Source organism: Planktotalea sp., from assembly GCF_965659345.1.
Classification (GTDB): Bacteria; Pseudomonadota; Alphaproteobacteria; order Rhodobacterales; family Rhodobacteraceae; genus Planktotalea.
Genome location: NZ_CBFHVK010000006.1, coordinates 55,155 through 166,644, shown reverse-complemented (window position 1 = coordinate 166,644; position 111,490 = coordinate 55,155). Strand labels below are relative to the sequence as shown.

Genomic DNA, 111,490 nt, shown 5'->3' with positions numbered 1-111,490 from the left:
CATCAAAGCCCCCTTCCAGATCCGTAAACGCGGTGTGGAAACAAAGCTGATCTTTGCAGATGCGCCAGGCCAGCGTGACGAGACATTGATCAAAAATATCGCAAAGGCTCATCACTGGTTCGAACAGATCAAGGCAGGCAAGACGTTCTCTCAAATCGCAGCAAGTCATCAAACTTCGAAACGACGCGTCCAGCAGATGATCGAACTCGCGTTCCTCGCACCGGACATCATCCGCGATGTTATGGATGGCACGCAGCCGTTTGGGCTCACATCTGATTGGTGTCTGCGACACGCCATCCCAATAAACTGGGCTGAGCAACGCGCATTGATCGTGACTCTTTGAGCCCCCACCTCAACCTCGTATCGCCGAAATGCCGACCTCAGACTGATGGCATATCTGCGCCTAGTTCAGGTCCACGTTCCAGTCTGCATTACAAACCCAACGGCGTAACCCACGGATAAGTCATCACTATTTCGCGCCACACTCGCATCGGCAATATCATAGGAAGGTACTGGCTGGGCGGATCGGATTCGAAAACACGGTACACTCTTGTTTCTAACCCATTGAAAACACGCCACAAATTGAGCGTGGAAATTGGGCCAGACCGTTGATTTTGCACAATAATTCAGCTTCCACATTTGCCCTAATATTCGAAATCAGAGCGTGATTTGCAGCCGTGTTAATTGCGAGAAGTCAAGTCCATCAGGAGTGGCTCACCATCGCTTTTACTCAACCTCGTATCGCCGAAATGCCAGTCTCAGACTGATGGCATATCTGCGCCCAATTCAGAGCCATGTTCCAGTCTGCATTACAAACCCAACGGTGTAACCCACGGATAACACGACACTATCTGACATCAGTCTCGCATCGGATATGTCAGAGAAAGGTGCTGGCTGGGATGGTAGGATTCGAACCTACGGTACACTGTACCAAAAACAGTTGCCTTACCACTTGGCTACATCCCAACGTGCGTCGCTATCTAAGCCGCGCGCGCGCGACGATCAAGTGCCTATTTACAAAAAATGCACTTATTCTTCAGGCGCTTCACGACGCAGCAGATCGCTGTCTTCTGTCTCTTCGCGCTCTGCTTGCACAATCTGCTCAAGCGCTGCGTCTGTGACGGCATCAACATCCATAGACACTTGGCTTTCCTCACGAATATCCGCGTCCCGCGCGAGCTCTTTGTACATTCCATCGGTCACACTTTCTTCGGCAGAGGCCAGCTTGGCCAAAGACGGTGAAAGAACGCGGTAGGTCGGTTCGGGCATTTGCACATCCGCTTTTTCCAACGCGAGCTTAACAAGGCGAATCGATTCACCGCGCGCAGCAACCAAGGAGGACTTGTGTTGCTCAATCCAACCAGTGCAGGTGATCGAAATTGTGCTGTCACCAATCTCATCGATCCAAACCGCAGGCGCAGGTGTTCCCAAAACGAATGGCAGCTCTTGCAGCTTTTCCAAAGCGATCCGCTGCGCATCGACGAAATCCGTTTCAGGCGCGAGGCCAAGCGAGAATTTGAAACGGCGCTCATCATTACGCGAAAAGTTAACGATACGGCTTTTGAAGACGGTCGCATTCGGAATGCGAATGTGGTTGCCATCAAAGCTCAGTAAGATCGTCGCGCGCGAGGTCAGGCGAATGACTTTGCCTGTGTCCCCACCAATTTCTATTGTGTCATTGGGACGAAACGGTTGACGGATGGAGAGCATGATAGACGCGATGAAATTCTCAACTGTATCTTTCACCGCAAAACCGATGGCGAGACCGATGATACCGGCAGCACCCAAAATAGTCGAAAGCAGCGCCGTCGCGCCCATGATATCCAACGCGACGACCAAGCCACCGACCATAAATCCAAGTCGCAGGATTTGACGATAGATGTCCGCAATAAAAGCATTCGGGGCGAGCCTATTCCAAGGTTGGCGCATACGAGCGATGAAAAACCCAACAAAGACGATAATAATGAATGCCAAAAGTGCAACCGAGGCCAAAGGCACGAACGCGATCACTTGTGCCATGCGCGCGCGGAAACGTTCTACTGCGGGGTTGAGGCGCTTAACGACATCGGTCGTCTCGGTCACGCTATTTTCAATCGCAACCACGCCTTGGACACGGCCCGCTAACTCATTCAATCGCGCAATTTTTTCACTGTCGAGCGTCGTGCCCCGCATCGTGACAATGCCAGAGGTGACCGTGACCGTTACATCTTCATACCCATCAAGTTCAGACAAGATATCCCGAATTCGTACAGCGATCGCCGCGTCTTGAGACGCGCTATCTTCGACAGCGATGGCCCCATCAGGTTGATTTTCGCTTTGAGCAGAAAGTGAAAACGGCAGTGTAAGAAAAAGCAGGAAAAGCAAAATGCGCATAAGAGATCTCAATAAAAATTATTATAATGCGTAATCGTAGCCTGCATCGCCGTATAAGGAAAACCCCCTATCGCGGGGGGGCGGGGCGCGCTATGAGGGGCTCAAATCGAAACCTGCTCAGGAAACTGCCCAATGTCCTTTGATCGCTCCGTAAAAATTGCACCTTCCATCCTTTCTGCTGACTTTGCCAATTTCGGTGCGGAAATCGAGGCAGTGGAAGCACAAGGCGCGGACTGGATCCACGTTGACGTGATGGATGGACACTTTGTTCCAAACCTCAGCTTTGGTGCGACGACATGCGCAGCGATCCGACCACACATCAAAACGGTCATGGACGTGCATCTGATGATTTCACCTGTCGATGCCTACATCGATGGGTTTGCGCAGGCCGGTGCAGATTTTATCACGGCCCATGTGGAGGCAGGCCCGCATATTCACCGCACCTTGCAAGCTATTCGTGGCGCTGGTGCTAAAGCAGGCGTTGCATTGAACCCCGGGACACCCGCAAGTGCGGTTGAGCATCTCTTGGACATCTGCGACTTGGTCTGCGTAATGACCGTGAACCCGGGCTTTGGTGGCCAAAAGTTCATTCCGCTTGCCCCAAAAATCGCTGAGCTGCGTGCGATGATCGGGGACCGCCCCGTTCATATCGAAATTGACGGTGGTGTGACACCAGACACAGCGAAGCTTTGCGTGGACGCGGGTGCTGATGTGCTTGTGGCAGGCTCAGCTGTGTTCAAAGGCGGCTCAGTGAGCAACCCTGCACCATACGGCGACAATATTCGCGCGATCCGAGCGAGCGTTGCATGATACGTCTGATTGCCGCCTTTGCGCTCTTGCTTGGAACAGCCTGTGCTGGCGATGAAAGCCTTGCTAAATATGGGGCATCCGACAAAGTTTGGGTTTTGACAGAAATAGACGGAAAAGCGTTTGCTGCCCGCGCAACCATGGAATTTGACAACGCAAGCTGGATCAAAGGACAAGCTCCTTGCAACCGTTATTCAGTGAAGCAGAAAGCGCCCTACCCTTGGTTTGAAGTTGGCCCGACAATGGTTACGAAAATGGCCTGTCCCAATTTGGCAGACGAGAACGCGTTCTTCAAAGCGCTGACCGCGATGACCTTGTCTGAAGTCGGCAATGAGACTTTGATCCTGTCAAACGACGACGGCGCGACGATGGTGTTTAAGTCGAAGTAACCTGACGCGAGAACAGATCAACGTAACGCCCTCGCGCCTCTGGCAGGGGGCGATTTCCGAGGGTTGGAGCAAGTTTTTCGCTCAGGAAAAAACCCGTTGTTCTGAGCGCTTGCTCAATTTCTGCATCGCTTCCTGTCCCCTCGTCTTTCAGGATTGGTGGCAACGCAAGCAGCTTGTTCACCCAAGGCCCTGCCACCTGCTCACTCACGGCACGCCCGGTACGGGGGGAAATGTAAATGAGGTTTTCATTGGTTCCCGTAACCGCACACGCCCTAAGATCAAGACCCATGCCAGTCGCCTCTAGCAAAGCAATTTCAAACCGCAAATACGCCAGTGGCCAGACTTCATGTTGTCCAAGCAAATCGAGCAATTGTTCACTTTGTTTGTAGAGCTTTGGATTAGCTTCGCGCTCAGGCAATGCAAACGCAAGTAATGCGGTCACAGCGTTCAAACCTGCAAGTGACAACCGATCCCCAAGCGCCGCCGCTGCACGAGAGCGCAAAGGCTCCACCGTGTAGCTGCCAAGGTGGTCTTCAAGCCGCGCGCGCCAGCTGACATCAAGTTGCGCACCGGGTTGCAAAATCGGGGCAATCTTGCGTGACGTGCCACCTCGCACAATTCCTGAATGCCGGCCATGTTCCACCGTAAACACATCAATAATAGCGCTGGTTTCACCGTGACGGCGCACAGAGAGAAGAATTCCCTGATCGCGCCATTCCATCTATTGTAACCCCTGCTCACCAAGCAATGTACGGCCTTGACGATCCTCGACCTCGATCACCCAAACATCGCTATCAAACTGGCGTTGCTTGGCGATAGAGGCGTCTACATCCCGCTCATCCCCCTCACTCAAGACCGCCCAAACACGGGTGTCTTCCAGAAGGTCATAGCTACGCTGGAAAAGCTGTGCTTTGCCGTCCAACGTGGCCGACTTCACAAGAACTGCGCCAGCAGTATCATCGCCATGCGCCACGACAAAAGCCGCGATATCATTCACCCGCAGGCGGGTCAGATAGGCATCCACCCAAAACCGCGTGGTGAGGCGGGTCATGAGTTCCCGTCTTTGAAGTTCAGGCCCATTTCGTCGTAGCGTTCGCTTTCTTCCAGCCAGTTAGGACGCACTTTGACCTGCAAAAACAAATGCACTTTGCGGCCCAAAAATTCGACCAGCTCTTCGCGCGCCGCTTTGCCGACAGCTTTGATTGTCTCGCCTTTGTTGCCAAGGACGATCCCTTTGTGGCCATCGCGCATGACGTAAATCAGTTGATCAATCTTGCACGATCCATCTTTGCGTTCTTCCCAAGCTTCAGTCTCAACCGTCAGCTGATAAGGAAGCTCTTGGTGCAGCCGCAACGTCAACTTTTCACGGGTCATTTCGGCCGCGATCATCCGTAGCGGCAGATCAGCAATTTGATCCTCTGGGTATAGCCACGCCCCCTCAGGCACTTCGCCTGCAAGCCATTCTTTCAGCGCGTCAACGCCGTGACCACGCTCAGCTGAGATCATAAAGGTCGCCACGAAGGGATAGGCTTCGTTCATCTTTTCAGACAATTCGAGCAACGCTTCGGACTTGATCCGGTCAATCTTGTTAATCGCCAATGCAATCTTGCGGCTTTCGCCAAAGTCTTGCAGCCCTTCCAGAATGCGTTCGACGCCTTCGGTTATGCCGCGATTGGCTTCGATCATCAGGACAACAACATCCGCATCGGCGGCTCCGCCCCAAGCGGCCGCGACCATGGCACGGTCTAGGCGACGTGTAGGTTTGAACAAACCGGGCGTGTCCACGAAGACGAGTTGCGATGCCCCTTCAAGTGCGACGCCACGAATGCGCGCGCGCGTGGTTTGAACCTTATGGGTCACAATAGACACTTTCGCGCCAACCATGCGGTTCGTGAGCGTAGATTTGCCTGCGTTCGGTTCCCCGATCAGCGCAACAAAGCCCGCACGAGTTTGCCTATCAGTCATCTGCCATCATCCTTGCCAGCAGGGACTTTGCCGCTGCTTGTTCCGCGAGCCGTTTTGATCCGGCTTCAGCGCTTGCGATCTCGCCATTTTCAAGCCGCGCTTCGATTGTAAAATGTGGGGCGTGATCCGGTCCAGACCGTGCCGTTTCTACGTAGGCTGGCGGCGCGAACCCACGCGACTGTGCCCATTCTTGCAGACTGGTTTTCGGGTCGCGCGCGTCCGCTTCAACGCTTGTGATCCGCTTGCCCCAAAGCCGCAGGATCAAAGCTTGAGCCGCATCAAACCCGCCATCAACATAGACCGCTGCGATCAGCGCCTCCATGCCATCACCAAGCAACGCCAATTTACGACGTCCACCGCTTTTCATTTCTGAACGGCCCAGACGAAGCACATCGCCAAGCCCAATCTCACGCGCAACATCTGCGCAAGTTTCCTTGCGCACAAGTGCGTTGTAGCGCGGCGCAAGCTGACCTTCAGAGGCTTTCACATCTGCGCCAAGGAGCGCTTCAGCCATAACCAAACCAAGGACACGGTCCCCAAGGAATTCAAGACGCTGATTGTCCCCGCGCGAAGGCGAGGACATGGAGGAATGGGTCACAGCTTCGGTCAGCAGCTCGCCCTGCTCAAAGCGGTACTCGATCCGCTTTTGCAACGCCTGAAGATCTGCCGACAGCTTCATTAGATCAATCGACTGCTTTGAAGAAACGATCAGACCGCCATGTCCAGAAGAACAGCATGGAGCGACCAGCGGATGAGAACATCACACGATCCGCACGACCAATCAGGTTCTCGTAGGGCACAAATCCAACACCACCGGCAGCGTTCGGCACGCGGCTATCAGAAGAGTTGTCACGGTTATCACCCATGAAGAAGTAATTGCCCTCAGGAACCGTATAAACCGGCGTATCATCAGAACGTTGAGTGCCAATGTTCAAGATTGAATGCTGCACACCATTGGGCAGCGTTTCAGTAAACTGTTCTTTGTTGCATGTGCCGCCCTCGCCCACAGGGCCATTGGCGCAGCGCGGGCGCAAACGATGCGGCCCCTGCGCAGCAGCAACTTCTTCGAAGATACCTGCAGGTTCTTGCGGTGCCGCTTCACCGTTGATGAACACAACGCCACCTTTGACCTGCACTTTGTCGCCCGGCATACCGATCAAGCGCTTCACGAAATCACGGCCGGAGACTGGGTGACGAAACACAACAACATCACCGCGCTCAGGCTCACCACCGAAGAGACGTGTGTTGTCACCATCTGCGAAACCGCAAAAGCTCTTTGCATCCAGATTGATACCAAACCGCGGGATAATCACCGATGGGCAAGACGCGTAGGAGTAGCCATAGGCCATCTTGTTCACGAACAGGAAATCACCGATCAAAAGCGTGTTTTTCATCGACCCCGATGGAATCCAGAAGGGCTGAAAAAATATCGTGCGGAACACGCCTGCGATGAGCAGCGCATACACAATAGTTTTGATCGTCTCGATGACTGGATTGCCTTTTTTTTCGGCTTCGGCCATGTGCTTCTCTCCAATTCGCAGGTGCACGCTACATGAGGGGCGCATGGCTTTATGTCAACCGCACGGATGGGCGCTGTACAACGCTATTTTGCCGCGATGGGCCGCGCCTCGATCACAACAAAGGCCTGCGCCCACGGGTGATCATCTGTCAACGTGACGTGAAGCACAGCTTCGTATCCGTCCGGTGTCATCTCTTGCACGCGTTTCGCTGCCCAGCCCGTCACATGCATCACCGGCTGACCACTGCGTAAATTGGTGACTGACATGTCCTTCCAAGCGATCCCCATTGCCAATCCAGTTCCAAGCGCCTTGGAGCATGCTTCCTTCGCAGCCCAGCGTTTGGCATAGGTGCCTGCCACATCTTTACGACGCTCTGCTTTGGCTTGCTCAACATCAGTGAACACACGGTTCTTGAAGCGATCGCCGAAACGCTCAAGCGTGCCAGCGATACGCTCAATATTTGCAAGATCAGTGCCGATACCTAGGATCATAGATCAGATCGCCTTGGTCGTAAGAATTTTTAAGCTCGCCGCGCCAAACAGCATACCAAATCCAATCTCGAAACCGCGCCGCGCGCGTCGATACCGCTCAACGAGCCAAGAATTGGAAAACAAAATACCATAGCCGATGAAAACCACCGTTGAAACGCAGATCAGCTGTGAGAACAAAACCAACAAATCAGAGGTCGCAGCGTCTTTGGGAAGTGCAATTGCATAGATTGCCCCCCATCCAAGTATTGCTTTGGGGTTGGTAAGGTGGATCGCAAGGCTTTTGGCAAACACGCGTTTTAAGCCACCTTTCAACGCGGCCTGTTCTTTTGCGGCGCTGCCCTGCCATGCGGAGCGAAAGGACTTCAACGCCAAGTAGCCTAAATACAGCGCGCCAATGTACTTTAGCGCGAGAAATAGCCAAGCGTTGGTCAGCATCACTGCACCCATCCCAAGTGCGGACGCGATCCCCCAAAATGCCGACCCGCACACAATACCAAAGCCAGAAACAACACCCGCTATACGACCGCGAGACATCGCTGTACCGCTAATCGTCAAAGTCGCAGGGCCTGGTGACCCGCCCCCGAGCCCCCAAGCCAGCAACAGCGCTGCGAGCTCCCAGCCCGTCATGGACGCGCTAAATCAAGCACACGACGCATTTCCTCTATCGCTGGACCAAGCCCGCGAAACACTGCTTCGCCGATGATGAAATGTCCGATGTTTACTTCTTGCACTTGTGGCAATTGCGCGACGGGCGTGACGTCTTCATAGGTCAGACCGTGCCCTGCATGTACTTCAAGACCAAGCTCGTGGGCATAGGCGGCCATTTCCGTCATTGCCGCGAGCTCGCGATCGCGGGTCTCAAAATCGCCCTCAGCAAACGCATCGCAATAGGCACCGGTGTGCAATTCGATCACCTCAGCACCAATGCGATGGGCACTGTCGATCTGCTTCTTATCGGCTGCGATAAAAATCGAAACGCGTGATCCTGCTTCGCGCAAGGGTGCGATAAAGTGGGCAAGATTGTTTTCGTCTTGGGCAACGTTCAAGCCACCCTCGGTCGTGCGTTCTTCGCGCTTTTCAGGCACCAGACACACGGCATGCGGTTTATGGCGCAACGCGATTGCCTGCATCTCATCCGTTGCGGCCATTTCAAAATTAAGCGGGATGCTCAACGCTTCCATCAGAGCATCGATATCCGCATCGCGAATATGACGGCGATCTTCACGAAGGTGCGCCGTAATGCCGTCTGCACCCGCCTCTTGTGCCACTAAGGCTGCACGGACAGGGTCGGGCAAAGCACCGCCGCGTGCATTCCTAAGAGTTGCAACGTGATCGATATTAACGCCTAAGCGCAAAGGGAGTTTTTGAGCCATGTGAAGCCCTCCGAATTAAACTTGAGTAGCAGAGTAAAGCGATGGGCCGCTAAGGCCAGTGCGATCTAGCTTTTTTCCGCGGCTTTCTTGGCGCTCTTTTCTGCGGCCTTTTCTTTCAAACGTGCAAGACGCGCTTTGAGCACGCCTTTGTTGCGGCGTTTTTGATAGGCTCGGATGACCGGCACCGACAAGTAGTAACACACCAAACCCGACAGCACGCCCGGTATCAAAGAGCCGATCATATAGGGGTAAAACACATCGTTATAAAACTCGATCAACCCCGCCCATTCCGGTGTCTTATTGTTAAACAGTGCTTTGAAATTGAACCATAAATCGTGGCTAGCGCTGTAGAACATTTCACCAAGGCCGTGACGCACACGATCTGCATCTACGTTCATACCGGTCAACCAATAGCCCGTTTTAAGAGAAGAATAGGCAATCGGCACAAAGGTTAAAGGGTTGCCAAAAAACGTGGCGAGGATCGAGGCAAACAAATTGCCGTTTATGATGCGCGCAAGCAGAACCGAGACGACAAAGTGCAATCCAAAAAACGGCGTGAAAGATGTAAAAACACCGGCGAAAATGCCACGCGCAATGCGTTCTGGCGAATCTGGCAGTCGGCGCACGCGGTGCTTCACGTAGTGGAACGCGCGCGTCCATCCACCCTTGGGGTAGATGACTTCCCAGATCGCTCTGAGCCAGTTGCGTCTATCCCGGCGTTTGAAAACCAAGGTGCGATCCTATCTCGGTGACGCTTTTGTCTGCGTCATTTGGATTTTGATGACGCGCCACTTCTGCCACATCATCTTCGGCTGAAAGGACTGAAATGATAGAATGCAAATGCTCCGCATCACGTAAGTCCACGCTCAAGAGCAAACGGTAGAAGTCCGGCTTGCGATCCGTAAACGCAAGATCTGAGATATTGGCTCCTTGCTCGCCAATCAATGTGCAAATCCGTCCCATTACCCCTGCGTCATTGCCTATCGTTACGTCAAGTCGCGCCGCGTGAATTGGGGGATGCGTGCCTGCCTGCCAATGTAGATCGATCCAACGCTGGTTCTGATCCTCAAACTGGCTCAGCGCTTGGCAGTCGATTGCATGCACAACAACGCCGCGCCCGCGCTGGGTAATACCAACGATCCGCTCACCAGGAAGCGGCTGACAACAAAGCGCGCGCTCATGAGCCTGGCGATGCTCAAGGCCGATAACAGCCCGAGCACTGTCGATATTCGCGTCAGTTTTTTCCACAAGCTCTGGATAGACCGCACGCACGACTTCATTTGCGGTAATCATGCTCGCCCCAAGTTCAGCAAGCACGTCTTTGGAAGCCCCAAGCCGGAGCGTTTTTGCAGCTGTCCTCAGCGCTTTATCTGTCGCTTTGCGTCCTACGTTTTCAAACGCCGCGCGCGCGAGTTCGCCCCCGAGCTTGATAAAACGATCACGATCTTGTTCGCGCAAAGAGCGACGGATCGCGGTTTTGGCCTTTCCCGTCGCAGCAATGTCCAGCCAGTTAAACTGCGGCAGCTGTCCTTCCGCAGTCACAATCTCTACGGATTGACCGTTCTTCAAACGCGTCCAAAGTGGCACGCGCAATCCATCAACCTTTGCGCCAACGCAGGCACTGCCGATGCGCGTGTGAATTGCGTAAGCAAAATCAAGCGGCGTCGCTCCGCGTGGCAGCTTCACGACCTCGCCCTTGGGGGTGAAACAAAAGACCTGATCGGAATACATCTCAAGCTTAACGGCCTCGAGGAAATCCTCGTGATCATCCTCTGCGCCAAACTGTTCGTTCAGGCTTGCCACCCATTTTACGGGGTCTACCGCAAAGGGGTTTTGAGAGCGGATTCCATCGCGGTAAGACCAATGCGCCGCAACACCCGCTTCGGCCACATCGTTCATTTGCTGTGTGCGGATTTGCACCTCAACGCGTTTCCCATCACGCCCTGAAACAGTCGTGTGAATAGAGCGATAGCCATTCGTCTTAGGCTGACTGATATAATCTTTGAAGCGACCAGGCACAGCGAACCAGCGCTGGTGGATAATACCTAATGCGCGATAACAGTCCTCTTCGCTTTGCGTGATGATGCGAAAGCCATAGATGTCAGAGAGGCGGGAAAACCCTTGCTCTTTTTCCTGCATCTTACGCCAGATCGAATAAGGCTTTTTGGCACGCCCATAGATCTGCGCTTCGATCTGATGTTCACCTAATTCTTTGCGCATATCGCCAGTGATCTTGTGGATCACATCGCCAGTTTCTTTCTGCAAGCGGATAAAGCGGCGAATGATCGATGCGCGCCCTTCGGGATTTAGAACTTTGAACGCGAGGTCCTCAAGCTCTTCGCGCATCCAGTGCATACCCATGCGCCCCGCGAGGGGGGCGTAAATGTCCATAGTTTCACGCGCTTTTACGACTTGCTTTTCAGGCTTCATTGCTTTGATCGTACGCATATTATGCAACCGATCCGACAGCTTTACCAAGATAACCCTTAGGTCTTTGGCCATCGCAACAAACAATTTACGAAAATTCTCGGCTTGCTTGGTTTCACTGGAGCTGAGCTGCAAATTTGTGAGCTTTGTCACGCCATCCACAAGCTTGGCGATGTCATCGCCGAACATGTCAGCGACCTCACCATAGGTGGACTTCGTGTCTTCAATCGTGTCGTGCAACAGCGCTGTGATCAGCGTGGCATCGTCAAGTTTTTGATCCGCTAGAATACTAGCCACAGCGATAGGATGTGTGAAATAGGGTTCGCCCGAATGACGGTACTGACCTTCGTGCATGCGCTCGCCATAGGCAAACGCATCCCTAATCAACTTTTCATTTGTCTTCGGGTTGTAGGTGCGGACTGTGGCAAGCAGCGCATCGGGGGACATCAGATCAGTGGTGTGGTCATCCATCTAGTGCCTTACGCGCGTAAGTGACTTAGCCTTGCCCTTGTGCTTCCATCAAAGCGCGAAGCAACTTCTCTTCGGACATATCGTCTTCTACAGGCTTGTCCGCTTCTGCACCCATGAGAAGCGCCATTGCGTCTTCTTCAGGCTCATCGACTTCGATCTGGGTCTGATTGCTTTCAATCAAACGCTCGCGCAAATCATCTGCCAACTGCGTCTCGTCTGCGATTTCACGCAATGAAACGACGGGGTTTTTGTCATTGTCACGCTCTACCGTGATTGCACCACCCGCTGAAATTTCGCGTGCACGGTGTGCCGCAAGCATAACGAGATCAAACCGGTTAGGTACCTTGTCGACGCAATCTTCTACTGTAACTCGGGCCATGATGCTCTCCGATTTGATGTGGTGCTAGAAACCACGCCTTCTAGACCTCAAAACTAGGCTTGACAAGCAGATATTCAAGGGCGTGCTGACACTACAGTGGCACAACCTCAGCAAGATCTTGCTGAGGTAAGCGCGACAAAAGTTGCTCAAGCGTTTCACCTAAAACAGGATGCGGCCAATGGCGCGCGATATCAACCAACGGGACAAGTACAAACGCGCGGTCTTGCAGCCTTGGATGCGGTAATATCAATCTATCGGGTGCCGCTTGGGCTTGCAAAGCAGGGTCTAGCGCCCGCCACCTATGATATTCAGCTTCATCTGGTAGCACGTCGTCCCCTACCCCAATCAGATCAAGATCAAGCGTGCGCTGCCCCCAACGTTGGACCCGCTCACGGCCAAACTGTGCTTCAATCTCATGCAGCCGCTCGAGCGATTGCGACGGGAAAAGTGCCGTGCGCACAACCAAAGCAGCGTTCACATAGTCGGGTCCCGCTCCAGCTGGAAAACAGGGAGTACTAAAGAATCGACTCACAGCGCGAAGGTCGAAGCCACTGTCGGATATTGCTTTAATCGCATGGCTAAGATTTTGTGTAAGTGGCTCGCCGTTCGCAGATACATTTGCCCCCAAAGCGACAAGCTGCAAACGACCGTCTTTCCGTAGTGTGCCCATATTTTTCGCGCTCTTCACTCTTGCCTCAAACTCAAGATGGACCTAACTTACAGTCCGGATCCGCCGCAAATTTATTTTTATACCACTCACACACTCACGGCATGGCGGATCTGACCTGAAAGGACAATTATGTTTTATAAAGACGAACGGCTCGCGCTGTTCATCGATGGGTCGAACTTATACGCAGCAGCCAAAGCGCTTGGGTTCGACATCGATTATAAACTTTTGCGGCAAGAATTTATGCGCCGCGGAAAAATGTTACGCGCGTTCTATTACACAGCATTATTGGAAAACGATGAGTACTCCCCGATCCGACCTTTGGTCGATTGGCTGAACTACAACGGCTTCACAATGGTGACCAAGCAGGCCAAGGAATATACGGACAGCCAAGGGCGTCGCAAAGTAAAAGGCAACATGGACATCGAACTCACAGTCGATGCTATGGAGCTTGCACCACGCGTCGATCACATCGTTCTTTTCTCAGGTGATGGCGATTTCCGACCACTCATCGAGAGCCTGCAACGTCAAGGCGTGCGCGTTTCTGTGGTCTCAACGATCCGTAGTCAGCCACCAATGATTTCTGACGAGTTGCGCCGCCAAGCAGACAACTTCATTGAGCTTGATGAGCTAAAGGACGTGTTGGGACGTCCCCCGCGCGAGCCGATGATCGAAAGAGAACCGGTCGCAGCAGCAGCCAACTAATCACATCAAAAGCCGGAGCACATCGCTTCGGCTTTTGCATTTGTAGCGATTTGTTCCACTGGACCACAGCGCCGTCCCACGCTACCTCTTGAGAAACCAAAACGCTTTGCTTTTCTCGATGGAGTTTTAGATGACCGCTAAGCCGCTAACCCTGTATCTTGCTGCGCCGCGTGGGTTCTGCGCAGGCGTAGATCGCGCCATTAAAATTGTTGAAATGGCGCTGGAGAAATGGGGCGCACCGGTGTTTGTGCGCCACGAAATAGTACACAATAAATTCGTTGTTGATGCCCTGCGCGATAAGGGGGCTGTTTTTGTCGAAGAATTGGACGAATGCCCTGATGACCGTCCGGTCATTTTTTCGGCGCACGGTGTGCCAAAATCCGTCCCAGCCCATGCCGCAAAACGCGAAATGCTGTTTGTCGATGCCACCTGCCCTCTGGTAAGCAAAGTGCACATCGAAGCAGAACGCCATAGCGCGAACGGGCTTCAGCTTGTCATGATCGGCCATGAAGGTCACCCAGAGACCGTCGGCACAATGGGGCAACTCCCCGAGGGTGAAGTTCTGTTGGTTGAAGAAGCCAGCGATGTCGCGACACTTGAAGTACGCGACCCTGAAAAGCTTGCATTTGTTACGCAAACCACGCTCTCTGTAGATGACACTGCTGATGTCGTAGCCGCGCTACAAGAGCGTTTTCCAGCGATCCAAGGACCGCATAAGGAAGACATCTGCTACGCCACGACGAACCGCCAAGAGTCAGTCAAAGCAATGGCTGCGAAAACAAATGCAATGCTTGTCGTAGGCGCGCCAAATTCATCAAACTCAAAGCGTCTGGTTGAAGTCGGTGCGAAAGCGGGATGTAGCTATTCCCAACTTGTCCAGCGCGCGACAGATATTGATTGGCGCGCACTAGAAGGGATCGATAGCATCGGCATTACCGCCGGAGCCTCTGCGCCAGATGTTTTGATCACTGAAGTGATTGATGCCTTCAAAGCGAAATACGATGTCACTGTTGAAGTCGTTGAAACAGCGAAAGAAAACGTAGAATTCAAAGTCCCACGCGTTTTGCGTGAAGCATCATGATACCCCGCGCACCGCTTGTTTTAGGGTTGGCGGGCACGATCCCATTCATCTGGGGTGCAATCACAACCGCCCTGCCCGATTTCGCACTCGTGAGCGCGCAATTGATTGGTCCGCGTTTTGTCGGGCCATATGTGCAGCTCTTTTATGGCGCAGTCATCTTAGCATTCATGTCTGGCGTGCTTTGGGGGTTCGCGACAAAAGCGGACGGCAACCAAGCGGCCACTGGCTACGCGCTTTCTGTACTGCCTGCTCTTTGGGCGTTCTTCATGACAGGTGGCGGCCCAACAAGCGCGGGGATTTACCTGATCGCTGGCTTTGTAGGTCTACTCGCGCTCGATTGGATGTTCAGCAAATGGGGCCTCACGCCTGAATGGTGGATGCCATTACGTATACTGCTCAGCGGGATCGTCATCATATCTTTGCTTATCGGAGTACTTTTGGGATGAGTGATCAAGAAACTCTTGAAGTCTACAACGCCAAAGCGGGTGAATACGCAGAGCTGACGAGCAATGACGCATATGGCGCAGATTTCACAGCTTTTTTAAAAAACGTTGATGCAGGTGGTCGGATCCTCGATCTTGGTTGCGGCCCCGGGCACTTCGCCAAACTCATGGCACAAGCTGGATTTGAGGTTGATGCAACAGACGCCTCTGTCGAAATGGTCAAACTGGCAAGCGCGCATGATGGCGTGACCGCGCGGTGTAAGACGTTTGATCAACTGAACGCAACGGACCACTACGATGGCGTTTTCGCTAATTTCAGCCTTCTTCACGCCCGACGTGATGCGGTTGAAGGGCACATAGAACAAATCGTACGAGCACTTAAATCAGATGGCGTCTTTCATATCGCTATGAAAGCAGGAATTGGCGAAAAGCGGGATCGTATCGGGCGCAAATACTCCTATTTCAGCGCAGATGAGTTAGAAGACATGCTCACCCAAACGGGGCTAACGATAATCTATCGCAATCAAGGGACCGACAAAGGTATGGATGGGTCAATGGCCGATTGGGTGTCTTTGCAAGGTAGGAAACAATAACATGCCGAATTTGATAGCCTATACAGACGGCGCATGTAGCGGTAATCCCGGCCCTGGCGGTTGGGGCGTTCTGATGCGAGCGATGCAGGGGGACGAAATTCTCAAACAGCGCGAGCTTAGCGGCGGCGCTGAGCTTACGACAAACAATCAAATGGAATTGATGGCCGCTATTTCCGCGCTTGAAGTGCTGGAGCGCGCTTCTGAACTGACCATCGTGACCGATAGCACATACGTCAAAAACGGTGTGACGGGTTGGATCCTTGGTTGGAAGAAAAACGGCTGGAAAACCGCCGCAAAGAAACCAGTGAAGAACGTAGAACTCTGGCAGCGTTTAGATAAAGCACAAGCGCGCCACACTGTGAACTGGGAATGGGTCAAAGGACACGCAGGTCATCCTGAAAATGAACGCGCGGATGAATTGGCACGCGCTGGCATGGCCCCATTTAAGAAAAGCGGATGAGCCTACTTGCCTTGCTCGATTACAGCTCTGTTTTCATCTTTGCGCTGACGGGCGCATTGGTGGCGTCACGCGCGCAGCTCGATCTTGTTGGCTTTGCATTTCTTGCTGCCTTAACAGGGATCGGTGGCGGCACGGTGCGTGATGTTCTTTTGGATAGAAACCCGATTTTCTGGATTGAGCAGCCCGCTTACCTTGCGATCACAACGCTCGCCGCGCTCTTTGTTTTCTTCACCGCGCATCTGGTTGAAAGCCGCTATCAACTGTTGATTTGGCTCGATGCACTTGCCCTTGGGATCGCTGTGGCCGCTGGGGTCGGCGTTGCGTTAGCGCTTGATCAACCTGCGATTATTACGGTTCTGATGGGGATCGTTACCGGCTGCCTTGGCGGTCTGATGCGCGATGTGGTGTGTAACGAGGTCCCCTTGGTTCTGAAACAAGGGGAGCTTTACGTCAGCGCTGCCTTTATTGGGGCGTCCTCAGCGGTCTTGGTCAGCTCGATGGGTTTGCAAACGTTCGGTGTTTTATGCGCTGCGATCGCTGTCACTGTGATCTTGCGCGCTGGCTCATTAGCGTTTGGGTGGCGTCTGCCGATTTACAAACACGAACCGCCCAAGCGCTAAGCCGCTACTTTCGCCAATGCGTCGGCACAATGATGAGTGCGCCGATCGAAGCAAGAATGGCATCAACGCCCGGCGAGCCGAAACCAACCCGAAACATGATCGAAACGAAGTAAAATAGAAATGCGCCACCGATACAGATGATGATCGAGGGCAGATAGCCATTGTGAGTGAAGCCACTCTTTTCAGAGATATATCCAACAATCCCCGCGATCACGACCGTTCCGAAAAGTGCCAAAAACATCTGTTTATCCTTCCCCGAACTGGGTGCCTTTGGGCACAGGGGTGCCGCGCAAAAACTCTTGCGCATCTTGCGCGCCTTTACCAGCCTTTTGGGCGCGTGTGATCTGAACCGCACCCGTTGCGCAAGCGATTGTGAAAGTGTCATCAATCGCCTGACCGGCAGTCCCAGCCGCATCAACCTGTCTGCTCGCCAGAAGCTTAACTCGTGCGCTATCCAGCATGGTCCAAGCCCCCGGAGAGGGGGAAAGCCCCCGAATTAAACGATCAATTTCTTCGGCACCTTTAGCCCAATCCACCTGCGCTTCGGCCTTGTCGATCTTGCTTGCGTAAGTCACGCCATCCTCGGGCTGTGCATCCGGAACGAGTTGATCAAGCTGGCCCAAGGCATCACAGACAAGCCGCGCACCCAATGCGCTCAAGCGGTCATGCAACGCCCCTGTTGTTTCTTCGACGTCAATCTCAAGCGCGTCACGCAGCAGGACTGGCCCTGTGTCCAAACCCGCCTCCATTTGCATAATACAAACACCCGTTTGCGCATCACCCGCCATAATCGCGCGGTGGATCGGCGCCGCTCCGCGCCAGCGCGGCAGGAGTGATGCATGGATGTTCAAACAGCCGCGTTCTGGTGCGTCCAAGATCACCTGCGGTAGGATCAATCCATAGGCGACAACCACCGCAACATCTGCGTTCAAAGTTTCAAACGCTGCCTGCTCATCTGCATTTTTCAGAGAAACCGGATGTCGCACATCCAAACCCAACTCCAACGCGCGCGCGTGAACAGGCGTTGGCCGCTCTTTTTTCCCACGTCCTGCGGGGCGCGGAGGTTGGCAATAGACGGCTGCAATTTCGTGACCCGCCTCAATCAACGCGTTCAAGACCGGTACGGAAAAGTCCGGCGTGCCCATAAAGACAATTCTCATAGCTTGCGCGCCTTCTTTAACAGCATGTCACGCTTCATTCGGCTGAGGTGGTCGAAATACATTTTACCGTTCAAGTGATCAATCTGGTGCTGCACAGATGTTGCCCAAAGACCTACAAAGTCGCGACGATCCAAAATGCCCTTATCGTTAAGGAATTTCACCGTCACTGCGCGGGGCCGTTTGATAAGGGCTGACACACCCGGCAAGTTCGGACTAGCCTCATCATGTTCGCGCAACTCCAAAGACGCATGCAGGATTACAGGGTTCGCCATGCGAATAACTTTGCCACGCTCCTGCGAGGCATCCACAATCGCGAGACGCTGCATCACACCAATCTGCGGCGCGCCCATGCCAACACCGGGCATCGCTTCCATCGTATCAATCAAATCATCCCAAACCGCGCGCACTTCATCGGTGATTTCACTCACCTCACGCGCCGGGGTCCGCAAACGTTTATCAGGCCAAGGAATGCATTTGCGCACGCTCATGTTAATAGACTTTCATATTCGCGTTCCAAAGCGACGCGCGCATCCGTTTCTAGATGATCAAAGATCACACGACCCTCTAGATGATCCATCTCATGTTGGGCACAGATCGCTGCGAACCCCTCTAAACGCGCCGTCACCATAGCCCCGTTCAAATCAGTATAGCGCAGCTCGATTTCATTCGGTCGCGTCACATCTGCCGCAACTCCTTTGATAGACAAACACGCTTCTTCATTCGTGCTAGGCACATCACCCAACGGCAAAATACTGGGATTAATGCACACCAGAGGGCTCATCTCGCCCTCTTTCCAAGTGGCGTCCATGACAAACAACCGCTGCATCACACCAACTTGCGGCGCGGCCAATCCCCGCCCGGGCGCGTCATACATCGTCTCAAACATATCGCCGATCAGATTTTCTAATGCAGCATCCAGCGCCGCAACTGGTGTACAGACCTCGCGCAGGCGTGCATCCGGCCACATGACAATCGGCAGAACGCTCATCCGCGGGCCAATTCGCGTTTCAGCTTTTGCATCTTTCGGGTGATCATCTGGCGTTTCAGTGGTTTGAGGTAGTCGATAAACAACTTACCGTCCAAATGATCAATCTCGTGCTGCACACAAGTCGCCCAGAGCCCATCCATATCACGCTCTTGCAGATTGCCATCCAGATCGAGCCACTCCACACGCACCTCTTTCGGGCGTGTCACATCGGCATATTGATCCGGAATGGACAGACACCCTTCGTCATAGACGTTCGTCTCATCAGATGCAGCAATCACGCGTGGGTTCACCATGACCAAAGGTTCCGGCGCGGCCCCTTCTTCTTTGACGCAATCAAGCACGATCATGCGATCCAACACACCCACTTGCGGCGCAGCAAGGCCAATGCCGGGGGCCGTGTACATCGTTTCAAGCATATCATCCGCAAAGCTACGCAATTCGTCCGAAATATCGGGCACGGCAGCACAAACCTTTTTGAGGCGCGGGTCGGGGTGGATCAAAATCTTAAGCTTCATAAAGCAGCATTTAATCTAGCAGCGCACGCACGGCAACAGGCCTTGCAGATTTGGCTCAGTTCGGTAGCGTCCTAGTTAACCAATTAGGAGCAACCCCATGAGTTTCGACGAAATCATCGACCGTTTTGGCACACATTCTGTAAAATGGGATGCGATGGAGGCAATTTACGGCGTCCCTGCAAGCGATGGTATTTCGATGTGGGTGGCTGACATGGATTTTCGCCCGCCTAAATGCGTCTCCGATGCAGTCGCAAGAATGCACGAACATGGTGTTTATGGCTACTACGGCAATGATGCACCCTACCGTGACGCCATTTGTTGGTGGATGAAAACGCGCCATGGCTGGGACGTAGATCCTGCTGGTATCTTCACCACACATGGGCTCGTTAATGGTACAGCCATGTGCGTTGATGCTTTTACCAATCCGGGCGAAGGCGTTGTTTTGTTCACCCCCGTTTATCACGCGTTTGCAAAGATTATTCATGCAGCGGGCCGCGATGTTGTCGAATGCGAGATGAGCAATGTGAATGGCCGCTACGAGCTGGATTTCGACGCTTATGATGCTCAGATGACGGGCGAGGAAACGATGCTTGTTTTCTGCTCCCCGCATAACCCTTCGGGCCGCGTTTGGAGTAAAGGAGAGCTTCAAGCTGTCGCCGCATTTGCCAAACGCCACGAATTGATCCTCGTATCAGACGAGATCCATCATGATCTTGTGTTTGAAGGCAATACGCACATCCCGATGGCGAATATCGCAGGTATTGAAGATCGTCTTGTGATGATGACCGCCAGCACGAAGACCTTCAATATTGCTGGATCGCACTCTGGCAATGTCATCATCGCCGACCCTGATTTGCGCGCGCGCTTTGCTGCGCGGATGATGGCGATGGGGCTTAGCCCGAACTCCTTTGGCTTGTTTATGGCCGAAGCCGCATACAGCGCGGAGGGCGCGGCATGGGTTGATGATCTGGTTCAGTACCTTGATGGCAATCGCAAAGTCTTTGATGCAGGGGTGAATGCTATTCCGGGTTTGAAATCTATGGAGATGCAATCCACTTATCTCGCTTGGGTCGACTTCGAAGACACAGGTATGAGCCGCGAAGAATTCACCCAAAGGGTAGAGCAGAACGCGCGGATTGCGGCTAATCACGGACCAACCTTCGGCAAAGGCGGAGAGAGTTTTTTGCGCTTTAATTTCGCCACGCCACGCGCACGTGTCGTAGAGGCGGTAGAGCGCTTGCAAAAGGCATTTGGAGATTTGCAGTAGCACAGAATTGCGCTTATTGGCCACTTTAACCAGCCTCAAATTCGGATCGAAAACCTATGAGCACTCCTAAGAGCATCATCATCTCCAGTGATCACGCGGATATTAAATTGCGCCAAACCATTGCAGCACATGTGGAAGCACAAGGGCATACTGTGCTCGATATTGGTCCGACAACATCTGAGAGCACGCATTACCCCAAACATGGCCAAGCGGCCGCTGCACGTGTTGCATCGGGAGAATTTGAGCTTGGCATACTTTTGTGCGGAACAGGCCAAGGCATTATGATGGCAGCGAACAAAGTCGAAGGTATCCGTTGTGGTGTATGCTCGGACACATTTTCCGCCCGCATGATACGTCAACACAACGACGCAAACATGCTCTCAATGGGCGCGCGTGTGATTGGTGAGGGGATCGCCCTTGATATCGTTGACGCATTCTTAAGCGCCGACTTCGAGGGCGGTCGCCACGCAACACGCGTGGCTATGATCGAAGGCGAGAGCGCCGTTTAATCAATTGGTTCGTCCAACACGGCCCCTTCAACAGGTCGCAAAACATGCGGCATGCTTGGGTCATAAAGCGCTGAATCTTTGAAATCGCGGATGTTCCCAAGCACAGGTCCCACAAGCGTCAACGCCGTGCGCGTAATCTTCTCGGCGCGCACTTTTTTGTGGATATCTTTCAAAGTGCCACGAATGAACATCTCATCTGGCCAGCCGACACGGTAGGCCACGACGACAGGGCAGTCCTCGCCATAGTGCGGGCCCAAAACGCGTACGATTTCACGCAGGTTTCGCACACCCAGATGGATCGCAAGTGTTGCGCCCGTCGCTGCGAAGTTCTCTAGCGTTTCTTTCGGCGGCATCGATGTGCTTTTCATCGACACACGTGTAAGCACGATGGATTGCGCCACTTCCGGCACTGTCAATTCTTGCCCCAACGCCGCTGCGGCCGCAGCATACGCGGGAACGCCGGGAATAATCTGATAATCAATTCCGTCAGCACGCAAACGTCGAATTTGCTCTGCAATCGCACCGTACAAAGACGGATCACCCGAATGCACGCGCGCCACATCCTCGCCGCGCCCATGCGCCGCAACAATTTCACCATGCGTGTCATCAAGCGTCATAGCCGCCGTATCCATCACAATTGCACCATCCGGTGCACCGGCAACCACCTCTTCAGGGACCAAAGATCCCGCAAATAAACACACAGGACATTCCGCAATCAAACGCTGCGCTTTCAACGTTAGTAGCTCTGGATCACCCGGACCTGCACCAATAAAATAAACGGTCATTGCTTCATCTTTCCAAATAAACTCAGATTACGACGCTTGCTGACTAAGATCGCCGTCAATCTTGCGCGCATAGCCTCGTGGCGTGTACATTCGCGGACCGGTTCCAAGCTGGGCAAGCTTGGAATTGCTCGAGCCGATCAGGACCACTGTCAACATATCAACCTCATCCACTTCCAACTCGTCCAGTCGACGATACCGCACATTTTCTTCTGGCCGCCCCAAGGACGATGCCAACATGACGGGAGTGTCACTTGGGCGATGCTTCAGCAGAATTTCGCGCGCTTCCGCCAGCAAGGTTCTGCGCGTCTTCGAAACGGGATTGTAAAAGGCGATCACGAAATCGCCCTCTGCCGCAGCTTTCAAACGGCGCAAAATGTCGTCACGCGGCGTCAACAAATCTGAGAGCGAAATCGCACAGAAGTCATGCCCCAAAGGAGCCCCAGCGCGCGCAGCCGCACCCTGCAACGCAGAAACACCGGGCGAGCAAACAACCTCAACACGGCGCGCTGCATTGCTGACCCCCATCTCATCTGGTGCGCGATCCATCAATTCAAATACCAGCGCGCCCATCGCGTAAATTCCCGCATCTCCCGAGCACACCAATGCGACATTCTTGCCCTGCCCTGCTTGTTCTAACGCATAGCGACAGCGCGCTTCCTCGCCACCAAGTGGGAAGTCAGACCGCTCCTTGCCAATCGCCAATGGTCCAAGCAGATCGATGTAAAGTCCATACCCGACAAGTTCTTCAGCCTCTGCAACAAGACGCGAAACTTCGGGCGTACGCCAGCTCGCTTGGCCAGGACCAATCCCAACAATGGACAATGTTCCGCGCGCGCGGCCTTTCAGGTCTACCAGAGGCGCAACAGCCTCACCTAAAGCTACGGTCACATTCGCCGCCTTGCGTTTCGAGACGCGCAAAGAACCTTGTGTCCCGACCATCGCCAAAGCCGCCGCCTCGCTTACGCCGTGACACCCGACTTCTGCAAAAACCACCTCAGAAGGGTTCTCCAATCGCGGGGTCTCTTCCTCCAACTGTGCTGCCGTGAAAAGCCGTAAAGGCTTGCTAAGCCGCTTTGCAGTCTCGATCATCGCTGGCTCATCGCCTTTCAGATCAATGGAGGCCACAGCTGCAATCGCACCTGCCGCCACACCCGCCTCTGCCAAGACTTTCTCAACCTGTTCCCACATTTCATCGGGATCTGCATTTCGCGCACAGCCAAGGCCAAGCACGAAGTTTTGTGGATGATAGACAAGTTCCGCTTCAGATCCCTGCACAGGCGCATCTGTCACGTTCAAAACCACGCCAGCGTCACCATCTTGAAGATCAAATATATTCTGACCCTCAATGCGAAGGCCCGAACCACCGAGCATTGCGGCCATTGCGGATTTTGCGTCTTCTGGATTTGCCAAAGCATATCCCAAGGGTGGCTCATCCAATGCCACACCCATTGCAACATCACCAGCAGTCGTGACAGCAGCGACACCGCCCAGCGCTTCAGAAATTTCGCGCGCCAAGCGATTTGCGCCACGATGCCCACCAAGCAAGGGAACGACAACAGACCCATCATCGTTAACCGAAACAACCGGCGGTTCTGCGCGTTTGTCCGAAAGCAAAGGCGCGACACCGCGAATCAAGATCCCACTTGCACACACGCCCACAATAGGGACGCCTGCCGCGAAAAGATCTCTTGCATGATCAAGCGCGTTGGCAAAGAATGCGTCCGCCTGCGCAACGCGACCTTCGCGCCCGTGCACCTGAGCATCAATCGATTTGGCCACGCGGTGCGCAGTTTCTTCACCAGAGCGCGAGAGCGCCAAAACAACGGGTCTTATAGCCACGGATCGGCTCCTTTGGTCAGCAAAATCATCGAAAAATAGGGCGCTTTCACAGGTGCGTCAGCAAGGGGCAACACCACTTCTTCCGGCAGGCTCGCGCGTTCAACATATACCGCATGAGACGTAAGGCCGAGGTCTTCAATCACACCTCTGATTTTCGCGAGATGTCGTCCGACTTTCATAATAGCAACGCTTTCAGCACCTTCGATACGTGCACGCAATTCAGCTTCGGGCAACGGTCCGGGTAAAACGGTTAAGCGCTCGTTGCGCGCCGCCAAAGGCATCCCCGCGCGCGCGGCGCAGGTCGTAATCGAGGTGACACCTGGCACAACCTCAACCTCAAAACGCTCGGACAAGCGCGCAAATAGATACATGAAAGAGCCATAGAAAAATGGATCTCCCTCGCACAGACAAATTACATCATCACCAGATTCAAGCGCCAGCGCAATCGCTGCAGCACCTTTGTCATAAGCCGCTTGCGCAGGTGCGCGCTCCACGCTCATAGGCACGTCCATCACAATTTCACGCGCAGCACTTGGGATTACATCCGCCGCGATGGAGCGCGCGAAACTCGCCGCACCCGCAAGCGCTGGATAGGCCACAACACGCGCGCCTGAAATCAAGCGGTGCGCGCGAAGGGTCATCAATTCGGGATCGCCCGGCCCAAGGCCAACGCCATAAAGTTTACCGCTCATCGTTTGATCAAGCTCCATTGCGTTACGGGCATCAAAGGACGCCATCCCGTCAGCGCACCCACAGGTTCTGCGCGGTTCACCTGTAGCTTCACCAACTGTCCGCCATGTTTCTTGTGCAAGCCAATCAGCACAGCTTCGCTTTCTAACGTGACCGCATTTGCAACCAAACGCCCCAAAGGACGCAGTGCTGTCCAAGCGGCCTCAAACGTTTCAGCCGACAAACCGCCGCCAATAAAGACGGCATCCGGCGCGTCCAAACCGCTTAATGCTTCTGGCACTTTACCATCAATCAATTCCAGCTTCGGTGCACCCAACGCCAATGCGTTCGCCGCGGCCATCGCCCGTCTGTCTGCACGCGGCTCAATTCCGATTGCGCGCGCGTATCGTGCAGCGCGCATCCATTCCACCGCTACCGATCCGCAACCGGTGCCAATATCCCATAACAAAGCGCCGCGCATCGGCATGAGCTTGGCCAAAGTCGCTGCACGCACTTCCTGCTTCGTCATTGTGCCATCACTTTGAAAAAGATCATCCGACAGCCCCGGCACGCGCGGCAAGAGGGCGGCGTCAGGAGCCGCGATACACTCGACGGCCATCGTATTGAACGCCGGAACCTCATGCGCCCAATCGCACGCGATACCCTCAAAGCGTTGCTCATCCTTGCCACCCATCGCCGCAAGAACTGTCAGTTTACTTTGTCCAAACCCGCGATCACTTAGAAAACGCGCTATCTGCGCAGGTGTTTCTGCACCAGTCGTCAAGATAAGCAAGCGAATATCAGGCTGGATATAGGCGATCATTTGCTCCACAGGGCGACCATGCACTGTCAACGTTTCGACATCCGGCATTGACCAACCCATACGCGCTGCGGCCAACTGGAATGCGCTCAACTGTGGATGATAAATGATCTCGCTTGGATCAATCGCCCGCCCAATGCGTGCACCCACAGAAAACCACAAAGGATCACCCGTAGCCAAAACAACAACGCGCTTGCCGCGATAGCTTTCAAGCACATCGATCAAAGCATCAAAAGGGGATGGCCAAGCCACGCGCTTGGCTTGAACACTTTCGCTCAACCGGTGATGGCGGTCGCCACCAATGATGATCTGCGCCGCTTCCACAACAGCACGCGTTGCAGGGACAAGACCGTCCATGCCATCTTCACCAATTCCCACGATATGAAGCCAGGGTTCAGACATTGTCTTCCTCTCTCCAAAAATATCCCCGCCGGAGGCATTCAATTTTTATGGAAAAATTGCTCATCGCTCTTCAGGCAGTCCAGCCGCCAACGCATTCACTGCTGAAGACGCAATCGCAGACCCTCCACGACGACCGCGCAACGCGATAAATTCGCATCCTCTTGGGCGCGCGGCAAGTTCTGCTTTGCTTTCCGCAGCTCCTACAAAACCAACAGGGAATCCAAGAATAACCGCTGGTTTGGGTGCCCCTGCATCAATCATCTCCAGCAAATGAAATAGCGCCGTCGGTGCATTGCCAACAGCCACCACAGCTCCGTCTAAATGCGGCTCCCACAATTCAACTGCCGCGGCAGAGCGCGTATTGCCGATCGCTTTCGCGTGCTCTGGTGTGCGGGCGTCATTAAGGGTGACAATAACATCATTATTGTTTGGCAAATAACGGCGAATGATCCCCGCTCCAACCATTTCGCAATCACACAGCACGGGCGCGCCCGCTTTCAATGCACGGTGTCCCGCCAAATAGGCCCCTTGAGAATAGGCAATCCTGTCAGCAATCTCGACCATCCCGCAGGCATGGATCAAACGCACCGCAAGGCTTTGCATACCGCTGTCAAAGCGATCGAGGTTCGCCTCGTCTCTCACAGTTGCAAAGCTTTGGCGATAAATCGCAGCAGGATCTTTTTCGTAAGGTCTCACGAACCTTTCCGCGCGCTTTCTGGACCGTGCGGGTGCTTGGCATGCGGGTATTCAGCATGGTGGTGATGGTCATGGCCATGGTCATCCCCATCTTCGCCGTGATGGCGATGGTGATGCGCATGCTCTTCTTGCATTTTCAGTCGGCACATCCCAGTGCAGAATGTGTCGCACAATTTACAATCAGCAACGTTGGATCCCGGTGCCGAAGCGCCCTGCCCTTCGACATGGTGATGATGGCTTTCTTGAACTGCACCCACCTCGGCCTCAAATCCCAAGACCTGTGTACGGTATTTGCACATCACACAGGTAGGTGGTGGGACAGAGGCAAACGCCGGATGCTCACGATCCTCTGGTTTGATGTGGCGGTGCTCGCCATTGTCAAAAGCAAGAACCTGTTCACGAAACGCACAAATCCCGCAATTGGGGGGTGGTACAGCCCCCAACTGCTCGCTCACACGCTCGGCGAAAGTTTCCAAAACCTTTGGGTGATCCCCAAGATAACCAGCTTTGACAAACGTAATATCAGGATGCTGAGCAGCCACCTGATCCGTGAAACCATAGATACGATCGATCAAAATTCCGCTAAACAAAAAATACGGAAAGACGATGATCCGCTTATATCCAAGCTTGGTCGCGTGCTGTAGGCAAGGCTCAACTAAGGGGAACGTCACACCAGAATAGCCAACCTCAAGCCAGCCAAATCCCATGCCTTCTTGCAGCATACGCGCAATCTTGGCGACATTGCCATTGGCGTCAGGGTCGGATGCGCCGCGTCCAATCACAACCAAACATGTGTCCTGCAGCGCAACTTCCCCATGCTCAGCGTTAGCCGCGTCAACGGCGTCGCGGATGCGACCACCCGCGGCAGCGACCATTTTGGGGTCAACCCCAAGTTCGCGTCCGTAAGACACTTCAATACCGTGCTTTGCCGCATAGGTGTTCAGAACCGTTGGAATATCATTCTTGGAGTGCATCGCCGCAAACAGCATGCCCGGTACGGCCAAAATCTTGTCACACCCCGCTTCGCGCAGCTTGTCTAATCCGTCACGGATCACAGGGTTCGCAAACTCAAGATAGCCATATTCCATTTGCCAATCACTGGGCAAAAACGGCGGCAATTTCTCTGCCAGCGTAGAAAATTCATCCACTGCGGATTGGCTACGCGAACCATGGCCACAAATCATCACACCGATCTTGCTCATGCCCTCAAGCCTCCTGCAATTCTTCTTCGTGTTCAGCGTCATCATCAACGCTGTCACCGTCCTTTTTGCCCTTTGCCGCGGCCCATGCGCCCAGCGCTATCGCAGCGCCAATCGCAGCGGCACCAAGCCAATGCCCATGCCCGGCAACTTCCGCCAAATGACCCACATGTGCGAGCGCACCATCGGCCCAAAGCAAAGCGGTCAAAGTTGTTAGAGCGAGTTTCATCAGGCATCTCCATATCTCAGTAGCGCCGAAATGGGAGAGCTTGCGAGACAGTCACTCGCATTTACCACTGACGGGTCCGTTCCCTATTTGGGTCAACGTATGCGTCACACCTATCCGGCCCATTGGGCGTCGTTCATCGCGCTTATAGAACTGCACGCGCAGCCTTTCAAACGGATTCGCGCCTCAATAGGGCTTAGCTGCGACGTCGCTCAAACCAGCGCTCTGGCGTCGCAACACCATCGATCACCTCGTTGGTGTCATGCGTATGCTGAAATGGCGTGCGCGCAAGCAATGCGAGCGCCGCTTTGTTCTGCGCATGTGTTATCGCGATGATACGACGGATCTTTGTTTGCGAGAAAAGCCAGGCGCAAACCATCTCAACGGCTTCAAAGCCGATGCTCTTACCTTGCACATCGCGCGACAGTGTAATTCCCAGCTCTGCCTCATTCTCATCACCTGAGATATGAACGCCAATATCACCTACGAGCGTATCAGCCTCACGCAGGGCAATTCCTAACTGCGTCCATTGACCACCACTTAGCAAAGCCACGCTTTCCATGTGGTCCAAAAAATCTAAGGCTTCTGCTTCATTCATCGCATCCCAGCCTTGGAACTTTGCGACGTCAGCATCACTCCGATAGGCTACAAAAGGCACCACATCCTGTTTGGAAAGGCGTCGCAGTGTCAGGCGTTCTGTTTGTGCAAGCGCCATGAGACCCTCCTTTGTTCAATAGGTATCTGTGCAACATTGCACGACCTCTGCGCGCGCTTCGAGCTTTGTGCGAAAAGCTAAGTGAACTACATGCGGTACAACACAACGCAAAAGGACGACGCAAATGGGTTTGCTCATTGACGGAGAATGGCACGATCAGTGGTATGATACAAAGGCATCAGGTGGTGCATTTGTACGTTCCACCGCGAAATTTCGCAATTGGATCACCAAAGACGGCAGCGCGGGCCCTTCGGGTGACGGCGGTTTTCCTGCGGAATTTGGTCGCTATCATCTCTATGTCAGCCATGCGTGCCCCTGGGCGCACCGCACACTGATCTTTCGCGCACTCAAAGGGCTGAAAGAGCATATTTCTGTCTCTGTTGTGCATCCTGATATGCTCTCCGATGGATGGACCTTTGAAACAGATGCGCACGGTGCAACAGGCGATACGCTATACGGATTGCCGTTTGCGCGGGATATTTACACCAAGGCTGATCCGAAGATTTCAGGTCGCGTCACTGTGCCAATCCTTTGGGATAAACAGCGCGAAACCGTTGTTTCAAACGAATCTTCCGAAATCATACGCATGTTCAACTCTGCTTTTGATGAGCTGACAGGCAACACGGATGATTACTGGCCCGAAGAGATGCGAGACAACATCGAAGAGATCAACGCGCGCATTTACGACACGATCAACAACGGTGTTTACAAATCCGGTTTCGCGACCACGCAAGACGCCTATGACGATGCGGTTGGACCTTTGTTTGATAGTCTCGAGTGGGTGGAGCACATCTTGAGCGAAAATCGCTACCTCATGGGCGCGCGCTTGACGGAAGCGGATTGGCGATTGTTCACCACCCTCGTGCGCTTTGATCCAGTGTATCATTTACACTTCAAGTGTAATCGCAAACGGATCATCGATTACCCTAATTTATGGGCTCATACGCGCGAACTGTATCAGATCAAAGGCGTCGCAGAGACGGTGAATATGCAGCACATCGTACGCCACTATCATTATTCACATGACACGATTAACCCTAACCGGATTATCCCGACAAACCCTGAGCTTGATTTCCTAGAGCCACATGGGCGCGGTTAATCGCCACTCGCGTAATGCTGAACCATCGTCGCCAGATCTTCTGGCGGCGTTGCACTTTGTACAAATGCACAGGCGTTTGAACTAAGCTGAAAAATCGAACCGTCCGAAAAGAACGACGTGTTGGTCACAAAGATGATACGCGCATCTGGTCTGCGGTAACTGGCATAGTCTGCAATCGCCAATGCCTGTCCATCTGCCAAAATCAAATCCAGAATAATCATGTCAAAGTCTTGCGCGCTTAGGGCCCCGAAAGCTTGCGTTTGGTTGCCAGCAAGGATGACCTGCATCCCGCGTCGCTCCAAGCACGCTTTCCAGAGTCCCCCAAGATCGGGCTGACTTTCAACTATTAACACGTCCATTCTGATGCACCGTTTCGTAAAGGTTCGGTTAACTCAGGTGTCGCTCTCAAGACTTAACATTGCGTTAACAGCTGTGCGCGCTCAACAAATTATTCATAAATTCGTTTAGAAAACCTTGCAGAATGGGCGTGTTTCCGCTTGAACCAGCGCGCAAGGCCCTCAGACCATAAAGGCGTATCTGTGATGACCACTTGGATTACCGTTTGCGACACCTGCAAACACGATGATTGGAATGCGGAAACGCAGCCTCAGACCGACGGCGAGTTGCTCGCAGAAGCAGTTGAGAAAGCTGCAAATGGAGCTGATGGTGTCAAAACGCGCCGTGTGTCCTGCTTGATGGGATGCTCACATAGCTGCAATATCGCAATCCAAGCACCCGGCAAACTCGCCTATACGCTCGGTAAATTCGACAGCTCTGAAGACGCGGCAATGGGTATCGTCGAGTATGCCAGCAAACACGCCGCATCAGACACAGGCCAAGTTCCATTTCGCGAATGGCCAAAGGCAATCAAGGGGCACTTTATCACACGCCACCCCCCTCTTCCTGATAGCGAATGAACGACACACCGCGCGATCACGGTGGTGGGCTCGATGCCGCTGCGATGCACTATGGCGGCGCACGCAGCGATTGGATCGACCTCTCGACAGGGATAAACCCTGTGCCCTACGCGGTGGGCGAGTTTACGCAAAACGATTGGAGCGCACTTCCCGATGCGGCGGCGTTTGACGCTTTAATAATCGCCGCGCGAAGCTTTTGGAATGTTGCCGAGGGCGCCGCGATTTTGCCTGCACCGGGTGCATCTGCGTTGATCGCGCGCGTCCCAGCACTTAGCCCTTGCGCACGCGTCGGTATTCCCAAGCCTACTTACAACGAGCATGCAGCCGCGTTTGTCGCTCAAGGTTGGCAGATTTCTGACGATGCACCAAGCGCACGCGTGCTCGTGCATCCGAACAATCCCGACGGACGTTTGTGGCGCGCAACTGACGCTGATTCACCACTAACCATCATCGACGAAAGCTTTTGTGATATTGCGCCGGAAGCCAGCCTGATTCACCTTGCAGAGCGTGAGGGCACCATAATTCTAAAGAGTTTCGGAAAATTTTGGGGCCTCGCGGGGTTACGTCTGGGTTTTGCAATCGGCGATCCCAAGCTCATCGCGCGCCTTGGTGATTTCATTGGCCCTTGGGCTGTGAGCGGACCTGCTTTGCGCACTGGGGCGCGGGCCTTGAACGATACAACCTGGGCAGAGCACACCCGTGCGCGCCTTGGTGCAGACGCGACACGACTTGACGCTTTGATGCGCGCGCATGGTGCAAATGTCGTCGGCGGGACCTCCTTGTTCCGCCTTTATGACGTGGGCGACGCTGCCGCCTGGCAAGACAAACTCGCAAAGTCTCATATTTGGTCGCGCGTTTTTCCTTACTCTGACAATTGGCTCCGTCTCGGACTGCCCGCGCCTGATCAATGGTTGCGATTAAGCACGGCACTTTCTGCACCATGAGCACCGCTGGCGTTCTCTTGCTTGCGCTTATCCTAGATGCAGCACTGGGCGAGCCACGCTGGCTTTGGTCTCGCTTACCGCATCCGGCGGTACTGATGGGCAACTTGATCGGTTGGTGCGACAAGACATTCAACACTGGCGACTTGCTACGCATTAAAGGAACACTTGTGATGCTCTCGCTGGGTGTCTTGTCATTGTTGCTTGGCGCGATCTTATCGGCCTTTGGTTGGGCAGTTGAAATGATCATCGCTGCAATGCTCCTCGCACAGAAATCACTTGTTGAGCATGTAGGCGCAGTCGCGAAAGCCTTGCGACACTCCACTGACGCGGGGCGTGCATCAGTGGCAATGATTGTCGGACGTGATACCGCTGAGATGGACGAACCAGCCATCGCGCGCAGCGCCATTGAAAGCGCCGCAGAGAACCTCTCTGACGGGGTCATCGCTCCAGCATTTTGGTTCTTGATTGGCGGGCTTCCCCTTCTTCTTCTGTATAAAATAACAAATACCGCCGACAGTATGATCGGCTATCGCACCCCACGGCATGAAGCCTTTGGCTGGGCGGCTGCGCGCTTTGACGATCTGTTAAACTTGATCCCCGCCCGATTAAGCGCAATTTTGATTGCACTGCCTTTTGGGCTTTTGGGCAAGCTGGCGGACATCCGTAAAGAAGCGCGCAAGCATCGCTCGCCCAATGCAGGCTGGCCTGAAGCGGCTATGGCACGCGCGCTGGGTGTCGCAGTTTCTGGCCCACGCAGCTACGAAGGTGCGCTTCGTGATTTTCCGTTCGTCAATGAAAGCGGCCGCAAAAGCCTAAGCGCCAATGACATTGAAGCCGCGTGCCGTGCGCTCTGGGTCACATGGGGTGTTTTTGCAGCTTTGGTGTTTGCGCTCTGGCTTGTCGGTTTCTAAGCTACGGTCAATATATCCAAAGGACATTTTCAACATGTTTTCACGCTTTTCATCTGTCGCGCTCGTAGCACTTCTGGCAGCTTCACCGGCCCTTGCTCAATCATGCGGCGGATCATTCAGCAATTTCGTCAGCGCGCTCAAGACTGAAGCTGTTCAACGCGGGCATGAGCGCGCCACTGTTGATCGCTTTTTCGCATCCGCACGCCAAGATCCAGCCGTTCTAAAAGCCGATCGCGCGCAAGGCGTCTTTCAACTGCCCTTCGTGGATTTCTCGCGCCGCTTGATCAGTCAGAACCGGATCAACAAAGGCCGCTCGATGGGGCAGACATACAATTCAATCTTTGACCGGATTGAACGTGAATACGGTGTTTCGCGTGGTGTTCTGCTGGCCTTCTGGGCGTTTGAGACTGACTACGGCAGCTTTCAGGGCGACTTTAACACCGCCAATGCTTTGATAACACTCGCGCATGATTGCCGACGCCCAGAATTGTTTCGTCCGCAAATATTTTCTGCGCTTGAGCTGTTTGAGAAGGGCGATTTCGATCCTTCACGCACCACAGGGGCTTGGGCGGGTGAAATCGGCATGGTCCAAATGCTTCCCGCTGATATCATTGAGAACGGCATGGACGGTGATGGAGACGGACGTGTGTCGCTCAAAACCTCCGCGCCAGATGCTCTGGTGTCGGGCGGCAAAATGCTCAGCACATTGGGCTGGCGCAAAGGCGAGCCTTGGTTGCAGGAAGTCACACTCCCTTCTGATTTTGATTGGTCCAAGACAGGTTTGAACCATTCCGCAGATGCGGCCACTTGGCAAACGATGGGCGTGCGTCCACGTAGTGGTAAACTTACTGCGGGCTTGAACAGCTCAATCATCCTGCCCCAAGGGCGCAAAGGCCCCGCGTTCATAGCGTACCCGAATTTCCGCGTTTATTTTGAATGGAACCAAAGCTTTACCTACGTTTTGACAGCGGCCTATTTCGCCAATCGGCTAGAGGGCGCACAGGTCTATAACGCAGGGACACCGGATGTAGGCTTGGATGGTGCTCAGATGAAAAGCTTGCAAACCAAGCTGGCCGCGCGCGGCTACGATGTCGGCAAGATTGACGGGATTCTGGGCGCGAACACACGCGCGGCAGTGCAAGACATTCAAAAGAAGATGGGACTGCCTGCGGACGCATGGCCAACCCCTGCGTTGCTCAACAAGCTCTTACGCATATTCGTCAAAGAGATACGCGCGCCTTTTGTTGAGGCGCGCAGAGCCGTTAGTTTACTGTTGTCAGCTGAACTTTCTTTGCATTGCCAAAGGCCGTCGCTTTGTCGCCTTCATCGTCCTCAAACAAGCTGCCTTCTTTAACGCCCGGCAATTTAGCAAATTCTTCCATAAGCTTTTTAGGGAAAAGATGGCTGCCGATATTTTCGAAGCCCGGCAATTGCGACAACAAATTAGATGTAGACATCGTACACTGCGAAGAGCCAACCGGCCCTAAAGTGCGGGCGAGTGCAAAAGCTTTCTCTGCAACTTCGGGAGCCACCACAACCTCTTGCGTCACCACATGAAATGTTTCGCGAGCATGCGCGCCTTTATAGGTCTGATAGACCTCAGGGTTCACACCGTAAATAACATCATTGCGCTCTGGGATTTGCGAATGCGCGAATGAACCAGCAGGATCCCAAATCACCCGTTGTGAAGCGTTGATCATCAAAGATGTATGCGCACCCCCGCCAGAGCGGTTAGAGATCATCGTCATCAAGGTTAACGTCGCAGGACCGGGTTCACGATACGCCATGCGTGCGACCATTTCGTCGGGGGCCCAGACTTGTTTTCCAGCACAGCCCATCAGAGCCATTGGCAATAAAATACAAATCAGAAATTTGCGCATGATAGACGCCCCCCAGCGAACAAAACCGCGCTTCTTTCAAAGCGCAGCTTTCAAAGATCAGCCGTTAACGAGAGCGGCAAAAATCAGAATGCCGATAGAGACAACAGCGCCCCAAGTGACATATTTAATGAAACCATCGAAAGTTTTTTCCTGTACAGATGTGTCCATGCTACCGTGTTTATGTTCAGCCATTGTCATGCTCCTCGCTTAGTCGGTTTGCCGCTGGTTAGCCGATTCCGACGCGCCTGTCACCTAGGACGAACCGGCGCACCCCTAAAATCTATGTTAAATTTACTTTATCGTTGGCGAGCTTGAAACCAATGCGGTTGGGTGCTTCTGCCTCTACCTCTTTTGGCAAAGCACGCAACATCACATTCAGCTGGCTCACATGCTGCACAAGCTGGGTTTTACCACCCGCTGGATCAGACCCATAGAAGGTCACGATGTCAGGATCGAAAAAGCCCATGCCCTCAATCTTGAGCACACCTGCATCGCCGCCGGTAAAGCCCATCGCAACTTCATGCTCGTTATCAAGTTGCTCTTCAAAGTTCTGAATATAGAGGATCAGTCGCTCATAGGCCCACTCTGCTGGGCTCTTTGCTTTTGCAGGCTTATCGCCCAAGCCTTCTGTGCGCTCATCGCGCCCTTTGGTATCATCAGTATGCTTTTCAAAGCGACGCGGGAGCGCGTCGTTCTCTGCCGCTTCAGCAGCGGTTTTGATTTGATCGTTCATTTTGCTCTCTCCCCCCCAAAGCAGCGCGTTTTACTCTGCGCGGCGATAGACCCACGCGCCATCTTCGCGTTTGACGCGCGTCGCGCGCCCTTCGAGCCAAAGGTGCTGCACATGAGCAATAGATTCAACCAGTGCGAGGCCATATTCGGCAGGACCAATCTTGCGTTTGAACAAGACAGAGAAACATTCACCCGCTGTACAGGGCGTTTCTAGATGCGCCTCTAGCCGCGCAAGTGCGGAGTGATGATTGTCGATCAATTGACGCATCCGGATCGGCAAACCCGTAAACGGCAGCTTATGTCCGCCCAAAACAAGGTGATCGGCGCGCGCAAGGATATTCAATCGCTCACAAGCTTCCAACCAATCGCCGACCGGATCCGCGTCAGGTTCCGTTGCATAAACACCAATATTGGAACTGATGGACGACAGGATTTGATCGCCAGCGATCACCAGATTGTCATCGCATGACCAGAGCGTGGCGTGTTCTGGGGCATGTCCATTGCCCATATGCACATCCCAGTCACGCCCACCGACGCGAATCGTGTCGCCCTGTTTGATCCGCCGATAGCCAAGCGGCAGCGGTGCAACAACGTCTGAAAAATTGAATGGACGCTCGCTCGCGCGTTGTTTGATGATGTCTTCATCCATGCCCGCACTACGCCAGAACGCGACAGTTTCAGAGGTAGCGACTTCTTGCGTATCAAGCTGCAACATGCGCCCCATCAGCCATGCGGTGCGCGTCGTCCAAAGTTCTGCGCCATGTTCGCTTTGAAACCATCCCGCAAGTCCGATGTGATCTGGGTGATGGTGCGTGACAATAACCCGAGAGATTGGCTTGCCTTGTAAGGGGCCAGCCATAATCTCGGCCCAAATCCCGCGGCTTTTGCGACTGTCAAATCCTGTATCCACAATCGTCCAACTGTCCCCCTCATCGAGCGCGTAGACGTTGACGTGATCCAGCTTCATTGGCAAAGGCAGACGCATCCAAAGGACGCCATCGGCGACTTCAATCGCTTCAGCACCGCTTGGCGGTGTCTCCCAAGGGTAGCGCAGTGCGAGTGCTTCTTCGTTCATACGCCGGCCAATTCATCAGCACTGAGCGCAAAAAGGTCTTTATCGCCAACCTGCGCTTCGGCGAGCAGGCTGATATGTTCAGGCAACAAACGTGACATATAGATATTTGCGAGCTTTGTACGCGGGCCAATGCCATTTTCGGCACTCGCAGCTCTAAGATGCGCGTAGCCGCCAATCACCCGCGCGAAGGCTGTCAAATACGCGTGCGCCCCTGCAAACCTTGCGTTTAACTCACTTTGCTCAAGCATCCATTCCGTCGCCTCGCGCAGGGCTTCCACTGCTTCCCAAAGGGGCGAGCCAAGTGTCGGACATGCATGTCGCGCACTTTCAGTAAACTCGGCGATCTCATCGAGCAGCGCAAATGCTGCGTCACCGCCGTCCATGAGTTTGCGTGCAACAAGGTCCATGCCTTGGATCCCGTTTGTACCCTCATAAATTGCCGTGACACGCACGTCGCGGTAAAACTGTGCAGCACCTGTTTCTTCGATGAAGCCCATGCCGCCGTGCACTTGAACGCCCATTTCTGCGACGCGCATACCTGTTTCTGTGCCAAAAGTTTTTGCGATAGGCGTCAAGAGCGCAGCGCGCGCGCCCCACGCAGCATCGCCAGTCGCTTTTTCTAGATCAATCGCCACCGCGCACATTAATGCAATCGAGCGCGCTGCGAAGACATCCGCCTTCATCACAGACAACATCCGGCGCACATCCGCATGATCAATGATCGTGCCGCGCCCAACTTCTGACAAGCTACGCCCTTGCTTGCGTTCGGATGCGTAAGTCATGGCCTGCTGAAGCGCGGCTTCTGCAATACCAATTCCTTGCCCACCCACGCCAAGACGCGCGTTGTTCATCATGGTGAACATGGCGCGCATTCCGCCACCTTCTTCACCTACAAGCCACCCTTTGGCACCCTCATACTGCATCACCGCAGTCGGGCTACCGTGCAAACCCAATTTATGCTCAAGGCTCACGACTTTCAGCGTATTGCCGACACCTGCTTTACCGGCCTCGGTTGGGATAAACTTTGGCACCAGAAAAAGGCTAATGCCTTTGGTCCCAGACACGCTCCCCGGCAACCGCGCCAGCACAAGATGGCAGATGTTATCTGCCACATCATGATCGCCCCAAGTGATATAGATCTTTTGACCCGACACGCTGTAAGTGCCATCGCCGTTCGGCTCTGCTTTTGACGTCAGCGCGCCGACGTCACTGCCCGCTTGGGGCTCCGTGAGGTTCATCGTCCCCGTCCATTCACCAGAAATCAGCTTGGGAAGATACAGCGCTTTAATCTCGTCAGATGCATGATGTTCCAAGGCTTCAATCTGGCCCTGAGACATGAGTGGCGCGAGTTGCAACGCCATACATGCGCTGGACATCATTTCATTCACTGCCGTCGTCATTGTCATAGGCAGGCCCATGCCGCCATGTTCTGCACTCGCGGACATGCCGACCCAGCCACCAGACGCAATCGCTTTGAAGCCTTCTGCAAAACCCGGTGTTGTGCGCACAATTCCATTCTCTAGGCGCGCTGGTGTCAGATCACCTTTGCGGTTGAGTGGGGCGATTTTTTCTTCACATAAACGCGCTGCTTCACCAAGAATAGCGGCCGCCATTTCAGATCCGGTGTCTTCAAACAGCGCATGCGCGGTGACTTCATCAAAGCCAACCACATGATCAAACATAAACTGATATTCAGCGACTGGGGCACGATAGGACATTTAAGCCAACTTTCTTCTTACCAATTTACAAGCGCACACTTGAACCGTATTCCTGCGCAGGCCTATGCGAGCTTACAAATCCCCATGCAAGCCCCGCAATCGAAACGCAACGTCAATGCAAGGACCGTACAGTGTGACCGAGCGGCTTAAACCCACTTCTGCGCACATGCTGCGCGCTACCGATCTGCTGAAAAGCGGGTCGCTTGTCGCCTTCCCCACAGAAACGGTCTACGGACTGGGCGCAGATGCGCGCAACGGTCGTGCAGTCGCAGAGATCTATGCGGCCAAAGGACGACCAAGCTTCAACCCTTTGATAGTACATGTCGCAAACAGTGATGCGGCACAGATCTATGGCGTTTGGAACGAGACGGCACAGCGCCTTGCGGATACATTTTGGCCCGGCCCCTTGTCCATGGTGCTGCCCCTGCGCGCAGATGCTGGACTAAGCGAGCTTGTCACGGCAGGCCTAAATAGCGTCGCGCTCCGTGTCCCTGCGGGAAAAGTAGCCCAAGAGCTTATGCAGCGCTTTGAGGGTCCCATCGCTGCACCGTCTGCAAACCCGTCTGGCCGGATCAGTCCGACGACCGCGGCACATGTGCTTGCAGGTTTGGATGGAAAAATTAGCGCTGTTCTTGATGGCGGTGCCTGTTCTGTCGGGCTGGAATCAACGATCATCGGCTTAACCGGCGCACCCACGCTTTTGCGTGCTGGTGGCGTTGCACGTGAAGATATTGAACACGTCTTAGGCACTTCTTTGAAAAGCGCCCAAAGTGGCGAAATCACAGCCCCCGGTCAAATCGCATCACATTACGCCCCAAAAGCACGCGTGCGCCTTAACGCATCGCGTTGGGAGCTTGGCGAGAAGACCCTTGGGTTCGGCCCTATGGAATGTGATTTGAACCTCTCCGAAACGGGTGATCTGGTCGAAGCGGCGGCAAGTTTGTTCGGGTGTTTGCACAAGCTTGATGAGATGACTGGCACGCAGATTGCCGTTGCGCCCATTCCAAAATCTGGCCTTGGTGCGGCGATCAACGATCGCTTGAACCGTGCGGCAGCGCCACGCTAAGCGGCCAACAACCGCTCTGCGAATGTGCCTTGCAAATGGGTGATCCGACCTGAGCAAATAGTAGCGGCGATCCGACCTGTCGCCACCTCTTCCACTAAAAGGTCAGCCCGTTTTCCTGCCTCAAGGTGACCACGGTCATTCAGACCCAATATGCGCGCTGGTCCGCTCGACAAAAGCGCCCAGCCTTGCGCGAAACTACACGCGCCTTGCGTAACCAATTTGCCGATTGATTGTCGCAACGCAGGATAATGATAGTCAGAAGCAAGCGCGTCACATAGACCATCACGGATCAAATCAACCGCAGACACATTGCCCGCATGACTGCCCCCTCGCATCACATTCGGAGCACCTAGAATGATAGAGCCTTGTGTATCTCGCGCGGCTTGAGCCGCTTCTAAGGTCTCAGGGAACTCGGCAATCTGCGCGCCCATCGCGCAGAATTGCGCACGGTCCGCAACCGTGTGATCATCATGGCTGCCCAAAAGACACCCCTGTTCTGTCAACTGCGCTGCAAACTCGGCCAAGGCCACAGGCACATCACCGCGTCTATCATGGAGCGCTTTCATTAAGGCGAGATGCGCTTCAGGACTACGACCACTTTTCAAAGCTGTACCTGTCAGGCGAGGCGGCTTGCGCCCTTCTTCCAAGCGCTTGTGCGGGATATGATCGTTAAAGACGACATAGCCAATGTCATGCTGCGCGATAAGCGCGAGCATGTCGGCGTACTCATCCATCATATGCGTTTCAATCCGCAATTGAGCGCGCATATCGGTGAGTTGTTCATCGCGTGTGACGCTTAAAGCGTTGAGAAACTTACGAGCGAATTCCGGCGCGCGTAGCCCCCCCTCCCAGCTGTAAAACTGCGCCATGATGGCAGTTGTAATCCCGTTGCTCGCCAGATCAGCCTCAGCAGATGCGATACCTGCACGCATATCCGTCATCGCGCCGCGACGTGGCGCCAAATGTCGTTCAAACCCGTCGCCATGGATATCAACGATACCTGGCAAAATGCGAAAACCCCTTGCGTCAACGCGCCGTTTGAAAGTCGTCTCAACGACTTGACCATTGCTGATTGAAAGCGTGCCTTGCTCCAGCACTTCGCCGCGTAAGAGTTCACCGCCCTCTAGCGTAAATTCAACGGTTTTCATCGCTATCTGCCAATTCCTGAATGGCCGTCGACACCACGTCGCGCCAATCCAGATCTGGATCAAACGCTCCGTTTTCAAGGAATAGAACTGTTTCTCCGATCACGCGGAAATTGTTCATCATAAAGGTGTGGGTCACAGGCAAGGTCATATGCGCCTTCATACCCTCTAACTTGGTCGATTCAACCGAGACTTTACCATCATCTGGCCCCTCGAGCATCGCGGAAAAGATCGGGTTCAACGACTGAGTCCCTGCGATAATGCCCAGTTCGAAATCTGCTGGCGGTAAACGCTTGGGCAAACTGTTCTCGCCTGTGCCAAGCTGAAGACCCGCAGGACCATTGAACCAGCCAAATGATTCAAAATCGCCCAGCACATCGACGACTTCACTGCCTTTGTTAGGTGGTGCCAGCATGACAACGCGCCCTAAATTCGGTGGATGCTGATCCTTGAGCCACTCACGCAGCAAGATGCCGCCCATCGAGTGGGTCACAAAATGCACCGTTTGATCGCCACACTCAGCGACCGCTTCTGGCAAGGTGATTTCCACAAGCGCTTGCACGCGCGCTTTGGTCGACGGATACCCCGGACGCACGACATCAAAGCCACGTTCACGCAGCACTTCCTCCATGATCGCAAACGAGGATTCCGTGCGCGCAAGGCCATGCAACAACACCACGCATTCCGCCGCAGCGGAAATCGGGCAAAGAGCAAAAGCAAGGGCGTATCTAAACATATCTCTTAGATAGGGACTTTGCTTGGCTTACTAAAGAGCTTTATCCGCGGTGGCGGTTACGTGCTTGTCCGTAGATCGTAAGACCTACGCCAAACAGCACCAAACCTGTTGCAGACACAAAGCGTAGTGACAGAACTTCGCCCAGCAATACCGCGCCACCCAATGCCGCGATCACGGGAACCGTCAGCTGCGCAACTGCTGCGGTGGGCATACTAAGCAACGGTAGAACTTTATACCAAAGCGCATACCCCATCCCAGACGTCACAGCGCCAGAGAGCATCGCAAGCAATGCTCCGCTTGTGCTGATGCTATCGGGCATCATAATCCAAGCGATGACCGCAACAGGCGCAGCCAGAACAAATGCCAACGTCGTTGCCCCCAAAGGATCAGTGCTACGCGCACCAGCCATTGTGTAAAGCGTCCAACCAAGCGCGGAGAGCACCATCAACGTGCTGCCAAAAAGGTCAATTTCAGAGGCTTCATCAGGCCAAAGCAGGTAACACAGCCCCGCAAACGCAAGGCTCGCGCCAAGCCAGCTCAACACGCCGATTTTCTGCCCCCTTATCAATGTGATTGAAAAGGCAATGACTTGCACACTGCCAAACAGGATCAGCGCCCCCGCCCCTGTCGGCAAGGTGATATAGGCATATGAAAACGCGATCGCATAAAGCGTCAGCATACCAGCGCTCCAAAACGCATGCTTCGCGATTTTAGGCCATTCTTGCCCACGCAAGGTCACTAACAAAGCAAGCATTCCCGCTCCAGACATAAGACGAACAGCAGCAAAACTAGAAGGCCCCGTCTCCCCGGGCGAGAGCGCAAGGCGCGTAAGGATCGAGTTAAACGCAAAGGCCGTCATAGTCAGCGCGACCAACCCGAATAGTTTCATATCAGTGACATCCCAACGGCCAATAAGGCCGAGATAAACAAGACTTTCAGAAGCCCTAAGTGCAGTCGCAGTAATAAGATCGCAGCGATAAGGCTAAGACCCAAAGCGCCCCAATCGAGGCTTGCCAAATCAGGTGCCCAGCCAAATTGAACACGCTCTACCTTCGTGAATATGACATTCATCGCGAACCATATCGAGAGGTTTGCAATCACACCTACGACAGCCGCCGTGATCGCTGATAGCGCTCCGTTTAGACGCGGTTGCGCCGACATCCACGCGATGTAAGGCGCGCCTGCGAAGATCCACAAGAAGCACGGCACGAAGGTCACCCATAGCGTGATGATCGCCGCGAGCACCGCCAAGCCTGCCCCACCTGCATTATAGCCAGCAAGAAACCCCACAAACTCTGTCACAAGAATCAAAGGACCTGGCGTTGTTTCCGCCAAGCCCAACCCGTCGATCATGTCTGCGGCACTGATCCAACCAAGGTTCTGCACCACTTCCTGCCCCATAAAGGCAAGCACGGCGTAAGCTCCGCCGAATGTGACCGTTGCGAGCTTCGAGAAAAAGAGTGCGAGCTGGAACAAAAAGTCTTGGCCGATGACAAATCCGAGCACGAGGATAGGCAGCCACCAAATTGCGAGCCAAAGCGCGATAGTCGTTATAGTTTGCGCCGCGGGCACGCTTGGTGTTGGGACATGTTCGGCCTTTGGTGTGGTGAGGTAGCCAATCAAAGCTGCGACACCGATCACGGCGGGGAACGGCAGTGCAAAGACGAAGATCGCGATGAAACTCGCCAAGGCCAACGCCCAATGGAGCGGCAGCTTAAACGCGCGCTTCGCGACTTTGATCAGCGCCTCTAAAACAATTGCGAGTACCGCTGCCTTCACGCCTAAGAACAACGTTTGCACAAGGGGTACATCCCCATAGCTGACGTAAATGGCGGCCAGTGCAAGTATGACCAAGGCCCCCGGCACAACGAACAAAAGCCCAGCGATTAACCCACCAAGCGTGCCGCGCAAGCGCCAACCAGAGTATGTCGCAAGTTGCATTGCTTCTGGTCCGGGTAAGAGCATGCAAAAGGATAAGCCAGACAGGAATTCCTGCTCACTCAACCATTTGCGCCCATCAACCAGCTCTTTGTGCATCAAAGCGATTTGCGCTGCAGGTCCACCAAAAGACAGGCAGCCGATCTTGCCAAAGGTGATGAATAAATCTTTGAGGGAGGTCATTTGGCACCCCCATGCGCAGCCCAGTCATGGGTTTCACCCTGCGCATCGCGCGCCCAACGATAGAGTGCATCGTAGAGCGGCAGCGCTGCGCCCAATTGCTCCAGATCATCGCGATACATCCGCGAAAGGCCTAGGGACAGCGCGAGCAAACCCGCGGCTTCTGGGGCATGCGCGTCGGGTGTTCCATCTGCGGCGCGGATTATCTTCGCCATCGCGCTCAGCGTTGGCATCGTTAGCTGAAACTTTTCTAAAAGCGCATCAAAGCTGCACGCTCCTTCGCTATGGCTGAGTTCTGCGCCCTCTACATCAAATGGGATCGCATCAAACTTATCTGCCACGGCGAGCACCTCAGACGGCGCAACAAACAAGAAACGCGCATCAGGGTCGATAAAGCGACGAATGAGCCAAGGACAGGCAATGCGATCAATCTTTGGGCGATGCCGAGTGACCCAAAGCGCACCACGCGCAGGCAACACAGAAGCGGGCAAGAGCGGCCCACCGAAATCGCGCCACCCGAAAATGCCACCTTCTAGAACTTCAGCATCAATCCCATGCGTGCGCAAAAGCGCCATCGCTCCTTGGGAGAGCTTTTTGCCCTTCTGGCAAATCACAACAACCTTGCGATCCTTTAGGTCAGGCACAAGTGTTTCAATATGCTTGAAGGGATGGCGAACAGCGGTCGGGATCAAACGAGGGTCTTCATTGAAATCATCATCAATGCAGATATCGATCAACACAGGCGCCTCAGGCGTCCCGATAAGCCGTGCGAGCTGCGCAGGTGTGATAGTATGTGGAGCGGTCATGTCGCGTCCTCCCGTACTTTGGGGGTGAATTTGGACGCGAAACTTAGGCCTCAGCCTCACGGGGTGTTCGCAGACCCCTCAATCATCAGAGTGTGAGAGCCGGGCCAGAATGTCAATTGCGTGCTTCTTTGAAGGACACCAGCTTGTTTTGCGCGCTGTCCCAAAGATCAAGACGCGCACAACGGAAACTTTCACGCAATGTCATGCGACCACGGTGCACAAGTTCCTCATTGTCGCGCAACACATCTGTGAGCCGATAAAATGGGATTCGGCTATAAAGATGATGCACGTGATGAATGCCGATATTGGCTGTGAACCAGCGCAAAACAACCGGTAAATCATAGTGTGAGCTGCCCTCTAGCGCCGCTTCATGCAGCTGCCAATCCTCATTGGTTTTCCAATGGGTTTCTTCAAACTGGTGCTGCACATAAAACAGCCAAACGCCAACAGATGCGGCAAGCAAAACCGTCGGGAGCGTGACAAATACCAGCGCTTGCCAGCCACCAAAGAACACGATCAAAAATCCGATAAAGGCCATCGCCGCATTCGTACCCATTGCAGAAATCCAGTACTGCTTACCTTGGTTCATAAGGCCCAAAGGTAAACGGTTTTGCAGCATGAACAGATAGCTTGGACCTAGGCCAAACATCACCAAAGGGTGACGATACAGGCGATACTTAAGGCGCCCCATTTTCGAACGCGCGTTATATTCATCAACCGTCAGTGTCATCACGTCACCAATCCCGCGATGATCAAGATCACCCGCATGGCTGTGATGGATCGAATGAGTGCGACGCCAAACGTCGTAAGGCGTGAAGGTAAATACACCTAAAATACGCCCAACCCAGTCGCTTAAAGTACGATTGTCAAAGAAGGACCCATGTCCACAATCATGCTGAATGCAAAACATCCGCAATAGAAACGCACCATTTAAAAGCGCGACAGCAAAAGCAGCAATATAGCTAAAATTAGCTATCCAAAGTGCCATCGCCCAAAGCGCGATGAAGGGTATAACGCTCACACCCAACTCAAAGCTACTGCGGAGCGTATCGGGTTCACGATACTTTGCTAAAACTGGCACCCATTCGCGGGCATCTTTTTGATTGTGCGTTCGAAAATCTGTCGACATGCTCTGCTCTTTTGTTGGCTAAGTTTCCGATACGGCAAGCGACATAATTTAGCAAACCCAAACAGAAAATCGTTGTCAAAACGCTGTGATTATTTGATAGGCATTTAAGCTTGAAACGAATGTGGAAAGAAACTGTTCACGCAGCTTCGCTTGCCACGCACCAACAAAAGGCGCAGGCTCAATTGGCAAGGTTGAACTAGCATCGGTTCAATGAGTACGCCCGCTGGAGGCCGATGTGTCGATTGACCCTAATCCACAAATTACACGTTGGCACCTTGCGCTTAGAATTATTGCCATTGGTCTTTTCTATGCAGCCTTGATCACAGGTGGCGCTTATTTTGGGAGCGTTATCAAAGACCTCGCCAATATCGAGTTCTCAACGATACATATGCCAAACTTGCATTTGATGATCGCAATTACCGCGTTTGTCTTTGCCCTTACCTCCGCGCTGCCATTTGTACCAGGTGCTGAAATTGGGATAGGCATGCTGGTCTTGCTTGGCGGAACGTATGCGCCACTCGTCTACGCCTGTATGCTTTGTGCATTGATGATCGCGTTTTTGGTGGGCCGCTTTATTCCGATGCATCTCCTTGCCAAAGGGTCCGCATGGCTCAATTTGACGCGTGTTTCCCACCTTCTCGAAAAGATGGCAGATCAGCCGGCAAAATTACGGCTTCAATTTCTGTTGGACACAACGCCAAACCGATTAACGCCGTTTTTGCTGCGCTACCGCTATCTTGCATTGGTTATTTTACTCAACACCCCTGGAAACTCACTGATAGGCGGTGGTGGCGGCATAGCCTTGATTGCGGGGCTTTCTGGCTTGTTCAAGTGGTACTATTTCGCCATGGCCATGGCATTGGCGATCGCACCGATACCGATTGCCTTTTATGTGTTGTCATAACAAACTCCGAAAAACTCCAGACAAAATGATAGGAGAGACGCATTTCACGTGCTGAGCGCCTTTTGAACCTCATGGATGAGTTTCGCAGTCATCGCCGTCCCGTTGCGGGGACTGAATTGGCGGAGCGTTTGAACGTTTCAATCCGAACGCTCTACCGTGATATCGCTTCCTTGCGTGCGCTTGGGGCGGTCATCGAAGGCGAACCGGGTGTTGGCTACATGCTGCAATCTGGCTTTTTACTACCACCCATCATGTTCACCGTTGAAGAGGTCGACGCGCTTGTGCTTGGCTCCCTCTGGGTCGCCGACAAGGCGGATCGCCCAATGGCAGAAGCCGCCCGCAAAGCCATGGCACGGCTGACTGCCGTTATGCCAGTTGAGCTCACTGACAGGGTAGAAGCGAAGTATCTAGAGGTTATGCCAAGCAGGCATGCGACATCTGAAGACGTTGATGTGTCCGCCCTACGGCGCGCTATTCATAAAGAGCATAAAGTTAAAATTGCCTACGCTGATGCGCGTGGAAATACCAGCGAACGCATTATCTGGCCCTTCTTTATTAGCTATCTCGAAGGGGGTCGACTTATCTCTGCCTGGTGTGAGATGCGCGAAGAGATACGGCATTTTCGCACAGATCGAATGCAATCCCTCTCCGAGATGGAGGCACGATATCCGCGTCGTCGGCATGATCTGATCAAAGAATGGCGAGAGTTGGAATCGGCCGAAATGCCAAAAGGTAAACAGCGCTAATCACTACTGCCACTTTCTGACAGTCCCTATCGGTAGAGATGTTCTTGTAAACATTCAAACACAGATAGGACATCACATGGAAAACGCACAGATCAACGCAGTTATCGAAGCAAACAACGCAGCCGTAGGCGCAGGAGACATGGACGCGATTATTGCAACCTTTGAGGAAAATGGCGTTTTGGTAGGCCAGCCGGGCATGACAGCGCAGGGTAGTCCAGCTTTGCGCGAAGCATTTGCAGGTTTCATGGCGATCAATCCCCAGATCACGGTTCATAGCCATGAGGTTATTCAAGCGGGTAATATCGCGCTGCATTCGTCAACTTGGACGATGCGTGGCCAAACTCCGGATGGGCATTCAATCGAGGAAAACGGATTTTCCACTGTAGTGCTGCGCCGTCAAAGCAATGGGGAATGGCTCATGGTCATCGACAATCCCTTTGGCAATCATTTGGTTGAGCAAGGCTAAAATGAAATGAAACAAGGGTCACTTCAAAGTGGCCCTTGTGTCTAACCCGTGCGACGCGCCAGCCAAATTGTGTGATCCCCACAGCTGGCATCTTTTTCCCGATGAGTAATCAGCGAAAACCCATGCTCAACAAGCAGCGCGCGGTACTCTTCATTATCCAAACTGGCGTAGTATATTGGCTCACCCGCTAACTCGCCGGTGACTTCGCCAAATTCAGTCCCGCTCGTAAACATCAACGCAGCGCGCGGACTTGTATGACTTTGAAACACTTTGAACATGCCGCGCTGCTCATCTGGGCTCAGATGAAACGAGCTGTTCCAGGCAATAACACCGTCAAATTTTTGCGACAAATCAAGATCGCGCATATCGAGTGCAAACCAGTTTGCAGCTGGCAAGGCGTTTTTCGCAGTCTCAATAAACGCGCAAGCACCGTCCACACCAGTCACTGACGCACCTTGCTCCAAAAAATAACGGGCAATCGGGTCACCATTCCCGCACCCAAGATCAAGGATCGTTGGTGTTTGAGGCAGGACACCCAAAAACCTATCAAGCCAAGGTTTTTCGAACAAAGACTTCGAACGCAACTGCTGCCAATGCGATGCGTAGCGATTGTAGCTATCTATTACCTTGGTGCTGCGAGAAGTCATTTGCGCACCTTGCAAGCACAAATCGTGAGATACAAACGAAAAGGGGCCGCTCGAAGGCGACCCCGAATCTAGTTCCGGTAAGGGAGCTGATTTAGCAATTCAACAAAGTTGAATGTGCTTACATCATGCCGCCCATGCCGCCCATGCCGCCCATGTCAGGCATGCCGCCGCCAGCAACGCCACCCTTCTCAGGCTTGTCCGCAACCATTGCTTCGGTTGTGATCAGCAAGGAACCAACGGATGCTGCGTCCTGAAGCGCTGTACGCACAACTTTTGCAGGGTCAATCACGCCAAACTTGAACATGTCGCCATACTCTTCTGTCTGTGCGTTGAAGCCGAATGTCAGGTCATCGCTCTCACGGATTTTGCCCGCAACAACCGCGCCGTCAACACCAGCGTTCTCAGCGATCTGGCGCAAAGGCGCTTCGATTGCTTTGCGAACGATGTTGATACCAACAGTCTGATCGTTGTTTGCACCCTCAAGGCCGTCGAGTGCTTTTGCACCCTGAACCAGAGCAACACCACCACCAACAACAACACCTTCTTGAACCGCGGCGCGGGTCGCGTTCAGTGCATCGTCAACGCGGTCTTTACGCTCTTTGACTTCGATTTCTGTCATGCCGCCAACGCGGATAACAGCAACACCGCCTGCGAGTTTCGCAACACGCTCTTGCAGCTTTTCACGATCGTAGTCAGACGCTGTTTCGTCGATCTGGCCACGGATCTGAGCAACACGTGCTTCGATCTCTGCCTTCTCGCCGTTGCCGTCAACGATTGTTGTCTCGTCTTTTGTGATCTGGATTTTCTTGGCTGTGCCAAGCATGTCCATCGTCACGTTCTCGAGCTTCATGCCGAGATCTTCGGAGATAACCTGACCGCCTGTAAGGATCGCGATGTCCTGAAGCATTGCTTTGCGGCGATCGCCGAAACCAGGTGCTTTGACAGCTGCGATTTTCAGACCGCCGCGCAGTTTGTTCACAACGAGAGTTGCAAGCGCTTCGCCTTCAACATCTTCTGCAATGATCAAAAGTGGCTTCTGGGACTGGATCACAGATTCCAAGAGCGGAACCATTGCCTGCAAAGAAGACAGTTTCTTCTCGTGCAGCAAGATCATGCAGTCTTCAAGCTCTGCTGTCATCTTGTCAGGGTTTGTCACGAAGTAAGGGGACAGGTAACCGCGGTCGAACTGCATGCCTTCAACAACGTCTGTCTCTGTCTCGAGGCCTTTGTTCTCTTCAACAGTGATAACGCCTTCGTTGCCGACTTTCTGCATCGCGTCTGCGATCTGACGACCGATTTCAGCTTCGCCGTTTGCAGAGATCGTGCCGACCTGAGCAACTTCATCGGAGTCGGACACTGGGCGTGCTGCCGCTTGGATCGCTTCAACCACTTTGGATGTCGCGAGGTCGATGCCGCGCTTGAGATCCATTGGGTTCATGCCAGCTGCAACGGATTTCAGACCTTCGCGAACGATCGCTTGTGCCAGAACTGTTGCAGTTGTTGTGCCGTCGCCCGCTTCGTCGTTTGTACGCGAGGCAACTTCTTTAACCATCTGCGCGCCCATGTTCTCGAACTTGTCTTCAAGCTCGATCTCTTTAGCGACAGACACACCGTCTTTCGTGATGCGCGGCGCGCCGAAGGACTTGTCCAGAAGGACGTTACGACCCTTTGGGCCAAGTGTAACTTTGACAGCGTCAGCCAGAATGTTGACGCCGTTCAGCATCTTATTACGGGCGTCTGTGTCGAATTTGACGTCTTTAGCAGCCATTGTGAATGCTCCTATTTAAATTGGTGTAAAAGCGAAAAGGGCTGTCAATTAAGACAGGATACCTAGAATATCGCTCTCTTTCATCATCAGCAGCTCTTCGCCGTCGACAGAAACTTCTGTGCCGGACCATTTGCCGAACAACACGCGATCGCCGTCTTTTACAGCCATCTCGATCAGCTCGCCGCTGTCTTTACGTGCACCGTCGCCACAAGCGACGATGACGCCCTCAGCAGGCTTTTCTTTTGCGCTATCGGGGATGATCAATCCGCCAGCAGTTTTTTCTTCGCCTTCTGTACGGCGAACCAACACGCGGTCGTGAAGCGGTTTCAATGCCATCTTTGCAGCTCCTTAAGCTCAAAGGGTTTCAATTCTTGCCCCTCTTGAGAGAGGCGTTAGCACTCGTAGTCCCTGAGTGCTAACGACGCATAAGTAGGAATGGTTTTGAGATGAGTCAACAGGCAGAATTGAAAGAATTTTGCAGATCGAAGGATACACCATCTTTTTCGCTTGTTTGCGCAAAATGACAGGTTCGAAATGAGTTTATCTTGAAAAATGAAGCAGCACACGCAGGCAAAAGCTGGGCGCGTTAACCTTTGCAAACGTAAAGGTTAACGCGATAAATTCATGCCGCGAGGCCACGCCCTTTCAACAAAGCGTCCACGCCCGGCATACGGCCACGGAAAGCTAAGTAGAGCTCCTTTGCATCTTTTGATCCACCAGAGCTAAGCACAGTGTCCGCGAGGCGTTTGGCTGTTTGAGTATCGAATGGATCACCGATTTCCTCAAACGCTTCGAACGCATCTGCATCCATCACCTCTGACCACATATAGCTGTAATAGCCGCTGGAATATCCGTCGCCAGCAAAGACATGGGCAAATTGCGGTGTAGCGTGGCGCATACCAATTGCGTGGGGCATGCCAATACTTTCTAGAACTTGCGCTTGTTTTTGCATCGGGTCAGCAGGCGCATCGCCAACGTGGAATGCCAAGTCTACCAAGGCAGATGCGACATATTCCACTGTCGCAAAACCCATATCATAGGTCGCGGCACCCAGTACTTTGTCGAGCAATTCTTGTGGCATCGGCTCACCTGTATCTGCGTGCGTGGCAAATTCTGACAAGACCTCCGGAACCTCTAGCCAGTGTTCATAAAGCTGGCTTGGAAGTTCTACAAAATCACGTGCGACCGAGGTGCCAGAAACGCTTTCATACTCCACGTCGGAGAGCATTTGATGCAACGCATGGCCGAACTCATGGAACAAAGTGCGCGCATCATCATAGCTGAGAAGTGCCGGCTTGCCAGCGGATGGCTTCGCAAAGTTACACACGTTAATAACAATCGGCGTTTGACGCTTTGGCTTGCGCGCTTGCGCCCGCATCGCAGAGCACCACGCACCGGATCGTTTTGAGCCCCGCGCGAAATAATCGCCGATGAACAACGCTATGTGTTCACCTTTTTTGGTGACCTCCCAAACGCGGCAATCCTCGTGATAAAGAGGAAGATCCAATTCCTTAAACTCAAGGCCGAAAAGACGGGACGCACAGGAAAAACTGGCATCTATCATGCGTTCCAACTGAAGGTATGGCTTCAGAATTGCTTCGTCTAGATCATGCTCGGCCTTGCGGCGTGCCTCAGAATAATAGCGCCAATCCCATGGTTCCAGCGGGCCTTCAAAACCATCTTTATGAAGCAAGTTCTCCAGTATCGCTGCATCCTTGTTTGCCTGTGCTTTCGCGGGCTCCCAAACTTGCATCAACAGATCACGCACAGCGTCAGGCGTACCTGCCATCTCCGTTTCAAGCTTGTAATGCGCAAAGTCTGGATAGCCGAGCAACTTGGCCCGCGTTTCGCGCAGCTTCAACGTCTCACCGGCTATACCACGATTGTCAGTTTCGCCGCCATTGGCCCCGCGTGCAGCCCATGCATTATAAGCCTTTTCGCGCAAATCACGACGCGGACTAAATTGCAAAAATGGTACGATCAAGGACCGCGACAGGGTCACAACTGGGCCACCAGCATCCTTGTCAGTTCCCGCGGCTTGCGCCGCGTCCTGAACAAACTCAGGCAGTTCGGCCAGTGCCTCTTCGGATAGCGGCATAACCCAGTCCGATTCATCCTTGAGCAGGTTCTGCACAAACTCCGTCCCGAGCACCGCGAGGCGCGACTTCACCTTGGTCATTGTCGCGTCATTATCGCCTGTCAGCGCGGCCCCTGCCCGCACAAATCCTCGGTGCGTGAGCATCAAAACGCGCGCTTGTTCTTCATTAAGATCAAGAGTGTCGCGCGCAGCCCAAAGGGTTTCAACGCGCGCAAACAAAGCGGCATTGCCATTTATCGCTGAACTATGTGCAGAGAGCTTGGGTGAGAAGTCGCGCTGTAATTCTTGCCGCTTCGGATTGCTGTCAGCACCTGCAATTGTGTAAAAAACCGACAGCACATTGCCAAGCATCTCGCCCGCACCTTCCATTGCTTCGATCGTATTCTCGAAGGTGGGAGCAACTGGATTCTGCGCTATCGCATCAATCTCTGCCAGATGTGCTGCTAACGCCTCCTCTAGCGCCGGGGCGAAGTCATCATCACTGATCTCTGCAAACGGTGCGATTTGAAACGGCGTTGTCCAATCTTGGAGCAGGGGGTTTGTCATGATACTCTCCTTTTATGCACACCTAGGGCGCGCAGACAGGAGTTTCTAGGGTCAGCTGTGCTTGTTACGCAAATGCGCTTCCAAGCGGCGTAACAAAAGTGACAAGGTCACTGTCATGAACAGATACACCAAGGCAACGACATTGTAGGTTTCAAAGTAGCGAAAGTTGCCCGCAGCCGTCACCTTGCCAAGCTGGGTGACATCCAGCACCCCCAAGACAGAGACCAGCGAGCTGTCTTTGATCATAGCGATAAAATCATTGCCTAATGGCGGCAGGATCATCCGGATGGCTTGAGGAAAAACGATAAACCTGAAGCGCTGCCAGCGACTAAGACCGAGAGAATTCGCAGCCTCGATCTGGCCTGGATCAACCGCCAACAGACCTGCCCGAAAAACCTCTGCGATAAAGGCGGAGTAGCCAATCATAAGTGCAATTGTCGCACGCCAAAGCAGTGAAAAGTCGCGCATGCGGATCGGATCAAGCCCAATTGCATCACCCAGATAGTTGCGCAACGCCACGAGCGCGGGAGCAAGCACAAAGGCAACATAGAGCAACAACACCATCATCGGTATGCCGCGCACAATTTCCACGTAGAACCGCGTAATTTGGCGCACAATCAAATACTTCGACATGGAGCCAAGTGCGAGCAAAAGCCCGAGGACAGACGCCAAAGCAAATCCAACAAGCGTTACAAATACTGTGATTTTCACACCCTTGCTCAGCGTTCCAAGGATTTGTGAATGCAGTTCATCCGTAAAGATCTGAAAAAGGAAAAACGCCCCAATCGCACCAGCCGCCAAAAGCCACCAGGGGAAATCATTATCCTGCTGAGGAGTAGGAATCATTTGAGGGATATCGCCTGCAAAAAAGGCGCTTTCAAACGAAGCGCCTTTTGGAAGTTCAGCTTAGCCACCCAATTTATAATCGAGGAACCATTTTTTGTTCAGCGCATCGATTGTGCCATCGCTTGTCATATCTGCAATCGCGGCGTTTATCGATTCAACCAGATCGCTGCCTTTGGGGAAAATAAAACCGAAGTCTTCTGTGCCCAACTTTTCCCCGATGATCTTCAGCCCACCATCAGAGGCGTCCACATACCCATTGCCAGCAGTACCGTCCGTCAGAACCAGGTCAACATCGCCCGTGCGCAGCGCTTGGACTGTTGCACCGAAGGTTTCCATTAACTGAATACGCGGGTTGGCTTCATTGCCATCAAGCACATCATAAACACCCACGTAAAACGGTGTGGTGCCGGGCTGCGCGGCCATCAGCAAATCATCATTGGCCGCGAAACTTGCAGCATCCACAAAACGCTCTTCATCGCCACGCACCATCATGACCATTTCTGACGTCATATATTTGTCAGAGAAATCGACCTTCTCCTTACGATCTTCACGGATCGTTATCCCGGTCATACCGACATCAAACTGACCACTCGACACTGCGGGGATCATCGCGTCCCAAGAAATATTTTCGTAGACCACCGTGATTTTGATGCGCTCGGCGATCTCGGCAACCGCGTCATACTCCCAGCCGATCGCATTACCGGTCCCCGGCTCAATGAACTGCAGCGGAGGATATGCGTTCTCAGTAACAAAGACGACTTCGCGCCCGTCCAAATTGGGCAAATGCCCACCAGCTGTGGCGACATTTGCGATCGCTGCAAAGCCAAGTGCCGCCAAAAGTGTTGCGCGTTTCATAGTGATCTCCTTACTTAAGTTGATAGTACTATGGCGCGTCCTCTGGATTCCTTCAATGGCTACAAATCGGGCAATCAGCGCGCGGCTTCAGCGTCATTTTACGGGTCTCGCCATAAAGACCGTCATATATAAGCATCTCATTGCGCAATACGTGCCCTGCCCCCGTTATGAGCTTAATCGCCTCTTGCGCCATCATCGCGCCAATGACACCGGGCAAGGGCCCAATAACCCCCGCTTGCGCACAAGATGGTGCGAGCTCTGGCGCAGGTGCGCTCGGAAAAATACATTGATAGCAAGGGGTTCCGCCCTGTGGGTCGAACACACTTAACTGCCCTTCCCATTGGCTTAAGGCACCGGAAATCAATGGCTTTCCAGAACGCACAGCCGCCTCATTCACCAAATATCTCGTTTCAAAATTATCGGTCCCATCAAGGATCAAATCATATTCGTCGAACAACTCATCTGCGATATCTTTGCTCAAACGACGATGGTAGGGGCGCACCTCGATATGCGGGTTTTGCGCGAGCATGGCGTTTTGTGCGGAAAAGACTTTGGGCACACCAATATCGGCGTCGCGGTGAATGACCTGCCTTTGCAAGTTGGCGTTCTCAACCTCGTCATCATCAATGACGCCAATCAAACCAACACCGGCTGCCGCCAAATATTGCAACGCAGGCGCACCAAGCCCACCTGCCCCGATCACCAGCATTTTCGCGTTCTTTAGCTTCTTTTGCCCAGGCCCACCAACCTCGCGCAGCACGATATGGCGCGCGTATCGATCAAGCTCTGTCGCGGAAAAACTGCCAGTTTGGGGCGTTTCTGTCTCTGGCTTAGTCTCAATGCGCGCGCGCAACCGAACCAAGATAGCGCGATACGCGACGACCAGTGCGGCAAAACCACCAAGTAAGAGATAGGGCTCTGCATTGCCGCCAAATGCGGCGCGCAACGCGTGCTCTTCGGGAAAGATCAGTAGTATCCCAACGATTGCCACAAACAGAATTAAGATCAACGCCCAGCGCTGCCCTTTGGGTGCCCCCATCAAGGCACCAAGGCCATACATTGCAGCTGAAATCGCCAAAAACAAAAGCATCAAATGCGTCCCGTTGACCCAAAACCAGCAGAGCCGCGCTCTGTCTCGCCCAAGGTTTGCACCAATTCGAAATCTGCTTGAATCACTGGCGCGACAATCATCTGCGCGATACGCGCGCCATGCTCAATTTCAAACGCTTCCGCCCCCGCGTTCATCACAATCACCCCCAAAGGACCACGATAGTCACTATCAATAGTCCCAGGCGTGTTGGGCAATGTAATACCATGCTTCAACGCCAATCCCGAACGGGGTCGGAGCTGAACTTCAAACCCAGACGGGACAGAAAGCCTTAATCCTGTTGGCACTAATGCGCGCGCGCCTGATTGCAAAACGACAGACCCACGATCCGCAAAATTCGCACGAATATCCGCGCCCGCCGCGCCGGAACTCGCATAAAAAGGCAAGCCCAAAGACGTATCAGCCCCTTCATCCCACATGATTTCAATGCGCATCGAAGAGACCCTTCATTTTTCCAGATAAACTCAAATCCAACGGTCTCAAACGGCCAAAGCCTCAGCAATCTTTAGCGCCAAACGATCTGCTACAGCCTGTTTACCCATGCGTGGCCAATCCTCCGATCCACTCTCAGAGATTAAGGTGACGTCATTCTCGCTGCCGCCCATGATCCCAGTCGCCGGCGAAACATCATTGGCGACAATCCAATCACATCCTTTGCGCTTGCGCTTGGCCGTCGCGTTCGCAATCACGTCGTCCGTTTCCGCGGCAAACCCAACAACCAAAGCAGGCCGGCCAACGTCCATTTGACTAACCTGAGCCAGAATATCGGGATTTTCCGCAAACTCTAGAACAGGCAATTTTCCGTTCTTTTTCTTAATCTTGGACTCGCTCGACGATGCAACGCGCCAGTCAGCCACAGCGGCTGCGAACACGCCCGCATCCACGGGCAGAGCCGCTTCAACAGCATTCTGCATCTCCAAAGCACTTTGCACCTTAACAACCTCAACACCCTTCGGTGGAGCAACATCTGCAGGACCGGTTACAAACACGATCTCAGCGCCCAGCTTCACCAATGCCGCTGCAAGCGCTGTCCCCTGCGCGCCAGAGGAGCGGTTCGCGATGTAGCGAACAGGGTCAATCGGCTCATGAGTTGGACCAGAAGTCACCAAAAGCCGCTTGCCCGTCAAAGGGCCATTCCCAAACTGCGCTTCGATAGCTGCAACAATTTCCAAAGGCTCTGCCATGCGTCCGGGGCCATATTCACCGCAAGCCATATCACCCTCATTGGGCCCTACAAAACGCACACCATCCGCTTTCAATGTCGCGACATTGCGTTGAGTTGCTGGATGGTCCCACATACGCACATTCATTGATGGCGCGACAAGCACGGGCGTGTCTGTGGCAAGAAGCAGGGTCGAGGCCAAATCATCTGCACGTCCCTGGGCCATCTTCGCCATCAAATCTGCGGTACCGGGAGCTACCACTAACAAGTCAGCGGATCGTGATAATTGGATGTGCCCCATCTCTGCCTCTTTGGTGAGGTCAAACAAATCACTGTGCACTTCGGTCCCCGCCAGAGCGGAAACAGACAAGGGCGTGACAAACTCGCTCCCCGCGCGCGTCAAAACCGGCGTCACTGAAGCGCCGCGTTCTCGCAACCTTCTAATTAGATCGAGCGATTTGTAAGCGGCAATTCCACCACCTATGATCAATAAGATATGTTTAGAGTTTAGCATGCGCGCGCCTTCAAATGTGTTGCCACCAAGCTAAGCGGCGCGCGCAGGCTCTACAAGTGCGCTCTTCTTAAGCGAGGAAGGCCTGAACTTCGCCGCTTGCTGCCTCCAATGACTTACGCATCTTTTGGAATGCCGCGGCTTCCAACTGACGAATTCGTTCTTTGGACAATCCCAACTCGTTACCAAGGCTTTCCAAAGTACGCGGCTCATCCAGCAATTTGCGTTCGCGCACAATGAACCGCTCACGCTCATTCAAAGCATTCATCGCGCCGAGCAGCCATTCGCGTAGTTGCGCTGTGTCATGCTCGTTCTCAACGATCTCTTCGGCTTGCGCGCCGTCATCCTCAAGTGCGTCAATCCATTCGCGACCTTCGTCTTCGACTGATTGGGTTGCGTTCAAAGAGAAATCAGAACCTGACAAACGACCGTGCATCATTTCAACGTCATTCATAGGCACGCCAATTTCCGTCGAAATCAGCTGATGTAGCTGATGGCGGTCTAGTTCTTCGCCGCGCTGCATTGCTTCGCGCTCAAGACGCGCTTGCACACGGCGCATGTTAAAGAACAATGATTTTTGTGAGGAGGTAGAGCCTGTGCGCACCATAGACCAGTTGCGCATCACGTGATCCTGAATGGACGCTTTGATCCACCAAACCGCATATGTCGAGAAACGTACACCGCGGTCCGGATCAAACTTATCTGCGGCTTTCATCAAACCTAAACCCGCCTCTTGGATCAGGTCGTTCATCGGTGCTCCATACCGGCGGAACTTTGAAGCCATGGAAATCGCCAAGCGCATGTATGCATTGATTAAGCGATGAAGTGACGCCTCGCAGCGCTCATCGCGCCAAGCATATGCAAGTTTCAATTCAGTTTCAGCGTCAAGCATTTCTGCCTTCATCGCTTTTCGTGAAAACCGTGCGTCGCCTGCGTTGTCCAGTGCCATCTTGTTCCCCCTTAAACTGTATCTGCATCGCCATTGGTTTCAATCGCGAGTTATTCAAGTTACGCACAGGAAACGAAACCGGATCACACGGAGTGTTAAAAAATGTCTAACAATCTCACTTTAGTGATTGGTGGCGCTGCATCTGGGAAGTCTGCATATGCGGAGAACCTTGTTGTAAATACTCATAAAAGTCGTGTTTATTTGGCCACCGCACGCGTGCTTGACGGGGAAATGGAACAAAAAGTTGCGCGACACAAAGAAATGCGTGGGGCCGGCTGGGAAACACTGGAAACGCCGCTGACACCAGAAAAAATCTTGTTGCAACGCACAGCATCCGAAGTCGTCCTTCTTGATTGCGCAACGATGTGGTTGATGAACCATCTTATGGATGAGACTGATCTGAATGCAGCCGAAACGGCTTTAATCGCAGGACTAAGGGCTAGCAAGGCTGACTGCGTTATCGTTACGAACGAGCTTGGTCTTGGCATTGTCCCCGCCGACGCACTTTCACGCCGGTTTCGCCAGAAACAAGGCGAGCTGAATCAACACTTGGCAGCTGCGGCAGATACGGTCGTCAATATTGTTGCTGGCTTGCCCAATGTTTTGAAGGGAGCTCTTTAAATGCAGCGTCTATTCCTAGTGCGCCACGGACCTACCCATGCCAAAGGCATGATTGGCTGGACTGATCTACCCGCAGACCTTTCCGACACTGCAGCGTTACAAAGGCTTGATGCATACCTTCCCAACGATGCGCGGATCGTATCATCCGATCTGATCAGAACAATCGAAACCGCCAATGCTATCGAAAAAAGGCGAACGCGCCTTCCCCATGACCCTTCCCTGCGCGAAATGCACTTTGGCGATTGGGAAAACCTTGGCTTCAAAGATGTCTCTGCACATTCACCAGACCAAGTGCGCGCGTTTTATGAACAGCCCGGCGATATCGCACCGCCAAATGGGGAAAGCTGGAATCAAGTGCGCGCACGTGTCTCGCCCACCATTGACAATTTACTTGCGGAGTATCGCAGTGACCTGATTGTCGTTTGTCATTTTGGAGTTGTCTTAAGTCAGCTCCAGCGCGCAACGGGGCTTCAAAGCTATGAAACTTTTGCGCAAAAAATCGACAATCTTTCAATCACGGAAGTGATCGTCAAGGACGGAACATGGCACACCGGCGTCATCAATCACTGTCCGTGATGCAACGCGCCACAAATTCTTGTTTGATCAGTCCGTAATCTCACACTTACGATCTGCTGCATGAATTATGATCTTTATATTGGCGATTACGCCTACTCGAGCTGGTCCCTTCGCGGGTGGCTACTTGTTCACCGTTTTGGGCTGACTGCGCGAAAAACCATGATCCCTTTTATTAAAAAAGACGTTGCTGAACAAATGGCACAGGTTGGCACCGCGCGCACAGTCCCAACGCTGGTCTGCGATGACGGTGCTGTCATCTCCGAGTCTGCGGCGATCGCTGAAGAACTCGCCGTGCGCCACCCAGAGGCTGGCATTTGGCCCAGCGATCCTGTTGCCCGGGCAACGGCACGCACCTTGCTAGCAGAAATGGCAAGCGGCTTCACAGCCCTACGAAACGATTGCCCGATGAGCCTGCGCGTTTGCTACTCCGACGCTTCCCCTTCTGACACGGTCCTCGCGGATCTTGCACGACTCGAACAAATTTGGAGCCACGCACGCGCCCAGCGCACATCTGACGGCCCTTGGTTATTCGGCGACTATTCGGCAGCGGATGCCTTCTTTGCGCCAGTCGCAGGACGCATTGCTGGATACTCCTTACCCATTGGCGAACACGGTGCTGCTTATGTCGCCGCGCATCTTGCAGATCCCGCCTTTCGGCGTTGGCGCGCGATGGGTCTTGTACATGGCCCCGATCTGCCATGGTATCGAAAGGACTATCCCCAAACTGATTGGCCAGGCCCAACACCAAGGGCCGCCATAGCAGTTGAAACAGGCCCTAGTGAAAACGACGCATGCCCTTACTCTGGCAAAGCACCAACACATTTCATGCAAATGGACGGCCGCACCTTCGGTTTCTGCAATCCGTTTTGCCGCGATAAAACAGTTGCCGACCCAGAGGCTTGGCCCGCATTCATGGCGCTGGTGTAGGTTTCAGTTAACTCTTCCTAAAGGGTTTCTCCGTTACGCCATTGTGGTTAACCGGAGAAACCCAAATGGTCGCACACGCCTACACTGTCGCGTTTGAAGGCGTAAGTGCTCGCTCTGTTGAAGTTCAATGCGCTGTCACTCCGGGACTGCCCGCATTTTCTATCGTTGGGTTGCCCGACAAAGCTGTTTCCGAAGCACGCGACCGCGTTCGCGCCGCACTTTCTTCGTTGTCCATCGCTCTACCTTCCAAGCGTATCACGATTAACCTCTCCCCTGCAGACTTACCTAAAGAGGGGTCACACTTCGATCTCCCCATCGCCATGGCATTGCTTGCTGCGCTAGACATCTTACCGACTGATGAGGTTGAGCGCACAATTTCGCTAGGTGAGCTGTCCTTAGACGGAGCTTTGGTTCCCGTCGTCGGAGCCCTTCCCGCCGCAATGACCGCGGCACGCGAAGAACGAACGCTCTTGTGCCCTGCTGCCTCCGGTGCTGAAGCGGCTTGGGTCGGCGCTGCCCAAGTTATCGCAGCGAAAACTCTTGCTGATGTGATCCGTCATTTTACAGGTCAAAGCCCACTGCCACCCGCAGAACCGGGGACAGTTTCCGACTTAGGAAACAGGAAAGATTTGCGAGACGTAAAAGGGCAAGAACGCGCCAAACGCGCGCTCGAAATTGCAGCGGCCGGACGTCATCATCTCCTCTTGGTGGGCACGCCCGGTTCGGGTAAATCGATGCTGGCCGCGCGCCTTCCCGGTCTGTTGCCTCCGCTTAGTCCAATGGAAGCGCTAGAAACTTCTATGATACATTCGCTCTCTGGTTTGTTGGATGAGGGGGGTATTTCACGCACGCGCCCTTTTCGCGAACCCCATCATACCGCCTCCATGGCAGCAATTATCGGCGGTGGCCGCAGTGCAAAACCGGGGGAAGTGTCGCTCGCGCACAATGGCGTTTTGTTTATGGACGAGTTTCCTGAATTCCCACGCCAAGTCTTGGAAACGCTCCGCCAACCCATCGAAACTGGCGAAGTCATGATTGCCCGCGCAAATGCGCATATCAAATACCCTTGTCGCTTTATGCTCGTTGCAGCGGCCAATCCATGCCGCTGTGGCTATGCATTTGATCCAGCGCGTGCCTGCTCAAAAATGCCACTTTGCGCACAAGACTATATGGGCAGAATTTCGGGACCGCTGATGGATCGCTTTGATTTACGCATAGAAGTCCCACCTGTGCACTTTACCGATCTAGACCTGCCGAATTCGGGTGAAAAAAGCAGCGACATTGCGCAGCGCGTCAACGCAGCCCGCATGGTGCAAGACGCAAGATACGAAGGACACGACTGGATGCGCACCAACGCAGATGCAGACGGGGAAGTCTTGAAAGAAACCACCGCGCTATGTGCTGAAGGCAAAGCACTTTTGACGAAAGGTGCTGAACGGTTTGGGCTCAGCGCGCGCGGATATCACCGCATTTTAAGGGTAGCGCGGACGATTTCTGATCTTGATGACAGTCCAAGTATTGCCCCCGCACATGTTGCAGAGGCGTTGAGTTTTCGTCTGTCGAGTTTTGAAACCGCGTGATTATGCGCGCTTCGCCTCTATGGCTTGCCAGATCTTTTCCGCAATGTTCACGCCGTCAAAGCGTTCGAGCTCTTGGATACCCGTAGGCGACGTCACATTAATTTCTGTTAAATAGTCGCCAATCACGTCGATCCCGACAAAAACCTGACCTTTCTCGCGCAGCAGCGGGCCGATACGCGCGCAAATCTCTAGATCGCGCTCAGTCAAACCAACTTTTTCAGGACGACCCCCAACATGCATGTTCGAGCGTGTTTCTCCTTTGGCGGGTACGCGATTGATGGCACCAACAGGTTCGCCATCCACAAGGATCACACGCTTATCCCCATTGGAAACATCCGGCAGGAATTTCTGCACGATCAGCGGCTCTCGGCTAAAGCCTGTGAAAAGTTCGTGCAGCGACGTTAAGTTGCGATCATTTGCATCAAGCCTGAAAACGCCCGCGCCGCCGTTGCCGTAAAGCGGCTTTAAAATCACATCATTATGCTTCGCTTTGAACGCTTTAATGGTGTCCAAATCGCGCGCGATCGTTGTCGGTGGTGTCAGATCAGGAAAATCAAGAACCAATAGCTTTTCGGGATAGTTACGCACCCAAAAAGGATCGTTCACGACAAGCGTTTGAGGGTGCAAACGATCCAAAATATGCGTCGTCGTAATGTAGTTCATATCGAAAGGGGGGTCTTGGCGCAGCCAGATCACATCCATCTCAGAAAGATCGACTTCACGTTCTTGCCCGAAATGCACATGATCACCTTGGATGCGTTGAACTGTGAAATCGTGCCCACGCGCCGTCACGCGACCTTCTTGGTAAGCAAGTTGGTCCGGCGCGTAATAAAAGAGCTCATGCCCTCTCGATTGTGCTTCTTCAGCCAAACGAAACGAGCTGTCCGCATCGATGTTTACGTCTGCGATCGGGTCCATTTGAAATGCGATTTTCATGTGTGCGCCTTTGGTCAGTTCCCCATCTACATGGAGCAGCGCATCAGTCGGTGCAATGGCAAGTCGTCAGAAATCCCCAATCGCGTTTTCTAAAATATGCACTTCACCAAAGCCATTCACAAACGCAGCATCAACACGCATTGGTGTCAGGGCCCCCCTTGGTTGTGTGCCTAGGTATTCTTCTGCAGCGAGACATATACGCTGTTGCTGACGCGCTGAAATGCGTCGCGCAGCATCTGAAAAATTGCGCGCTTTTTTAACTTCGACAAAAATGACTTCGTCGCCGTCGTTGAAGATGAGATCTATTTCACCTGCTTTGCTGCGCCAGCGTTGCGCTACAAGACTATGCCCGCGTCGCGTATAATCTGCAGCAACCTGTAATTCAGCATTTGCACCTGCAAGATGTGCCAATTTACCCGTCAGTGTCTTGTTCATTTTCGCGATCCAACCCGAGCGCCATCTGATAAACTTTTCTGCGCGGCAAGCCATGCGCGCCTGCCACCACATCAGAAGCATCGCGCACCGACATACGTGTCAGCGCATCCCGCAAATCAGCTTCTAGATCAGAAGCATTAACAGTTGATTGACCCGCGCGATCAACAATCACGACAATTTCGCCTTTTACTGGCTTTTCCTTCAGAGACTGGGCCAACTCGCTCAATGAGCCACGTCTGACTTCTTCAAATTTCTTGGTCAATTCGCGGCACACAGCTGCTGCGCGATCCCCTAAAACACGCTCACAATCCAAGAGCATCGCCGCGACCCGTTTAGGCGATTCGTAAAAAACCAACGTCGCAGGGACTTCTCGAAGAGCTTCAATCGCGGAAATCCGCGCAGATTTTGAGTTTGGCAGAAACCCTGCAAACAAAAATTTGTCAGTCGGCAATCCGGCCAACGTCAAAGCCGTCGCAATTGCAGTCGGTCCCGGGGCTGAGGTAACAAGATACCCTTCTTCAGACGCTTGCTTGGATAGATCATATCCTGGGTCCGCAATAAGCGGGGTACCTGCCTCGCTCGCATAGGCAACAGAGCGGCCCTCAGCCAAGTATTGCATGAGTTTAGGCCGCGCGCGCGCACCGTTGTGATCGTGATAAGACAACAACGGGCGATCCCCCAATGCGATACCATGTATGTCCATCAGGCGACGCAAGGTGCGCGTATCTTCAGCCGCCAAAACATCGGCCGATGCGAGGACATCAAGTGCGCGCAAAGTGATGTCGCGCGCCGTCCCAATTGGCGTTGCAACGAAGTATAAGCCTGCGGCCAAATTGACTGTCTTTGCATTCACCTCTGGACCCGCCTTTCGTGACGTTTATTATGCCCGCCGAAGGTGCGGCGCAGATGAGCGACCGTACGACAGGGGGTTACTTAACTATGTTTGCTTTTTTGGGCACTGCCCGCAAGGCGCTGAAGCGCGGTGTTATTTTGTCCGGTGCACTGGCATTGGCGGCCTGTCAACCACTTGCACAAGTGGGTGGCGCAATAACAGGGGGCGGTGCAGGTCCAACGATTGATACGTCCGCTCCTGTCCCTGTTGCGCTTTTGGTTCCAAAATCCAGCAGCGGCGCCGCGCCCGTTGGAAAGTCACTTGAGGACGCGGCGCGCTTGGCGATTGCGGATCTGACGAGCGTGAAGATTGATTTGCGTGTTTACGATACGGCGGGTTCAACAGAACAAGCGGCAGCGCAAGCTCAAAAAGCTGTGGCAGATGGCGCACAGATCATTTTGGGGCCGTTGTTCGCTGATGCTGCAAATGCTGCAGGCGTCGCAGTTGCGGAAGCAAACGTTAATATCTTGAGCTTCTCCAACAACACATCCATCGCGGGTGGCAACGTCTTTGTCCTCGGGCCAACCTTTGAGAACTCGGCGAATCGCATAATGGAATTTGCGAAACGTCAGGGCAAATCCAAAGTTGTTATCGCGCACCCCAACAACATCGAAGGGCAATTCGGTCGTAATGCAGTGCAGCAGGCGGCAGTACGTCATGGCATGGAAGTTGCGTCCGTAAACGGGTTTGAATTTAGCCAGCCCGGTGTCGTCGCTGTTGTTCCACAGATCAAAGCAGCAATGTCCAGCACAGGTGCGGATACCTTGATGCTGACCTCTAATTCAGCGGGTGCTTTGCCCTTGCTTGCGCAAATGCTGCCAGAAGCGGGTGTCAGCCCAAGCAGTGTTCAATATACAGGTTTAGGCCGCTGGGACGTCCCAGCACAAACGCGCGAATTGCCAGGGTTGCAAAATGGCTGGTTCACAATGCCTGACCAAGCGCAAATCCAGAACTTTGAAGCACGCTACACCCAAGCTTATGGGACTGCGCCGCATCAGCTCGCAGGGCTTGCATATGACGGTATAGCGGCCATCGGCGCATTGGTCGAAGCGGGCAATCGTAAAGCTTTGACCGCAGGTGCCCTGACGCAAGGGGCAGGATTTCAAGGTGTTGGCGGCGCCTTCCGTATGCGCCCGAATGGAACAAACGAGCGCGCCCTTTCAGTTGCAATGGTGCGAGACAAACAGGTGGTGATCATTGACCCAGCGCCAGTCAAATTCGCGGGTCCAGGATTCTGAGCGTAACGTGAAAATAATACTCCCAGCGCCGGATGATCTGATTTGTCCGGCGCACGAAATTTTTGATCAAACCACTATTGTGGCTGAGATCAACCAAGACATTGCAGAGAGTGCGTCTGCATTGGACACGCGAAAAGCTGTGGTCACGCACTTAAACGCGGCTCGGGATGCCGGGATGAAAACCATCGCAAATCGTTTTGCGGCTGAGCCCTTTTTAGCGCGGCGGATGACGCGCTCATACACGTATCTTACCGATTGCTTGGTCAAAATTGCCTTTGAAGTCTCGACGCAAGTTTTGCATCCCCTGCCTAACCCTACAGAGCAAGAACGTATCGCCGTAATTGCTGTCGGCGGCTATGGTCGCGGCGAGATGGCGCCGCAATCAGATGTCGATTTGTTGTTCATCACGCCCTACAAAATCACGCCTTGGGCAGAAAGCGTGATTGAATCAATGCTCTATGTCCTTTGGGATTTGCGATTGAAAGTCGGTCACGCCAGCCGGACAATCCCTGACTGCGTTCGCCTTGGTCGCGAAGACTACACCATCCGCACAGCGATGCTTGAGCACCGTTATTTGATCGGCGATGGACCTTTGGCAGAACAACTCGAAACGCGCTTGTGGGAGGACCTTTTCTCTGGCTCATCGCGCGAATTCATCGAAGCAAAGTTGGAAGAGCGCGAGCAACGCCACAACAAGCAAGGTGGCCAGCGTTATGTGGTGGAGCCAAATGTCAAAGAGGGCAAAGGCGGCCTGCGCGATTTGCAATCATTGTTTTGGATCGCGAAGTATGTGCATGGCGTACAAGACGTCGCTGATTTGGTCCCTGTCGGGGTCTTTACAGACGAGGATTTAGCAACCTTTGAGGCAGCGGAGAACTTTCTTTGGGCCGTACGCGGACATTTGCACCTCATAGCGCGCCGCCCGATGGAGCAACTTACCTTCGATTTGCAGGTCGAAGTGGCCACAAAATTAGGATACCAAGACGCGCGTGGGCGGCGTGATGTTGAGATCTTTATGCAAGACTTCTTTCGCCATGCAACGGCTGTTGGCGATCTGACCCGTATCTTTTTGACAAAACTCGAAGCCACACACGCCAAAAGTGAACCTTTGTTGGAACGCATTTTCCGTCGTCGGCCCAAGATGAAAGAAGGCTATATCGTCATTCACGGACGTCTTGCGATTGCTGATCCTGATACGTTTTTGAACAACAAGCTCAACATCCTACGCCTTTTTGAGGAAGCGTTGCGAACAGGCATGTTGATCCACCCAGATGCGATGCTCTTAATCAAAGCGAACCTTCATTTGATCGACGACGCAATGCGCAACGATCCAGAAGCACGTCGCATTTTTCTGGATCTGATGCTCAAGCATGGCAATCCAGAACGTGCATTGCGACGCATGAACGAGCTGGGTGTTTTAGGCGCGTTCATTCCTGAATTTGAAGTCATCGTCGCAATGATGCAGTTCAACATGTATCACCACTACACCGTGGATGAGCATACGATTCAGTGCATTCGCAACTTGTTTGAAATTGAAACTGGTGCGCTCGAAGAAGAGCTGCCTGTGTCAACCGAAATTCTGACGCGGGACATCAATCGCAAAGTTCTCTACGTCGCCATGCTTTTGCACGATATCGGCAAAGGTCGCCAAGAAGACCACTCAATCCTAGGTGCGCAAATCGCGCGCAAAGCCGCACCACGCCTTGGATTAAACAAGGCAGATACTGAAACCGTGGAATGGCTCGTGCGCAATCATCTTTTGATGTCGGACATGGCCCAAAAGCGCGACATCGCAGATCCACGAACGGTGCGCGGTTTTGCAAAAGCTGTGAAGGACGTCAAAAGGCTCGACCTGCTTACAGTTCTGACGGTCTGTGATATTCGTGGTGTTGGGCCCGACACGTGGAACAACTGGAAAGCAGTTTTGATTCGTGCGCTCTATCGTCAGACGCGCCATGCTCTGGAAAATGGCCTAGAAGACCTAAACCGCGAACAACGCGGCGCTGATGCAAAGCGCGCGCTTCGCGCGGCACTTAACGATTGGCCAAAGAAAGATCTCAAGGTCGAGACTACGCGCCATTATCCGCCCTATTGGCAAGGTCTTCACGTTACGGCACACATCATCTTTGCACGTCTGTTGCGTGACATCGAAGCGGGTAAGATCGGCATCGATATTCACCCTGATGAGGATCGCGACGCGACCCGCGTGTGCTTTGCGCTAGAGGATCATCCAGGTATTTTCTCTCGCCTGTCAGGTGCTCTTGCGCTTGTTGGGGCAAATGTCGTGGATGCGAGGACCTTTACGTCTAACGACGGATACGCGACCGCTGTGTTCTGGATCCAAGACGGCGATGATGGTCCTTATGAAAAAGCCCGTATTCCACGCCTCAAGAAGATGATCGAGAAGACGTTAAGCGGCGAAGTCGTGGCACAAGATGCAATTTTGGATCGTGACAAGATCAAAAAGCGCGAGCGTGCCTTCAGGGTTCCGACCCACATCATCTTTGATAACGAGGGTTCAGAGATCTACACAATCATTGAAGTCGATACGCGCGACCGACCCGGCTTGTTGCATGATCTGACCCGCTGTTTGGCAAACATGAATGTCTATATTTCGTCGGCGGTCATTGCGACATACGGCGAGCAGGTCGTCGATACGTTCTACGTCAAGGATATGTTCGGTCTGAAATTTCACGCCGTAAGCAAACAACGCACGCTTGAACGCAAGCTGCGCGAAGCGATTTCACAAGGCGCCGAGCGGGCCAAGAACGCATGAGCACGTCAAAGATAATTTCCGGCGTTTTTACAGTCGGGGTTTGGACACTACTCAGCCGCGTTCTGGGATTTCTGCGCGATGCGTTAATCCTGTCCTACCTTGGCACAGGTCCCGCCTATCAAGCGTTTGTTGTTGCTTTCCGCCTGCCCAACATGTTTCGCCGCTTCTTTGCAGAAGGTGCGTTCAATCTTGCGTTTGTACCGATGTTTTCCAAGCGTTTGGAAGCGGATGACCAACCTAACGCTTTTGCCAATGAAGCGTTCTCAGGCCTCGCGACTGTTCTGATCGGCCTCACAGTCATCGCTCAAATCTTCATGCCTTGGCTGGTCTATGCCTTGGCAAGCGGCTTTTCAGGTACTGAAACCTTCGATTTGTCTGTGATTTTCGGCCGTATCGCGTTTCCCTATATTTTGTTCATCTCGCTTGCAGCACTTGCGTCCGGCGTTCTGAATGCATCGGGGCGCTTCGCCGCAGCCGCTGCCGCGCCTGTTTTGCTTAACGTTTTGTTGGTCTCAGCCATTATAGCCGCCGCGCTATCAGGCTTGGATGTCGCCTATGCTTTGATCTGGATGATCCCCTTCGCAGGCTTTGCACAGTTGGTGCTGGTCTGGGTCGCTGCGAAACGTGCAGGCATCACTTTGAAGCTACAGCGCCCACGTTTCACACCCGACATGAAACACCTTACTAAGATCGCGATCCCTGCTGCAATGGCGGGTGGTGTGATGCAGATTAATTTGCTCGTCGGGCAACAAGTCGCGAGCTACTTTGATCGCGCCGTCGGCTGGCTTTTCGCGGCTGATCGACTTTATCAGCTTCCGCTTGGTGTTGTTGGCATTGCGGTTGGTATCGTGCTTTTGCCAGACCTTTCACGTCGTTTGCAATCTGGTGATGAGGCTGGTGCGAAGGATGCGTTTTCGCGCGCAACTGAAATCTCGCTTGCCCTTACCATTCCTGCCTCTGTCGCGCTTATGGTCATTTCACTTCCTCTCGTGCGTGTGCTGTTTGAACGCGGTGCTATGACGACGGACGACAGCGCCGCAATCGCGGTAGCGGTTGCAATCTATGGTCTTGGCCTCCCAGCCTTTGTTTTACAAAAAACGCTACAGCCCTTGTTCTATGCGCGCGAAGACACGAAATCCCCGTTCCGATTTGCTATTGTTGCGATGTTTGTGAATGCAGTCCTTGCCTTTGGCCTCGCGCCCTACATCGGCTGGATAGCCCCTGCGATTGCGACAACTTTTGCGGGCTGGGTCATGGTGCTTTGCCTCGCACTTGGTACGCGCCCGATGGGGGATGTCGCGCGTTTTGATGCACAACTCAGACACCGTATTTGGCGTATTTGCCTAGCATCGGGTGCCATGGGCTTTATCCTTTGGAGCATGAGCGCATCGATGTCGACATTCCTTGGCATGGCAGGATGGCGCTATCTCGCGCTCGCTGTTCTCGTCACGATCGGGATCGGCAGCTATTTCGTAATCGCGCATTTCATCGGTGCGATCCGTCTATCTGAGCTCAAAGGCACCATGCGCAGAGGACGTTAATCGCGGTGCATCTTTTCGCGCAAACGCGCAAAGCCGCCTGGACTGACGAGAAACGAAAGCGCGAAGCCCGTTACAAAGCCTACGACATCCGCGAGCCAATCATTCTGCACGCCAAAAAGCAGTCCAAAGATCAGCTGGATACCCATCAAAAAGCCGATAAGCGTGAAAGCCTGCACTTGTTGCGCGCCCATCTGCCCAAGCCTTAGCCAAAGCAAATATGTAAACGCGCCAATGAGCCCATAAACACCCGGGAAACCACCAATGAGAGGCGCTTGATCATCAAGCAGAACCGCATAGGCAAGCGCACCGACAATGCCGGACACAATGAACACCGCAAGCGTTGCAAACCCTGTGAAAACTTCTCCCACCATCTTGCCAAGAGCCAAGAGCATCACACAGACAAAAAGCGCATGCATAAAACTGCCATGCACAAACATGTAGCTGACAAAACGGATCAAATGCTCAGTTGGCCATTCACCGTTATTCCACATCCAATCGAAAATAGGACCCGAGAATGCATAGGTCTGAAGCGCCTCTAAACGCCAACCAATGCCACCTGCCCCGCCAATCAACCCGCGCGACGCAAGCGAGAAGATCGCTTCGATGCCGATAATCATGAGAAAGAGCGCCACCACAACGGGTGGCAACGGATTCACCGGAGAGATAATCTCCGGCTCTTGGTCGTGATCTTCGTTCATTAGCCTTGGCCTGCTCAACTTGACGATACTGCCCCTCCTAGGTAAGCCAGCCAGACCTTTAATTCCAGATGGAGATTTTTATGACAGAGGTGGTCCACACACCCCGTGTCTTTTCAGGCATACAGCCTTCAGGCGGCCTGACCCTTGGCAACTATCTTGGCGCGATCAAGCGCTTTGTTGATATGCAAGAAAGCGGCATCGAGACGCTGTATTGCATGGTCGACCTGCATGCCATCACCGTCTGGCAAGACCCCGCCGATCTGCGCCACAACACCCGCGAATTGGCCGCTGGCTATATTGCTGCGGGTCTGGACCCGAGCAAATCCATCCTGTTCAATCAATCGCAAGTGAGCGCGCACGCAGAGCTTGGCTGGCTCTTTAGTTGCATCGCGCGCATGGGTTGGATGAAGCGCATGACGCAGTTCAAGGACAAAGCAGGTAAGAACGCAGAGAATGCGTCGCTTGGCCTCTTTGGTTATCCAGCGCTTATGGCGGCTGACATTTTGATTTATCACTCCACGCATGTGCCAGTGGGCGAGGATCAAAAGCAGCATTTGGAGCTCACACGCGATGTTGCAGCAAAGTTCAATCACGACTTCGGTGTGGATTTCTTTCCAATGACCGAGCCTGTGATTGAGGGTGCCGCGACCCGTGTGATGTCGCTGCGCGATGGATCCAAAAAGATGTCAAAGTCTGATCCTTCTGATGCGTCACGCATCAATATGACGGATGATGCCGAAACAATTTCCAAAAAGATCCGCAAGGCGAAGACTGATCCAGATGCATTGCCGTCTGAAGCAGAGGGTCTCAAAGAGCGTCCAGAAGCACGCAATCTCGTAAACATTTTTGCTGCGTTGTCTGATCTGGAAGTGGATGCAGTGCTGCGCGATGTTGGCGGGAAACAGTTTTCCGAATTCAAACCGATGTTGGTTGATCTTGCGGTTGAGAAATTGTCCCCGATCAGCACCGAAATGGCGCGTTTGATGAATGATCCGGCAGAGATTGATCGTACCTTGGGAGAAGGGGCTGCGCGCGCGCGCGCGATTGCAAACCCCATCCTTGAGAAGACCTATGACATCGTGGGCATGATCCGCTCTTGACCTTATTGTGCGCCCAAGGGCGCTCTTTGTAAGCTCTGCCTTAAGGGGCAGAGCGATTTGCCTCCGGCGGGGATATTTTTAGAGAGAGGAAGACCATGGCGACTGGTACTCAGATCCGGACTTTTTATGAAGGCGTGTGGCATGATGAGGACGTGAGAGTCATGCGTGCGGCGGACCATGGCTCTTGGCTGGGAACCACTGTGTTTGATGGCGCGCGCTTTGTAAATGGACGCGCGCCTGATCTTGAAAAGCACCTTGCGCGGGTTAACGATTCTGCCAATGCGTTGATGATCACGCCGACGGTTTCTACCGCAGACATGCTTGAAATGGTGCGCGATGGCTTGCGCGCGTATTCGCCGGAAGATGCGGTCTATATTCGCCCGATGTACTGGGCGCTTCATGGGGATGACCTAGGCATCGTGCCGCGCGCCAATGAGACCGGTTTCGCGATTTCTCTGGAGGCAATCCCGATGGCACCGGCTAGCGCATCCACGACATTGTGTACCACGCGGTTCCGCCGACCCGTCCAAGAAGACAATGTTGTCAATGCCAAAGCGGGCTGCTTGTACCCCAACAACGCGCGCATGCTCACCGAAGCGCGCAGCAAAGGGTTTGGCAATGCTTTGGTCGCTGATGTGATGGGTAATGTGGCTGAAACAGCGACAGCGAATGTCTTTATGGTGCGCGACGGCGAAGTATTTACACCGATTGCCAACGGCACGTTCTTGTCCGGCATCACCCGCGCACGCCATATTGAGAACTTTACGCAAGATGGCGTCAAAGTTCATGAAAAAGTTCTGACTTTTGCGGATTTTGAGGCGGCAGATGAAGTCTTTATCACCGGAAATATGAGCAAGATTACACCTGTTACGGCATTTGAAGATCGCCAATATCAGGTCGGCCCGATGACCAAACGCGCACGCGAAATGTATTGGGATTGGGCCGCGTCGACGCCACTATAAGCGTCTAAACGAAACTCTCTTTGTTACAAAAGCTTTGCTTAACCATCATATTGTTGAAACTTAACAGGCGTACCGCGCTCCTATCGACAACTTACCGATAGGAGAGCCAGATGGCCCGTGACGAGATTTCATTCGACGAATACGACGAACACATCAACCCTGCCCCAGAAACAACTGATTTCGACGGTGTTGTCGAGACCGCGCTCAGCCGTCGTGGTTTTCTTGGCGGCGTTATGGCTTTTGGTGCAGGTACGTTTGTGCTTGGCACCACGGCCCTTAGCACACCTGCCAGCGCCAGTGTGGACCGCTTCGGATTTGAACAGGTCTCCGCGAATACGCTTGATACGATCACAGTCCCCGATGGTTTTGAGTGGAAGCCTGTTGCGCTTTGGGGAGATCCGCTTTGGTCAGACGTTCCTGAGTTTGATGAAGCAACGCGCGGCACAGCTGCAACGCAAGCGCGTGCATTTGGCGACAACAACGATGGCATGTCCGTATTCAACCAACATGGCAAAACCGTCATGGTCGTGAACAATGAATACACCAACCGCAAACTGCTTTGGGGCAATCGCCCGGATGCAAAACCTGCAAACAGCGATGACATCGAAAAAGGCATGATGGCGCATGGTGTATCAGTGTTCCAAGTCGCGCCAAAGGGTGACGGCTGGACGATCATGAAAGACAGCGACCTCAACCGCCGCATCACACCGCGCACTGAAATGGAGCTCACCGGTCCTGCCGCTGGTCACGAATTGATGAAGACGGCAGCAGACCCGACAGGCACCAAAACGCTTGGCACGTGGAACAACTGTGGCAATGGCGAAACGCCTTGGGGCACGTATCTGGCGTGCGAAGAGAATTTCAACGGTTACTTCTCTGCCGCGGACGAAGCGCACAGCGTCAGCACAGAGTTGAAGCGCTATGGCGTTTCCTCCAACGATTGGGGTTATGGCTGGGCACAGGTTGATGAGCGCTTTGATGTCTCCAAGAACCCGAACGAGCCAAACCGCGCAGGCTATGTCGTTGAGATTGATCCATTTGATCCAACATCGACGCCAAAAAAGCGTACTGCCCTTGGCCGTTTCAAACATGAAAACGCCGAAGTCGTAATCGCCGCAAATGGCCGTGTCGTGGTTTACATGGGCGACGATGAGCGCGGCGAGTATCTTTATCGCTTCGTGTCCAACGGTATCTACACACCAACGGGCAGCACCGAAGGGTTGCTCGACGATGGTACACTTTACGTGGCCAAGTTTAATGAGGACATGACAGGCGAATGGCTGGAATTGACACCGGACACCACAGGGATGAGCCAAGCAGAGATCTGCATCCACACGCGCATGGCAGCGTCCAAAGTCGGCGCGACAACGATGGATCGCCCAGAATGGGTTGCGGCCAACCCTGCAAAAGCGGAGGCTTATGTCGCTTTGACCAACAACAAGAACCGCGGCGTAAAACCGAATGCGGGCGGGGATGATACTTCTGCGAACGCGGTAAACCCACGCGTGGAAAACCACTATGGTCAGATTGCACGTTGGGTCCCTGATGCAGCAGATCACACAGCAAACGGCTTTATGTGGGATCTCTATGCGCTGGCAGGCAATCCAGAGGTCCACGATGACGTCTATGGCGGCTCTGACAACATCAATGCCGGTAATATGTTCAACTCACCCGATGGATTGGTCTTTGACAGCAATGGTCTGCTCTGGATCCAGACCGATGGTAACTACAGTGACGCAGACGGTTTTGCGGGCATGGGCAACAACCAGATGTTGGTTGGTGACACTGTGACGGGTGAAATTCGCCGCTTTCTTGTTGGTCCCAAGGAGTGCGAAGTGACTGGCATGTGCTGGGCCCCTGATCGCCGCACCATGTTTGTTGGCATCCAGCACCCTGGTGAAAAGTCGGGCAGCAATTTCCCACATGGCGGTGATGCGCTGGCGCGTTCTGGCGTTTTCGCAATTTCGCGCACGGACGGTGCCATTATTGGTTAAGCGTCATAAAGCTGAAACAAACCTAAGGTAACCTGCCCTCATAAGCCCCATGTTTTCCCAACGACGGGGATTTTAGAGCAAATTGTTTCAAAAGTTCTACCTCAGAGGCTCCCCAGTCTCTGAGGTTTTTATTTTTCTCTGAAGTTATTTTTAGCGACACACATCGCTCAGACTGAGACGCGAAACCCGTTGCACCGCTGGAATGCTTGCGGCATGGTAAAACTCTGCTTGCAGGGAGCAACGACATGCGGAAATTTTTGGTAGTCCTCGATGATAGCCGCGAATGCTTGAACGCAATGCGCTTTGCAGCGATGCGCGCGGCGCATACGGGCGGCGGCGTGGAGATCTTGTCTGTTATTCCACCAGATGAATTCAACCACTGGATTGGCGTCGGCGATATTATGCGCGAAGAAGCGCGAGAGCGTATTCACGCGCATTTCGAAGTGTTTGCAAAGTGGATGCGCGACAAGCAAGGGGTCGATCCTGAGCTGGTCATTCGTGAAGGCGATCCAGTCGAACAGATCCTTGCCCAATGTCGTGATGATGGTGAAGTCGGAGTTTTGGTACTTGGTGCGAGCCCCGACAAAAAAGGCCCCGGCCCTTTGGTGACGCAACTGACTAAAAACTCAGGCACTCTTGATATTCCAATCACAATTGTACCGGGCGATTTGAGCAAAGAACGGCTTGAAGCGATTACTTAAAGCATGAGCCAACATATTTCAGCGGTGGCCTTGGTGGTGCCTGACTATGATGCGGGTATTGCGTTTTATGTTGGAAAACTCGGATTTGAACTTATTGAGGACACCCAACTGTCCACGACGAAACGCTGGGTGCTTATCGCTCCGAAAGGTGCACAAACACGCTTGTTGCTTGCGCAAGCTGACGGGCCGGAGCAAAGCGCTGCTATTGGTCATCAAACTGGTGGCAGGGTTGGTTTTTTCCTACATACCGATGACTTTGTAGCCGATCACGCGCGTATGCTTTCAGCTGGCGTCCATTTTGAAGAGGCCCCACGTCATGAACCTTATGGCAGCGTTGCCGTGTTTCAGGACCCTTTCGGCAATCGTTGGGACTTGCTCCAGCTCAAACGCTAGTTTAGAATACTTCTAAGTATTGATATTGCGCCCCGTGCGTCACATATCTAGCGAAGATCGACGGAGAGACGCCCATGTTCATTCAGACAGAATCCACGCCTAACCCAGCCACGTTGAAATTTCTGCCCGGTCAAACGGTTCTTGAAATGGGCACAGCCGATTTCCCAAGTGTTGTTGGCGCTGATGTATCTCCGCTTGCAGCACGCATTTTCGGTGTTGAAGGTGTAAGCGGCGTGTTCTTTGGCACAGACTTTGTCACTGTCACCAAAGCAGATAGTGTCGAATGGGATCACATTAAGCCAGCGTTGCTTGGCGCGATCATGGAGCACTTCCAATCCGGCGCAGCCGTAATGGCAGGCGATGGCGCACAGCCAAATTCTGGCCACGCAGAGCACACAGGCGAAGACGGTGAAATTGTTGGGCAAATCAAGGAACTTCTTGATAGCCGTGTTCGCCCAGCAGTTGCACAAGATGGTGGCGACATCACCTTCCACGGTTTTGAACGCGGCATCGTGTATTTGCACATGCAAGGCGCGTGCGCAGGCTGTCCTTCCTCCACTTTGACTTTGAAAATGGGCATCGAAAACCTTTTGCGCCATTACATCCCCGAAGTTACCGAAGTGCGCCCCGTCGCTGTTTAAGCAGTGCCCCGCATGATCGTTCTAGGCTTTGACACAAGCGCTGCGCATGTTGCGGCTGCGCTTTTTAGGGACGGCGAGATAGTTGCAGAAACTCGCGAAGTCATGTTGCGCGGACAAGCTGAACGATTGATGGTTTTGCTTGAGGAAATATTGGACTCCCAGCGTATCACGTGGCGCGATCTGGACGCGATTGGTGTTGGCGTCGGCCCTGGCAATTTCACAGGTATCCGGGTCGCCGTGAGCGCGGCGCGCGGACTTGCTTTTGGACTGGGCGTTCCTGCGATTGGCATCAACCGTTTTGAGGTTATTGAAAGCGGGCTGACCCGCTCTGGCATCCCCAGCGTGCATGCACCGCAAGACAAGGTGTATGTCAAAGATGCCAAGGGGGAGCAGCGATTGCTGTTAGCTCAGGATGCTAACGCGTTGGGCGAAAAGTTGAGTTTCGAACCCGAGGGGTTCAACCCAGCACCTACAATTGCAAGGCTCGCAGCAAAGCAGATCCACGAGACACATGCGCGCCCTGCACCGCTCTATATCAAGTCGGCAGATGCCGCCCCCGCGCGCGACGCGCCGCCACAGATCATCCCATGACCCCGCTAGACCTCGCAGAGTTGCACGCTAGGGCGAGTGATTCACCTTGGAATGAGCAAAGTTTCAAAGAACTGCTCGCACAAGATGGCGCAATTCTAGCTGCGCGCCCAAATGCGTTTGCTATGGGCCGTGTCACGCTTGATGAGGCTGAATTGCTTCAAATCGCAACAGACCCTGCATATCAACGCCAAGGATTTGGCAAAGAAGTGCTGGCCGCGTTCGAAGATATGGCACACAAAGCCAAATGCGCGCGCCTGTTGCTGGAGGTATCTGTCCTCAACGTCCCAGCCATTGGCTTATATACAAGCGCTGGCTGGCGACGTGATGGGACGCGCGCAAAGTACTACCGCCTAAAAAACGGGCAGCGCGTCGATGCTTTTCTAATGTCAAAAAGTATCTGAATAACCGGGGCGTTGCCCTTCTTACACTGACGCTAAGTCAAGGTCTTCTGACCTTAAACGCCAACCAATAACAGTAAGAATCGGTTGACCCCGTCCGCCCTGTAAGCCCTAATCCCGCTATGAGCGCGCGAAGTTTCGCGCACGGTGTGGTTTGACCTATCTTAGACCCAACACCCTCACACAAAAACAACTGGGAGACTTCAATGTCTGTAATGCACAAAATTTTGGGTGGCACAGCTGCTCTGGCACTTTCTGCCGGAGCACTCGTTGCTGAGCCTGCAATGATCTTCGACCTTGGCGGCAAGTTCGACAAATCCTTTAACGAGTCTGCCTTCACAGGCGCACAACGTTGGGCGGAAGAGACAGGCGGCACATTCCGCGAGATCGAACTTCAGTCCGAAGCACAGCGTGAGCAAGCGCTGCGCCGTTTCGCAGAAGCGGGTGCAAACCCTATCGTAATGACAGGTTTCGCATTCGGCAACGTGTTGTCTGAAGTTGCACCAGACTACCCTGACACAAAATTCGCGATCATCGACATGGTTGTCGATCAGCCAAACGTCCGCTCTGTTGTCTTCAACGAGCATGAGGGCTCTTACCTAGTAGGCATGATGGCTGCGATGGCGTCGAAGTCCGACACCGTTGGCTTCATCGGCGGCATGGACATTCCATTGATCCGCAAGTTTGCATGCGGCTACGCGCAAGGCGTGAAGGCGGCGAACGCGGACGCGACAGTTGTGGCGAACATGACAGGCACGACACCTGCGGCATGGAATGACCCAGTAAAAGGTTCTGAGCTGACGAAGGCACAGATCAGCCAAGGCGCGGACGTTGTTTATGCAGCGGCTGGCGGCACGGGCGTTGGTGTTCTTCAAACAGCGGCTGACGAGGGCATCTTGTCCATCGGCGTGGATAGCAACCAAAACTATCTGCACCCGGGCAAAGTCCTCACATCCATGATGAAGCGCGTAGACAACGCTGTATATCAGGCGATGAAAGACGGCCCAGAGATGGAAACAGGTTTCAACGTAATGGGCATCGCAAATGGCGGTATCGGCTACGCGATGGATGACAACAACGCATCGCTCGTGACTGCTGAAATGCAGGCGATGGTTGATGACGCCGCTGCGAAGATTTCTTCGGGTGAGCTGATGGTCCACGACTACATGTCCGACGACAGCTGCCCAGCGCTAAGCTTCTAAGCTTAACGCACACACAAGACGAGAAAGGCCGCGCACAAAAGTGGCGCGGCCTTTTTGATTTGTAAGAGATTGGGACGGATCCGATGAGTGAGAGCATAACAACATTTTTCGACGCTTGGGGCATGGCAGATGACGCGCCCCGCGCTGAAGCGATTGCCGCGGCATTTTCTAAGAACGGCACTTATGCTGACCCCCGCGCGCCAGAACCGCTTCAGGGCCCAGAGGCGATTGCAGGTTACGTCAATATGTTTAGCGCAGGTGCACCCGGCTGGACGGCCAAAGTTACGAACTTAAGCTCAACCGGATCGAGCCACCGCGCAACTGTCGCTTTCGGCGGCATGGGGCCAGATGGCAAAGAAATGGTACAACATGGGCAGTACTTCGCAGATATCGAAGGTGACAAGATCACGCGCATGGTCGGTTTTGTTGGAACCGGAGTGCCTGAGTGATGACGGCTGCCACCAACGTTTCCCCTGCGATTGAACTCAAAGGTATCTCCAAAGCCTTTGGTCCGGTTCAGGCCAACAAAGATATCTCGATCCGCGTCATGCCCGGCACTATTCACGGAATAATTGGCGAAAATGGCGCGGGCAAATCGACACTTATGTCTATTTTGTATGGTTTTTATAAAGCGGACAAAGGTGAAATCTTTATTGGTGGCAAAAAGACACTGATCCCAGACAGCCAAGCGGCAATTGCAGCAGGTATTGGGATGGTGTTTCAACACTTCAAGCTGGTTGAAAACTTCACAGTACTTGAGAACATTATTCTTGGCGCGGAAGACGGCGCGATGCTGCGTCCATCCTTGGCCAAAGCGCGCCAGTCTTTGACAGATTTGGCAGCGGAGTACGGTTTGGATGTTGACCCCGATGCAATTGTTGAAAATCTAAGCGTAGGCCATCAACAGCGTGTCGAAATCCTCAAAGCGCTCTATCGCCAAGCGGATATCCTGATCTTGGATGAACCGACAGGCGTGTTGACCCCTGCCGAGGCGGATCAGTTATTCCGTATCCTCAATCGCCTCCGTGAAGAGGGAAAAACCATCATCCTAATCACCCATAAACTACGTGAAATTATGGACACGACCGACACTGTGAGTGTCATGCGCCGTGGTGAAATGACTGCAACAGTCAAAACATCCGAGACCTCGCCTGCTGGTTTGGCGGAGTTGATGGTCGGACGTAAGGTCTTGTTGCAAGTGGATAAAGTTCCAGCGACGCCAAAAGAGACGGTTTTGGAGGTCGAGAACTTGCGCGTTGTGGATGAAAAAGGTGTTGAGCGGCTGAAAGGTATTTCGCTGGACGTGAAAGCGGGCGAAATTCTTGGCATTGCAGGCGTTGCTGGCAACGGCCAATCCGAACTGCTTGAAGTGCTGGGCGGCATCACCTCTGGGACTGGCTTTATTCGCGTGAATGGTCAGGAAATTGATCTCACGGGCAAATCCTCAGATGGCCAATCGCGGCGCGCGCGCGGCATTGCCCATGTGCCGGAGGACCGTCAACGCGAAGGGCTGATCATGGATTACATGGCTTGGGAAAACACAGCCTTCGGCTATCATCACGACCCTGCGTATCAATCCGGCATCTTGATGAACAACGCCGCGATCCGTTTGGATACGGAAGAGAAAATGCAGCGCTTTGATGTGCGCCCACCTAATCCAAAGCTGACAGCTAAAAATTTCTCTGGTGGCAATCAGCAAAAGATCGTCCTTGCGCGTGAGATCGAGCGAAACCCTGATCTATTGCTGATCGGCCAGCCAACACGCGGCGTCGACATCGGTGCGATTGAATTTATCCACCAACAGATCGTTGCGTTGCGCGATCAGGGCAAAGCCATTTTGCTCGTCTCTGTTGAACTTGATGAGATCTTCGCGCTCTCAGATCGCATTGCGGTGATGTTCGACGGTCAGCTTATGGGCTTCCGTGACCCTGCGAAGACAGATGAAAAAGAACTGGGCCTGATGATGGCCGGCGTCGTTGAAGAGGAAGCTGCATAATGGAAAAGATGCCAGCATGGGCCGACGCGGTCCTCGTTCCGATTATTTCGCTTTTGCTTGCTGCGATCCTTTCAGCGCTTGTGATTATCGGCATCGGTGAAGACCCTGTCGCTGCGGTTAAACTGATGGTTCAGGGTTCCCTTGGCAGCACATATGGCTGGGGCTACACGCTTTATTACGCGACAAACTTTATGTTCACAGGCCTTGCCGTTGCCGTCGCGTTTCATGCCCGCATGTTCAATATTGGTGGTGAAGGGCAAGCGATGTTGGGCGGGCTTGGCGTTGCCATTGTCTGTCTTTACATACCTTGGCCGCACTGGTCGCTGGCGCTTATCTTTGCGACACTATCCGCCGCTGCATTCGGTGCTGCATGGGCGTTTTTACCAGCCTACCTTCAAGCAAAACGCGGCAGTCATATCGTTATTACAACGATCATGTTCAACTTCATTGCAGCAGCTCTACTTAACTATTTATTGGTCAATGTGATGCGTCCGAAAGGATCTATGGATCCCGCAACCGCCAAGTTCCCTGAGGCAACGCATCTACCTACCTTGCACGATATGTTATCGCCATTCGGGATCGCGTTTTCCAAGGCCGCACCCGCAAATGTCTCACTGATTGTCGCAATACTCGCCTGTATCGCTGTCTATTTCCTAATCTGGCGCACGCGTTTGGGTTATGAAATTCGCGCCTTTGGGCACTCTGAATCAGGTGCAAAATACGCGGGGATCAGCCCGGTCAAAATCACAGTTGTTGCCATGCTGATCTCTGGTGGTTTGGCCGGTATGATGGCAATCAACAACGTGATGGGCGAAGGCGAGCGTTTGATCATGAACTCGACAGAAGGCGCGGGTTTCATCGGTATCGCCGTGGCGCTTATGGGCCGCTCACATCCATTTGGGGTCTTCCTCGCTGCAATCTTGTTTGGCTTTTTATACCAAGGCGGCGCAGAGTTGGCCCTCTGGACCACCATTCCACGCGAGTTGATCGTCGTAATCCAAGCGCTTGTGATCCTGTTCACAGGTGCGCTCGACAACATGGTGCGTATGCCGCTTGAGAAACTATTCCTCGCTTTGCGCAAGGGAGACGCATGATGGATTTTATGACAATTATCCAAGTGCTCGACAGCACTGTGCGCCTTGCCACGCCATTGCTTCTCGCTTGTCTTGCGGGTCTGTTTTCTGAACGCGCTGGCATCTTTGACATCGGACTTGAGGGTAAAATGCTCGCGGCTGCCTTCTTTTCAGCGGCAATCGCTGCGATGACAGGCTCTGTCTGGTTGGGTTTACTGGCTGGTATTACTGCTTCGCTATTCTTATCCGGCATTCATGGTCTTGCCTCCATTACATTTCGTGGCAACCAGCTTATTTCTGGCGTCGCAATCAATTTCCTTGCCGCCGGCATGACCGTGCTTATTGCGCAAAGCTGGTTCAAACAGGGCGGGCGTACCCCCTCTTTGATGAGTGAGGGACGGTTTAATCCAATCGAGCTCCCCTTTGCCGAAGCGCTCAGCGAAGTGCCCTTCATTGGACCGATCTATGGGGAGCTGATTTCGGGCCACTCCATCCTTGTCTATGTCGCGCTTGCTGCTGTGCCTGCAACGTGGTGGATACTCTACCGCACACGTTTTGGCCTACGCCTGCGCGCTGTGGGTGAGAACCCTGCAGCCGTTGATACCGCTGGCGTTTCGGTTGTCGGACTGCGCTTTGCTGCGGTTGCCATTTGCGGTGTACTTTGTGGCATTGCAGGCGCTTATCTAGCGACAGGCCTACAAGCGGGTTTCGTTAAAGATATGACCGCCGGTCGCGGCTTTATCGCGCTGGCAGCTTTGATCTTCGCCAAATGGCGCCCTTGGTATGCGCTAAGTGCCTGCCTGCTCTTCGGGTTTTTGCAGGCGATCGCGCTGCGCTATCAGAATATTGATCTCGGCGCGTTTACGGTCCCTGTGCAAGTCATGGACGCGCTTCCCTACATCCTGACAGTCGTAATCCTCGCTGGTTTTGTTGGAAAAGCGGTTCCACCACGCGCCGGTGGTGAGCCTTATGTGAAAGAACGTTGATAGGTCCAGTTCTGTAAAAATTATCAGTCCTAACGCTAGTGAGCCGTTGAGCCACTTGCCAAGCGCTGATCCATGGGTTTAAGGAGCCTCATGCAAATATACCTGCCCATAGCCGAAGTTTCGGTAAACGCGTTTCTCCTTTTGGGTCTCGGCGGAATTGTGGGTATCTTATCGGGAATGTTTGGCGTTGGTGGCGGCTTTTTGATGACGCCTTTGCTGTTCTTTATCGGCATTCCGCCTGCGGTTGCTGTTGCGACAGAAGCCAACCAAATTGTTGCATCTTCATTTTCTGGCGTGCTTGCCCATGTAAAACGGAAATCCGTTGATTTCAGGATGGGAACCGTTTTGCTCATTGGCGGCCTTGTGGGCGCAGCTTTGGGTGTCTTCGTTTTTAACTATCTGAAAAGCCTCGGACAAGTCGACCTACTCGTCAAACTCTGCTACGTTCTTTTCCTTGGTATCATCGGCGCTTTGATGTTCGTCGAAAGCCTGAACGCCATTCGCAAATCCAAAAAGCCCAGCAAAGCGCCAAAGCGCAAGCAACGCGGCTGGATCCACGCGCTTCCGTTCAAGATGCGCTTTCGCACTTCTGGGCTGTATATTTCGGTCATTCCCCCGTTAATCGTTGGCGTCGCGGTTGGTGTCTTGGCGGCGATAATGGGCGTTGGTGGTGGCTTCATTATGGTTCCGGCGATGATCTATCTGCTTGGCATGCCAACCAAGGTTGTTGTTGGCACATCACTTTTCCAGATCATTTTTGTGACCGCTTTTACGACCCTTCTGCATGCGACTACGAACTTCACCGTTGATATGGTGCTTGCAGTACTCTTGCTTGTTGGTGGCGTATTCGGCGCTCAAGTAGGCACCCGGATCGGAACCAAACTCAAAGCAGAGCAGCTGCGCATCTTGCTCGCAATTATGGTTCTTGCCGTTTGTGGCAAGCTCGCCTTCGATCTTCTTGTGATGCCATCAGAGCTGTATTCCCTTGGCGCAGCAGGTGGCCACTGATGCTGCGCTTGCTTACGCTCTTTTTAGCACTCGCGCTTCCTGTAAAAGCAGAAGAAGTCGTGCTTGGCATGTCGCAAACTGAAGTCGCGATTACTGCAAATTTTGATGGGTCCGAGATCCTTATCTTCGGTGCCGTAAAACGTGAGGAAGCCATTCCTGAAGGCGACCCACTGCAAGTTATTGTCGCAATTCAAGGCCCTTCAGAACCGCTAACTGTTCGACGAAAAGAAAAACGCTTTGGGATTTGGGTCAACACAGAGTCTGTTGAAGTTGATGCCGCACCAAGCTTTTATGCTGTCGCGACCAGTGCTCCGTTTGACCAAGTGCTCAGCTCAACCGAAGATTTACGCTATAAAATTTCTATTCCAAGCGCGATCCGATCAGTCGGTGCGCCAATGACCGTCGCTGATTCACAAAGCTTTACCGAAGCCGTGATACGCGTCCGCAAAGCCAACAGGCTCTTTCAATTGCTTGAAGGGGATGTTGAGTTTTCTCAAGAAACGCTTTTCAAAACGTCGATCGCGATGCCCGCAAACCTGACTGAGGGTGAATACCAAACCCGCATTTACCTAACGCGTTCAGGCGAAGTCGTGTCAGAATATGAAACAATCATCGATGTGCGCAAAGTCGGGCTAGAGCGTTGGCTCTACACCCTTTCGCGCCAACAGCCCCTGATGTACGGCTTGCTGTCGCTTGCTATTGCGATTTTCTCTGGCTGGGCCGCGTCCGCCATCTTTACTGCGCTGCGACGCAACTAAGCTTCATTTTTCCAGATAAACTCCGGGGGAGTCGGCTCTGCCGACGGGGGCTGGCCCCCTATCCACGCCCAATAAAGGGCATCTTTGTTGCCATAATGGTCATAAACTGAACATTCGCTTCAGGCGGCAAGTTCGCCATATGCAAAACTGCACGTGCTGCTTCGCCGACATCCATTGATGGTAAAGGCTCAAGCCCGTTCTTGGCACGCCGCTCATCTAGATCCGTCACCAGAGCCGTACGCGCATTGCCGATATCTATCTGTCCACACGCAATGTCATGCTCACGCCCATCCAAAGACAACGTCTTGGTCATACCCGTTATCGCGTGCTTTGTTGCTGTATAGGAAATTGAATTTTCACGCGGACTATGCGCCGAAATAGACCCATTGTTAATAATCCGGCCACCTTTTGGATCTTGCTTTTTCATTTGTGCATAGGCTGCTTGCGCTGCAAGGAACATGCCGTGTAAATTAACGTCAACCACTGCGCGCCAATCCGCAAAGCTGATTTCATCAATTTCAGCCTGTTTGCCAAACATTCCAGCATTGTTGAACAAAACATCCAAGCGGCCAGCAACATCCACAAAGCCTGCGACCGCCTCTTTGACCGCTTGCTCATCCGTGACATCCGCTGGCAGGGCCACAGCCGTATCATAGCGTGACGCGACATCTTCCAGCAGTTCTTCGCGCCGTGCCAAGAGTCCAACACGCCAGCCCTCATTCAAAAAAAGCTCAGCTGTCGCCAAGCCAATGCCGGAACTCGCACCCGTTATCAAAATGCTCTTCATATCTCTTCACTCTCCAAAGTCAGTGGTGCTGCGGGCGTGGCACGTAAGTCATCTACACGCAAAGCCCCAGTCGGGCGTGACAAACGGTTGCGTGTCACCCAAATCAAACGCTCCTGCGCCCGTGTAATTGCAACATAAGCCAAGCGCTTCCACAAAGGCTGGCCCGCTTCAACACGCCCCATACGCGCCGCGACGAATAAATCAGGCGAAAACACCTGAACGGTGTCCCATTGGCTGCCCTGCGCTTTATGGATGGTAACTGCTGCACCGTGCAAAAACGTTGCCCCCATGCGGGCAGCGAAAGGAATGAACGGTTCTTCCTCATCCGGCATTTCTATTTTCACGATCGACGCAGCGGAGACTTGTGGATCCTCGGCACCCATAACGTGCAGTCGCGAAAAGCCCGGTTTTCGCCCAGGCCCAAGATAGATCACCTGAGCCCCTTTGATCAGTCCGCGCGCTTCGAGATCAAGGCGCTTCTTGCGGTGCTTCAATGGCAGCTCAATACCATCACAAATCAACGGCTCGCCCTCAAGCAGCGCATCATCAGGTGCGCCGTGAACTGAGCGAAAGGCGTTGATCAACCTGATCCGCGTCGCATTGCGCCAAACCAAAACGGGTGAACGCGCCATTAGATCCACTTCGACCCGCTGGCCCCAAACGACACGATCATCTTTGCGCGCGGCCTCTTCCACCATCTGCTCAAAACTTTGAAAATCAAGCTTCGGATCTGCAAGCGCGTGGGCGAGATCAAGGATCGGGTTGTCAGCATCTTGACGGTGAATGCGGCTCAGTTCCAACTTGCGTGGACCCGTTAGACCATCAAATACCATGGCGCCCGATTGGTTAACCGGTGCAAGTTGCGCAGGATCACCAAACAGGACAAGTGTCGGAAAAATCTCTTTAAGATCGTTGAATTGCTTCTCATCCAACATCGAAGACTCGTCGACAAAGCCGATATCCAACGGGTCCTCGCGCCGCTTCCAGCCTGTGATAAAATCTGAGCCGCGCAGACCAGCAGTCGCCAGTGCACCCGGGACTGATTTGTTGAGCTGATAGAACTCCATCGCGCGGTCCAGCGCTTCATCAGTCAACCCTTCGATACTTGGACGTTCGCCATGACCCGCAAGCCATTCTGCGACCTTTTCATATTCAGGGTCATAGACGGGTGTATAAAGAATGCGATGGATCGTCGTCGCGGGAACACCGCGCATGCGAAGTACGAAAGCCGCTTTGTTGGTCGGGGCCAATATCGCAAGCGTGCGTTTGTCTTTCTTTTTTCGGCTCTCAAATTCGCCTGAAACAATGCCAACACCCGCAGCTTCAAGCGCTTTATAAAGTTCTGCCAAAAGTAGTGTTTTACCTGACCCCGCTTTACCAATCAAAGCCATCACGCTTTGGTCCGGTCCTTGCGGTGGCATGAGCAGGGAGTCCTCTAGATCAATGCCAGCAGACCGCAACATTTCGGTCACCGCATCAAAGGCGGCCGCTTGATCATCAGAAAGAGTAAGAGCGGGTAATGTCATGGGGCGCAAGGTATCTGCGCCCCTAACAAATCACCAGCGCTGGTTTCTTCACTTATGCACTTTGTGCCAATGCGAGCTGCTCGCGCCCGAAGGCGCGCTCAAACCATAAACGCGAAAGAGCAGGCGAAATCCCAGCTTTTTGAGCGACGCGCACCCTTGCTTCATCGGTGAAGGACCACAATCCGACACTGATCTTTGCACGTCCGTCACCGGTGCTCCCCAACACCTCAGGGCTCGCTCCAATCATGCGGTAAATGCGGACCATCCGCGCGTCAAAAACACCCACAAAATGGCGGACATCAAAGTTTTCCATAATCTCACCCCCCGCAAGCATAAGCGCTGCGGCCGTGCGGGGCTGCGCTGAGCGAGAGAGACAAAATCGCGTACATTCCCAGATTTCTGGGCTACGCACATCACCACCACCCAAAATATCTGAAAAATGTTCATTCACCATGGTGCGCCCTGTACTTGGCAACATGCGCATAGATCCACCATGCAAGCCGTCGGCTTGTTGAGAGATGACATAGAGCGGGTTCAAATCATCATACTCATCACGCTCAAAACCCGCGTCATCAACAGTAATGTCCCAACCTAAACGCGTCTTGAACTGATCCGCACGGTCGCGAAACATCGAGTTCTTTAGCTCAGGCAACGCCTCTAGCTCTTTGGCATATAGATATCTGATCATTGTCTTCATCCCCATCTGTGTGATGGAAACGATGGCCTTGTCGGCTTTAACCGATGTAAACAAAGCGCGCGATGACTTGCCTTTTAAACAACAATCAATCCACGGCTCATCGCGCGGGCAACGGCATGGGTTGTATTCACCGCGCCCAGTTTAAAGCGTGCTGATTCAATATAGACACGCAGCGTATGTTCCGAGATTTCCATGGTGTCTGCAGCTTTGGCTCGATTAAACCCCATGGCAAGAAACGTCATGGCATCGATTTCACGAGGGGAAAGCGTACGCGAGGCGGGAGGCACCCGTTCAGGCTCAAATTCCAGAGCCTTTTGATTAAAGAAATGCGCAATCAATATCAGCGGTCGTCGGTTCAGGTTCTTAAAGATCTGCCATTCATCATCAGAGCAAGAATGGGACGCTGTAAAGAGCGCATATTGCCCATTTGGTCCCCGCATCGGAATGGAAAAGCCCTGATTGCCAACCCCGTGCTCTATCGCTTCTCTGCGAAACACGCGCGCTTGCTTTGACGACCAATCTAATCGTTTCCAATCAACAGGATGAAACCGCTGATAACAGCCAAGAATAACCGGATCGATCCGCAAATAATCTTGTTCTAAGTAACGCGCGACCCAATCAGGCGAATAGGTGCCACAACCGTATTGATCCCCTTGGCTGTTCACCCAATGATAGACCATATGATCAACACGGTACGCTTCGCATAGGTCGACTATAACTGATTGAAGATCTTCAAGCCCTGCTGCGCGTTCGAGCGCGGCTAGGTTGCTGTCCACATCCACTTGGTGCCAATTTTGAGCCAAGGATTGGCCTTTCCATCATCATGTCCAACTCTGCAGATGCAACGCTATGGGTGCTATCGAGTTCCCGCTCTAGCGCCGAAAGGCCATTGAGAGACGCGAACTTTTTCAGATCTGTCAGAACGTCCAATATCCAATTGTTATTCATGATTATGATTCTCGCTATTAGGGGTTAATGAAAAGTTAACACAACCTTAGCATGAGTGGATTAATAAGAGGTAGTCACGGAAAACAACTCCCCAGAAATAGTGAGGACGGCATTTTCAATGCATTGGAAGCATTGAAACGAACCCTTCAAAGCAAAACACCCGCGAGCACAAAAGTGATTCGCGGGCGCTACTGTTTCTCAAATGGAAACAAGATTGCGCTATTTAGCGTTTAATGCATCTTCAAATGTGCGCAAACCAGTCTTTGGGGATTGCACAAGAACAGACATATTGCCTGGCTTATGCTCATTGCGAAGCATTTTCATATGCGCCGCCGGCAACGCGTCCCACTCGAAAACTTCTGACATGCATGGGTCAAGACGACGCTCAACCATCAGGTGGTTCGCAGCAGAAGCTTGCTTGAGATGGGCGAAGTGACTGCCTTGCAAACGCTTCTGGTGCATCCACATGTAACGCACGTCAAACGTACAGTTAAAGCCGGTGGTGCCCGCGCAAATCACGACCATCCCACCCTTTTTACATACGAGGGATGATACCGGGAATGTGCTTTCGCCAGGATGTTCAAACACCATGTCCACATTCACGCCTTTACCCGTGATATCCCAAATTGCCTTGCCGAACTTGCGTGCTTCTTTGAACCACGTGGCATATTCAGGCGTGTTTACTGTTGGCAGCTGTCCCCAACAGTTGAAATCCTTGCGATTGATCGCGCCCTTGGCACCAAGACCCATAACGAAGTCGCGCTTGTCCTCATCCGAGATAACCGCGATCGCATTTGCACCCGCTGTATTGATCAACTGGATCGCATAAGACCCAAGGCCACCAGAGGCACCCCAAACCAGAACGTTCTGGCCCGGTTTCAGATCATGTGGCTCATGACCGAACAACATCCGGTAGGCAGTCGCGAGTGTAAGCGTGTAGCATGCGCTTTCCTCCCACGTCAGATGCTTTGGACGCGGCATCAACTGTTGCGCTTGAACATTCGTGAACTGCGCGAAAGAGCCATCAGGCGTCTCATAGCCCCAGATGCGCTGAGACGTGGAGAACATTGGGTCGCCGCCATTGCAGTGTTCATCATCGCCATCGTCTTGATTGCAATGCACAACCACTTCATCGCCAATCTTCCAGCGCTTTACCTTGTCACCTACCGCCCAAACGATACCCGCAGCATCAGAACCCGCGATGTGGAACGGCTGACCATGCCCATCAAACGGAGAGATCGGCTGACCAAGAGCAGCCCAAACTCCATTATAGTTCACACCCGCTGCCATAACGAGGACCAGCACTTCGTGGCTATCAAGCGTGGGAACATCAACCACCTCTTGCTGCATGGCCGTGTCCGGCTCTCCGTGACGTTCGCGGCGGATGGCCCACGCATACATCGACTTTGGAACATATCCGAGCGGTGGCATCTCACCCATCTCATACAGGTCCTTTTCAGGTGCATCGTAAGCGATAATCCCAGTTTCAGTATCCAAAGCCATGTCGGCCTCCCTTAATTTCAAATTGCCGCAACGCAGAATCGTCGCCTCCAAGATTGACTAGAGGCGTCAAAGCAATAATGCAACTCTAGAAAGTCATTTTTTGTAATTTTATAACCCAGCAGCCGCAGCATTATGCTGCACGCGCATCTTTACGATTTGAGATGCTCGATACTGTTGGCGTAATAGCGCAGCGCAAAACGCTGCTTCTCATCGACCACGATGAGATCACCTTCGTTGCGCAAAATGCGCCGTTCGTTGAGATGTTTGAGAGCAATTTCGGCACTGTATTCTATCTCACCGCGCGGCATATGCACATGCGCGCTTTTCATCTTGCCAAGCTCTTCTTGCATCAAGCCCGCCAAATCCGCTTTGGAAATGCTGTCGCGGTCTTGCATTACGGAGGCAAGCAAAGGAACCGGAACAACAGGAACGATTTCTGCAATATGAGCCATTAGCTCCTTTGCGAGCACTTCGGCATCTGGTGCGCCACACTTATGAACATGCGCACGCAAAGACACCGGCGGGCCAAAGCTCACGGCGGCATATCCAAAGCGGTGAAATCTACCGCTCAGACGAAGCCAAAGCTGTTTCACGAAAAAGCCCGCGACCACACTAATCCGCGCTCGAAAGCGCCGTGTTCCAGCTGCATCGGCTGCCATGAGAATGCGATCTTCCAACACCCGATCATAGTTCAATGCGACAGGAACGAAGAGCACTTCGCGTCCGTCTTTTTCGTACCCATCCGTAATGTATTTCAACAAACCTAACTTTGGTGCTGCAAGTCTACCATCCAAAGACAAGCCACCCTCTGGGAACATCGCTTGTGTGACACCTGCTTGCGTCGCCAAATGTACGTAGCGCGCCAAAACACGGCGATATAAGTCACCGCGCGATTTACGACGTATAAAATAAGCACCCATCGCCTTGATCAAACGACTAAGCGGCCAAACACGCGCCCATTCGCCAACAGCATAAGCCAGCGCAGAACGCTCTGCCGCTAGATAGGTCACCAGCACATAGTCCATGTTCGAGCGATGGTTCATCACGAACACAACTGTAGCATCCTTATCAAGCGCGCTTAGTCCGGCATCATCATGATACCCAAGCCGCACACGATAAAGCGCATTGCTCAAGCCTCTGGCCAAACGAATAGCAAAGCCGAAATAGGCTGTCGCACTAAAGGACGGCACAATCTCACGCGCATACTTGCGCGCTTGCTCGAATGCTACATTTTCAGGCACGCCATTGCGGCGCGCATGATCCGCAATCGCTTGGCTCACATCAGGATCATAGATCAAACGTTGGATCATGTCGTAACGCCGTGCCAATTTGAACGGCTCAATCGGACGCTCCAGCCGCTTATTGACGCGTTTAACGACACGCTCCATGCGACGGCGAAAAAACCAGCGCACGGATGGGAACAGAAAATGCGATGCAAACGTAACAACCGCAAAAAGCAGGATCAGGCCAAACAGCCAAACAGGAATTTCCACAGTTTGCATCATCGCGCGACCCTTGCAGCAAGGAGGCGGAGGGTAAATATGTTTATTAGCGCTGTATGAGGATTGAGAAGATATGTCTGCCTTTCGCATCACATCAGGTTTCACCGAAAACGAACGAGAAGTCGTTGCCGCACTTTATTGGGAAGCGTTTTCGCGAAAACTAACTTTGGGGCTTGGACCAAACACCAAAGGCATCGCCTTCCTTGCGCGCGTTGCTGACCCACGTTTTGCACTTTGCGCACGCAACGATTATGACGTTTTGCTTGGCATCGCGGGTTTCAAGACTGCACAGGGCGGGCTTATTGGCGGCGGTTTCTCCGATCTCAGCGCTGTTTATGGCATTCTAAGTGCAAGCTGGCGCGCTGTGTTGCTCTCTTTCCTTGAGCGTGATCTTGAGGACCGCTCTCTCTTGATGGATGGGATTTGCGTAACCAAGCAAGCGCGCGGCATGGGGCTTGGTACCGCTTTGCTGCGCGCAATCAAGGACGAAGGCCGTGCGCGCGACTGCTCTGATGTGCGCCTTGATGTGATCGACAGCAATCCTCGCGCAAAAGCACTCTATAAGCGCGAAGGATTTGTTACGGGCAAGACCACATCGCTAGGACCGCTCAAACATCTGTTTGGATTTAGCAGCGCAACCGAAATGCGCTACACGCTCTGAAACGCACCCCCAAATGCCGCGACGCAGCGAATTGACACTTGCGCAAAATTGCAGATATACAAGCTCAAACGTAATATAATTACCAAGATGATTCATGAGGGCCGATATGACCAACACATCCAACGCTGTGAAAAAAGATCGCCCTTGGCTCATCCGAACATATGCAGGCCATTCGACGGCCAAAGCCTCTAACGCGCTCTATCGTGGCAACTTGGCGAAGGGCCAGACAGGTCTGTCTGTCGCCTTCGATCTGCCGACGCAAACGGGCTATGACAGCGATCACGTCCTCGCGCGCGGCGAAGTTGGTAAGGTCGGTGTACCAGTATGCCACTTGGGTGACATGCGCACTTTGTTTGATCAGATTCCTCTAGAGGACATGAACACATCGATGACAATCAACGCGACAGCCCCTTGGTTGCTTGCACTTTATGTCGCCGCCGCAGAGGAACAGGGTGCTGATACGTCAAAGCTGCAAGGCACCGTGCAAAATGACCTGATCAAGGAATACCTCTCGCGCGGCACCTATATTTGCCCGCCAAAACCTTCGCTCAAGATGATCGCAGATGTGGCTGAGTATTGCTACACGAACATCCCCAAATGGAACCCGATGAACGTGTGTTCCTATCACTTGCAAGAGGCTGGTGCGACGCCAGAGCAAGAGCTGGCGTTTGCCCTCGCGACGGCCACTGCCGTTCTGGATGAATTGCGCCCGCGCGTCCCTGCTGAGGATTTTCCGACGCTCGTCGGTCGTATCTCTTTCTTCGTGAACGCGGGTATCCGTTTCGTCACTGAAATGTGCAAAATGCGCGCTTTCGTTGATCTATGGGATGAGATTTGCCTTGAGCGCTACGGCGTACAAGACCCAAAGATGCGCCGCTTTCGCTATGGCGTTCAGGTCAACTCACTTGGCTTGACCGAGCAGCAGCCGGAAAACAACGTCTACCGTATCTTGCTGGAAATGCTCGCTGTGACCCTGTCAAAAAACGCCCGTGCGCGTGCGGTGCAATTGCCCGCATGGAACGAAGCGCTCGGCCTGCCACGTCCGTGGGATCAGCAATGGTCCATGCGGATGCAACAGATCCTTGCATATGAAACTGACCTGCTGGAATTTGACGATCTCTTCGATCAAAATCCAGCGGTAGACCGCAAGGTTGAAGAACTGAAATCTGGCGCGCGCGCTGAACTTGCCAACCTTGGGTCAATGGGTGGTGCGATTGACGCGATCGATTACATGAAATCGCGCCTTGTTGATTCCAACGCGGATCGCTTGAACAAGATCGAGCGCAATGAGACCATCGTTGTGGGCGTGAACAAATGGCAACAGGGTGAGCAATCACCACTTCAAACTGAGGACGGCGGCATCATGGTTGTCGATCCTGCCGTAGAAGATGAACAAATCACACGGCTTGAGCAATGGCGCGCGAACCGCGATGACGCCGCCGTTCAAAACGCTCTTGCGGCCTTGCGAGAGGCTGCGCGCAAAGGCGAAAACGTCATGCCTGCCTCTATTGAGGCTGCGAAAGCTGGGGTGACGACGGGCGAATGGGCGGCGCAAATGCGCACGGTTCACGGCGAGTATCGTGGACCAACTGGCGTTTCTGCGTCCGTGTCAAACAAGACCGAAGGCCTTGATGATATCCGCGATGCCGTAAATGTCGTAAGCGATAAGTTGGGTCGACGTTTGAAGTTCCTCGTTGGCAAACCGGGCCTTGATGGGCATTCTAATGGCTCTGAGCAGATTGCATTCCGCGCACGCGATTGCGGCATGGATATTGAATATGATGGCATCCGCCTCACCCCTGAGGAACTTGTTGCATCCGCTTTGGAAACCCGCGCGCATGTCGTTGGCTTATCAATCTTGTCGGGCAGTCATATTCCATTGGTTGAGGACATGATGAAACGCATGCGCGAAGCAGGTCTTGGCGACATCCCTGTTATCGTTGGCGGGATCATCCCTGATGATGATGCAGAACGCTTGCGCGCAATGGGTGTGGCCCGCGTTTACACGCCAAAAGACTTTGAACTGAACGCAATCATGAAAGACATCGTTACACTGGCTGATCCTGCAGCGATTGCTGCTGAGTGATTGACCCTTTCGCGCGGCGGCCCTACCGTCGCGTGCATGAACACATCTCTTAAAATACGCCCGCTTGAACAAACCGATGAGGCAGATTGGCGCCGACTTTGGACCGCTTATCTCGAGTTCTATGAAAGCTCGGTCAACGAAGACGTCTATGTCACTACTTTTGAACGGCTTATCGACCCTGCGAACACACAGCAATGCGGCGCGCTTGCGCTCTTTGAGGATCGCCCCATAGGGCTCGTCCACTGGATTTATCATCCACATAATTGGAGGATAGAGGACGTTATATATCTCCAGGATCTCTACGCTGATCCCTCCGTACGCGGCATAGGTGTTGGGCGTGCCTTGATCGAACATGTCTATGATGTCGCTGATCAAGGCCAAACACCAACTGTCTATTGGATGACCCAAGAATTCAACACAACCGCGCGTCAGCTATATGATCGCATCGCAAGCAAAACCGTTTTTGTGCAATACAAACGCTAGGATCCCCTCATGACCATTCATATCGGCGCAAAGCCTGACCAGATCGCTGAAACCGTGCTTATGCCGGGCGATCCATATCGCGCAAAATGGGCGGCTGAGACCTTTCTGGAGGGTGCGGAACTCGTCAATGAAGTGCGTGGGATGCTTGGCTTTACTGGCACTTGGAAAGGAAATCGCGTCACGATCCAAGGAAGCGGGATGGGCATGCCATCTTTATCGATCTACGCGAACGAACTTCTGAAAGATTACGGCGCAAAGACGCTTATTCGCATCGGATCATGTGGCGCAATGCAGCCCTACGTCGGAATTCGCGACGTCATTATCGCAATGACCTCATCCACCCTCTCCACTCCTTCACTCGGCTTTTTCAAAGAGTTGAACTACGCGCCTTGTGCCGATTGGGGCCTGCTACGCGCAGCAGTGACTGCGGCGGAAGCGAAAGGCACGAAAACTCATGTGGGCGGCATTTATTCTGCAGATGTTTTCTATGATGAGCGCCCAGATCTGAACGAGCAAATGACGCGCCACGGCATCTTGGGTGTCGAGATGGAAGCAGCCGAGCTCTACACGCTCGCCGCCCGCTACGATGCGCGCGCGCTGGCTGTCTTAACCGTGTCGGATCACTTGATCACAGGCGACGCACTCCCCTCCAAGGATCGCGAAAGCAGTTTTGGCGAGATGGTTGAGATCGCTTTAGAAGCGGCCTTCGCCTAGCGACCATGTGTGCCGTCGTACCCATTGGGTTGCGGCGGCTCCCACCCTTCGAGCGCACCTTCACGCGGTTTAAACACTTCAACCAAAAGCGGATGGCACTGCGCTTCATCGCTAGAATGCTCAGCTGAGCAATCCCCACCGGGACAAGCGCTCAACGCGCCAAGCAGGTCGATTTCAGCGAATAGTTCTAAATAATCGCCCGTCCGCACTGGGCTGGCTTTCATGAAATACTGCCCAGTGTCGCGCGTAAATCCTGTGCACATAAAGACGTTTAAAACGTCATGCACATGCGGCTCCGCCTCGTTCAAAGGTACTCCCAAATGATTCGCAAGCGCGCGCGTCAGATTGGAATGACAGCAGTGATGATAGTGGGTTCCAGACAATAAATTGCCCGTATACGGATCACAACGCGTTCCAATCACGTCGTGAACAGAGCCGCCATAAGGATCAATTCCATACCAGCCCAGCGTATCTGTCGTCACAGTCGCCATCGGGCGCAGTTTTGGAAAAGAACTCCACATACTCTCGCCCTTGGTAATATGCGTCCCATGCAGAGCGCGGGTTTTTCCTGTGTAAAACCGCTCTGTTAAGTCATTTGCATTCCACAGGTTCAGATCACCAACTTGAGGCCCCTCAGGGCAGGACATGCGAAAGAAATGGCCCGCAGGTATATCAAACGTACGCGCATCGCGTGCAGGCACAAGGGTTTCACTGATTTTCGTCGCACCCTCACGCGCATCGGTGTAAAGGGTCATGTCGCGGCGCGGCAAACCATCGACAGGATAACAAATGACGGGTTCAATATTCCATCGCGCTTCAGCGTCGCTAGGTTGGTTTGGCATTTTGCTCTCCTTGTCTTCGGGCATAAGAAAACCCGCCGCACCAGAGTACGACGGGCTGTTCTGACTTTTCTAGAAAAATCGCGCGCTTAAACGGTACGCTCAACCATCATTTTCTTGATTTCTGCGATTGCCAGCGCTGGGTTTAGCCCCTTCGGGCATGTCTTTGCGCAGTTCATGATCGTGTGACAACGATAGAGTTTGAATGGATCTTCGAGTTCATCCAAACGCTCGCCCGTCGCCTCATCACGGCTATCAATGATCCAGCGATACGCATGCAGCAATGCTGCTGGCCCAAGATAACGATCACCATTCCACCAATACGATGGGCAGGACGTTGAGCAACATGCGCACATCACACATTCATACAAGCCATCAAGCTTCTTGCGATCCCCAATGGATTGCTTCCACTCTTTCGCAGGGCGATTTGTCTTCGTCTCAAGCCACGGCATGATAGATGCGTGCTGAGCATAGAAATGAGTCAGATCGGGGATCAAATCCTTCACCACAGGCATATGCGGCAGCGGGTAAATTTTCACGTCACCCTTCACTTCATCCATACCGTAAATACAGGCCAGCGTGTTGATGCCGTCGATGTTCATCGCGCAAGAGCCACAAATCCCTTCACGGCAGGAGCGACGGAACGTCAACGTCGGATCAATCTCGTTTTTGATCTTGATCAACGCGTCCAAAATCATCGGGCCGCAATTGTCCATGTCGACCCAATACGTATCAACAGACGGATTTTTGCCATCATCAGGGTTCCAGCGATAAATCTGGAACTTGCGGATATTATTCGCACCCTGCGGCTTTGGCCAAGTTTTGCCAGTCGTCATACGGGAATTCTTGGGGAGGGTCAGTTGTACCATCGTCTCACTCCTTTACAGAAACAGGCCTAGGCCGTTTTTGGAAATGCATTGCACCGTTTCAGGGCGCGATGCGATTGTCGTTACAGTTTCGACGGTCTCGGGCGTGACACCCGTTGCGCCCGCCTTTGCGATGTCGAAAATTTCAAAGCGCGATGCATTATCAATCACACAATCGGTCACAGGTGCAGCGTTCACCCCTGGAAACCTTTGAGCAACCACACCGTTCACAACACCTTTTGCAGTGTTGCGCGCAACTGTATCGGCTGCATCATTCGCTTGCACGCAAGCGCCAAGCGAAACAGCGACAGACAATGCTATCAAGACACGCATTAGAACGTCCGCTCTTTAGGTGCGATCTTCGTCAACCTAATACCGCCTTGTGCTTCGGACGTCAGCGGGTCTGTCACAACTGGCCGGTGGCTCAAGGCAACGTCCTTGCCATCGACGCGGCTGATCGTGTGCACTCGCCAGTTTTCATCATCGCGTGTCGCGTAATCCTCATGCGCGTGTGCACCGCGGCTTTCTTTGCGTGCTTCAGCACCGACAATCGTCGCCAAAGCATTCGGCATCAAGTTTGTCAGTTCCAGCGTTTCCATCAAGTCAGAGTTCCACACAAGTGAGCGATCCGTCACTTTGAGGTCATCTACTTTTGCGGCAACGTTCGTCATCTTTTCAACGCCTTCTTTAAGCGTCTTATCCGTGCGGAAGACTGCTGCGTCTTCTTGCATGGTTTTCTGCATCTCAAGGCGCAACTCTGCCGTCGGTGTAGCACCATTGGCGTTGCGCAAACCATCAAAACGGTCAAACGCGTAGTCAACAGAGGCTTGGTTCAGTGTCGCACTTCCTGCATCTGCATCCACGACCTTACCCGCGCGAATTGCAGCCGCACGGCCAAAGACGACCAGGTCAATAAGCGAGTTAGAACCAAGACGGTTCGCACCGTGAACAGAGGCACACCCTGCTTCGCCAACAGCCATAAGACCCGGCACAACAGCATTGGGATCTTTCGCAGTCGGGTTCAACACCTCACCAAAGTAGTTCGTAGGAATGCCGCCCATGTTGTAGTGAACCGTCGGCAGAACTGGGATCGGTTCTTTGTTGACGTTTACACCCGCGAAAATCTTGGCACTCTCTGAGATACCCGGCAGGCGCTCTGCGAGAGCATCAGCAGGGAGATGCGACAGGTTCAGGTGAATATGATCCCCACCCGAGCCAACGCCGCGTCCTTCGCGGATCTCCATCGTCATGCAACGTGACACGTAATCGCGCGGCGCGAGGTCTTTGTAGTTGGGCGCGTAACGCTCCATGAAACGCTCGCCTTCAGAGTTGGTGAGATAACCGCCCTCCCCACGTGCACCTTCGGTGATGAGACAGCCAGAACCGTAAATGCCCGTCGGGTGGAACTGCACGAACTCCATATCCTGTAGCGCAAGACCCTGACGCGCAACCATGCCGCCGCCGTCGCCCGTGCAAGTGTGCGCAGAGGTGGCTGAGAAATAGGCACGGCCATAGCCACCTGTCGCTAGCACAACCATCTTCGCGTTGAAGACATGCATCGTGCCGTCGTCGAGCTTCCAGCAGACAACGCCTTGGCATTGGCCGTCTTCGGACATGATCAGATCAATCGCGAAATACTCAATATAGAATTCCGCGTTGTTCTTTAGGGACTGACCGTAAAGCGTATGCAGAATGGCGTGACCTGTGCGGTCCGCAGCAGCGCATGTGCGCTGAACGGGAGGGCCTTCGCCAAATTCTGTCGTGTGACCACCGAAAGGACGTTGATAAATTTTGCCCTCTTCCGTGCGCGAGAAGGGCACGCCGTAGTGCTCAAGCTCATAAACCGCTTTGGGCGCTTCGCGCGCAAGGTATTCCATCGCGTCTGTGTCACCCAGCCAATCAGAGCCTTTGACAGTGTCATACATATGCCACTGCCAGTTATCAGGCCCCATGTTGGACAAGGACGCGGCAATGCCGCCCTGCGCCGCGACTGTGTGCGAACGTGTTGGGAACACTTTGGTTACGCAAGCGGTGCGCAAACCCTGCTCTGCCATGCCAAGCGTCGCGCGCAAACCAGCGCCACCAGCGCCAACCACCACAACATCATAGTCGTGGGTTTCATATTCATAAGCTGCCATCTGGGATGCTCCGAAACTTAAAGGGCGAGTTTAGCGATAGCGAAAATGCCAACCGCTGCTGCGCCGTAGCTGAGGCATGTGAGGAGAATGATGAGGACTTTCTGCATGAGACCATGCACGTAGTCTTCAATCAGCACCTGCGCGCCGTCATTGAAATGTTTGAACCCAACAAGGATCGTCAATGCTGCAACAATCGCTGGGAAGGGTCGCGCGAAGTACGCTGTGACCTCTGCGTAGCTGGACCCAAGGATCCCGCCAAAGGTGAAGATGAACATCGGCACGAGAAAGAGCAAAGCGACAGAGCTTACCTTCATCGACCAAAAGTGATGTGTCCCAGATTTTGCGCTGCCCATACCGGTTGCGCGTTTACGGTCTGTTAAGAATGCCATGTCTCGCGCTCCCTTAAATGATGATGACTGTGAGAAGCGTCAGCACGATAGAGCCGCCGATAACCGCGTAGCCCATCTTTTCTGCTGTTTCGATCTCAAGGCCAATCGCATTGTCCCAGATCAAGTGACGCACACCTGCAAGCGTGTGATACCACATGCCAAGGAGCGAGAAGAACAGGACCAAATCGCCGAACCAGCTGGTCAGGAAGCCGTTTGCAACTGCGAAGTAACTTTCCGATGTTGCAGCGGCCAAAAACCACCAAACAATCAGTAGCGCAGCAATGAGCATCGCATTGCCTGTGATCCGTGTGAGAATGGAAGTCATCGACGTCAATTGCGGACGATAGATAGATAGATGCGGTGAGAGCGGGCGATTGCCCCTGTTCACATCAGCCATGGCTGTTTCCTTTTCGTGTCCCTTACGTCTGTTTTAGCGTATTATTCGCTGCTGTCACCTAACAGGGGATAAACAACGCGCGGTAAATTGGCACAATTTGCAGAAATTTCCAAATTTGTGATCACACGCAAAGTTTGCGTGATCACAAATTTCTAATTTACCCCAAGCTGAGTCGCAACATCATCAAGCCAGCCTACGAGTTCACGACACATTGTAATGCTCTGTGCATCCAGATCGTAAAACGCATTCGCCTCGCCGCAGCCTTCAATTTTGACCGATATATCACGCGGCCATTTGAATTCAGCGTTCAACGCTTTGATTTCCTGTGCAATCATCGGCATCTCAGCCTCGCCGCCGAGCACTAACTGGCCTGTGAAACCGGCATGCGCACTCATATCATCCAGCACCGCATGCCAACTGTCAGCAGCCAGCGCAAATTCGTCTTCGCAACCGTCCGCACGCTCCTGAGGCAACTCCAAATCCTGCGCGAACTCTTCGCGCCCGTCGGGATCAGCGCCATAAAACAAGCAAACCGTGTTGAAATATCGCTGTTCATCCGGCCCATGCGTGTCCCAGAACGCAGGTTCGTTTTGCGCTTCCGCCCAGAACAAACTCGCACTGTCATAAGCAATCACTTCAGCATCATCGCTTTCATAAAGCGCATCAATCAGAAGGATCGACAATGAATCCGCGGCATCTTCCTCTTGGCCAAAGATCGGAACGTCCATTTGATGGATCACCGCATGCCCAAGTTCATGGTAAAAGATAGCGAGCAAGTTGTTTTCGGTAAAATCTGCCAGCGCCGGCAGTGGGAAAAGTGCCAAAGACAAAATACATGCGCGGATCACTTTGGCATCACCGCCCAGTAATCGAGATCCAGTAGAACCTGCGGCATGTATTTGCCATTTTCCTGCTTCAACTGAAATGCAGCATCACCCTTATAGGCCACCAAACGCATCCGCACTGCACCTACACCCGGCGCATCTGTATCCGCTTTGTCGAGCACCTCAGACCACGCGCGCACCGTGTCCCCACTGAAACATGGGTTTGCATGCGCGCCGCCATTTAGCCCAACAATCATCTGCGCATTTGCCAAACCATTGAACGACAATGCACGCGCCATCGAAATCACGTGACCGCCGTAAATCAAGCGCTGTCCGTCATCACGATGCGTCGCATCAAAATGCACTTTCGCTGTATTTTGCCAAAGACGCGTCGCCATCATGTGCTCCGCTTCTTCGATCGTAACGCCATCCACGTGATCAATCTTCTCGCCAATTCTATAGTCATCCCAGCGATGCGGCTCACCAGAAAGTGTCGTATCGTAGTTGGTGAAATCAAGCCCATCTGGGATAACAAGATCTGAGATGTCTAAAGTGCCCTTTAGCTCTGGGACGACAGTTTCAGGTGCGGGCGCATGTTCATCGCGTTTGCGTACCATGACCCAGCGCACGAATTGCATGACGGGTTCATCATTTTGATTAACCCCAGACGTGCGCACATAAACCACTCCGGTCTTACCACTAGAGTTCTGTTTAAGACCAATCACCTCAGACACAGAACGCAGCGTATCACCCGCATAAACAGGCTTTAGCCAACGACCCTCTGCATAACCAAGATTGGCAACAGCATTTAGCGAAATATCAGGAACGGACTTTCCGAAAACCACATGAAATGCAGCCAAATCATCGAGCGGGGATTCAGGTAGCCCGCTCGCCCGCGCGAAGGTATCGGATGAATAAAGCGCGTGGCGTGCAGGATAAAGCGCGTGATAAAGCGCGCGCTCACCACCTGACACAGTGCGCGGCACCGCATGGTGGATCACATCACCAATAGCATAATCTTCGAAAAAGCGGCCCGCGTTGGTTTTGAGCATCATTGAGCCCCTAATTTCATCTCTGATGTGTACTCGGCATCGACATCCTTAGTCACTGCCTGACCGCAGCGCATGATGCCTTTAACAGGATCGAACGTTTGCGTAGGCGAGCCATAGAGCACCCACCCCTTCGCCAAAGCATCGCTAACTTTGTGGCAAAACGCGGATGTGTCGTCCTCGCTGAGGAAGCGGTAAATCTTACTCATGTCCTAGCCCCCGAACGGTGAGACGCCCAAAAGCGCATGAATCACTGTAATCACGATAAAAGAGACAACAGTAATAATGATCAGCAGCTTGTCCTTCTTGGGATCACCGGGCTCGGGGCGCACCCACTCTTGGCTGCGGTTGATCAAAATAACCGACAGAACCGCCCAAACCAACATACCGCCGAACAAAACGATTGAGGCGAGATCACCATTTACTAATAAATGCGCGATCGCCCAGATTTTCACGGCCGTCAGCTGCGGATGGCGCATCTTGCCGCGCAAACGACCTGTTGTCGCGCTCATGCCAAAGACGAACAAAGCCACCAACATCAAAAGGTTATTGATATGTGTGAGAAAAGCAGGTGGCGACCAAACCGGAATAAACTCAGCCCAGCGGTAGCCAAAGATCATCAACAACAAGCCAAGCACGATCCCGATAGTGACAAGACCTTTCCCTTTTTCTCCAAGCTTCGCGCGATGCGCGGGCATCAGACGTTTGTAAAAATGGGCAAGGCTCCACAGGATCAGTCCGAGAATTAAAAGGGTCATGGCTGGCTATTCCTTTGTTAGCGCGTCTATCGCTTTCGCTTTTGCCAGTATTTCACGTGCGCTTGCAACGTGTAGGTTTTCCACAATCCGTCCATCTACAACCGCAACGCCTTGGCCGGCGGCTTCAATCTCTTCGAATGCTGCGATCTGGCGCTCTGCCAATTCAATCTCGTCGGCACTTGGCGCGAAAGCGTCGTTGGTGACAGCCACCTGTGCAGGATGGATCAGTGTTTTGCCGTCAAACCCCATGTCACGCCCCTGCTCGCACTCGGCTTTCAGGCCTTCATCATCTTTGAACGCATTATAGACGCCATCGACGATAACCAGCCCTTCAGCTTTGGCCGCAAGGAGGCAAAGTTGAAGCGACGTAAGCATAGGCATACGATCTGCGCGCGCACGGCATTGCAATTCCTTCGCAAGGTCATTGGTGCCCATGACCATACCCTCAAGCTTTGAATGAGACGCGATTGCGCTGGCGTTTAGCATACCACGCGGCGTTTCCATCATCGCCCAGATTGCCAAATCACCGGTGATCGCTGCCAGCGCGTCAAGATCCGCGGGGCTTGCAACTTTCGGCAACAGAACGGCATCTGCGCCCATGTCTGTAACAGCCTTGGCGTCATCCGCACCCCATTTTGTGTCGAAGCCGTTGATCCGAACGATTTTGAAACGCGCGCCGTATCCCCCTTGATCAAGCGCTTCCTTCAAAGTTGCACGCGCTGCGACCTTTTCATCGATCGTAACCGCGTCCTCTAAGTCAAAAATGATAGCATCGACATGCAATCCACGAGCCTTATCCAAAGCACGCGGCTTGGATGCAGGGATGTAAAGAACGGAACGAAACGGGCGCTGACGCAAATCCATGGGAAGGTCCTGTCTGTAGGCTTGTAATAAAGTTGCGTGACGATGCGCATTTATTTTCATTTCATTCAAGCTGAAAATGCCGCGACGCAGCGAAAAAGGCTAAAATCCACTCTAGTGCGTGCAGAACGTACGGTACTTTAACCTTATCTATACAAGTGCTCAGGCATGCTGGTTTTCATCGATCTTACTAAAGCGTTCTTAGTCCCTCCCAGTTAGGGGCGCTTTGTGAGATCGGGCTTATGACCAAATTGGCGCGCCTCCTCTCACGCTTAGGACGCGAAATCAGCGCCATTTTCAAAAGGATGACGCTATGAATAAACAAATGATTATTGGTGCGCTCGGATTTGGAATTCTCGCACTCGCAGCCACAACCGGCTTTGCCTAAAACACGCGAAACTGCGCACCCCGCGACATTGTGGTGGAGCGATTGGCCAGCAAATACGGCGAAGCGCGTCAATCTATCGGGATTGGCGCGAACAACTCTGTCGTTGAAACGTTTTCTTCGCAAGAAACCGGATCTTGGACGATCACGGTGACAATGACCAACGGCACCACTTGTTTGGTTGCATCGGGGCAAAGCTTTGAAGCCGTGCTCGAAGTTTTGCCAACCGCAGGCAACGATGCTTAAGTCAACGCGTCAAAGATCAATTTGGTGCCTGTGATCGCCAAAAATACATAAGTTATGGCATAAAACAGATTTTCAGGCACCAAATAATGCGCCTTTACGCCAAGCCACGCCCCAAGCAAAGCAAAGGGCGCGAGGACCAAATCTACCAACAGTAAATCTAGCGTAAAGATGCCTAGAAACGCGTAGGCTGCCGCCTTCAGGCCATTCACAATCCAGAAAACCAGCACAGTGTTGGCTTGGTATTCTGTTTTGCTTAATTTCAGTGACAACATGTAAATCGCAACAGGTGGCCCACCTGCGTGGCTGACAAAACTGGTGAAACCAGCCGCTGTCCCGGCAAGCAGTCCGGCTTTGTCACTGAGCGGACGCTCGGAGATCTTGATCAAACCACGCGCTTTTGCAGATTGCCAAATGACGAACAACAAAGACATTGCGCCGATCAAAAAACGGATCACATCATCATTCGCAACGCGATAGAGCAACGCGCCGATAATGATCCCAGGAAGCCCACCTAAGATCAAGAGCTTTGCGGACGGCCAATGCCACTTGCGCCAATAGGGCCCTAAAGTGGCGACATCAATCAGCATTAGCAGCGGCAACATCAGACCCAACGCCTGTCCAGGTGGCAAAATCAGTGCAAGAATCGACGCGGATGCAAACGCCGCTCCAGAGCCAAATCCACCTTTGGATATCCCAGCAAAGACGACTGCAGGGGCTGCGATTGCAAAAAAGCTCAAATCCCAGATCACTGCCCTGCCTTTCATTTTTCTTGATCTACTATGGCTTTAGCCGCCATTGCTTGCTCTTTCCAGCCTACACAATTTCAACGCTGCAGCGCAGCACACTTGCGCGAGCGCGCAGAAAGCACTAGCCATGCGCCAAATTTAACGGACCGGAGAGAGATCCATGGCCAGACCTAAGATAGCACTGATCGGTGCAGGACAAATTGGTGGCACACTCGCACACCTTGCAGCGTTGAAAGAGTTGGGCGACATCGTCCTCTTCGATATTTCCGAAGGCACGCCTGAAGGCAAAGCCCTCGACATCGCAGAATCAGGCCCTTCCGAGGGTTTCGACGCCGCAATGTCCGGCACGCAGTCCTATGAGGATATCGCAGGTGCAGACGTTTGCATCGTGACAGCTGGCGTTCCGCGCAAGCCCGGCATGAGCCGCGATGACCTGCTTGGCATCAACCTCAAGGTTATGAAATCCGTCGGCGAAGGCATCCGCGATCACGCGCCAAACGCATTCGTCATCTGCATCACCAACCCGCTCGACGCGATGGTTTGGGCGTTGCGCGAATTCTCTGGCCTACCACATGAAAAAGTGTGTGGCATGGCGGGTGTTCTGGATAGCGCGCGCTTCCGTCACTTCCTTTCAGTCGAATTTGGTGTTTCCATGCGCGACGTCACTGCCTTTGTTTTGGGCGGTCACGGCGACACGATGGTCCCACTTGAGCGCTATTCTACTGTTGCGGGCATTCCTTTGCCTGACCTCGTTGAAATGGGTTGGACAACTCAAGACAAACTCGATGCAATCGTTCAGCGCACCCGTGACGGCGGCGCAGAAATTGTTGGCTTGTTGAAAACAGGCTCTGCTTTCTACGCACCTGCAACATCCGCGATCGAGATGGCCGAAGCCTTCCTGAAAGATCAAAAGCGCGTTTTGCCGTGTGCGGCCTATGTTGACGGGGCTTACGGCCTTGATGGTTTCTACGTTGGCGTGCCGACCGTAATCGGTGCCGGCGGCGTTGAAAAAGTTGTCAACATCAACATGAACAAAGATGAGCAGGCGATGTTCGATAAATCCGTCGACGCCGTCAAAGGTCTCGTCTCTGCATGTAAAGAGATCGATCCTTCACTCGCATAAGATCTCCCAACAAACGACGACAATTGCCTCAGAGGTTTCCTCTGGGGCTTTTTTATGTGCGATGAGTCGTTCCGATAGGTTTCGTTGCGAAACCTTCTTCGTATGAAATTTTTGTGATCACAGAAAATTTGCGTGTGATCACAAATGTGCGAAATATCGTACTCACCGCATTTTATCGTTTAATCTAGCCTTAATACACAGACTATAGAGGGCAGCAATAGAAGCAAGACGGGACCGTTTCTCATGAACATCCACGAATACCAAGCCAAGGCACTGCTCAAGAGCTACGGCGCGCCAGTTTCAGATGGCCGCGCTGTGCTCAAAGCGGAAGATGCGAAGACAGCCGCCGGCGAGATGGACGGCCCGCTTTGGGTTGTCAAAGCGCAGATCCACGCAGGTGGTCGCGGCAAAGGCACCTTCAAGGAAGCCGACGCAGGCGAAAAAGGCGGTGTACGCCTTGCTTTCTCAGCAACGGAGGCTGCCGAAGAAGCCAAGAAGATGCTTGGCCGTACACTGGTTACACATCAGACTGGTCCTGCGGGCAAACAAGTGAACCGCATTTATATTGAAGATGGTTCTGATATCGAAGCGGAGCTCTACCTCGCGCTGCTCGTTGATCGTCAAACATCCCGCATCTCTTTTGTCTGCTCTACAGAAGGTGGCATGGACATCGAAGAAGTGGCCGCATCCACACCTGAAAAGATCATCAGCTTTTCGGTTGATCCGGCAACAGGTTATCAAGCGTTCCACGGTCGCCGCATTGCATTCGAACTCGGCCTTAAAGGCGCGCAAGTGAAACAGTGCGTTAAGCTGATGGGTCAACTTTACCAAGCCTTCGTAGAAAAAGATATGGAACAGCTAGAGATCAACCCGTTGATCGTTCTTGAAGGTTCCGGCGATCTTAAGGTTCTCGACGCAAAAGTTGGTTTCGACGGCAACGCTTTGTACCGCCACGCGGACATCATGGCATTGCGCGATGAAACAGAAGAAGACAGCAAAGAGCTTGAAGCGTCCAAATATGACCTCAACTACATCGCACTTGATGGTGAGATCGGCTGCATGGTCAACGGTGCCGGTCTTGCGATGGCAACGATGGACATCATCAAACTCTACGGTGCAGAGCCTGCGAACTTCCTAGATGTTGGTGGCGGTGCAACGAAAGAGAAAGTGACAGAGGCATTCAAAATCATCACCTCGGATCCACAGGTCAAAGGCATTCTCGTGAACATCTTTGGCGGTATCATGCGCTGCGATGTAATCGCAGAAGGCGTTGTCGCTGCGGTGAAAGAAGTCGGCTTGAAGGTCCCGCTTGTTGTGCGACTAGAGGGTACGAACGTGGAAGAAGGCAAAGCCATCATCAACAACTCAGACGTCGACGTTATCGCGGCGGATGATCTTAAAGACGGTGCTCAGAAAATCGTCAAAGCTGTAAAGGGATAGAACATTATGACACGTATTATTGTAGCAATCGCACTTATCGGTTCTTTGACGGCATGCGGCATGTCGCGTGACACGACGAACTTGCCGGTACGCAATGGCCCGCAAACGCAAAACCCCAACTTGCCCTTTGATCCAAACCAACCAAACGGTGAAATGATCAACTCTCCTCGCACAACGTTCGGTGTGAACAACAACGGCTTTATCGGCTAAGCGTCTATCAGCTGCGAAAGAACCGCCCAAAGCGGGGTATGAAGGGAAACACTTTGCTTCAAAAAAGCATCATCACACTTGCAAGCATCTTCTTTGCAAGTGTCGCTGCGGCAGGCACAACCGTGCCCTCCAAAGCGATGCGTGGTTTTGCGAGCCATTGTTTCTCTCCTTTTTTGACGGCTGATAAGGCGGCGGCACGTCTTGGAATAGATGGTGTTCGCTGGGAGTTTTACGATCTAGATCCGTTTTCCAGCGTGGCACCATCTCCAGTAGATGGGCGCGCTGCAACCGACGGCACAGATAGACGATGCGAAGTGGCCTTTGACGGCGATCACGCGGTTCAAGCCGCAAAAACCGCTGTCGACGCGCTTACGGAGCAAGGAATAGTTACCCCAGCCGCGCTCCCAAGTTTCTTTCAATCAACCACAGGGACTGAGGTGCTCGCTGCGCGCCAGCTCAACCCCCGCCGCATAGCAGTTGTCCACGTCGGGACCCGTGAAGGGTCCAACGGCATCGAAACATTCATGACAGTGGAGCGGCTTTTGCCCTCCGAACTCAAAGATTAAGGAGCCAGAAAATGGCAGTCCTCGTAGACGAAAACACAAAAGTCATCTGTCAGGGTCTTACCGGCTCGCAAGGCACGTTCCACTCCGAACAGGCGATCGAGTACGGCACGAAAATGGTTGGCGGCGTGACACCCGGCAAAGGGGGCAGCACACATTTGAACCTGCCTGTTTTCAATTCCGTGCACGAAGCCAAGCACGTGACAGAAGCCAATGCGTCAGTGATTTACGTCCCACCCCCCTTCGCGGCGGATTCCATTCTGGAAGCCATCGACGCGGAAATGGAGCTGATCGTTTGCATCACAGAGGGCATTCCAGTTCTGGACATGATGCGCGTACAGCGCGCGCTTGAAGGTAGCAGAAGCCGCCTGATCGGCCCCAACTGCCCAGGCGTTATCACGCCAGATGCGTGCAAAATTGGCATTATGCCGGGCCATATTCACAAGCGCGGCTCTTGCGGTGTTGTCTCGCGCTCCGGAACGCTGACCTATGAAGCGGTTAAGCAGACAACAGATCTTGGCCTTGGTCAGTCCTCTGCTGTTGGTATTGGCGGCGACCCCATCAAAGGCACAGAGCATATCGACGTGCTCGAGATGTTCTTGGCTGATCCTGAGACGACCAGCATCATCATGATCGGTGAAATCGGCGGCTCTGCTGAAGAAGAAGCAGCCCAGTTCCTTGCGGATGAAAAGAAGAAGGGTCGTTGGAAGCCAACAGCTGGTTTCATCGCGGGCCGCACAGCCCCTCCCGGCCGCCGCATGGGCCACGCTGGCGCGATTGTTGCGGGCGGCAAAGGCGGCGCTGAGGACAAGATCGAAGCGATGCGCTCTGCTGGTATCGTTGTCGCAGATAGCCCAGCAACACTTGGCGAAGCCGTGATCGAAGCGATCGGTTAACCAACAAGTACCAAACGCTTGGGCCAATTGGCCCAAGCCTACAAAAGTTTTGGCCCTACTCAGGGCTGCATTCAGGAAACGGCCCCCGATGGGAGAGCAAGAATGACCGACCAATCATCGAACGATCAGTTTCACGCGTCCAGCTTTATGCAAGGCCACAATGCCGAGTATCTTGAACAGCTCTATGCGCAATACGCGAATGACCCGAACGCGGTTGATGCGGCGTGGCAGGACTTCTTTGCTCAGCTTGGCGACACCGACCTTGACGTAAAGGCGGAGGCAGCTGGCCCCTCTTGGGCACGCGCCGACTGGCCACCAATGCCAAATGACGATCTGACGGCGGCGCTTGATGGCCAATGGCCAGCGCAGCCGGAGACCAAGGCCGCGGGCGACAAGATCAAGGCCAAGGCCGCAAGTGCGGGTGTTGAGGTCAGTGACGATAGCATCAAGCGCGCCGTTCTAGATTCCATTCGTGCGCTTATGTTGATCCGTGCTTACCGCATCCGTGGTCACCTCGCTGCGGATCTGGACCCACTTGGCATGCGCGAAGCCAGCAAACATCCCGAGCTAGACGCAAAATCCTATGGCTTCACCGAAGCGGACATGGATCGCCCGATTTTCATCGACAACGTGTTGGGACTGCAAATCGCCTCCATGCGTCAGATCGTAGACATCGTGAAGCGCACCTATTGCGGCACATTTGCGCTGCAATACATGCATATTTCAGATCCTGAACAGGCAAGTTGGCTCAAAGAGCGCATCGAGGGTCTCGGCAAAGAGATCCAGTTTTCGCGCGAGGGTCGCAAAGCGATCCTGAACAAGATGGTGGAAGCCGAGGGCTTTGAGAAGTTTCTTCATGTCAAATATATGGGCACCAAGCGCTTCGGCCTTGATGGCGGCGAAAGCTTGATTCCTGCGATGGAACAAATCATCAAACGTGGCGGCGCATTGGGTGTCCAAGATATCGTGATCGGCATGCCGCACCGTGGCCGTTTGTCTGTTTTGGCAAATGTGATGAGCAAGCCTTACCGCGCCATTTTCAACGAATTCCAAGGTGGTAGCTTCAAGCCAGAAGACGTCGACGGTTCGGGCGATGTGAAATATCACCTCGGAGCGAGTTCAGATCGCGAATTTGATGGCAACAGCGTACACCTGTCTTTGACGGCGAACCCCTCGCACCTTGAAGCAGTAAACCCTGTGGTGATCGGTAAAGTTCGCGCGAAGCAGGACCAGCTCAACGATGAAGAGCGCACCAAAGTGATGCCAATCCTGCTTCACGGTGATGCGGCCTTTGCGGGTCAGGGCGTCGTGGCAGAGTGCTTCGCCCTTTCCGGCCTGCGCGGTCACAAGACCGGCGGTACCATGCATATCGTCGTGAACAACCAGATCGGCTTCACCACCGCACCGCATTTCTCACGCTCTTCACCATACCCGACAGACAATGCGCTGGTTGTGGAGTCACCAATTTTCCATGTGAATGGCGACGATCCGGAAGCTGTTGTGCACGCGGCGAAAGTTGCGACTGAATTCCGTCAAAAGTTCCACAAAGATGTCGTCATCGATATCATTTGCTACCGCCGCTTTGGTCACAATGAAGGGGATGAACCGATGTTCACGAACCCCGTCATGTATAAAAAGATCAAAACCCATAAAACCACACTGAGCCTGTATACAGAGCGCTTGGTGAAAGACGGTCTCATCCCTGAGGGAGAGATCGAGGATATGAAAACCGCGTTTCAAGCGCATCTTAATGATGAATTTGAAGCTGGCAAAAACTACAAACCGAACAAGGCCGACTGGCTTGATGGCAAGTGGTCCCATCTCGATCGTATGAAAGAGAAAAAGTACCAACGCGGCAAAACTTCAATCACACCAGAGACACTTGCGCAGCTTGGAACCGCGCTGACACGCGTACCTGATGGGTTTCCAATGCATAAAACGGTTGGCCGTTTGCTTGATGCGAAGTCCAAGATGTTTGAAAGCGGCGAAGGCTTTGATTGGGCAACTGGTGAATCCTTAGCCTTTGGATCGCTTCTTACAGAAGGTATGGCCGTGCGTTTGTCTGGCCAGGACAGCACACGCGGAACTTTCTCGCAGCGTCACTCGGGCTTGGTGAACCAAGAAACTGAAGAGCGTTATTACCCGCTGAACAATATCCGCGAAGGTCAGGCCCGCTATGAAGTCATCGACTCGATGCTTTCGGAGTATGCGGTTCTTGGGTTTGAGTACGGCTACTCGATGGCCGAACCAAATGCGCTGACACTTTGGGAAGCACAGTTTGGCGATTTCGCCAATGGCGCGCAGATTATGTTTGATCAGTTCATCAGTTCTGGTGAATCCAAATGGTTGCGCATGTCGGGTCTTGTTGTTCTGCTGCCTCACGGTTTCGAGGGCCAAGGTCCAGAGCACTCTTCCGCGAGATTAGAGCGCTTTTTGCAAATGTGTGGTCAGGACAACTGGATCGTTGCAAATTGCACGACACCTGCGAACTATTTCCACATCCTGCGCCGACAGCTACATAGATCGTTCCGTAAACCGCTGGTCTTGATGACGCCCAAGTCGTTGTTGCGTCACAAACTGGCTGTCAGCAAGGCCGACGAGTTCACAACAGGTTCCAGCTTCCACCGTGTTCTCTGGGATGACGCACAATATGGTAACTCAGACACAAAATTGGTTGCGGATGACAAGATCAAGCGCGTCGTGATGTGCTCTGGCAAGGTCTATTACGATCTGCTGGAAGAACGTGACGCGCGCGGTATCGATGACGTCTACATCATGCGTTTTGAGCAGTTCTATCCTTTCCCCGCAAACTCTGCGGTGAAAGAATTGGGCCGTTTCACCAATGCGGATATGGTATGGTGTCAAGAAGAACCCAAAAACCAAGGTGGCTGGACCTTTATGGAGCCGAACCTTGAATGGGTGCTATCGCGCATCGAAGCAAAACATCAGCGACCTGTATTTGCAGGTCGCTCGGCAAGCGCCTCTCCTGCGACAGGTTTGGCCAGCATACACAAAGAACAACAAGCAGCTCTGATTGACGAAGCGCTGACACTGGAAGGGAAGTAACCCATGAGCACTGAAATTCGCGTTCCAACACTGGGCGAGTCGGTCACAGAGGCAACTGTCGCCACATGGTTCAAAAAGCCCGGCGATAGAATTGCTGTAGATGAAATGCTTTGCGAGCTTGAAACAGACAAAGTCACAGTAGAGGTCCCTGCCACGGCAGCGGGCGTCATGGGCGACATCATCGCCGCAGAGGGTGAAACTGTTGGTGTAGACGCGTTGTTGGCAACGATTGTCGAAGGCTCTGGTGCAGCAAGCGCTCCTGCCAAAGCAGACAAAGCACCGGCCAAGGCGGAAAGTGAGAGCACCGAAAGTGTAGATGTCATGGTCC

The 111,490-nt window shown here is 53.2% G+C and carries 123 protein-coding genes, 1 tRNA gene and 1 pseudogene (2 of these 125 only partly in view); 54 read left to right on the top strand and 71 right to left on the bottom strand.

The window, feature by feature from the left end:
- Positions 1-343, top strand: partial view of a recombinase family protein gene (locus ACTG3Z_RS06660; protein ID WP_439142065.1) — the 3' end only. Its footprint begins 1,292 nt before the window's first position; the window shows 343 of its 1,635 coding nt (coding positions 1,293-1,635); its start codon lies beyond the left edge, outside the window; the stop codon is at positions 341-343.
- Positions 344-891: 548 nt separating this feature from the next.
- On the opposite strand, the gene ACTG3Z_RS06655 is transcribed toward ACTG3Z_RS06660, so the two are convergent.
- Together ACTG3Z_RS06655 and ACTG3Z_RS06650 are read right to left on the bottom strand one after the other, a co-directional pair.
- A tRNA-Gln gene (locus tag ACTG3Z_RS06655) sits at positions 892-966 on the bottom strand.
- A 63-nt stretch (positions 967-1,029) separates the two neighbouring features.
- Positions 1,030-2,373 carry a mechanosensitive ion channel domain-containing protein gene (locus ACTG3Z_RS06650; RefSeq protein ID WP_439142064.1) on the bottom strand — a complete coding sequence of 448 codons (1,344 nt, stop codon included), beginning with the start codon at positions 2,371-2,373 and terminating at the stop codon, positions 1,030-1,032.
- Positions 2,374-2,505: 132 nt separating this feature from the next.
- Between ACTG3Z_RS06650 and rpe the strand changes: the two genes are divergently transcribed.
- A complete protein-coding gene (gene rpe / locus ACTG3Z_RS06645) occupies positions 2,506-3,183 on the top strand; it encodes a ribulose-phosphate 3-epimerase (RefSeq protein ID WP_439142063.1) in 678 nt (225 codons plus the stop codon).
- Positions 3,180-3,569: an META domain-containing protein gene (locus tag ACTG3Z_RS06640; protein WP_439142062.1), complete on the top strand. Its 390-nt coding sequence runs from the start codon at positions 3,180-3,182 to the stop codon at positions 3,567-3,569. The genes rpe and ACTG3Z_RS06640 overlap by 4 nt, the downstream gene beginning before the upstream one ends.
- On the opposite strand, the gene recO is transcribed toward ACTG3Z_RS06640, so the two are convergent.
- The 12 genes from recO to folK all read right to left on the bottom strand — a co-directional run bounded on the left by recO (position 3,556) and on the right by folK (position 12,865).
- Entirely contained in the window at positions 3,556-4,290 is a 735-nt protein-coding gene (gene recO / locus ACTG3Z_RS06635) for a DNA repair protein RecO (RefSeq protein WP_439142061.1), read from the bottom strand. The genes ACTG3Z_RS06640 and recO overlap by 14 nt on opposite strands.
- Positions 4,291-4,620 carry a DUF1491 family protein gene (locus ACTG3Z_RS06630; RefSeq protein ID WP_375265382.1) on the bottom strand — a complete coding sequence of 110 codons (330 nt, stop codon included), beginning with the start codon at positions 4,618-4,620 and terminating at the stop codon, positions 4,291-4,293. It abuts the gene before it with no gap.
- Complete coding sequence (gene era, locus ACTG3Z_RS06625) at positions 4,617-5,534, bottom strand: GTPase Era (RefSeq protein WP_439142060.1); 918 nt, start codon at positions 5,532-5,534, stop codon at positions 4,617-4,619. The genes ACTG3Z_RS06630 and era overlap by 4 nt, the downstream gene beginning before the upstream one ends.
- Positions 5,527-6,213 (bottom strand): ribonuclease III, encoded by a 687-nt coding sequence (gene rnc / locus ACTG3Z_RS06620; RefSeq protein WP_375265380.1) that lies wholly within the window; start codon positions 6,211-6,213, stop codon positions 5,527-5,529. Before rnc ends, era begins: the two co-directional genes overlap by 8 nt.
- A gap of 4 nt (positions 6,214-6,217) precedes the next feature.
- The gene (gene lepB, locus ACTG3Z_RS06615; protein ID WP_439142058.1) at positions 6,218-7,054 is read right to left on the bottom strand and encodes a signal peptidase I; all 837 of its coding nucleotides are present in this window, start codon (positions 7,052-7,054) and stop codon (positions 6,218-6,220) included.
- Positions 7,055-7,137: 83 nt separating this feature from the next.
- On the bottom strand, positions 7,138-7,545 hold the full coding sequence (gene acpS, locus ACTG3Z_RS06610; protein WP_375265378.1) for a holo-ACP synthase: 408 nt from the start codon (positions 7,543-7,545) through the stop codon (positions 7,138-7,140).
- 3 nt (positions 7,546-7,548) lie between these two features.
- Positions 7,549-8,172 carry a LysE family translocator gene (locus ACTG3Z_RS06605; RefSeq protein ID WP_439142056.1) on the bottom strand — a complete coding sequence of 208 codons (624 nt, stop codon included), beginning with the start codon at positions 8,170-8,172 and terminating at the stop codon, positions 7,549-7,551.
- Positions 8,169-8,918, bottom strand: a complete 750-nt coding sequence (locus ACTG3Z_RS06600; RefSeq protein WP_439142055.1) for a pyridoxine 5'-phosphate synthase — start codon at positions 8,916-8,918, stop codon at positions 8,169-8,171. The genes ACTG3Z_RS06605 and ACTG3Z_RS06600 overlap by 4 nt, the downstream gene beginning before the upstream one ends.
- Positions 8,919-8,983: 65 nt before the next feature.
- A complete protein-coding gene (locus ACTG3Z_RS06595) occupies positions 8,984-9,649 on the bottom strand; it encodes a DUF2062 domain-containing protein (RefSeq protein ID WP_439142053.1) in 666 nt (221 codons plus the stop codon).
- Positions 9,627-11,795, bottom strand: coding sequence for a RelA/SpoT family protein (locus ACTG3Z_RS06590; protein WP_375265389.1), 2,169 nt, complete (start codon positions 11,793-11,795; stop codon positions 9,627-9,629). The genes ACTG3Z_RS06595 and ACTG3Z_RS06590 overlap by 23 nt, the downstream gene beginning before the upstream one ends.
- Positions 11,796-11,841: 46 nt before the next feature.
- Entirely contained in the window at positions 11,842-12,195 is a 354-nt protein-coding gene (rpoZ, locus tag ACTG3Z_RS06585) for a DNA-directed RNA polymerase subunit omega (protein WP_439142051.1), read from the bottom strand.
- Between the two features lie 91 nt (positions 12,196-12,286).
- A complete protein-coding gene (gene folK, locus ACTG3Z_RS06580; RefSeq protein ID WP_439142050.1) occupies positions 12,287-12,865 on the bottom strand; it encodes a 2-amino-4-hydroxy-6-hydroxymethyldihydropteridine diphosphokinase in 579 nt (192 codons plus the stop codon).
- A gap of 129 nt (positions 12,866-12,994) precedes the next feature.
- On the opposite strand from folK, the gene ACTG3Z_RS06575 reads away from it, so the two are divergent.
- The 6 genes from ACTG3Z_RS06575 (at position 12,995) to ACTG3Z_RS06550 (ending at position 16,764) form a co-directional block, all read left to right on the top strand.
- On the top strand, positions 12,995-13,567 hold the full coding sequence (locus tag ACTG3Z_RS06575; protein ID WP_439142048.1) for a LabA-like NYN domain-containing protein: 573 nt from the start codon (positions 12,995-12,997) through the stop codon (positions 13,565-13,567).
- A 130-nt stretch (positions 13,568-13,697) separates the two neighbouring features.
- Positions 13,698-14,648 (top strand): 4-hydroxy-3-methylbut-2-enyl diphosphate reductase, encoded by a 951-nt coding sequence (gene ispH / locus ACTG3Z_RS06570; RefSeq protein ID WP_439142047.1) that lies wholly within the window; start codon positions 13,698-13,700, stop codon positions 14,646-14,648.
- A complete protein-coding gene (locus ACTG3Z_RS06565; RefSeq protein ID WP_439142045.1) occupies positions 14,645-15,094 on the top strand; it encodes a DUF3429 domain-containing protein in 450 nt (149 codons plus the stop codon). Before ispH ends, ACTG3Z_RS06565 begins: the two co-directional genes overlap by 4 nt.
- Positions 15,091-15,684 (top strand): class I SAM-dependent methyltransferase, encoded by a 594-nt coding sequence (locus tag ACTG3Z_RS06560; protein ID WP_439142044.1) that lies wholly within the window; start codon positions 15,091-15,093, stop codon positions 15,682-15,684. The genes ACTG3Z_RS06565 and ACTG3Z_RS06560 overlap by 4 nt, the downstream gene beginning before the upstream one ends.
- Position 15,685: 1 nt before the next feature.
- On the top strand, positions 15,686-16,144 hold the full coding sequence (rnhA, locus tag ACTG3Z_RS06555; RefSeq protein WP_439142042.1) for a ribonuclease HI: 459 nt from the start codon (positions 15,686-15,688) through the stop codon (positions 16,142-16,144).
- Positions 16,141-16,764 (top strand): trimeric intracellular cation channel family protein, encoded by a 624-nt coding sequence (locus tag ACTG3Z_RS06550; protein ID WP_439142040.1) that lies wholly within the window; start codon positions 16,141-16,143, stop codon positions 16,762-16,764. The genes rnhA and ACTG3Z_RS06550 overlap by 4 nt, the downstream gene beginning before the upstream one ends.
- A gap of 4 nt (positions 16,765-16,768) precedes the next feature.
- On the opposite strand, the gene ACTG3Z_RS06545 is transcribed toward ACTG3Z_RS06550, so the two are convergent.
- From ACTG3Z_RS06545 to def (ACTG3Z_RS06525), 5 genes are read right to left on the bottom strand one after another with little or no spacing between them, the layout of a single operon-like run.
- Positions 16,769-17,005, bottom strand: coding sequence for a hypothetical protein (locus tag ACTG3Z_RS06545; protein ID WP_439142038.1), 237 nt, complete (start codon positions 17,003-17,005; stop codon positions 16,769-16,771).
- A gap of 4 nt (positions 17,006-17,009) precedes the next feature.
- The gene (fmt, locus tag ACTG3Z_RS06540) at positions 17,010-17,924 is read right to left on the bottom strand and encodes a methionyl-tRNA formyltransferase (RefSeq protein ID WP_439142037.1); all 915 of its coding nucleotides are present in this window, start codon (positions 17,922-17,924) and stop codon (positions 17,010-17,012) included.
- Entirely contained in the window at positions 17,921-18,412 is a 492-nt protein-coding gene (def, locus tag ACTG3Z_RS06535) for a peptide deformylase (protein WP_439142036.1), read from the bottom strand. Before def (ACTG3Z_RS06535) ends, fmt begins: the two co-directional genes overlap by 4 nt.
- The gene (gene def / locus ACTG3Z_RS06530) at positions 18,409-18,912 is read right to left on the bottom strand and encodes a peptide deformylase (protein ID WP_439142035.1); all 504 of its coding nucleotides are present in this window, start codon (positions 18,910-18,912) and stop codon (positions 18,409-18,411) included. Before def (ACTG3Z_RS06530) ends, def (ACTG3Z_RS06535) begins: the two co-directional genes overlap by 4 nt.
- Positions 18,909-19,427, bottom strand: a complete 519-nt coding sequence (gene def, locus ACTG3Z_RS06525; protein ID WP_439142034.1) for a peptide deformylase — start codon at positions 19,425-19,427, stop codon at positions 18,909-18,911. The genes def (ACTG3Z_RS06530) and def (ACTG3Z_RS06525) overlap by 4 nt, the downstream gene beginning before the upstream one ends.
- A 97-nt stretch (positions 19,428-19,524) precedes the next feature.
- On the opposite strand from def (ACTG3Z_RS06525), the gene ACTG3Z_RS06520 reads away from it, so the two are divergent.
- Together ACTG3Z_RS06520 and rpiB are read left to right on the top strand one after the other, a co-directional pair.
- On the top strand, positions 19,525-20,694 hold the full coding sequence (locus ACTG3Z_RS06520) for a MalY/PatB family protein (RefSeq protein WP_439142033.1): 1,170 nt from the start codon (positions 19,525-19,527) through the stop codon (positions 20,692-20,694).
- Positions 20,695-20,750: 56 nt separating this feature from the next.
- Positions 20,751-21,203 carry a ribose 5-phosphate isomerase B gene (gene rpiB / locus ACTG3Z_RS06515; RefSeq protein WP_439142032.1) on the top strand — a complete coding sequence of 151 codons (453 nt, stop codon included), beginning with the start codon at positions 20,751-20,753 and terminating at the stop codon, positions 21,201-21,203.
- On the opposite strand, the gene cobM is transcribed toward rpiB, so the two are convergent.
- The 8 genes from cobM to ACTG3Z_RS06475 all read right to left on the bottom strand — a co-directional run bounded on the left by cobM (position 21,200) and on the right by ACTG3Z_RS06475 (position 28,554).
- Complete coding sequence (gene cobM, locus ACTG3Z_RS06510) at positions 21,200-21,988, bottom strand: precorrin-4 C(11)-methyltransferase (RefSeq protein WP_439142030.1); 789 nt, start codon at positions 21,986-21,988, stop codon at positions 21,200-21,202. The two genes, rpiB and cobM, sit on opposite strands and share 4 nt — an antisense overlap.
- Before the next feature lie 27 nt (positions 21,989-22,015).
- Entirely contained in the window at positions 22,016-23,827 is a 1,812-nt protein-coding gene (gene cobJ / locus ACTG3Z_RS06505) for a precorrin-3B C(17)-methyltransferase (protein ID WP_439142029.1), read from the bottom strand.
- On the bottom strand, positions 23,818-24,519 hold the full coding sequence (cobI, locus tag ACTG3Z_RS06500) for a precorrin-2 C(20)-methyltransferase (RefSeq protein WP_439142028.1): 702 nt from the start codon (positions 24,517-24,519) through the stop codon (positions 23,818-23,820). The genes cobJ and cobI overlap by 10 nt, the downstream gene beginning before the upstream one ends.
- Positions 24,516-25,718 carry a precorrin-6y C5,15-methyltransferase (decarboxylating) subunit CbiE gene (gene cbiE, locus ACTG3Z_RS06495; RefSeq protein WP_439142027.1) on the bottom strand — a complete coding sequence of 401 codons (1,203 nt, stop codon included), beginning with the start codon at positions 25,716-25,718 and terminating at the stop codon, positions 24,516-24,518. The genes cobI and cbiE overlap by 4 nt, the downstream gene beginning before the upstream one ends.
- A 60-nt stretch (positions 25,719-25,778) precedes the next feature.
- Positions 25,779-26,414: a precorrin-8X methylmutase gene (locus tag ACTG3Z_RS06490; protein WP_375265356.1), complete on the bottom strand. Its 636-nt coding sequence runs from the start codon at positions 26,412-26,414 to the stop codon at positions 25,779-25,781.
- Positions 26,411-27,616, bottom strand: coding sequence for a sirohydrochlorin chelatase (locus ACTG3Z_RS06485; protein WP_439142025.1), 1,206 nt, complete (start codon positions 27,614-27,616; stop codon positions 26,411-26,413). Before ACTG3Z_RS06485 ends, ACTG3Z_RS06490 begins: the two co-directional genes overlap by 4 nt.
- A gap of 4 nt (positions 27,617-27,620) precedes the next feature.
- Entirely contained in the window at positions 27,621-27,842 is a 222-nt protein-coding gene (locus ACTG3Z_RS06480; protein ID WP_439142023.1) for a DUF6732 family protein, read from the bottom strand.
- A 193-nt stretch (positions 27,843-28,035) separates the two neighbouring features.
- The gene (locus tag ACTG3Z_RS06475; protein WP_439142022.1) at positions 28,036-28,554 is read right to left on the bottom strand and encodes a GNAT family N-acetyltransferase; all 519 of its coding nucleotides are present in this window, start codon (positions 28,552-28,554) and stop codon (positions 28,036-28,038) included.
- Positions 28,555-28,678: 124 nt separating this feature from the next.
- Between ACTG3Z_RS06475 and ACTG3Z_RS06470 the strand changes: the two genes are divergently transcribed.
- Positions 28,679-29,653, top strand: coding sequence for a glutathione S-transferase family protein (locus tag ACTG3Z_RS06470; RefSeq protein WP_439142021.1), 975 nt, complete (start codon positions 28,679-28,681; stop codon positions 29,651-29,653).
- Here the strand turns inward: ACTG3Z_RS06470 and ACTG3Z_RS06465 are convergent.
- Complete coding sequence (locus ACTG3Z_RS06465) at positions 29,650-30,012, bottom strand: response regulator (protein WP_375265352.1); 363 nt, start codon at positions 30,010-30,012, stop codon at positions 29,650-29,652. The two genes, ACTG3Z_RS06470 and ACTG3Z_RS06465, sit on opposite strands and share 4 nt — an antisense overlap.
- A 183-nt stretch (positions 30,013-30,195) precedes the next feature.
- Between ACTG3Z_RS06465 and ACTG3Z_RS06460 the strand changes: the two genes are divergently transcribed.
- Genes ACTG3Z_RS06460 through ACTG3Z_RS06445 form a run of 4 tightly spaced genes read left to right on the top strand, consistent with a single transcriptional unit; the run spans position 30,196 to position 33,779 of the window.
- The gene (locus tag ACTG3Z_RS06460; protein WP_439142019.1) at positions 30,196-30,570 is read left to right on the top strand and encodes a DUF1636 family protein; all 375 of its coding nucleotides are present in this window, start codon (positions 30,196-30,198) and stop codon (positions 30,568-30,570) included.
- Positions 30,567-31,514: a threonine-phosphate decarboxylase gene (locus tag ACTG3Z_RS06455; protein WP_439142018.1), complete on the top strand. Its 948-nt coding sequence runs from the start codon at positions 30,567-30,569 to the stop codon at positions 31,512-31,514. Before ACTG3Z_RS06460 ends, ACTG3Z_RS06455 begins: the two co-directional genes overlap by 4 nt.
- Positions 31,511-32,425, top strand: coding sequence for an adenosylcobinamide-phosphate synthase CbiB (gene cbiB / locus ACTG3Z_RS06450; protein ID WP_439142016.1), 915 nt, complete (start codon positions 31,511-31,513; stop codon positions 32,423-32,425). Before ACTG3Z_RS06455 ends, cbiB begins: the two co-directional genes overlap by 4 nt.
- A 34-nt stretch (positions 32,426-32,459) precedes the next feature.
- Positions 32,460-33,779 (top strand): lytic murein transglycosylase, encoded by a 1,320-nt coding sequence (locus ACTG3Z_RS06445; protein ID WP_439142015.1) that lies wholly within the window; start codon positions 32,460-32,462, stop codon positions 33,777-33,779.
- On the opposite strand, the gene ACTG3Z_RS06440 is transcribed toward ACTG3Z_RS06445, so the two are convergent.
- From ACTG3Z_RS06440 to ACTG3Z_RS06420, 5 genes are all read right to left on the bottom strand, one after another.
- Complete coding sequence (locus ACTG3Z_RS06440) at positions 33,688-34,305, bottom strand: hypothetical protein (protein ID WP_439142014.1); 618 nt, start codon at positions 34,303-34,305, stop codon at positions 33,688-33,690. The genes ACTG3Z_RS06445 and ACTG3Z_RS06440 overlap by 92 nt on opposite strands.
- A 57-nt stretch (positions 34,306-34,362) precedes the next feature.
- Positions 34,363-34,497, bottom strand: coding sequence for an aa3-type cytochrome c oxidase subunit IV (locus ACTG3Z_RS06435; RefSeq protein WP_439142013.1), 135 nt, complete (start codon positions 34,495-34,497; stop codon positions 34,363-34,365).
- Positions 34,498-34,585: 88 nt separating this feature from the next.
- Positions 34,586-35,038, bottom strand: a complete 453-nt coding sequence (locus tag ACTG3Z_RS06430; protein WP_375265345.1) for a DUF6173 family protein — start codon at positions 35,036-35,038, stop codon at positions 34,586-34,588.
- A gap of 30 nt (positions 35,039-35,068) precedes the next feature.
- Positions 35,069-36,112 carry an MBL fold metallo-hydrolase gene (locus tag ACTG3Z_RS06425; protein WP_439142012.1) on the bottom strand — a complete coding sequence of 348 codons (1,044 nt, stop codon included), beginning with the start codon at positions 36,110-36,112 and terminating at the stop codon, positions 35,069-35,071.
- Positions 36,109-37,830 carry an acyl-CoA dehydrogenase gene (locus tag ACTG3Z_RS06420; RefSeq protein WP_439142011.1) on the bottom strand — a complete coding sequence of 574 codons (1,722 nt, stop codon included), beginning with the start codon at positions 37,828-37,830 and terminating at the stop codon, positions 36,109-36,111. Before ACTG3Z_RS06420 ends, ACTG3Z_RS06425 begins: the two co-directional genes overlap by 4 nt.
- 115 nt (positions 37,831-37,945) lie before the next feature.
- On the opposite strand from ACTG3Z_RS06420, the gene ACTG3Z_RS06415 reads away from it, so the two are divergent.
- A complete protein-coding gene (locus tag ACTG3Z_RS06415; protein ID WP_439142009.1) occupies positions 37,946-38,896 on the top strand; it encodes an L-threonylcarbamoyladenylate synthase in 951 nt (316 codons plus the stop codon).
- Here the strand turns inward: ACTG3Z_RS06415 and ACTG3Z_RS06410 are convergent.
- The 6 genes from ACTG3Z_RS06410 to ACTG3Z_RS06385 form a co-directional block, all read right to left on the bottom strand.
- Entirely contained in the window at positions 38,893-40,044 is a 1,152-nt protein-coding gene (locus tag ACTG3Z_RS06410; protein ID WP_439142007.1) for an alpha-D-ribose 1-methylphosphonate 5-triphosphate diphosphatase, read from the bottom strand. The genes ACTG3Z_RS06415 and ACTG3Z_RS06410 overlap by 4 nt on opposite strands.
- The gene (locus tag ACTG3Z_RS06405) at positions 40,031-40,777 is read right to left on the bottom strand and encodes an esterase/lipase family protein (RefSeq protein ID WP_439142006.1); all 747 of its coding nucleotides are present in this window, start codon (positions 40,775-40,777) and stop codon (positions 40,031-40,033) included. The genes ACTG3Z_RS06410 and ACTG3Z_RS06405 overlap by 14 nt, the downstream gene beginning before the upstream one ends.
- 40 nt (positions 40,778-40,817) lie before the next feature.
- Positions 40,818-41,666 carry a DMT family transporter gene (locus ACTG3Z_RS06400; RefSeq protein WP_439142005.1) on the bottom strand — a complete coding sequence of 283 codons (849 nt, stop codon included), beginning with the start codon at positions 41,664-41,666 and terminating at the stop codon, positions 40,818-40,820.
- Positions 41,663-42,898 (bottom strand): chromate efflux transporter, encoded by a 1,236-nt coding sequence (chrA, locus tag ACTG3Z_RS06395; protein WP_439142004.1) that lies wholly within the window; start codon positions 42,896-42,898, stop codon positions 41,663-41,665. Before chrA ends, ACTG3Z_RS06400 begins: the two co-directional genes overlap by 4 nt.
- The gene (locus tag ACTG3Z_RS06390) at positions 42,895-43,701 is read right to left on the bottom strand and encodes a chromate resistance protein ChrB domain-containing protein (RefSeq protein WP_439142002.1); all 807 of its coding nucleotides are present in this window, start codon (positions 43,699-43,701) and stop codon (positions 42,895-42,897) included. The genes chrA and ACTG3Z_RS06390 overlap by 4 nt, the downstream gene beginning before the upstream one ends.
- 112 nt (positions 43,702-43,813) lie before the next feature.
- On the bottom strand, positions 43,814-44,830 hold the full coding sequence (locus tag ACTG3Z_RS06385) for a fatty acid desaturase (RefSeq protein WP_439142000.1): 1,017 nt from the start codon (positions 44,828-44,830) through the stop codon (positions 43,814-43,816).
- A 235-nt stretch (positions 44,831-45,065) separates the two neighbouring features.
- On the opposite strand from ACTG3Z_RS06385, the gene ACTG3Z_RS06380 reads away from it, so the two are divergent.
- From ACTG3Z_RS06380 to ACTG3Z_RS06370, 3 genes are all read left to right on the top strand, one after another.
- The gene (locus ACTG3Z_RS06380; RefSeq protein ID WP_439141998.1) at positions 45,066-45,734 is read left to right on the top strand and encodes a hypothetical protein; all 669 of its coding nucleotides are present in this window, start codon (positions 45,066-45,068) and stop codon (positions 45,732-45,734) included.
- 62 nt (positions 45,735-45,796) lie between these two features.
- Entirely contained in the window at positions 45,797-46,480 is a 684-nt protein-coding gene (locus tag ACTG3Z_RS06375) for a helix-turn-helix transcriptional regulator (RefSeq protein ID WP_439141997.1), read from the top strand.
- Positions 46,481-46,556: 76 nt separating this feature from the next.
- On the top strand, positions 46,557-46,946 hold the full coding sequence (locus ACTG3Z_RS06370; protein WP_439141996.1) for a YybH family protein: 390 nt from the start codon (positions 46,557-46,559) through the stop codon (positions 46,944-46,946).
- Between the two features lie 41 nt (positions 46,947-46,987).
- Here ACTG3Z_RS06370 and ACTG3Z_RS06365 read toward each other — a convergent pair whose 3' ends face one another.
- From ACTG3Z_RS06365 to ACTG3Z_RS06320, 10 genes are all read right to left on the bottom strand, one after another.
- Positions 46,988-47,593 (bottom strand): class I SAM-dependent methyltransferase, encoded by a 606-nt coding sequence (locus tag ACTG3Z_RS06365; RefSeq protein WP_439141995.1) that lies wholly within the window; start codon positions 47,591-47,593, stop codon positions 46,988-46,990.
- 118 nt (positions 47,594-47,711) lie between these two features.
- Complete coding sequence (groL, locus tag ACTG3Z_RS06360) at positions 47,712-49,361, bottom strand: chaperonin GroEL (RefSeq protein ID WP_439141994.1); 1,650 nt, start codon at positions 49,359-49,361, stop codon at positions 47,712-47,714.
- Positions 49,362-49,409: 48 nt separating this feature from the next.
- Positions 49,410-49,697 (bottom strand): co-chaperone GroES, encoded by a 288-nt coding sequence (locus tag ACTG3Z_RS06355; RefSeq protein ID WP_439141993.1) that lies wholly within the window; start codon positions 49,695-49,697, stop codon positions 49,410-49,412.
- A 286-nt stretch (positions 49,698-49,983) separates the two neighbouring features.
- A complete protein-coding gene (locus ACTG3Z_RS06350; protein ID WP_439141992.1) occupies positions 49,984-52,005 on the bottom strand; it encodes a M3 family metallopeptidase in 2,022 nt (673 codons plus the stop codon).
- A gap of 51 nt (positions 52,006-52,056) precedes the next feature.
- Positions 52,057-52,851 carry an amino acid ABC transporter permease gene (locus tag ACTG3Z_RS06345; RefSeq protein WP_439141991.1) on the bottom strand — a complete coding sequence of 265 codons (795 nt, stop codon included), beginning with the start codon at positions 52,849-52,851 and terminating at the stop codon, positions 52,057-52,059.
- Positions 52,852-52,911: 60 nt separating this feature from the next.
- Positions 52,912-53,706, bottom strand: coding sequence for a transporter substrate-binding domain-containing protein (locus tag ACTG3Z_RS06340; RefSeq protein WP_439141990.1), 795 nt, complete (start codon positions 53,704-53,706; stop codon positions 52,912-52,914).
- A gap of 52 nt (positions 53,707-53,758) precedes the next feature.
- Entirely contained in the window at positions 53,759-54,796 is a 1,038-nt protein-coding gene (locus ACTG3Z_RS06335) for a HesA/MoeB/ThiF family protein (protein WP_439141989.1), read from the bottom strand.
- Positions 54,796-55,248: a dUTP diphosphatase gene (gene dut, locus ACTG3Z_RS06330; RefSeq protein ID WP_439141987.1), complete on the bottom strand. Its 453-nt coding sequence runs from the start codon at positions 55,246-55,248 to the stop codon at positions 54,796-54,798. Before dut ends, ACTG3Z_RS06335 begins: the two co-directional genes overlap by 1 nt.
- A 45-nt stretch (positions 55,249-55,293) precedes the next feature.
- On the bottom strand, positions 55,294-56,490 hold the full coding sequence (gene coaBC, locus ACTG3Z_RS06325) for a bifunctional phosphopantothenoylcysteine decarboxylase/phosphopantothenate--cysteine ligase CoaBC (RefSeq protein WP_439141986.1): 1,197 nt from the start codon (positions 56,488-56,490) through the stop codon (positions 55,294-55,296).
- 67 nt (positions 56,491-56,557) lie between these two features.
- On the bottom strand, positions 56,558-57,436 hold the full coding sequence (locus ACTG3Z_RS06320) for an RNA polymerase factor sigma-32 (protein WP_439141985.1): 879 nt from the start codon (positions 57,434-57,436) through the stop codon (positions 56,558-56,560).
- A 102-nt stretch (positions 57,437-57,538) separates the two neighbouring features.
- Between ACTG3Z_RS06320 and cobU the strand changes: the two genes are divergently transcribed.
- From cobU to ACTG3Z_RS06300, 4 genes are all read left to right on the top strand, one after another.
- Positions 57,539-58,057: a bifunctional adenosylcobinamide kinase/adenosylcobinamide-phosphate guanylyltransferase gene (cobU, locus tag ACTG3Z_RS06315; protein WP_439141984.1), complete on the top strand. Its 519-nt coding sequence runs from the start codon at positions 57,539-57,541 to the stop codon at positions 58,055-58,057.
- A complete protein-coding gene (locus ACTG3Z_RS06310) occupies positions 58,058-58,633 on the top strand; it encodes a histidine phosphatase family protein (protein ID WP_439141982.1) in 576 nt (191 codons plus the stop codon).
- Positions 58,634-58,693: 60 nt separating this feature from the next.
- Positions 58,694-59,560, top strand: a complete 867-nt coding sequence (locus ACTG3Z_RS06305) for a glutathione S-transferase N-terminal domain-containing protein (RefSeq protein ID WP_439141980.1) — start codon at positions 58,694-58,696, stop codon at positions 59,558-59,560.
- 65 nt (positions 59,561-59,625) lie between these two features.
- Positions 59,626-61,140 (top strand): YifB family Mg chelatase-like AAA ATPase, encoded by a 1,515-nt coding sequence (locus ACTG3Z_RS06300; RefSeq protein WP_439141979.1) that lies wholly within the window; start codon positions 59,626-59,628, stop codon positions 61,138-61,140.
- On the opposite strand, the gene gshB is transcribed toward ACTG3Z_RS06300, so the two are convergent.
- The 3 genes from gshB to rsmI form a co-directional block, all read right to left on the bottom strand.
- Positions 61,141-62,076, bottom strand: coding sequence for a glutathione synthase (gshB, locus tag ACTG3Z_RS06295; protein WP_439141977.1), 936 nt, complete (start codon positions 62,074-62,076; stop codon positions 61,141-61,143).
- Between the two features lie 66 nt (positions 62,077-62,142).
- Positions 62,143-62,511 carry a YraN family protein gene (locus ACTG3Z_RS06290; protein WP_439141976.1) on the bottom strand — a complete coding sequence of 123 codons (369 nt, stop codon included), beginning with the start codon at positions 62,509-62,511 and terminating at the stop codon, positions 62,143-62,145.
- Entirely contained in the window at positions 62,489-63,364 is an 876-nt protein-coding gene (gene rsmI / locus ACTG3Z_RS06285) for a 16S rRNA (cytidine(1402)-2'-O)-methyltransferase (RefSeq protein WP_439141974.1), read from the bottom strand. Before rsmI ends, ACTG3Z_RS06290 begins: the two co-directional genes overlap by 23 nt.
- Positions 63,365-63,450: 86 nt before the next feature.
- Between rsmI and ACTG3Z_RS06280 the strand changes: the two genes are divergently transcribed.
- From ACTG3Z_RS06280 to murJ, 3 genes are read left to right on the top strand one after another with little or no spacing between them, the layout of a single operon-like run.
- Positions 63,451-64,641, top strand: a complete 1,191-nt coding sequence (locus ACTG3Z_RS06280; protein ID WP_439142109.1) for a penicillin-binding protein activator — start codon at positions 63,451-63,453, stop codon at positions 64,639-64,641.
- Positions 64,642-64,648: 7 nt separating this feature from the next.
- Positions 64,649-67,417: a [protein-PII] uridylyltransferase gene (locus ACTG3Z_RS06275; RefSeq protein ID WP_439141972.1), complete on the top strand. Its 2,769-nt coding sequence runs from the start codon at positions 64,649-64,651 to the stop codon at positions 67,415-67,417.
- Complete coding sequence (gene murJ, locus ACTG3Z_RS06270) at positions 67,414-68,958, top strand: murein biosynthesis integral membrane protein MurJ (RefSeq protein WP_439141971.1); 1,545 nt, start codon at positions 67,414-67,416, stop codon at positions 68,956-68,958. Before ACTG3Z_RS06275 ends, murJ begins: the two co-directional genes overlap by 4 nt.
- Here murJ and ACTG3Z_RS06265 read toward each other — a convergent pair.
- Positions 68,955-69,656 (bottom strand): rhomboid family intramembrane serine protease, encoded by a 702-nt coding sequence (locus tag ACTG3Z_RS06265; protein ID WP_439141969.1) that lies wholly within the window; start codon positions 69,654-69,656, stop codon positions 68,955-68,957. The genes murJ and ACTG3Z_RS06265 overlap by 4 nt on opposite strands.
- 80 nt (positions 69,657-69,736) lie before the next feature.
- Between ACTG3Z_RS06265 and trpS the strand changes: the two genes are divergently transcribed.
- The 15 genes from trpS to ACTG3Z_RS06190 all read left to right on the top strand — a co-directional run bounded on the left by trpS (position 69,737) and on the right by ACTG3Z_RS06190 (position 83,459).
- Positions 69,737-70,756, top strand: coding sequence for a tryptophan--tRNA ligase (trpS, locus tag ACTG3Z_RS06260; RefSeq protein ID WP_439141968.1), 1,020 nt, complete (start codon positions 69,737-69,739; stop codon positions 70,754-70,756).
- Positions 70,757-70,851: 95 nt separating this feature from the next.
- Positions 70,852-71,718, top strand: coding sequence for a branched-chain amino acid aminotransferase (locus tag ACTG3Z_RS06255; protein WP_439141967.1), 867 nt, complete (start codon positions 70,852-70,854; stop codon positions 71,716-71,718).
- A gap of 110 nt (positions 71,719-71,828) precedes the next feature.
- Entirely contained in the window at positions 71,829-73,712 is a 1,884-nt protein-coding gene (locus tag ACTG3Z_RS06250; protein ID WP_439141965.1) for a PhoX family protein, read from the top strand.
- A gap of 245 nt (positions 73,713-73,957) precedes the next feature.
- Complete coding sequence (locus tag ACTG3Z_RS06245) at positions 73,958-74,413, top strand: universal stress protein (protein ID WP_375264273.1); 456 nt, start codon at positions 73,958-73,960, stop codon at positions 74,411-74,413.
- Between the two features lie 3 nt (positions 74,414-74,416).
- Complete coding sequence (locus tag ACTG3Z_RS06240) at positions 74,417-74,806, top strand: VOC family protein (protein ID WP_439141964.1); 390 nt, start codon at positions 74,417-74,419, stop codon at positions 74,804-74,806.
- Between the two features lie 74 nt (positions 74,807-74,880).
- Positions 74,881-75,447 (top strand): NifU family protein, encoded by a 567-nt coding sequence (locus ACTG3Z_RS06235; protein ID WP_439141963.1) that lies wholly within the window; start codon positions 74,881-74,883, stop codon positions 75,445-75,447.
- Positions 75,448-75,459: 12 nt separating this feature from the next.
- Positions 75,460-76,038 (top strand): tRNA (adenosine(37)-N6)-threonylcarbamoyltransferase complex dimerization subunit type 1 TsaB, encoded by a 579-nt coding sequence (gene tsaB / locus ACTG3Z_RS06230; RefSeq protein ID WP_439141961.1) that lies wholly within the window; start codon positions 75,460-75,462, stop codon positions 76,036-76,038.
- Positions 76,035-76,439 (top strand): GNAT family N-acetyltransferase, encoded by a 405-nt coding sequence (locus ACTG3Z_RS06225; RefSeq protein ID WP_439141959.1) that lies wholly within the window; start codon positions 76,035-76,037, stop codon positions 76,437-76,439. The genes tsaB and ACTG3Z_RS06225 overlap by 4 nt, the downstream gene beginning before the upstream one ends.
- A gap of 203 nt (positions 76,440-76,642) precedes the next feature.
- Entirely contained in the window at positions 76,643-77,638 is a 996-nt protein-coding gene (locus ACTG3Z_RS06220) for a BMP family lipoprotein (RefSeq protein ID WP_439141958.1), read from the top strand.
- A gap of 83 nt (positions 77,639-77,721) precedes the next feature.
- Positions 77,722-78,087, top strand: coding sequence for a nuclear transport factor 2 family protein (locus ACTG3Z_RS06215; RefSeq protein WP_439141957.1), 366 nt, complete (start codon positions 77,722-77,724; stop codon positions 78,085-78,087).
- Positions 78,087-79,634: an ABC transporter ATP-binding protein gene (locus ACTG3Z_RS06210; RefSeq protein WP_439141956.1), complete on the top strand. Its 1,548-nt coding sequence runs from the start codon at positions 78,087-78,089 to the stop codon at positions 79,632-79,634. The genes ACTG3Z_RS06215 and ACTG3Z_RS06210 overlap by 1 nt, the downstream gene beginning before the upstream one ends.
- Positions 79,634-80,728 carry an ABC transporter permease gene (locus ACTG3Z_RS06205; protein WP_439141955.1) on the top strand — a complete coding sequence of 365 codons (1,095 nt, stop codon included), beginning with the start codon at positions 79,634-79,636 and terminating at the stop codon, positions 80,726-80,728. Before ACTG3Z_RS06210 ends, ACTG3Z_RS06205 begins: the two co-directional genes overlap by 1 nt.
- Complete coding sequence (locus ACTG3Z_RS06200; RefSeq protein ID WP_439141953.1) at positions 80,728-81,693, top strand: ABC transporter permease; 966 nt, start codon at positions 80,728-80,730, stop codon at positions 81,691-81,693. The genes ACTG3Z_RS06205 and ACTG3Z_RS06200 overlap by 1 nt, the downstream gene beginning before the upstream one ends.
- Positions 81,694-81,783: 90 nt before the next feature.
- Entirely contained in the window at positions 81,784-82,701 is a 918-nt protein-coding gene (locus tag ACTG3Z_RS06195) for a sulfite exporter TauE/SafE family protein (protein WP_439141951.1), read from the top strand.
- Positions 82,701-83,459: a TIGR02186 family protein gene (locus ACTG3Z_RS06190; RefSeq protein ID WP_439141950.1), complete on the top strand. Its 759-nt coding sequence runs from the start codon at positions 82,701-82,703 to the stop codon at positions 83,457-83,459. Before ACTG3Z_RS06195 ends, ACTG3Z_RS06190 begins: the two co-directional genes overlap by 1 nt.
- A 58-nt stretch (positions 83,460-83,517) precedes the next feature.
- Here ACTG3Z_RS06190 and ACTG3Z_RS06185 read toward each other — a convergent pair whose 3' ends face one another.
- The 6 genes from ACTG3Z_RS06185 to ACTG3Z_RS06160 all read right to left on the bottom strand — a co-directional run bounded on the left by ACTG3Z_RS06185 (position 83,518) and on the right by ACTG3Z_RS06160 (position 90,425).
- Positions 83,518-84,246, bottom strand: coding sequence for an SDR family oxidoreductase (locus tag ACTG3Z_RS06185; RefSeq protein ID WP_439141949.1), 729 nt, complete (start codon positions 84,244-84,246; stop codon positions 83,518-83,520).
- A complete protein-coding gene (locus ACTG3Z_RS06180; protein WP_439141947.1) occupies positions 84,243-85,772 on the bottom strand; it encodes an ATP-dependent DNA helicase in 1,530 nt (509 codons plus the stop codon). Before ACTG3Z_RS06180 ends, ACTG3Z_RS06185 begins: the two co-directional genes overlap by 4 nt.
- Positions 85,773-85,824: 52 nt before the next feature.
- The gene (locus tag ACTG3Z_RS06175) at positions 85,825-86,460 is read right to left on the bottom strand and encodes an acyl-homoserine-lactone synthase (protein ID WP_439141945.1); all 636 of its coding nucleotides are present in this window, start codon (positions 86,458-86,460) and stop codon (positions 85,825-85,827) included.
- Positions 86,461-86,543: 83 nt separating this feature from the next.
- The gene (locus tag ACTG3Z_RS06170) at positions 86,544-87,272 is read right to left on the bottom strand and encodes a helix-turn-helix transcriptional regulator (protein WP_439141944.1); all 729 of its coding nucleotides are present in this window, start codon (positions 87,270-87,272) and stop codon (positions 86,544-86,546) included.
- A gap of 364 nt (positions 87,273-87,636) precedes the next feature.
- Entirely contained in the window at positions 87,637-88,920 is a 1,284-nt protein-coding gene (gene ccrA, locus ACTG3Z_RS06165) for a crotonyl-CoA carboxylase/reductase (RefSeq protein ID WP_375264287.1), read from the bottom strand.
- Between the two features lie 149 nt (positions 88,921-89,069).
- A complete protein-coding gene (locus tag ACTG3Z_RS06160; RefSeq protein ID WP_439141943.1) occupies positions 89,070-90,425 on the bottom strand; it encodes a 1-acyl-sn-glycerol-3-phosphate acyltransferase in 1,356 nt (451 codons plus the stop codon).
- A gap of 70 nt (positions 90,426-90,495) precedes the next feature.
- On the opposite strand from ACTG3Z_RS06160, the gene ACTG3Z_RS06155 reads away from it, so the two are divergent.
- The 4 genes from ACTG3Z_RS06155 to deoD all read left to right on the top strand — a co-directional run bounded on the left by ACTG3Z_RS06155 (position 90,496) and on the right by deoD (position 94,366).
- Positions 90,496-91,083, top strand: a complete 588-nt coding sequence (locus tag ACTG3Z_RS06155) for a GNAT family N-acetyltransferase (RefSeq protein WP_439141942.1) — start codon at positions 90,496-90,498, stop codon at positions 91,081-91,083.
- Positions 91,084-91,189: 106 nt separating this feature from the next.
- Positions 91,190-93,169: a methylmalonyl-CoA mutase family protein gene (locus ACTG3Z_RS06150; RefSeq protein WP_439141941.1), complete on the top strand. Its 1,980-nt coding sequence runs from the start codon at positions 91,190-91,192 to the stop codon at positions 93,167-93,169.
- Positions 93,170-93,205: 36 nt separating this feature from the next.
- Positions 93,206-93,652: a GNAT family N-acetyltransferase gene (locus tag ACTG3Z_RS06145; protein ID WP_439141940.1), complete on the top strand. Its 447-nt coding sequence runs from the start codon at positions 93,206-93,208 to the stop codon at positions 93,650-93,652.
- A gap of 9 nt (positions 93,653-93,661) precedes the next feature.
- Entirely contained in the window at positions 93,662-94,366 is a 705-nt protein-coding gene (gene deoD / locus ACTG3Z_RS06140) for a purine-nucleoside phosphorylase (protein ID WP_439141939.1), read from the top strand.
- Here the strand turns inward: deoD and ACTG3Z_RS06135 are convergent.
- The 11 genes from ACTG3Z_RS06135 to ACTG3Z_RS06085 form a co-directional block, all read right to left on the bottom strand.
- A complete protein-coding gene (locus ACTG3Z_RS06135) occupies positions 94,363-95,208 on the bottom strand; it encodes an urea carboxylase-associated family protein (protein WP_439141938.1) in 846 nt (281 codons plus the stop codon). The two genes, deoD and ACTG3Z_RS06135, sit on opposite strands and share 4 nt — an antisense overlap.
- 86 nt (positions 95,209-95,294) lie before the next feature.
- Complete coding sequence (locus tag ACTG3Z_RS06130) at positions 95,295-96,074, bottom strand: succinate dehydrogenase iron-sulfur subunit (protein WP_375264293.1); 780 nt, start codon at positions 96,072-96,074, stop codon at positions 95,295-95,297.
- Positions 96,075-96,086: 12 nt separating this feature from the next.
- A complete protein-coding gene (locus ACTG3Z_RS06125) occupies positions 96,087-96,404 on the bottom strand; it encodes a succinate dehydrogenase (protein ID WP_439141936.1) in 318 nt (105 codons plus the stop codon).
- Positions 96,404-98,209, bottom strand: coding sequence for a succinate dehydrogenase flavoprotein subunit (gene sdhA / locus ACTG3Z_RS06120; protein WP_439141935.1), 1,806 nt, complete (start codon positions 98,207-98,209; stop codon positions 96,404-96,406). Before sdhA ends, ACTG3Z_RS06125 begins: the two co-directional genes overlap by 1 nt.
- A gap of 17 nt (positions 98,210-98,226) precedes the next feature.
- Positions 98,227-98,598 (bottom strand): succinate dehydrogenase, hydrophobic membrane anchor protein, encoded by a 372-nt coding sequence (gene sdhD / locus ACTG3Z_RS06115; RefSeq protein WP_439141934.1) that lies wholly within the window; start codon positions 98,596-98,598, stop codon positions 98,227-98,229.
- Positions 98,599-98,611: 13 nt separating this feature from the next.
- Positions 98,612-98,995, bottom strand: coding sequence for a succinate dehydrogenase, cytochrome b556 subunit (gene sdhC / locus ACTG3Z_RS06110; protein ID WP_375264297.1), 384 nt, complete (start codon positions 98,993-98,995; stop codon positions 98,612-98,614).
- Between the two features lie 152 nt (positions 98,996-99,147).
- On the bottom strand, positions 99,148-99,843 hold the full coding sequence (locus ACTG3Z_RS06105; protein ID WP_439141932.1) for a DUF4344 domain-containing metallopeptidase: 696 nt from the start codon (positions 99,841-99,843) through the stop codon (positions 99,148-99,150).
- Entirely contained in the window at positions 99,840-100,871 is a 1,032-nt protein-coding gene (locus ACTG3Z_RS06100) for a MaoC family dehydratase (RefSeq protein WP_439141930.1), read from the bottom strand. Before ACTG3Z_RS06100 ends, ACTG3Z_RS06105 begins: the two co-directional genes overlap by 4 nt.
- Complete coding sequence (locus ACTG3Z_RS06095) at positions 100,871-101,077, bottom strand: DUF1737 domain-containing protein (protein WP_439141928.1); 207 nt, start codon at positions 101,075-101,077, stop codon at positions 100,871-100,873. The genes ACTG3Z_RS06100 and ACTG3Z_RS06095 overlap by 1 nt, the downstream gene beginning before the upstream one ends.
- A gap of 3 nt (positions 101,078-101,080) precedes the next feature.
- Positions 101,081-101,626: an NnrU family protein gene (locus tag ACTG3Z_RS06090; protein WP_439141927.1), complete on the bottom strand. Its 546-nt coding sequence runs from the start codon at positions 101,624-101,626 to the stop codon at positions 101,081-101,083.
- Between the two features lie 6 nt (positions 101,627-101,632).
- Positions 101,633-102,490 carry an HpcH/HpaI aldolase/citrate lyase family protein gene (locus ACTG3Z_RS06085; RefSeq protein ID WP_439141926.1) on the bottom strand — a complete coding sequence of 286 codons (858 nt, stop codon included), beginning with the start codon at positions 102,488-102,490 and terminating at the stop codon, positions 101,633-101,635.
- A gap of 388 nt (positions 102,491-102,878) precedes the next feature.
- Between ACTG3Z_RS06085 and ACTG3Z_RS06080 the strand changes: the two are divergent.
- Positions 102,879-103,118 (top strand): annotated as a pseudogene (locus ACTG3Z_RS06080) (hypothetical protein); the annotation flags it as partial.
- Here the strand turns inward: ACTG3Z_RS06080 and ACTG3Z_RS06075 are convergent.
- Entirely contained in the window at positions 103,115-103,882 is a 768-nt protein-coding gene (locus ACTG3Z_RS06075; RefSeq protein ID WP_439141925.1) for a sulfite exporter TauE/SafE family protein, read from the bottom strand. The pseudogene ACTG3Z_RS06080 and the gene ACTG3Z_RS06075 overlap by 4 nt on opposite strands.
- A 142-nt stretch (positions 103,883-104,024) precedes the next feature.
- On the opposite strand from ACTG3Z_RS06075, the gene mdh reads away from it, so the two are divergent.
- From mdh to odhB, 7 genes are all read left to right on the top strand, one after another.
- On the top strand, positions 104,025-104,987 hold the full coding sequence (gene mdh, locus ACTG3Z_RS06070; RefSeq protein WP_439141924.1) for a malate dehydrogenase: 963 nt from the start codon (positions 104,025-104,027) through the stop codon (positions 104,985-104,987).
- 243 nt (positions 104,988-105,230) lie between these two features.
- Positions 105,231-106,427: an ADP-forming succinate--CoA ligase subunit beta gene (gene sucC / locus ACTG3Z_RS06065; RefSeq protein ID WP_439141922.1), complete on the top strand. Its 1,197-nt coding sequence runs from the start codon at positions 105,231-105,233 to the stop codon at positions 106,425-106,427.
- A gap of 6 nt (positions 106,428-106,433) precedes the next feature.
- Positions 106,434-106,637, top strand: coding sequence for a hypothetical protein (locus ACTG3Z_RS06060; RefSeq protein WP_439141920.1), 204 nt, complete (start codon positions 106,434-106,436; stop codon positions 106,635-106,637).
- Between the two features lie 53 nt (positions 106,638-106,690).
- Positions 106,691-107,203, top strand: a complete 513-nt coding sequence (locus ACTG3Z_RS06055) for a succinyl-CoA synthetase subunit beta (protein ID WP_439141919.1) — start codon at positions 106,691-106,693, stop codon at positions 107,201-107,203.
- A gap of 11 nt (positions 107,204-107,214) precedes the next feature.
- On the top strand, positions 107,215-108,096 hold the full coding sequence (sucD, locus tag ACTG3Z_RS06050; protein WP_375264309.1) for a succinate--CoA ligase subunit alpha: 882 nt from the start codon (positions 107,215-107,217) through the stop codon (positions 108,094-108,096).
- A 102-nt stretch (positions 108,097-108,198) separates the two neighbouring features.
- On the top strand, positions 108,199-111,162 hold the full coding sequence (locus tag ACTG3Z_RS06045; RefSeq protein ID WP_439141918.1) for a 2-oxoglutarate dehydrogenase E1 component: 2,964 nt from the start codon (positions 108,199-108,201) through the stop codon (positions 111,160-111,162).
- 3 nt (positions 111,163-111,165) lie between these two features.
- On the top strand, positions 111,166-111,490 hold the 5' portion of the coding sequence (odhB, locus tag ACTG3Z_RS06040; protein WP_439141916.1) for a 2-oxoglutarate dehydrogenase complex dihydrolipoyllysine-residue succinyltransferase. It continues 1,166 nt past the right edge of the window; the window shows 325 of its 1,491 coding nt (coding positions 1-325); the start codon lies at positions 111,166-111,168; its stop codon lies off the right edge, out of view.

Bases quoted from the DNA above. Each gene is read 5' to 3' on its own strand.
- ACTG3Z_RS06650 (WP_439142064.1), bottom strand. From the start codon at position 2,373: ATGCGCATTTTGCTTTTCCTGCTTTTTCTTACACTGCCGTTTTCACTT.
- rpe (WP_439142063.1), top strand. From the start codon at position 2,506: ATGTCCTTTGATCGCTCCGTAAAAATTGCACCTTCCATCCTTTCTGCT.
- ACTG3Z_RS06640 (WP_439142062.1), top strand. From the start codon at position 3,180: ATGATACGTCTGATTGCCGCCTTTGCGCTCTTGCTTGGAACAGCCTGT.
- recO (WP_439142061.1), bottom strand. From the start codon at position 4,290: ATGGAATGGCGCGATCAGGGAATTCTTCTCTCTGTGCGCCGTCACGGT.
- ACTG3Z_RS06630 (WP_375265382.1), bottom strand. From the start codon at position 4,620: ATGACCCGCCTCACCACGCGGTTTTGGGTGGATGCCTATCTGACCCGC.
- era (WP_439142060.1), bottom strand. From the start codon at position 5,534: ATGACTGATAGGCAAACTCGTGCGGGCTTTGTTGCGCTGATCGGGGAA.
- rnc (WP_375265380.1), bottom strand. From the start codon at position 6,213: ATGAAGCTGTCGGCAGATCTTCAGGCGTTGCAAAAGCGGATCGAGTAC.
- lepB (WP_439142058.1), bottom strand. From the start codon at position 7,054: ATGGCCGAAGCCGAAAAAAAAGGCAATCCAGTCATCGAGACGATCAAA.
- acpS (WP_375265378.1), bottom strand. From the start codon at position 7,545: ATGATCCTAGGTATCGGCACTGATCTTGCAAATATTGAGCGTATCGCT.
- ACTG3Z_RS06605 (WP_439142056.1), bottom strand. From the start codon at position 8,172: ATGACGGGCTGGGAGCTCGCAGCGCTGTTGCTGGCTTGGGGGCTCGGG.
- ACTG3Z_RS06600 (WP_439142055.1), bottom strand. From the start codon at position 8,918: ATGGCTCAAAAACTCCCTTTGCGCTTAGGCGTTAATATCGATCACGTT.
- rpoZ (WP_439142051.1), bottom strand. From the start codon at position 12,195: ATGGCCCGAGTTACAGTAGAAGATTGCGTCGACAAGGTACCTAACCGG.
- folK (WP_439142050.1), bottom strand. From the start codon at position 12,865: ATGGGCACACTACGGAAAGACGGTCGTTTGCAGCTTGTCGCTTTGGGG.
- ACTG3Z_RS06575 (WP_439142048.1), top strand. From the start codon at position 12,995: ATGTTTTATAAAGACGAACGGCTCGCGCTGTTCATCGATGGGTCGAAC.
- ispH (WP_439142047.1), top strand. From the start codon at position 13,698: ATGACCGCTAAGCCGCTAACCCTGTATCTTGCTGCGCCGCGTGGGTTC.
- ACTG3Z_RS06565 (WP_439142045.1), top strand. From the start codon at position 14,645: ATGATACCCCGCGCACCGCTTGTTTTAGGGTTGGCGGGCACGATCCCA.
- ACTG3Z_RS06560 (WP_439142044.1), top strand. From the start codon at position 15,091: ATGAGTGATCAAGAAACTCTTGAAGTCTACAACGCCAAAGCGGGTGAA.
- rnhA (WP_439142042.1), top strand. From the start codon at position 15,686: ATGCCGAATTTGATAGCCTATACAGACGGCGCATGTAGCGGTAATCCC.
- ACTG3Z_RS06550 (WP_439142040.1), top strand. From the start codon at position 16,141: ATGAGCCTACTTGCCTTGCTCGATTACAGCTCTGTTTTCATCTTTGCG.
- ACTG3Z_RS06545 (WP_439142038.1), bottom strand. From the start codon at position 17,005: ATGTTTTTGGCACTTTTCGGAACGGTCGTGATCGCGGGGATTGTTGGA.
- fmt (WP_439142037.1), bottom strand. From the start codon at position 17,924: ATGAGAATTGTCTTTATGGGCACGCCGGACTTTTCCGTACCGGTCTTG.
- def (WP_439142036.1), bottom strand. From the start codon at position 18,412: ATGAGCGTGCGCAAATGCATTCCTTGGCCTGATAAACGTTTGCGGACC.
- def (WP_439142035.1), bottom strand. From the start codon at position 18,912: ATGAGCGTTCTGCCGATTGTCATGTGGCCGGATGCACGCCTGCGCGAG.
- def (WP_439142034.1), bottom strand. From the start codon at position 19,427: ATGAAGCTTAAGATTTTGATCCACCCCGACCCGCGCCTCAAAAAGGTT.
- ACTG3Z_RS06520 (WP_439142033.1), top strand. From the start codon at position 19,525: ATGAGTTTCGACGAAATCATCGACCGTTTTGGCACACATTCTGTAAAA.
- rpiB (WP_439142032.1), top strand. From the start codon at position 20,751: ATGAGCACTCCTAAGAGCATCATCATCTCCAGTGATCACGCGGATATT.
- cobM (WP_439142030.1), bottom strand. From the start codon at position 21,988: ATGACCGTTTATTTTATTGGTGCAGGTCCGGGTGATCCAGAGCTACTA.
- cobI (WP_439142028.1), bottom strand. From the start codon at position 24,519: ATGAGCGGTAAACTTTATGGCGTTGGCCTTGGGCCGGGCGATCCCGAA.
- cbiE (WP_439142027.1), bottom strand. From the start codon at position 25,718: ATGTCTGAACCCTGGCTTCATATCGTGGGAATTGGTGAAGATGGCATG.
- ACTG3Z_RS06485 (WP_439142025.1), bottom strand. From the start codon at position 27,616: ATGAGCAAGATCGGTGTGATGATTTGTGGCCATGGTTCGCGTAGCCAA.
- ACTG3Z_RS06480 (WP_439142023.1), bottom strand. From the start codon at position 27,842: ATGAAACTCGCTCTAACAACTTTGACCGCTTTGCTTTGGGCCGATGGT.
- ACTG3Z_RS06475 (WP_439142022.1), bottom strand. From the start codon at position 28,554: ATGGCGCTTGCACAAACAGAACGCCTGACACTGCGACGCCTTTCCAAA.
- ACTG3Z_RS06470 (WP_439142021.1), top strand. From the start codon at position 28,679: ATGGGTTTGCTCATTGACGGAGAATGGCACGATCAGTGGTATGATACA.
- ACTG3Z_RS06465 (WP_375265352.1), bottom strand. From the start codon at position 30,012: ATGGACGTGTTAATAGTTGAAAGTCAGCCCGATCTTGGGGGACTCTGG.
- ACTG3Z_RS06460 (WP_439142019.1), top strand. From the start codon at position 30,196: ATGACCACTTGGATTACCGTTTGCGACACCTGCAAACACGATGATTGG.
- ACTG3Z_RS06455 (WP_439142018.1), top strand. From the start codon at position 30,567: ATGAACGACACACCGCGCGATCACGGTGGTGGGCTCGATGCCGCTGCG.
- cbiB (WP_439142016.1), top strand. From the start codon at position 31,511: ATGAGCACCGCTGGCGTTCTCTTGCTTGCGCTTATCCTAGATGCAGCA.
- ACTG3Z_RS06445 (WP_439142015.1), top strand. From the start codon at position 32,460: ATGTTTTCACGCTTTTCATCTGTCGCGCTCGTAGCACTTCTGGCAGCT.
- ACTG3Z_RS06440 (WP_439142014.1), bottom strand. From the start codon at position 34,305: ATGCGCAAATTTCTGATTTGTATTTTATTGCCAATGGCTCTGATGGGC.
- ACTG3Z_RS06435 (WP_439142013.1), bottom strand. From the start codon at position 34,497: ATGGCTGAACATAAACACGGTAGCATGGACACATCTGTACAGGAAAAA.
- ACTG3Z_RS06430 (WP_375265345.1), bottom strand. From the start codon at position 35,038: ATGAACGATCAAATCAAAACCGCTGCTGAAGCGGCAGAGAACGACGCG.
- ACTG3Z_RS06425 (WP_439142012.1), bottom strand. From the start codon at position 36,112: ATGAACGAAGAAGCACTCGCACTGCGCTACCCTTGGGAGACACCGCCA.
- ACTG3Z_RS06420 (WP_439142011.1), bottom strand. From the start codon at position 37,830: ATGTCCTATCGTGCCCCAGTCGCTGAATATCAGTTTATGTTTGATCAT.
- ACTG3Z_RS06415 (WP_439142009.1), top strand. From the start codon at position 37,946: ATGCAAGGACCGTACAGTGTGACCGAGCGGCTTAAACCCACTTCTGCG.
- ACTG3Z_RS06410 (WP_439142007.1), bottom strand. From the start codon at position 40,044: ATGAAAACCGTTGAATTTACGCTAGAGGGCGGTGAACTCTTACGCGGC.
- ACTG3Z_RS06405 (WP_439142006.1), bottom strand. From the start codon at position 40,777: ATGTTTAGATACGCCCTTGCTTTTGCTCTTTGCCCGATTTCCGCTGCG.
- ACTG3Z_RS06400 (WP_439142005.1), bottom strand. From the start codon at position 41,666: ATGAAACTATTCGGGTTGGTCGCGCTGACTATGACGGCCTTTGCGTTT.
- chrA (WP_439142004.1), bottom strand. From the start codon at position 42,898: ATGACCTCCCTCAAAGATTTATTCATCACCTTTGGCAAGATCGGCTGC.
- ACTG3Z_RS06390 (WP_439142002.1), bottom strand. From the start codon at position 43,701: ATGACCGCTCCACATACTATCACACCTGCGCAGCTCGCACGGCTTATC.
- ACTG3Z_RS06385 (WP_439142000.1), bottom strand. From the start codon at position 44,830: ATGTCGACAGATTTTCGAACGCACAATCAAAAAGATGCCCGCGAATGG.
- ACTG3Z_RS06370 (WP_439141996.1), top strand. From the start codon at position 46,557: ATGGAAAACGCACAGATCAACGCAGTTATCGAAGCAAACAACGCAGCC.
- ACTG3Z_RS06365 (WP_439141995.1), bottom strand. From the start codon at position 47,593: ATGACTTCTCGCAGCACCAAGGTAATAGATAGCTACAATCGCTACGCA.
- groL (WP_439141994.1), bottom strand. From the start codon at position 49,361: ATGGCTGCTAAAGACGTCAAATTCGACACAGACGCCCGTAATAAGATG.
- ACTG3Z_RS06355 (WP_439141993.1), bottom strand. From the start codon at position 49,697: ATGGCATTGAAACCGCTTCACGACCGCGTGTTGGTTCGCCGTACAGAA.
- ACTG3Z_RS06350 (WP_439141992.1), bottom strand. From the start codon at position 52,005: ATGACAAACCCCCTGCTCCAAGATTGGACAACGCCGTTTCAAATCGCA.
- ACTG3Z_RS06345 (WP_439141991.1), bottom strand. From the start codon at position 52,851: ATGATTCCTACTCCTCAGCAGGATAATGATTTCCCCTGGTGGCTTTTG.
- ACTG3Z_RS06340 (WP_439141990.1), bottom strand. From the start codon at position 53,706: ATGAAACGCGCAACACTTTTGGCGGCACTTGGCTTTGCAGCGATCGCA.
- ACTG3Z_RS06335 (WP_439141989.1), bottom strand. From the start codon at position 54,796: ATGCTTTTGTTTTTGGCGATTTCAGCTGCAATGTATGGCCTTGGTGCC.
- dut (WP_439141987.1), bottom strand. From the start codon at position 55,248: ATGCGCATTGAAATCATGTGGGATGAAGGGGCTGATACGTCTTTGGGC.
- coaBC (WP_439141986.1), bottom strand. From the start codon at position 56,490: ATGCTAAACTCTAAACATATCTTATTGATCATAGGTGGTGGAATTGCC.
- ACTG3Z_RS06320 (WP_439141985.1), bottom strand. From the start codon at position 57,436: ATGGCACTGGACAACGCAGGCGACGCACGGTTTTCACGAAAAGCGATG.
- cobU (WP_439141984.1), top strand. From the start codon at position 57,539: ATGTCTAACAATCTCACTTTAGTGATTGGTGGCGCTGCATCTGGGAAG.
- ACTG3Z_RS06310 (WP_439141982.1), top strand. From the start codon at position 58,058: ATGCAGCGTCTATTCCTAGTGCGCCACGGACCTACCCATGCCAAAGGC.
- ACTG3Z_RS06305 (WP_439141980.1), top strand. From the start codon at position 58,694: ATGAATTATGATCTTTATATTGGCGATTACGCCTACTCGAGCTGGTCC.
- ACTG3Z_RS06300 (WP_439141979.1), top strand. From the start codon at position 59,626: ATGGTCGCACACGCCTACACTGTCGCGTTTGAAGGCGTAAGTGCTCGC.
- gshB (WP_439141977.1), bottom strand. From the start codon at position 62,076: ATGAAAATCGCATTTCAAATGGACCCGATCGCAGACGTAAACATCGAT.
- ACTG3Z_RS06290 (WP_439141976.1), bottom strand. From the start codon at position 62,511: ATGAACAAGACACTGACGGGTAAATTGGCACATCTTGCAGGTGCAAAT.
- ACTG3Z_RS06280 (WP_439142109.1), top strand. From the start codon at position 63,451: ATGTTTGCTTTTTTGGGCACTGCCCGCAAGGCGCTGAAGCGCGGTGTT.
- murJ (WP_439141971.1), top strand. From the start codon at position 67,414: ATGAGCACGTCAAAGATAATTTCCGGCGTTTTTACAGTCGGGGTTTGG.
- ACTG3Z_RS06265 (WP_439141969.1), bottom strand. From the start codon at position 69,656: ATGAACGAAGATCACGACCAAGAGCCGGAGATTATCTCTCCGGTGAAT.
- trpS (WP_439141968.1), top strand. From the start codon at position 69,737: ATGACAGAGGTGGTCCACACACCCCGTGTCTTTTCAGGCATACAGCCT.
- ACTG3Z_RS06255 (WP_439141967.1), top strand. From the start codon at position 70,852: ATGGCGACTGGTACTCAGATCCGGACTTTTTATGAAGGCGTGTGGCAT.
- ACTG3Z_RS06250 (WP_439141965.1), top strand. From the start codon at position 71,829: ATGGCCCGTGACGAGATTTCATTCGACGAATACGACGAACACATCAAC.
- ACTG3Z_RS06245 (WP_375264273.1), top strand. From the start codon at position 73,958: ATGCGGAAATTTTTGGTAGTCCTCGATGATAGCCGCGAATGCTTGAAC.
- ACTG3Z_RS06240 (WP_439141964.1), top strand. From the start codon at position 74,417: ATGAGCCAACATATTTCAGCGGTGGCCTTGGTGGTGCCTGACTATGAT.
- ACTG3Z_RS06235 (WP_439141963.1), top strand. From the start codon at position 74,881: ATGTTCATTCAGACAGAATCCACGCCTAACCCAGCCACGTTGAAATTT.
- tsaB (WP_439141961.1), top strand. From the start codon at position 75,460: ATGATCGTTCTAGGCTTTGACACAAGCGCTGCGCATGTTGCGGCTGCG.
- ACTG3Z_RS06225 (WP_439141959.1), top strand. From the start codon at position 76,035: ATGACCCCGCTAGACCTCGCAGAGTTGCACGCTAGGGCGAGTGATTCA.
- ACTG3Z_RS06220 (WP_439141958.1), top strand. From the start codon at position 76,643: ATGTCTGTAATGCACAAAATTTTGGGTGGCACAGCTGCTCTGGCACTT.
- ACTG3Z_RS06215 (WP_439141957.1), top strand. From the start codon at position 77,722: ATGAGTGAGAGCATAACAACATTTTTCGACGCTTGGGGCATGGCAGAT.
- ACTG3Z_RS06210 (WP_439141956.1), top strand. From the start codon at position 78,087: ATGACGGCTGCCACCAACGTTTCCCCTGCGATTGAACTCAAAGGTATC.
- ACTG3Z_RS06205 (WP_439141955.1), top strand. From the start codon at position 79,634: ATGGAAAAGATGCCAGCATGGGCCGACGCGGTCCTCGTTCCGATTATT.
- ACTG3Z_RS06200 (WP_439141953.1), top strand. From the start codon at position 80,728: ATGGATTTTATGACAATTATCCAAGTGCTCGACAGCACTGTGCGCCTT.
- ACTG3Z_RS06195 (WP_439141951.1), top strand. From the start codon at position 81,784: ATGCAAATATACCTGCCCATAGCCGAAGTTTCGGTAAACGCGTTTCTC.
- ACTG3Z_RS06190 (WP_439141950.1), top strand. From the start codon at position 82,701: ATGCTGCGCTTGCTTACGCTCTTTTTAGCACTCGCGCTTCCTGTAAAA.
- ACTG3Z_RS06185 (WP_439141949.1), bottom strand. From the start codon at position 84,246: ATGAAGAGCATTTTGATAACGGGTGCGAGTTCCGGCATTGGCTTGGCG.
- ACTG3Z_RS06180 (WP_439141947.1), bottom strand. From the start codon at position 85,772: ATGACATTACCCGCTCTTACTCTTTCTGATGATCAAGCGGCCGCCTTT.
- ACTG3Z_RS06175 (WP_439141945.1), bottom strand. From the start codon at position 86,460: ATGATCAGATATCTATATGCCAAAGAGCTAGAGGCGTTGCCTGAGCTA.
- ccrA (WP_375264287.1), bottom strand. From the start codon at position 88,920: ATGGCTTTGGATACTGAAACTGGGATTATCGCTTACGATGCACCTGAA.
- ACTG3Z_RS06160 (WP_439141943.1), bottom strand. From the start codon at position 90,425: ATGATGCAAACTGTGGAAATTCCTGTTTGGCTGTTTGGCCTGATCCTG.
- ACTG3Z_RS06155 (WP_439141942.1), top strand. From the start codon at position 90,496: ATGTCTGCCTTTCGCATCACATCAGGTTTCACCGAAAACGAACGAGAA.
- ACTG3Z_RS06150 (WP_439141941.1), top strand. From the start codon at position 91,190: ATGACCAACACATCCAACGCTGTGAAAAAAGATCGCCCTTGGCTCATC.
- ACTG3Z_RS06145 (WP_439141940.1), top strand. From the start codon at position 93,206: ATGAACACATCTCTTAAAATACGCCCGCTTGAACAAACCGATGAGGCA.
- deoD (WP_439141939.1), top strand. From the start codon at position 93,662: ATGACCATTCATATCGGCGCAAAGCCTGACCAGATCGCTGAAACCGTG.
- ACTG3Z_RS06135 (WP_439141938.1), bottom strand. From the start codon at position 95,208: ATGCCAAACCAACCTAGCGACGCTGAAGCGCGATGGAATATTGAACCC.
- ACTG3Z_RS06130 (WP_375264293.1), bottom strand. From the start codon at position 96,074: ATGGTACAACTGACCCTCCCCAAGAATTCCCGTATGACGACTGGCAAA.
- ACTG3Z_RS06125 (WP_439141936.1), bottom strand. From the start codon at position 96,404: ATGCGTGTCTTGATAGCATTGTCTGTCGCTGTTTCGCTTGGCGCTTGC.
- sdhA (WP_439141935.1), bottom strand. From the start codon at position 98,209: ATGGCAGCTTATGAATATGAAACCCACGACTATGATGTTGTGGTGGTT.
- sdhD (WP_439141934.1), bottom strand. From the start codon at position 98,598: ATGGCATTCTTAACAGACCGTAAACGCGCAACCGGTATGGGCAGCGCA.
- sdhC (WP_375264297.1), bottom strand. From the start codon at position 98,995: ATGGCTGATGTGAACAGGGGCAATCGCCCGCTCTCACCGCATCTATCT.
- ACTG3Z_RS06100 (WP_439141930.1), bottom strand. From the start codon at position 100,871: ATGCTCAAAACCAACGCGGGCCGCTTTTTCGAAGATTATGCTATTGGT.
- ACTG3Z_RS06095 (WP_439141928.1), bottom strand. From the start codon at position 101,077: ATGAGTAAGATTTACCGCTTCCTCAGCGAGGACGACACATCCGCGTTT.
- ACTG3Z_RS06090 (WP_439141927.1), bottom strand. From the start codon at position 101,626: ATGACCCTTTTAATTCTCGGACTGATCCTGTGGAGCCTTGCCCATTTT.
- ACTG3Z_RS06085 (WP_439141926.1), bottom strand. From the start codon at position 102,490: ATGGATTTGCGTCAGCGCCCGTTTCGTTCCGTTCTTTACATCCCTGCA.
- ACTG3Z_RS06075 (WP_439141925.1), bottom strand. From the start codon at position 103,882: ATGAAAGGCAGGGCAGTGATCTGGGATTTGAGCTTTTTTGCAATCGCA.
- mdh (WP_439141924.1), top strand. From the start codon at position 104,025: ATGGCCAGACCTAAGATAGCACTGATCGGTGCAGGACAAATTGGTGGC.
- sucC (WP_439141922.1), top strand. From the start codon at position 105,231: ATGAACATCCACGAATACCAAGCCAAGGCACTGCTCAAGAGCTACGGC.
- ACTG3Z_RS06060 (WP_439141920.1), top strand. From the start codon at position 106,434: ATGACACGTATTATTGTAGCAATCGCACTTATCGGTTCTTTGACGGCA.
- sucD (WP_375264309.1), top strand. From the start codon at position 107,215: ATGGCAGTCCTCGTAGACGAAAACACAAAAGTCATCTGTCAGGGTCTT.
- ACTG3Z_RS06045 (WP_439141918.1), top strand. From the start codon at position 108,199: ATGACCGACCAATCATCGAACGATCAGTTTCACGCGTCCAGCTTTATG.